The organism is Pelagibaculum spongiae, assembly GCF_003097315.1.
Taxonomy (GTDB): Bacteria; Pseudomonadota; Gammaproteobacteria; order Enterobacterales; family Pelagibaculaceae; genus Pelagibaculum; species Pelagibaculum spongiae.
In genome coordinates this window covers 1,153,431-1,268,773 of record NZ_QDDL01000001.1, presented here as the reverse complement: position 1 = coordinate 1,268,773, position 115,343 = coordinate 1,153,431, and the positions used below count along the sequence as shown (strand labels likewise).

Sequence of the window (115,343 nt, the reverse complement as noted above, 5' to 3'; positions counted from 1 at the left end):
TTGAACCTTGCCAGGGTAGCAGCCGATACCAGACAATTGCTGAGTTGATAGTGAATGGAGGTCGTCTTGGTTGGCTGGCTGTTCAAATGGATATAAATATTGGTTATTAAAATATACTGGGCCGTTGGTATGGAAATGATGAGGAATTTCCTGCTGCTGATAAGCTTGGTATTCTTGCTTACGGGCAGAAGTTAATGCTTTCCAGTCGCTAGAAACAGATTTTCCTTCCATACAGCTATCTAACTCATCGACGGTTAAATAAAATACATCTCTTTGGTCATCTAACACCTTATACAGCGCCAATTGTTGGCCAATTTCTGCATAAATATCACGCATCAAGCCAAAGGCTCTTGTTCTGGCTAAGCGCATGTTTTCACGGTTTTTAACCGCAGCACGTAGCTTCACTAGGTCAGAATAAAACTTTCCCCATTGTGCCGTGCCGAGCTTGGCATTCATATTGAGTTTTATTTCTTTTTCAGTTTGAGTTCTAAACTGTTGTTCACGCTGGCTGAGATTGTCTAACGTCAGATCATCACGAGATAAGAAGTTCTTCATGACTGAAAAAATAAATGACGCATCTTGGCGCAAGGTAATTGATTCAAGCTTCAGTTCACCCATGCAGCGATCACCATAGCGCTCGATATATTCCTGACATTGTAGATAAACCTCAGGGTCAGCAATTTGTAAGCAATCAAGCAGGCGGTGTTTGTCTGTGGTTTCAATTAACTTTCGGGTTGCTGGATTTTGCCGCACTTGGTCGCATAATCGCAACAGGAACTTGGTAGGTTCGGTACTTTCAATGCCCTCTTCACCTGACATTAAATTATTCTGTATCAATTCAGGATTTTCCAAATCCAACTTGCCAAGCCAGCGATGCACCTTTCCATTCATCATCATTACGTTAAAGTCGTTAATGATCGGTGTTTGCCAGCGGTCCATCAATTCACTCTGCAAGTGATCAATTAATGCCATCAGCTCGCTAATACTCATGGTGTGCAAGGCATTGCGATCAACCGTGGCGTAGACCGATTCAAAATGATCGCGGAATTTAGCAACGCGGCTGTCGATGGTTTTAAAACCATAAAGTAAGCGACCAAGGCACCAGATTTTCCTGGGTAAATTAGCTAGTTTTTTAGCCAGAGATTGCTGGTTTTCTTCAACCAGATCGACCGGATCTTGCAAGCCCATCATGCGTTCCATATCGGCTTTATTCACTTCAAAGCCAGGTAATATGAGTAGCGCACGATACCAATTATTAATGTTGTAATAAATTCGGCCGTGAATTAACCCCAGCAAGCTAGTTAATGCGGGTCGCATTTTCGAGATATTTTTTTCTGACAGTCCAAGCAAACGATAAGTCTGCTGATAAACCGTGGAGTAGCCTCGCAGGGCAAAGCTGTAGGTTAGTGGCGTTGTTACCCCACAGTATGACTCTTGAATATTAGAGTTATCCCAAACAATCGGATTGGCTTGTTCTTCGCTATGGGCAGGCAAAGAAGTGACGGGCCGTGTTTGCAAAATATATAATTGCTGGTTAGCAAAACACCATTCGATATCTTGTGGTGATTGCTTTAATTGAGCAATTTTTAATGCTTGATCGCGTAGCTGAATAATTTGTTGGTCATCGAGGCAGCTTTTATCGGTTAATAATGGATCAAGCGCTCGAGTTTCAGTACCGCCCTGATCTTTACCATGACTGCTTTCGCCAGTGCTGACTTTACCAATACTGAATTGTTTGTTTTCGATGCGATGTGAAATAACTTCTTCAAGATTATTTTTATCATTAGTCTGGGCACTATGACCAATCGTAAATTCATCACAATCACCTTCACCCGAAACCACACCTTCACCCTGACCAAAAGTAGCGGAAATCAGCATTTGTTTGCGATTTCCATTGGCGGGATTCGCAGTAAAAATTACTCCGGCCGATTCAGAGTCAATCATGGTTTGTAGAATGATTGCCGCTCTGGCTTCATTCAGCGGTAGCTTATGTTGCAGTCGATACAAAAGTGCTCTAGGTGCAAAAGCGCTCAAATATACTTGGCGAATTGCATCAAAAACTTGTGGCGCAGTTTTCTGAAATAGCAACGATTCCAACTGACCAGCAAACGAAGCACTGGCGCTGTCTTCACCGACAGCAGATGATCGCACCGACAAGCCATGTTCACTGGCTTGTAATAATTCATCTATTTGCTCTGCGAGTTGTTGTTCAATTTCCGGATCAAAAGCACTTTGCATAATCAGCTGATTCACCTGCTTTGAAACGGTTTCAACCTGCTGAGCTTGTTGTCGCTTATCCATTAACGAAAGATTTTTTAATTGATTCAACTGATGTTTTATTTCACCAGACAGTACAAATAATTCAGCCAATGCATCGCAAGTGATGATTCTAAAATCAGGCACCATAAAACCATTTCGATCTAACCATGCTAGGTTATCGGCCTTGCCGCCTAATTGCAGTGGGTTTAGTGATGCAGCTTGCTGACTGGTGACAATGTTTGGCTGATCAATCGCTGAAGCATCGGTGTTTTTATAGGTCATGATAATTCCTCCAGCAATGACTGCTGTTGCAGTAAAACAATCACTTTAGATAAGTTGTCTGCCAGCCGCTCCATAAACGGATAATCGCGTAAATTATGAGCTAAGGCAGAAAAGGCGAAACGGTTAATTGCAAAGTCGAAAATGGCGTAATAAAAACCGGCATTCCAACTTTGTTTATCCAACTGTTGGTTGCTGGCTACTGATAGTGTTTGCCGTTGGTATTCGCTCCAATACTCGAGGCTTTGTTGGGTGATTTTTTTGCTTTCCATGCAATAAAGCAACAGTTCTACCAAGTCTCTTTGTGGCAGGTGCCAGCAGCTTAACTCCCAGTCCCAGCAACATAATCCTATAGAATTATCGGTTTTTAAGTTATTTCGAAAAGCAATATTTCTCGGGTTGAAATCACCGTGAATTAAAGTGTGCGGCAACTGTTCAAGCTTCGGCCACCAATCTGACAACCGTTCAATGCATTGAGTCAGCCAAGCGGTTTGCTGGTGATCAAACCAGTGTGGAAATTCATCAGAAATTAATTGTTGTAATGCAATAAATAACTCTTTTTGTGCGTGCATCGAATTTCTGTCGGAATTTTGCAAACACAACTTGGCCAGCTCAGAATGTTTTTTGTCATTATTATTTGAAAGGTAGCGGCCGTGAAATGGAGTAATGCCATCAATCGCCGTTTGGATATGTAGATCATGCCAATCTTGTGGTCGATCCACTGCATTAAACAGATCTAGCCCTTGCAGCCTTTCCATTAATACTGCACAGCCTTGGCGACTGTTGTCTTGCCACAAGCCATAAAGCTTTGGGCTGATCGAGGTGAATTCTTTATGTTGCAGTTGGTACAGTGCAATTTCTCGATCGTCACAGCGTTGAAAGAAACTATATTCTTCGTATTTATCAATCAGCTTTGCCAATTGTGGGTCTGAACACAAAGCAACGGTATGCAAGGTATCTAGCGCATCGCGAGTTGATGGTTTTAATTTGAGCATTGCTGCAACAGTCTGCTTAGAAACATTATCCTGCTGCGAAGCATTGTTACTGACGTTATTAATGTTATTAAAAATAGTTAAATCAACCGGAATCAAACCCAGTAATTTGTTTTGTTTATGCGCAGTGAACTCACAAACAATTGAATCGGAAGCTTGGCTTTGTTCAATAATATTGAAACTTTTCAGTTGGGTTATTTTTTCTAATGATGTTTTTGAAGCGATTGCTGCATGATTAAACATCGCCTGAAAAAATGACTGATTTAATTCGCAAGATTTTAAATGATTGACCGGTTTATTTCGGCCAAGCCGTTCATGGGCATCAGCAAAATGGCCAACCGTCATTGCCGAGAGTGTTGATAAGTCCAGCGCCAAACAATAACCAGCAATAATTTCAGCCAAGCGGGCGGTTTTTCCTGGCCCGGAACAGTCGAGTATTTGCAAACACTCTTGCTGCTGTGGCAGAGATGTTCCGCCGCCAACGGTACCTATCACCAACGAAGGTAATTGCATGCTGACGTAAACACCGTCAACCAGCTTGCCATCATTATTAGTAATTTGTTGTGGCTCGATATGTAAATGAGCTAGCGATGATTCATGGGTGCAGGCAATGTCTTGTCCTAGTGAGCTGAACATGGCACCGATAACATTGGCGACATTAATATTCATGCCGACCATACCGGTTCTTAATGCGCCAGATACAGCAATACCGTAGCCGCGAACCAGTTCTGCAGCAGATATTTTTAAAATCGATTTTAAAACGGATTCAGGAATAAAAGCTTCTGCTTGAACCCGACAACCCCGGCCTTTGATATAAGACTGCCAAGAGACTTTCTTATCACTCGACATATTACCATCAATATGAAAATCATTGAGAATCATATCGCTAGATTGCTGACACTGTCGAGATATCCACAAGCATGCCTGCCAACTGCAACTGGTGGTCATATTTTGCCCCGATGCATCACCAGTGGCGAATACAAAGTGAGCATGAACCGTGCGGCCACTTAATTGAGGGTCAATTTCAATTAATTTGGCATAAGCAGATTTTTTGCCAATCACCTGTTGCAGTTGCTCTCGCTGTAATGGCAACCAATGACAAAAACGACGGGCATCAGCCATATTATGAAAATGGAAAACCGGCACTCGAGTCATCCGTTGTTCCATTACATGGGTGGTAACACCGCCAGCTCGAGTCAGCGCCAGAGCACCGCGGGTAACCGATGCAATCAAAGCACCTTCAGAAGTAGCAAGTGGTGCGTAATAGGTCCCGCTAGCTTTTTCACCGGTAAATTTAAGCGGCCCAGCTAAGCCTAAGGGCACTTCGACCGAACCGATTAATGCTTCGATATTATTGCTTAAAGACTCGGCTTTATATTGGGTAATGCCGATGCCGGGTAACGGGCGGTGAGTTTGCTTGCGAATAAAAGCTAGGCGTTTTTGTCTGGCTGCTTCTGAATATTGACCACGGCTGGGAATTGCTCGAGCGAATTTTTTGGCTTTTGCAGTGCTGGTTGTCGTTGTATTTGTCGCTATAGCTGCAATTGAATCGATTTCATTTGAATTAACATCGGCACAGCTGGCGCTAGCAGGTAGGCTATCTTTCAGGCAGCTATCTGCTGGTGTTTGTGGTTTATCAGTTTGCTCATTTTGAGTTTTCTGTTGAACTCGCAATGGCTTTTGTTTGTACATCTGATCCATGACGGCCCTGCAACTGATTGTTTTTATTTTTATGGTTCAATCGCGTAACGAATAGCCGCTGCGATTGGCTTATCTCGCAACGGCTATTTTTAAGCTAGCCTGCAATTAACAGGCCGCCGGTTAAACTCCAATAGCCAATCAGCATTGCTAAACCGACCGCTTTTTCATTACTTTCACGGCCCGCCAGTGAAGGCGCTTTAATGAATTTAATCAGCTGCTTTAACCCCAGTAAAAAACAACAAACCATGGCGGGCGCTATATATACAAATGCATTGGGCGTTACTTGATACAAGGTGGCCAGCTGTAAGCTGCTCATGCAAGTTAAAAGTGCGATAACGATTAAGGCAGAACCTTTGGCGCCGAAGATTAACGAATAAGATTCAACTTCTGGCCTATCTTCTTCTGGGCCACGGGTTTTTCGAGTAATTTCAAAACACAAACCGCTAAAGAAAAACAAACAGGCCAATAGCAATACCGGTGTTGTGAACTGCAAAGTGCCAGTGGCCATTGTTGCCATCCACACTGCAATTAACGGCATGATCAACATATGTGACAAGGCATAAATGACCAGATGACGGTTAAGCCATTGCGGGCAGAAAAATTCGACCGTCATTAGCACTAACCACAGCATCATTGCTAGCCAGCTCAAACTAACCGCTATAGGAAAAATACCGATTGAGGATGAGGTAGAAGTGGCGATTTGCATAGTCTGCCAGTCAACAAAAAGGTTGCCTGCCAGCATTACTAGAATGCAGATTGCACCAAGTATTTTTAGATGCCTGAGAGTGATTAACCCTCGCTGCAATACTCGCTGCGGATGATTCACTATATCTAGCGCGTAATCTTTATGTTCATCAAGAATTCTTAATAATAGAAATAATGCAATCGCGCTAAATAATCCCAAAATATCAAACCACTGTAGCGATGGATCGCCATGCGATGCCTGGCGTGCTAAAGGTGCAGCAAGCAAATATAGACTGGCAGTCAATAGCATGTTTACAAAAGGAAAGCGCTCTTTTGACCATGCCATAAGGCGTGAAAAGATTGAAGCGTTCATTGATAGGTTATTTATGGTGTTGCTTGGAGGGACGATTGGTTTTGAACCGTTGTTAGTGCTCGGTTTATCGCCAGCTAGCGTGCTAGAGCCCGGCTCGGTTTTCTGCTGTTGATCATCGCAAGCAATTGATACAGAAGGTATCGACATAGAAGGCTTAGGGGTCGTTTTCATGGTCATAGTGCAGCAACCAGTTTGTTATTTTTATTATATCTAGCGATCTTACCAGAAAATATCAGATATAACTGAGCGGAAAGATAAGTGGTGAGATGTTGTTAGGCTTGTTTGCTATTAATCGTTGCGTAAAAATTCGCAGAAGATGGTGCAGCAAGGAATCCATCTCAAACTGTTGGGTTTCGCTCCGCCCACTCCATTTACAAATTGCTTCAGTTTTTATTGAATATCGATGCTTGTTTAAAAAACAATTGGGTTTCTGTTGCTTGGACAAGCTTAAAGCGCTTCCGGCAAACAGGTGTCTTGACTATCAAATCAAATCAAATCAAATCAAATCAAATCAGACCACTTCAAGGCACAACCTTTCTGCACCTTGAAGTCGCCTAGAGATAAAATTACTCCATTCCTAGCCCTGAGCTAACACGGCAATTGTCATTGCCTAAACAATGCTCTTGCAATTTTAGTGTTTGGAATAGCTGCTCTGCTAGCATTTTATGCGCTGCAGTAGTGGGATGAATCGTATCCCAAAACAGAAACTCTTCAACAGGTCCATTAGTTGCACCGGTTGGTTGAAGGTTGTTATCCACTACCAACCAGCTGTCGTCCACATTGGTAAAATCACCGCTATCTCTTGCATTATTTGTTGCGCGATAGGTATTAAATGTAATGATATTATAAGGAGATGACGCTGCAACTCGCTGTGTATTCAAATCTGAAACCAGCTTATTATTAAGTGTTTGTATTAACGATGTTATTTCTGTTTGATAATCTGAAAATCCGCTGACATCCAATCGAGGCACGTCAGATAACTCAGGCAGAGTAAAAACAACAATATTCTTTGCACCATTAGCAACGAGTCGGCCAACCGATTCTGTAACGGTGTCAGCTATGGCATTACTAACATCGACACTGCTAGGAATCGCTTCAGATCCTGCAACCAAACCATTTAAATAAGCAAGAATATCATTGCCGCCAATTAGAATGGTGTGTAATACATTTTGTTGGTCTACCGCTGTGTTGTTATTTATATAATTATCTACCTGACCTCTTAAGCCCAAGCCGGTGGTATAGCCTAAAGCTGAAAAAGCACCCGACTGCGCGGCTGTCTGAAGTGGCGCGGAATCATGCCCAACGGATCTTGCACCTGCAACTGCCAAATTAACTTGTGGCACTCCTAGCTTATCGCTTAAATAATTGGGCCAAACTGGGCCGTTTGAAAAAAACTCAGGCGCAGGTTGTGGTTGAGTCGAAGTTAATTGGCGTAACGTACCGTTATCTGACAAGCTATCACCAAATATAACCAATTTATTGATGCTAGCGATACTTTCTAGTTCTTTTACAGGTGTTTTAGCATTATTTGAGTTTTGGTTGCATGCGACGAGTAGCAAAGTGCTAACAGCAAGAGTTAGTGATATAACGTTTCGTTTTATTTTATTGGAATCTTTTTTCTTTAAAGAAAAAAAATAGGAGTGATTCATCGTGTTATTCCTGATTTTGGAAAATATATAAAAATGATGCTTACTGAGTCGTACCACTCTATAACGAATCATAAGACGTCGAATAAGCAATAATTTGCTTCTATGATAAAAGGGCGAGTTTTAGATATAGAGCTTAATGCTGACACAAAGCCATAATTTCCATAGCAAATTAAATAAGTGAATACTCAGTGTACGTTGGAGTATGAAATCTGTCGAAAATAACAAACTATCTTGATGTTGATGTTTCATTTTTAGTGTTATTGATGAATATAAAAATAATCAATCTGCGAGCATGCCTTGTCAGAAATGCCAACCACTTCGCAAAACTTCATAAAAAAGCTTTTAATAAGTTTGTTAAAAATAATAGGCACTATAATTTTTTACTATCTTATAAAAACACTGAATATTTGGTGAGGCTGATATGAAGCTATTTTTTACACCAACAAGTCCCTATGCGAGAAAACTCAGGGTACTGATTCGTCAAAAGCAGTTGCAAGTTACCGAAGTGCTCGTCAATCCATGGCAGGGTGATAAATTAGATAATCCACTAGGAAAAATCCCTTACCTGCTGCAAGAAAATCCTCAATTACCTGAAGCTGCGCAATTGCTAGTAGATTCTCGAGTAATTACTCAATATCTTGACCAGCAGCCTTCAGACCACTCGCTATTAATTCCCGAAGAAAACGCAATGCGCTTTCAGGTGTTATCTATAGAAGCCATGGCGGATGGTATTGCAGATGCAACAGCGGCCATGGTGATGGCAATGAGAGTTGATAGTGAATTTGCATCTGAAAAATGGTTCGACTGGCAGCAACAAAAAATAATTAAAACCATTGAGTGGCTAGATCATCAGTTACAAGATAGTTTTTGGCTAGTGGGTGATCAAATGACCGTGGCTGATGTCGCCTTGGTTTGTGCGCTGGATTTTATCAATTTCCGCCGACCAGATATTAGCTGGCAGCAACATGGACCATCTTTACATGAATGGTTTGATTGCTGCCTGAAAGCAAAACACTTTGTTGATACTGATCCCCGGTTGGCAGATTGGTTATCTGATAAAGCAATCTGCTTAAGTCAAATACCCAGCCCAACCAATAATCAGGCAAGCGGCAACGGCGACAGTGAGTCGACTTCTTAACTGTAAATACCAGTCGGGCAACCAGCTAAAATATTGTTCTCGCTCGGTTTGCCAGACCATTACAAAAGCAATCGCCAGTGCGGGAAGCGCCAGTCGAATACTGACCATCAAAACCAGCCAACCACTCAGTGCCGGTAAAATAGAAAATAACAAACGGCGCTCTTCCTGGGGCCGAACCAAAGCAATCCCCCAATGCACTGCGCCAACAAATGACAATACCACTGCGGCATAGCCTGCCAGCCAACGTCCTGCGTATAGTGAGAACTGGTCGTTCCAACAACCTAGCGCCAAAATTACGAATGGAACCATGCCCGCGTACGCCAATTGCTTGGCATTTTTTTCTGTCATATCCATAACTGGTCAAACTCATTGTTTATCAATCCACCTTTATGGTTTACCACATAACATGGAAGTTGGCTCGGCAATGAGCTGGTTTTAGGCTATTCGGTATCGTTTTTTTACCACTAAGCAGCATCTAAATTCTCTAATAGGTTTCAAAGCTGAATCGAGCGTGCTGTAATCGGCGGCGATTGAGCCAGTTCACTGGTTCTTAAAATAAGAATAAAGGCGCAGATCTTTGTAGATTTAGCGCTAATTTGTTGAAGTGGTGGTGTTTTGTTGCGTTTCCGATCTGTCTTTAAGTTACTACTGGTGAGCGTTAGCTTGTTGTTGTTTGCTTTTATAACAAGCTGTTCTGCTGGTTGGCGTAGTTTTACTGGAGAGACTAAGGCTTATAACAGTTGTATCGCCAGCTACCCTTTAAGCATTAACTTGCCGCTATGGCAGTTAACTGAAAAAAACTGCTCACCTGCCAGCATTGATCCGCTGCAATTGCCGCAAACGGCTGCATTGTTTTCTGATACTCAGTGTCAGCAGCCAATTACTTTAAATCCTCTAGATATAAGCCAATGGTGCAAAACATTAGTAACACGAAATGCCAGTTTTGATAGCTTGCCGTTTAATGATTGGCGGCTTTCGCCGGCAACCTTGGCTGACAGCTCGGTTTTGCCATTAGCCAAGCGGCATCCATTAATGGTGCGTAAAGTTTACCGAGAGATTAAAAGCAGCAAAGGCTCATGCCAGCTAACGCTCGATATCTATCATCCGAATCCATTTCCTGGCCAGCAGCAAACAGAGTTAAAAAAAGATTCTATTTTAACGCCAATGCTGGCAATTCACGGTGGTAGCTGGCGTTACCGAAAAAAAGGGCTGGTGATGCTACAGAGCCAAATTGCTCAAATGACAGCCAATGGCTTTGTAGTATTTACGCCGAGATACCGGTTAGTGGGTAAAGCGCCGGCAATTGGATTGAAAAGATTTGACGGTCTTAAAAGGTTTGAAGATATAGCAGCCTGTGATGGCGTGACAGCGCAACAACAGTTATCCGATATTGAGGCGGCATATCAATGGGTGAAAACCAACGCATCTAATTATTCTACCGAAGGATCACTAGTTGTTTGGGGAGCATCAGCCGGAGGGCATCTTGCTGCTAGGTTGTCTTTGGCGCATCCAAAGGAGATCAAAAAAGCCGTACTATTATATGCCCCAATAGATTTTCAGCGCTTTGCGGTTCAAGAGAAAGCAGCAAGATTAGACGGCAGTTCAAAAGCGAGTGCAAAGGTAGCTTCAAAAGCATTAGAGCGATATTTACAACAGAGCAAGCCGTTGAGCCAGCTGTCTGTACAGTCAGATCTAATACAGCAAAATTCATTAGCACATTTGATTAACCTGCGGGTTATAGCCCAGCAAACTACGCCGGCTTTTTTTGCCATTCTAGGTACCAATGACCGGTTAGTACCGGTTGACCAAGCGCTGTCATTGTGTGCTGCACAATTAGGACAATTAACTCCGATCGGCATCAATTCTAATGGTGTACCTGGCATGCTGGCGGCAGAACAACAATTAAATCATTTGCAAGCTTGTGGCCGGGGGGCAGTTTATCTAATTCAAGGCGCTGGTCATGTAATGGATATTTGCTTGCCTGCCTTAAATTGCAACAGGAGTGCTCGTCAGCAGCAGCACGTCGCCCTAGCATTACAACAAGCGATGCGCTGGTTGAAGGCAAGTAATTAAAATCGAGTATTCGCCGCAATTCCCTGAACGTTGTAGGTTACGCATAGCGCTCTGTGCCTACGCGGGCAAGCAACTCGATCATATTTCAATTCATTGCAACGGTTAAGTGATCCTCAATTCACGGATGGGAGTAATAACCATCGTTGATCGCATTAGATCTTAGTGCAGCAATGTTACGGGGTTGGTTGGCCGGTTTTTTACGGTGGTAAATTTGATAATGGCGAAAACCTGGTGTCGTAACGCCATATCTATACGGCCCTGAGCCTGGAAGTGCTTTAACTACCTGGTCAAAGCTAGCCAGTTGATGGCCAGGTCTGATAGGTGAAAAGAGCATTTTTACGCCAAACACCAGCGCAATGCAGATAAAAAAGATGATCCATAAATATTTCGTTTTCATGGCTGCTTCTCTAGTTATTCATTCTTGAGGAATGATCTGGCAACCTTCTGTGGTTCTTGAGATCTGTTTTTTTAGTTATGTATTTGGTTGAATCGCTTGCTCTGGATTGGTAAATCCATTGAATCGGTTCAACTTTATTCTACTCCTGTTAGTGATTTTCTGCGATAAGACCTTTGTGATTGGACTGGCCTTATCAACCAAGCAATACCAATGCACCAAGTGGTATTGCCGCGCTACAACAAAGGTCTTCCACTGGTATCGAAAAAACACCCAGAAAGGTACTTTATTGAGCTAGGTCGTGTTTTTTATTTAATACCAATTGTATTATCTATCCCCGTTGAGAGCAGAGCGCTTTTTGATTCTTGATAAGCGAATCAAACAAAGGTCTGCAACCTATCTTCAGAATTTTAGACTGAAGTGGTTATGCTCACACCAGGCTAGTGAATGTTAGGGCTAGGTTATTTTAATAGCTGGTTTGGATGAATGTTAATGATGCAGGAAATGGGCCACCCAAATATTAGAGGGTTGTACCAGTCTGCAGTGTTCGATCAATATTAGATGTAATTTTAGAAAGCAATATTAGATTGGCATTAATGCCATATTTTAGATTTAATTTTAGTTAGAACTGCGAGCAGTATTTTTAGCGCAGTGAATATGGCCTCTTTCAGGTTAGCATTAGTTTAAGAGGCCAACGTATTTATTCAGATTGACGTTATTGTAAATTGTCAATTTGAAGAAAATAAAATGTCATTATTAGAGACATTTTATTTGCTAGATACCCTTCGGGGTTGCTTTTGGAATGTGTGTTTGAATGTGCTTGATGGTTGGTTAGGTTTAAACTGTGTGTCAGTTCCCTTTGGCTGATTCTGCAACGCCAGTTAATCAAAGGATGGGCAGGAATGCTGATGTTATTAATGTTAGGTAACAATCTTAGAGCCCTTTGCTAAATTTATCCTGTGCCCATGCCCGGCTTTTTAAGCTGGGCTTTTTTTTGCCTAGAATTTATTGCACAGCGACATATTGTTGGCCGGGTGATTATGAATATCCCCGAAAGTTGCAGGTCGCGCATAGCGCTCCGTGCAACCTACGCGGGTAAATAATAAAGCATCCGTTTAATTCCGTAGGTTGTACGGAACAGCCGTAGGCGTGTGACCGCCATGGATGGTGGAAATGCAGAGAAATGTCGGGAACATTTCCTGTCAACTTGACCATGGCACAATTCATTCCAACGGTTGATGTATCAACCAATGACCATGGTGCATTTAATTCCAACGGTTGATGTATCCACCAAAAACCATAAAACGATTTCGACATAATTTGTGCAGGGCATTCACCGCAATCCCCGAAAGTTGCAGGTCGCGCATAGCGCTCCGTGCAACCTACGCGGGTAAACAATAAAGCATCCGTTTAATTCTGTAGGTTGTACGGAACAGCCGTAGGCGTGTGACCGCCATGGATGGTGGAAATGCAGAGAAATGTCGGGAACATTTCCTGTCAACTTGACCATGGCACAATTCATTCCAACGGTTGATGTATCAACCAATGACCATGGTGCATTTAATTCCAACGGTTGATGTATCTACCAAAAACCATAAAACGATTCCGACATAATTTGTGCAGGGCATTCACCGCAATCCCCGAAAGTTGCAGGTCGCGCATAGCGCTCCGTGCAACCGCGGGCTATACATTAAACGCCAACGATTAATACAACCAAAATGGTCTGATCAATTTGCTGGTTTTTAATTGTATTATTTTGTTTCTTTTTTTGTGGTTCCTTTGATGTTGGTCTTACAGGTAAACGGGCGATAAAAGCGGCCAGTGCAGGCTAATACCATTTGTAGTCAAGCGTCGGCAGTATTATGATCAAGCTACAGATTTAGTGTTCTGGCGAGCAGACCAGTTTTATACTGACACTAAATAGCAGTTAATTAGAATCGAAACATTTAGCGGTATAACTGAGCGCATAATACAACGCCAGCTAAATACCATTTTTTTAGATATGTTAATTTTTTTGCAGGCCAATGATGAACCAGCCTGATTCACTTATACAACGAATCTTTGATGAGCCAGACCAGTTAAGAGATAGCGCTAGCCCACTGTACTTGCAGTTAAGTAGCAAGATTCAGCAAGCCATCGAATTAGGCGTTTTAAAAGCCGGCGATGCATTGCCATCTGAGCGTGAAATTGTTGAAACCGTCGGTGTCTCTCGTGTCACAGTCAAACGCGCTATTGACGAACTAGTTAACGAGGGTTTGTTATCTAAACGCCAGGGTGCTGGTACTTTTGTTGCCAGTCGATTGGTGCACCATCTAGATAAACCCAGCAGCTTTTCAGAAATTTTGCATGCGGTTGATCGCAACCCCGACTCGCGTTGGATCGAGCGCGGCATAGGTTTGGCAACCCGTGAAGAACAACAAAAGTTAAATCTACAAAGCGATGAAGAAGTCGTTCGGATGTACCGAATTCGCATTGCCGATGACACGCCAGTTGCTTTAGAACTCGCAGTGGTTCCCCGAAAATATCTCGATAACCCTTTCGAATTAAGCGGTTCTTTGTACGAAGCACTGGCTGAACGCAATGTTCGCCCAGAAAAAACCGTGCAAAAACTGCGAGCAGTTTCGTTGGATGAAAAACATGCAGAGCATTTGGATATAGAACCGGGAACGCCGGTTTTGTTTGTCGAACGTCGAGGTTATCTGGCGGATGGCACGCCAATTGAATACACTCGCGCCCATTACTTGGGTGACAGTTTTGAGTTTACTGCTGAAGGTAAGTGATCCTGTATTTACGGAACACCCGCAAGCAACGTGTTGTTAACCGGGTATTTGTTGATATCCCCGAAAGTTGTACGGAACAGCCGTAGGCGTGGTGCAATTAATCCCAGCGGTTAATTTGGTCACCGTTGGCCATGGTAAAGTCAATGCCAACAACTGCCACCCTCCCAGTTTTCTCGATTTCGATGGAATTCCTCAATGTACCCAGTCGTAGTTTCCGATCTTGATGGCACGCTATTAAATCGCCAGCACCAGCTCTCGCCACGCACCTTGCAAGTAATAGAAAAGCTGAGTGACCGAGGCGTTAAATTTGTACTGGCTACCGGACGGCATCATGTTGATGTTGCAAGCTTGCGGCAAAGGTTAGGTATGCAAATGTACCTAATAACATCTAATGGTGCCGTGGTGCATGACCCAGATGGCAAAGCGATTATTCAGCACAATTTGCCTGAGCAATTGATGCCGAAATTAATTGAACTGGGCCGTAAGTATCGAGATCAAGAAGTCGTCTCTAGCATTTACCAAGGCGATCACTGGTATGCTGATTATCCGCACCAAGTGATAATGGAATTCAGTGAGCCCCAAGATTTTAAAGTTCAAATTGCTGACTTATCTAGTTTGCCAACTAATAATATTTCAAAGATTTTTTATCTGTCGAAAACCGGCGACCGAGACGCACTGATTCCACTTGAGCGTGAACTTCAAGAACATTTTGGTGACCAATTAAATATTACTTTTTCATTGGCCAATTGCCTAGAAATTATGGCATCGGGCATTAGCAAAGCCTCAGCGCTGGAAGAAGTGTTGCGCTTAAAAGGTTTCAGCATGGCCGATGCGGTTGCCTTTGGTGATGGCATGAACGATTTTGAAATGTTGCAATCTGCAGGTAAAGGTTTGGTGATGGGCAATGCTGATCCGATGTTGAAACAGAAGTTGGCAGATTTTCAAGTAATTGAAAGCAATCAAGATCATGGTGTAGCTAATTACCTTGATTTGATTTATGCGGTTTGATTTTTAAAGATATTTACCGTGTGATGCCCGACATAATATTTGCCGGGCGTTTACCGCCATCTCCGTAGGTTGCACGGAGCAGCCGTAAGCGTGTGACCGCCATGGATGGTGGAAATGCAGAGAAATGTCGGGAACATTTCCTGTGACCGCCATGGATGGTGGAAATGCAGAGAAATGTCGGGAACATTTCCTGTCAACTTGACCATGGCACAATTCATTCCAACGGTTGATATATCCACCAAAAACCATAAAACGATTCCGACATAATTTGTGCAGGGCATTCACCGCAATCTCCGAAAGTTGCAGGTCGCGCATAGCGCTCCGTGCAACCTACGCGGGCAAACAATTAAACACCAATGTACAGATTGAGGCTATTTCGCTAGATATTTATGAACACTCGAATATTCCCAATCAGATGGTTTCTCAACAAGTCCATGCTTTACCGGATTGTTGTGGATATATTCAATATGGGATAAATAATCGGATTCATCACGGATACAATGTTCCAAGAATCGATTTTACCAGACACCTCTTCGATTTCTTTTTTTTCTAGAAGGTAGTATCCATTCAGACAAGCCAATGTTTTGTGAGAAATTACTTTTAATTAGTCGCCAACGAATTGAATATTTAGAGTCATGTTCAGGTAACTTCCAAATCATATGTAAATGATCGGAAAGAATAACCGCTGCTTCAATTTTAAAAGGGTAGGTTACCATTACGTGTCGAAAACTTTCGCGTAACAATTCAATGTTTTCAATCAAAATGGGTCTGCGATTTTGAGTCACTACGGTAAAGAAATAATATCCGCCGCCGATATAAAATCTACGATATTTCATTGTTTTCTCGATAAATCTATTTCACAGAATTATAGATATATTATTTGTTAGGTGTTTGTCGAAATCTCCGAATCGATATATTGTTTTCCGAGTGTTCACCGCAATCTCCGAAAGTTGCAGGTCGCGCATAGCGCTCCGTGCAACAAACGCGGGCCAACAATTTGCAATTAATCCCTCAATTCCCCCCACTCAATTCCCTAAAACGTGCGCTAGCTCAAGCACATTTTATAACTTCGCTCACAGATTCAAATCAACCCTAAACAATCCTGGTATACCGGCTGGTAAACCATCCTAGGCTTGCGCCATCTGCTTTTGCATTTGAAAAGCACTAACTTGTTTAGTGCCCGCCAACCGGGCAAGGATTGCCAGGAATGAACAAAACCCAGCGCGACAATTTTTTTGAAACGATTGTTTTTAAAAATGCCAATAGAAAAATTAACTTTTTATTAACGCAACGGTTGCTACCGGCATTATTGCTGAGTTGCGCCCTGTTATTTATTTCATTATTTTCATTGCTGTTTTCATCTGAAGTAAAAGCAGAAATACACTGGTTGCAACCACCGGTAGTTAAGTCAAGCGCATTGAATAATCAGCAGGATAAAAATAAATCGAAAGAAAGCGCTTATAAAAAATTATCTGCTAAAGAACAAATATCTCCCAAGCAGTTATTAACTCGACCAGAAATAGCTCAATATGCCCAAGGTTTTATTGACCAATTGTTTTGGGCTAAAAGCCAGCAGAGCTTGCAAGACCAACATATATTGTTCCAAAGAAAAATAAATGGCGTGCCAGTGTTTGGCCAGCAGTTAACTATTAGTTATCAAAAAGATAACCAGCAATTAGTTAAGGTATTCGAAAATCTGCAGAACCAGCCTGAAGACAATTCAATAGTCGCTAAGATTACTGCTGAGCAAGCACTGCAATTAGCTTGGCAGCGCCGTAAGGTAACCGGTGATTTATACGGAAAACCGCAGCAAACACTGGTTTGGTTATCGCGGGCTAAAAAACTTAAACTTGCTTGGTTAGTTCAGTTAGATGTGTACCAGCCGTTTGGCCATTGGAGCTGGTTTATCGATGCGAATAACGGCCAAACACTTAAAGTCATGCGCCGTGAAATTTCACACATTGGTTTAGCTAAAAGTGATAGAAATAAGCCACAGGTAAGCTTGTCTAATGCATTAGAAAAATTCTCAAAAAAACAAAAAATAGAGCAAGTTAAGCACTCGCAGAATGTAGCGCTTTCGGTAGACCAAGTTCAGGTTGCTGGTTCTGCCCAAGTATTTGACCCAGACCCAAGAACAACTCTAAATAGCAATGCGTTAACCGACACTTCTTCGGCCGGCGCTTTTACCGGTGCCTATCAAAATGTCAGTTTGCCTGATGTTAGCTATAGCGGCAGTGTTTACCACTTAAGCGGCCCGTGGGTTAATGTTACTGATTTTGACCCCCCACATACCACACCGACTACTAGCAATAGTGGTAGCTGGAATTTCCAACGTGGTCAGCTCGGTTTTAATGATGCGATGACTTATTTTCATTTAGATAAAAACCAGCGTTATATTCAAAGCTTGGGTTTTTCTGGTAGCAATGGTATTCAACAAGGCGCGATTGCAGCCGATAGTAATGGTGCAGACGGCGCAGATAATTCATATTTTTCTGGCAGCTATAATCGATTATCTTTTGGCCATGGCTGCGTGGATGATAATGAAGATGCCGATGTTATTTTGCATGAATATGGCCATGCAATAAATCACAACATAAACAGTCAATGGCAGGGTGGCGATACCGGTGCCATGGGTGAAGGCTTCGGCGACTATTGGGCTGCCAGCTATAGCTACAGCACACCTAATGGTGCAAGTTACCAACCCTTTAAAGTTTTTACTTGGGATGCAGCAGATGGCTGTTGGGCAGGTCGGCGGTTAGATAAAACCAGCGCTCGTTATAATCCGGCAGTAAGCTACACCGCCCATAGTCGCCAGAATGGGTTTGTTTCTGATGAGTTATGGTCCACGCCATTATTCCAAGCATTAGTGGAATTAATTGACCAAGGCCAAACACGCCAAGAAGTGGATAAAATAATTCTTGAAGCGCAATTTGGTTTAGGTGCCAATTTAACCATGCGTCAAATGGCCGAATCGATTGTATTAACTGCTCGGCGTTTATATCCAGCTGGGCCACATGCAGCAGTTTTTCAGCAGCAATTTATTCACCATGAAATTTTATCCGATGAACAAGGGCTAGCGTTGGAATTATTAGCCACCCGAGATAGTGGCAACGATGGCTATGCCGACCCGGGCGATTTGCTGACCATGACAGTACGGTTACGCAACCAATATTTAGACTCATTGCCCGCCAGTTCGTTGGCCGTTTCTGCATCTGTATTACAAGTACAAAATCAATTACAAATACCAGAATTGGCCAGCTATACCAGCGCTGATATGGAGCTACAAGTACAGGTTTCTGAAACCATGGCCTGTGGTATGCAAGACCAAATACGCCTCCAGGGTAATTATCAAATTGGTGGTGAAAATTTGCCGGTAGATTTAATTATTCCAATTTTATTGGGCGAGCCTGCTTATGAAACCACTTCTCGTAGTTTAAATTTCACCATTCCGGATAATCGATCCCAGGTTGAAGCATTAACTATTAACATTGCTGCAGATGCTGCGTCGGTGGTGGACGAATATTTCCAGCTAGCGGTCAACATTCGCCACAGTTACATTGGTGATATACAAATGGAATTGGTTAGCCCTGCCGGTACACGAGTCAGGTTAAAAAATCGGAGCGCAGATAATCAGGACGATTTACGCGGTAGTTATCCAGCAGATTTTACCCCAGTTGACAGCTTTTCAGCATTTTATGGTGAACCAATGAATGGCACTTGGACATTAGAAATTGCTGACCGAGCAGCTGCAGATAAAGGCGTACTTGAAAACTTTTCATTACGCTGGAGCGAAGGTTATATTTGTGGCGAACATACCCCGCTAGTGGTGCCAGGTAAGGTAACTACCGGTGGTGGAAGTCTTCATTGGGGCTGGTTAGCTTTGTTAGGGGCGGTATTTATTCGACGATTATTGCCTGCGTAGGTTGCACGGAGCGCTATGCGCGACCTGCAACTTTCGGGGCTTGTAATAAATACCCGACAAACAATATGTCGATTTGAGAATAGCGGCGTATACCCAACCAACAATATGCCGATAATATTCCTAACAAGTGAATTCACTCACCGGAGCAACATAACAATCAGCAACCAACGTATTGCTTTGAATGGCAGGTGAATTCCACACACCAATCGTTTTTGTTGGGTTGTTTGCTGATTGTTGTGCAGCATTTTGGTGTCCAGTATCTAATCTAAATTGGCTTTTAGTTGAAATTACTTTGGCAGAATGAAGCTTGGCACCTTGAACCGTTTTTCCTTTTAAAAAACTGGCCTGAACCGGATGAGATTTATAATCAAAGTTATATTGAGTGCGTGATTGATTATAAATATCGCGCTTAGCAACCTGCTCTGAAGAATTTGCTGCAACAGATACAGAGGCAATGCTGGCTGCGACTAAGGCTACGACAAAAACAAATAACTTTTTCATGGTGATGACTCCGTGTTAATTTTGGATCGCTGTGGTGTATGCAATCCATTCTAGGGAGTCGCCATAAAATCGGCCAATACTCTTTTCCGATGCTTATCATAGGCTAAAGCAATTAAACCCCCGACCCATTGCCTGCCGGGCATTCACCGCAATCCCCGAACGTTGCAGGTCGCGCATAGCGCTCCGTGCAACCTACCGCGGGCAATCAATAAAGCATCGGTTGAATTCTGTAGGTTGTGCGGAAATGCCGAAAAAATGTCGGGAACATTTTCGGTGACCATGGTGCAATTAATTCCAACGGTTGATGTATTCACTTACATCAATAAACCCCCGACCCATTGCCTGCCGGGCATGACCGCCATGGATGGTGGAAATGCCAAGAAATGAAGGGATCATTTCTGGTCACCGCCATCCCCGAACGTTGCAGGTCGCGCATAGCGCTCCGTGCAACCTTGCGCGGGCAATCAATTAAACACCAACGGTTGATCTATCCACCAATAACTCCCCCTTGGCACAATCACCTCCAGCGGTTAATAATATTCACATCGCTACCGGATGAATGTTCCCATGACCAACGCAATTAACCCACCACGCTGGTGGTGTGCCGAGATAGAAAAATACCTGTCGCGCCAACTCGACCGCCTTGACCGGCAGCCAATTGAAGAGCGAACCAACCGCCTTGCTGAAAAAATCCGTGAGCGTAACTTCCCAACCTTATTTGGCAATGGTGATTCAGATGAAATGGACAGCCTATGGGAATCAATAGAAGACATGGCGCTGGCAGGGGTTGTTGAGCTACAAAAAATGCGCCGCCATGTCGGTGTGGAGGTAGGTGTAGGGAGCGATCCATGGAACAATGCATCGCTGGAATTTCTGCCCGAAGCCGAAGATCGAGTCAGAATCTGGTTAAACCGGCCACAACAAACCGCCGAAGAAATGGCTTGGCAACTGGCGGTTAATTTGCAAAAAGATGCATTCGGTAAACAAATTGAATGGTGGCGGCGTAACGTAGATTCAGTCGCCGGCCAGCAAGAAGCCGAAGTAGTCGCCCGCTGGCGACAGCTAGCCATTCATTTACCGTCTAATTTAACCCTGCGCCAGTTAAGCGCCAAATATTTTTTTGGCGACAGTAAATGGCTAGAAACCCGTGAACAAGCGCTGCATAAATTACCCGGTTTAATTAGCTATGCACCCCGAAAACTCATTTTACAAGTACATTTACCAAAAACATTTAACGGCATTTTAATCGTAGAAAATCAAGACACCTTTTTATATCTACAACAATTAGACCATCCCATCATTAACCAGCTAGCACTGGTAAACAGCGGCGGCTTTCGTAGCAACAGTGACCGTGCATTAAACCGGCAAGCACTGCATTTTTATTATTCCGAAAATTCTCGCTCCAATCATCAATCATTTGAGCAAGCTTGGTTCGCCAGCGGCAATCACCAACAAACACAAATACAGCAGCCATCAAATAAATTACCCGTGTGGTACTGGGGCGACCTCGACTGGGCTGGCATGTCGATATTATCTGGCCTACAAAAAAGCTTTCACCATATCGACGCTTGGCAACCGGGTTATCAGCCAATGGCACAAATGCTGGAACAGGGTGATGGCCATGTGCCTGAGCAAGCAGCCAAACAAAACCAGCCGGTAATTACTCATACTAACTGTAAATATGCCGATGATTATTTAATTCTATTAATGTTAAAACATAAACGGTTTGTCGATCAGGAATGTGTGCTGGGGTTTGGGTAAATGTCCGACATAATATTCACCGGGCGTTTATGGCCATCCCAAGGTTGCACGGAACAGCCGTAGGCGTGTGATCGCCATGGATGGTGGAAATGCAGAGAAATGAAGGGATTATTTCCTGTGACCGCCATGGATGGTGGAAATGCAGAGAAATGTCGGGAACATTTCCTGTGACCGCCATCCCCGTAGGTTGCACGGAACAGCCGTAGGCGTGACCTGCAACGTGACCATGGCGCAACAAACGCCAACGGTTGATGTATCCATCAATGACCATGGCGCAACAAACGCCAACGGTTGATGCATCCCCCAATGACCATGGCGCAATTAATTCCAACGGTTGATGCATCCACCAATGACCATGGCGCAATTAATTCCAACGGTTAATCTATTCACCAATGACCGCAAAACGATTTCGACATAATGTTTGTCGGGCGTTTATGGCCAACCCCGAAAGTTGCAGGTCGCGCATAGCGCTCCGTGCAACCTACGCGGGCAAACAATTAACCCCGCACCTGATCATCTATAACGTTTCCTATCGACCAAAAGCGTCACCTTCCCACCATCCAATGAATTAAAAATCTGCCACTCGTTACCGCTCATACGCTTTTTTTATACGACCTAATCTGACATAAAATTTTCTTTGCCTAATAAAACTAATGGCAACATGATCTTGATTTATCAGTTAATAGTCAGCTTTAACAATTGGCACAACTCATGCCCTATCAATTTCAGCACACAAGCCCGCATTAAAATTACAGGGAGTTATTTTTAATAAAGGTGGGTCAGGAAGTTTAAATTTTGAATCGTGTTTATTTAAGGGCGTCTAAACAAGCCCCTCTTAAATTAAAAACCTTCAATTAAATAACCACTCTAGCCACTGGCCAAATATGTAAAAAACATATCGTTAGTTTTGTTTGCCAATAATTTGAAACGCAATAAAAAATTACCTTTATACGTCTCTATATAAATTTTGCACCTGGAGCATCAACACATGAAAATGAATCAACTGAAAAACGCTAAGGGTTTTACCCTAATCGAATTAATGATCGTGATTGCGATCATCGGTATTTTGGCATCGATTGCAGTGCCTGCATATAGTAACTACCAAAAGTCTGCGCGCGCCGCCTCATTAGTGACTGCCGCTGATGCTTTCAGAAGTGCGGTTGATGTTGCAGTTCAAACTGGTGAAGTACTCACTGCATCAGCGTTGGCTTTAGGCAGTAATGGCCTCCCTAGCGCTTCCAACTTAACCGTTGATGCAAATGTCTCGACAGCTACAATTTCTGCTGGTGTTTTAACTTTAACTGGCGCTGCAGCAGTAGACGGCGCAACTTTAATTGTTACTCCTATGGTGTCTAATGAAAATGTAACATTTTCCTTTGCTGGCACTTGTACTTCTACAGGTAGTGGTGCACTGAGTTTCTGTAAAGGAATCTAACTTGTATATGGCAGCCATTCGATTGGGTGGCTGTCAATATTCTAATTGGGCAAAGGTTGTTCGTGAGAAAGTATTTCATTAGCCAGTGGTTCTGTTTCTCAAGTATTTTGGCCGCTGCATTCCTATTAGCAAATGGGCAGTTATATCAAATATCTTCCATTGTTTTCTTCTACGGATATTTCACAGAGCTAAAGTATCAATCACTGTTTTTTTTATTGATTTTTTTACTTTTTTCTAGCACTGCTTCACTTAGCAGAAAATTACGAACAGATCACAGCAAAGTAGCCATAAAAAAGTCTTGGTTAGTAGTGTTTTTGTTTTGGATATTGTTGTTTTTAACATTAGCCAGCTGGGGAAGCTACAGAGTTTTAGATGCACACCTTGATCCTAGTTCCTTGAGCATACTTCTTGAAAATGGTGTGCAGCTATTTTTGCATGTCATAGACTTTTTGGGATGGACTCTGCTGCTAGGCATGACTCTGCTATTGCTAATTGCAATACCAATGAGTATTGCTTTTTCAAAATCAAGGTTGATGAGCTGGCCAGGATTGCAGTATTTCTCGATATTTATCATTGCAATGGTTTTTGTTATTCAATGGGTATTGCCCCAAATGTGGGCTTTGCAGCCTAACCAGCGAATTGTATTAAAAAATGGGCAGGCATATACAAAGGAAAGCTTTCTGGAGCATGTCAAAAACCAGAGAAGCGGCTTGTTTAGTCACATTCATTCCTATTTAATTCAATTAATTAGCCCGAGACCTGCGATAGTACCTGAAGATATTCAAGTGTCTTACCAAGAAATAATAAGTTTGGGAGATTTTAAAAATCTTCAAGACGAAAAAATAACAGATGGTCACATTGAAAAGCCCAACGTAATTATTATTTTGATAGAATCTTTGCGAAAAGATGTATTTTCATTATATGGTGGTGCTCAAATAGTTATGCCGGCGACGGAACAACTATTTGGCAATAAAAGTATCGTTTTTTCAGATGCTTACTCTCAAGCTACGCATTCGAACTATGCTGACATCCCCCCCCTATCATCTATGTATCCTCTTCGTGATTGGGTAAGTCATTACTATCCTGAATCACCAGCCTATCCTAGACTTGTTGCTCATGATATTTTCTCAGCTATGGATTATCAAACTGCAATTATTTCATCGCAGAATGAACGGTGGGGAGGGATGTTTAACTATCTTAATACAAATGGACTTGATCGCTTCATTCATGCAGAAAATTACAGGGGTATTCTGAATGATGAAACATTTCAAGCTACGGATGTTTCTGGTAACGAGCAGGGTATCCTCTTAAAATCAACTTCGAATATGCTCAGTAAAAATGATCGCGCAGGTAAGATAGATGATGCAAATACAGTTGATTTAATTGTCGATTGGATTGCTAATACAGATAGTAGCAAACCATTTTATATATATAGCAACCTGCAATCGAGCCATATGCCTTTTAAAGTACCAGATAGTGAGCCCAGACCTTTTTCAGAAGATGAAAAATGGGCTGCTTTAATACAGAATGGCTACATTTATGGCGTTCCGGAGAAGGCGCTCACCCAAGCTTATTTCGATACGCTGTACTATATGGATAAGCAATTGAGTCGATTGTTTGAATATCTGAAGAAGACAAGCAAGTTAAAAAATACGTTAGTGGTTGTCACAGCAGATACGGGAGTCCGCTTATCTGGCGGGTTCGGTAATGCAGGGCCAGTGGTTCAGGATGTTGTACAAGTGCCACTAATGATGAAATTGCCAGAGAGCATAAGATCTAAAGCTGAAATTATTGATAAGCAGATAGAGCATGTTGACTTGTTGCCTACGATTTTAGACTTGCTTGGCTGGGCCCAGCACCCAGGCTTTCAAGGGGATTCTATATTTTCTCGTGATGAAAATAAGCCGCTATTTCAATTGGCACAAGCACCTGCGGCGCATCAATACTCTGTTATTTATAAAAACTGGAAACTGGTCTACGACAAAAACATTGATGATTATTTTTTTGAAATTTTAAAAGGTTCTATAGAGCCAACTCCGGCTCAGCGAAAGGTAATGGTTGATTACCTTCTAGGGTGGATCGTTGCGCAACTGGATTATTATGAAAATCCAGAGTTGCAAGCAAAATTCTATCCACCAAGAATTAGCCTTAAAAAGCATTAGGTTATTTTCTAACAACACCTGCCAACCATAAATTATTTAATGCTAACAACATCTGCCAGCCATAAATTATTTGATTCTTTCAATAGTTAATTGATTTGGTTGGTAGTGTTTCAACAAAGCTCAGCTCAAAGCTGAGCTTTGTTTGTCTACTCAAAAAATTCTGTATTTCACCACTCAGTCCCAACCCGCTCGGGCCACTGGGTATAAGCAGTCACTTGCGTTTCTACCGCAGCACTGGCAGACGGCTGAATCAACATCTACCAGCCACTAATTACTCAATTCTTTCAATAGTCAATTAATCTGGCTGATGATGTTCAACAAAACCCGGCCAACTCGCCGGGTTTTGTTTGTCTGCTAAAAGCCCTTCAGCATTTCACCACTCAATCCCAACCCGCTCTGGCCATCGAGTATAAGCAATCACTTGTTTCTCAATAGTTTCATTAGCAAACGGCTGAAACCTAACCTGCTGTAATAAAGTATCACCCGACTGATACAACACCCGAAAATTCATTTCTACTGTAAAAAAATCAATTAAGTTGTCAGCTTCAAAATCAAGCAAAGTAATATAGTTTTTTTCATAAATCACCGCCTTGCCAAAGTTATCATCAAAACCTAATTGATAATCGCCTTTGCTCACTTCAGTTAAAAAATCGCCTTGTCCAGAATTGATTATTTGGTATTGCCCAGCCGCTAAATCACCCTTAATTAATTTGACACCCTGTTGGCTAAAATAAAATTCAGCCAAGTGAAAGCTACCAGCAAACAATCCGCTTAATAATAATATTGTTTTTAACCAGCGTTTATTAGATAAACTGTAGTGTTTAAAAAAAGTGCGTTGTTTAGATAAATGAAGGCGATCAGATTTAATCAATAATGAGCCAGCCGATAAGACACCGGCCAAACGAGTGTTAAGCAACTTCATAATGCTTCTCTTTTTTTATTTTTATTTTATGTAGGTTGGCTAAGCCTGTCGGCACACCCAACATTGCGATCGCCATTAAATACTAAGGCTTTCACAACACCGCTATATAGGAGGGGACTACCCAACAAACGCAATCACATCTGCCGCGCACCTATTTACCCGGAAACTCCCCACTACCTCGCTACTCACCTACCAAGCGACCTTATCAATTCACCGCCAACCACTCAACCTTAAAAGAAAGCCACTGGCTTTTTGAAGTGCGACAAATCACACTTTTACTCACTATTAGCTGACCAATTACGCCACCCAAGGCGTTATCTAATATTAAAAACCTGACTTAAATCAAACATTTCAAGTGGGCGATACAACCAAAAATCACAAACACCACCACTCGTCGCATTCTGCTATTGATAACTATATAAAAAGATTGATCATCAGCTTTCGTTGGCACACCGGTTGCCATGCAATCAATTAATGAATTGCACAACAGTTGGCTTGTCATTTTTCTGATGGGCTTTCTATTAAATAACCGGAGAGAAAGATGAAAGCACAAATGCAAAAGGGTTTTACTCTGATCGAATTAATGATCGTAATCGCGATCATCGGTATTTTGGCGTCTGTGGCACTGCCTGCTTATCAGAATTACACTAACCGTTCAGCAGCAACTGAGGCGCTGTCAGCCTTTAGGCCTTTGCAGTTGTCTATTGCTGAATATGTTGCTGTAGAAGGTACTACACCAGATGCACTGGCTGATTTATCTCAATATGGCGGATATGCTGCAGCGGCGGACTATGCGCTAGGTATTGTTGAAAAAATCGAATTCGCTGAAGGTGGTGACCCTACTACTGGTGCAAACGCAGATCCATTGGCTAAATCTATATTGGCAACAATTACATTTGCGAATACTTCTGCAAATGACTCTGTGCCAGCAGCGTTGTCAGCTAAAACTATAATTTTGAAAGTTTCATCTTCTAACGGAAAAGTTGCATTTGGTTCGCCAAACTCTCTTTCTGGAACTCTTCCTGCAGAGATTACGCCTAAGTTTGGTAAAGGCTAAACCTGGATCTAAACCTGCGGGACTAAAACCTGCCGGGACTAAAACCTGCCACGGGATCAAAACCTGCCAGGCATAATCTGATTGATTCTGTCTTGGTTTGATCAGCAAGATTGATGGTTCTCAAAGCCCAATAGGTTCTGCCTGTTGGGCTTTGTTGTATCTGCTGTTTAAGAGTTTCTCCGTAGGTTGCATAGTCAAAACCTGCCAGCCATAAATTGATTGATTCTGTTTTGGTTTGATCAGCTAGATTGATGGTTCTCAAAGCCCAATAGGTTCTGCCTGTTGGGCTTTGTTGTATTTGGTGATCAAAGCTCTGCACTTGTTGCCAAACAATTAACTTCACAGTTGCAATGGTACGAACCAATCTGCGAGTCCGTTTTTTTACCTTCAAACACCGCACTTGCTTTAACCATTACCGTCCATGGCAACTGGGTGACTCACAAGGATGTGAGAAATGCAGAAAATGCAGGGACGCAATTTTCTGCCCCGGCATCACGGCTTTGGCATGACCTCTATGGATGGGGGAAATGCAGAGCAAATGTCTGGAACATTTGCTGCCTGCGTCGCCCTAATCCGTACATCCATGCACTTCCTGCTCGGGATGACCGCACCCAGCAATTAACTTCATAAGTGCTGCAATCCCAACAATTAACTCCGTAGTTGCGATGTACGAACCAACTTGCAAGCACGTACATTTAGCAACACCTCCAAGCTAACTTGTTATGCACCAAGCAGAGTGCTCGGTGCTTGCTACTGGGTGCGGTCATTCCCGCCAGGGATTGGCGGGGACCCAGTGCCATGGATGGTAAAAGCCGCGAGTACCAAACCTGTAGAAACCAAACAATAAACCCCTCGAACTTTTACCCCAACCCCACCAAAAACTGTCATGTGACAAACTTTGTCACCCATAAATGACATTTATGGTCACAAAGCGGCATTTAGTCACCTCCAGCCCGCTAACCCGGCCACTTTAACAACCTGAGTTAACTTCATGTTTGACAAGTGGTTAAAATCTGCTTGTATTCGGTTTCTGTTTATTGTTGAATAGCTGGCACACAAGTTGAATGGTATTAAATCAAGTTTGTTCGGTGGTGGGTTGTATGATTTTGCTGACCAGTGGTTTGGAAGGGTGTTTTTGCCGACCTTATAACAAAGGTCGTAACAAAAATCACCGCAAAAGCCACCAACAATCACTCAAACAGCATGCAACTTTACAAGCGAGAACAGGTACTAATTTGATCGTTTGCTTTGCGGTTATTGGAATGTGCAATCGGCAAAGCAAAATATCATTTAATTCAGCCTTGTGCTGAATTAAGCAGTTAAACCACGCCAATGTTATTGGCTAACAACAATAATAAAAGCGTAAAAAAACCAAAAATAAAAACTGGAGAATAACAATATGAAAGCATCTATCTCTAAGGGTTTTACCCTGATTGAATTAATGATCGTTATTGCGATTATCGGTATTTTGGCGGCAGTGGCTGTGCCGCAATATAAGACCTATACACAGAGAGCGACAGTTAATACTCAAGCTTTGAACGCTATTAGACCTGCACAGTTGGCGGTCGCTGAATACGCCTCAACTTTTGCTAAGTTACCGTTGCCTGCGGACCTAGTAAAATATGGTATTAGTGCAACAGCTACAGACAATAAACTGGGAAAAATAGCATCTGTTGCTTATGGTTATACTGCTGGAGACGCTAATGCAGTCATTACAACCACTTTCGATACAGCAGCCAACGGTGTACCATCAGATTTAGCTGGCTTGAAATTAGATGTTTTAGCTACTATCGGTACAGCTGGTGGCATATCTTTTTCAGTTGATGCTACAAAGCTTGGAACAAGTGGTTATGTTAGTTTAAAACTAGCGCCGAAAACTTTGTAAGCAAAAACAATATCTGCCAGCCATAAATAAACAATATCTGCCAGCCATAAATTATTTGATTCTTAGAATGGTTAATTGATCTGGTTGATGATGTTTTAACAACACAAAACCTGCCAGGCATAAATTAATTGATGAAACCCCGCTGCGAATTAATTCTTTTAATTTCACAGCGGGGTTTTTCTTTTATATGCATGATTAAAACCTGCCAGGCATAAATTGATTTATAAAGCCCTGCTGCGAATTAATTATTTTAATTTCACAGCAGGGTTTTTGTTTTATATGCTACCTAAACTTCAATAGCGTAGGTTTGCAGTGCTATGACAGGTCACCATTTTAATTCTGCTAAACCTCATTCTGATCAGACCTTTGATTTTGGTCGTCGTTATACCGAGAAAACAAAACCTGCCAGGCATAAATTGATTTATAAAGCTCCGCTGCGAATAAACAAAACCTGCCAGGCATAAATTGATTTATAAAGCCCCGCTGCGAATTAATTCTTTTAATTTCACAGCGGGTTTTTTGTTTTATATGCTACCTAAACTTCAATAGCGTAGGTATGCAGTGCTATGACAGGTCACCATTTTAATTCTGTTCAACCTCTTTCTGATAGCCCGTTTGATTTTGGCCGTCGTTATACCGACACGGTTGAAATTGCCAAGGTTGGGCCACGTCGTGTTGGAATGAATCCTCAGTTTTGCCATTGGTTCCACTGCGTGAGTAGGGTATGTCGCAAGGCGTGGCTGTGCGGTGTTGACCCAGATACCGGTGAAAGCTTTGAGCACCGCCGAGACTGGATTGTTAAGCGTTTGGCATTGCTGGCAGATGCTTTTTCTATTGAAATTGCCAGTTATGCCGTAATGAGTAACCATTACCATTTAGTGCTGTGCGTTAATTTAGAAAAAGCTAACAGCTGGAGTAGTGATGAGGTTTTGCGCCGTTGGTGCAAGGTGTACCAAGGCCCTGAAATGGTTCGCCGCTATTTAGAGGGTGACAATTTAATGCCGTTAGAATTGCAATATGTTGAAAGTTTTGTTGATGAATATCGCCAGCGGTTGGTCGATTTAAGTTGGTTTATGCGCAGCCTGAATGAACCACTAGCAAGAATGGCGAATAAAGAAGATAAATGCACTGGGCATTTTTGGGAAGGGCGCTTTAAAGCCCAGGCTTTGTTAGACGAACAAGCCATTTTAACTTGTATGGCTTATGTTGATTTAAACCCGCTGCGCGCAGGTATGGCGAAAACGCCAGAGCAGTCAGATTATACTTCAATCCAACAACGAATTCTTCGCAATACTAAGGTTGGGAAAAAACCAGCTGATGCCGATATTGAAGTAATATCAAATGAAACTTCCAAAGCTAACTTAGCTATTAAACCTAAATTAAAGCCATTTAAAAGCAAAGACCCGCTGCAAGAAAATATTCCTTTCTCTTATCAAGATTATTTAATACTAGTTGATCAAACTGCACGAATTATTCGTTCAGGAAAGGCTGCAATGGATAATACTTTACCGCCGATTATTGAACGGTTGAATATTGACCAAACCGTTTGGATCCAAACCATGGGCCAAGGCGGTAATAAGTTCCACCGGGCAGTAGGATGTTTGGCATCGCTAAGAAAGCATGCGGTTCAGTTGAAACAATTTTGGGTGGGCGGTTCGGGTTCAGATCGATTGTTTAAGAATCCATAGGCAAACATTCCGGTCATATTTCAACAAAACCTGCCAGGCATAAATTGATTTATAAAGCCCTGCTGCGAATTAATTATTTTAATTTCACAGCGGGGTTTTTGTTTTATATGCTACCTAAACTTCAATAGCGTAGGTTTGCAGTGCTATGACAGGTCACCATTTTAATTCTGCTAAACCTCATTCTGATCAGACCTTTGATTTTGGCCGTCGCTATACCGATACGGTTGAAATTGCCAAGGTTGGGCCACGTCGGGTGGGAATGAATCCTCAGTTTTGCCATTGGTTCCACTGCATGAGTAGGGTATGTCGCAAGGCGTGGCTGTGTGGTGTTGACCCAGATACCGGTGAAAGCTTTGAGCACCGCCGAGATTGGATTGTTAAGCGTTTGGCACTACTCAAAACAAAACCTGCCAGGCATAAATTGATTGATGAAACCCCACTGCGAATTAATTCTTTTAATTTCACAGCGGGGTTTTTGTTTTATATGCTACCTAAACTTCAATAGCGTAGGTATGCGGTGCTATGACAGGTCACCATTTTAATTCTGTTCAACCTCTTTCTGATAGCCCGTTTGATTTTGGCCGTCGTTATACCGACACGGTTGAGATTGCCAAGGTTGGGCCGCGTCGGGTGGGAATGAATCCTCAGTTTTGCCATTGGTTCCACTGCGTGAGTAGGGTATGTCGCAAGGCGTGGCTGTGCGGTGTTGACCCAGATACCGGTGAAAGCTTTGAGCACCGCCGAGACTGGATTGTTAAGCGTTTGGCACTACTGGCAGATGCCTTTTCTATTGAAATTGCTAGTTATGCCGTAATGAGTAACCATTACCATTTAGTGCTGTGCGTTAATTTAGAAAAAGCTAACAGCTGGAGTAGTGATGAGGTTTTGCGCCGTTGGTGCAAGGTGTACCAAGGCCCTGAAATGGTTCGCCGCTATTTAGATGGTGACAATTTAATGCCGTTAGAATTGCAATATGTTGAAAGTTTTGTTGATGAATATCGCCAGCGGTTGGTCGATTTAAGTTGGTTTATGCGCAGCCTGAATGAACCATTAGCCAGAATGGCGAATAAAGAAGATAAATGCACAGGGCATTTTTGGGAAGGGCGCTTTAAAGCCCAGGCTTTGTTAGACGAACAAGCCATTTTAACTTGTATGGCTTATGTTGATTTAAACCCGCTGCGCGCAGGTATAGCGAAAACGCCAGAGCAGTCAGATTATACTTCAATCCAACAACGAATTCTTCGCAATACTAAGGTTGGGAAAAAACCGACTGATGCCGATATTGAAGTAATATCAAGTGAAACTTCCAAAGCTAATTTAGCTATTAAACCTAAATTAAAGCCATTTAAAAGCAAAGACCCGCTGCAAGAAAATATTCCTTTCTCTTATCAAGATTATTTAATACTAGTTGATCAAACTGCACGAATTATTCGTTCAGGAAAAGCTGCAATGGATGCTTCTTTGCCGTCGATTATTGAACGGTTGAATATTGACCAAGCCGTTTGGATTCAAACCATGGGCCAAGGCGGTAATAAGTTCCACCGGGCAGTAGGTTGTTTGGCATCGCTAAGAAAGCATGCGGTTCAGTTGAAACAATTTTGGGTGGGCGGTTCGGGTTCAGATCGATTGTTTAAGAATCCATAGGCAAACATTCCGGTCATATTTGAGCGCAGTGAACTCTTTGCTATAAGCAGTTACAATTGAGCCCATTGGTTAGGTTTGTTGTCACTTGTGAGTCGCTCTGGCTATTGATACCCATTTTTTGAATCGTTGCATTGATACGCTAGATAAAGCGTATGGTATGTTGCAAGGTGCTACTACTGAAAGCATTGAATATGAAATGTACCGCTCGGCCTGTGTGAAAGAGTTTGAGATTATTCTTGAGCAGTCGGGTAAATTGCTGCCTAAGTGTTTGAAAGATTATATGCACAGTCCAAAGGCAGTCGATCGATTGGTATCCAAGGAAGTTTTTCGTTATGCAGCACATCATGATTTTCTGACATTAGAGCAAGCGGAGCGATGGTTGCTTTATCAAGATAATCGCAATAATACGGCGCATGGTTTTGAAAGTGATAGCGGTAAAAAGTTCGCAGAAACCACTTTAGAGCTACTAGCCGACTTTATTATTGATGCACGTGCTTTAGCTGTCGCAGTTGATCAACAGCGAGTATCTGAATAATGGCGTTGGATTTACGAGATATGGACCGCCAGGCAATTTGCAGGTTAGCTAATGAAGCGCTGCCCACAGGCAGTCAAATATGGGTTTATGGCAGTCGAGTGAAGGGTACTTCTCATAATACCAGTGACTTAGATTTAGTGGTGCATTTACCTGATGCTAATAGCCCAAAGAGTGACGTATTGAATAACAGTGCCTTAACGGATTTTACTGAAGCGTTAAGTGATTCCAATATTCCGATTATTGTTCAAGTTCTAGCGTGGCAAAGAATACCAGAGCAGTTTAGAGAAAATATCTTAAAAAAATATATTGTGCTTTGGAGTAATTAAATTTTTGCTAGATGGCTTTCTCACATAAATAAAATTATGCCTGGCAGATTTTGAAAGAGCTTCAAAGCACCAGTTTTGAAAGATCCCTATTGAAAGGTATCATTGGCAGGTAATTTTAAAAGGACATTAGCTGAATGAATTCACAAGCTGCAGTGCAAGACTTGCTTACTTACCTCGAAAGCTCCCCAACGCCATTTCATGCAACGCTCGAGTTGACCAAGCGCCTAGACGCGGCAGGCTTTCGCCCGTTGAATGAGCGTGATGAATGGGCACTAAAGCCTGGCGATGCTTGTTATATCACTCGCAATGACTCTTCAATTATTGCCTTTAAAACCGGTAATAACAGCTGGCCTACGCCTTGGAAGTTAGTCGGTGCCCATACCGATAGCCCTTGCCTGAAGGTGAAGCCAGAACCGGAACTGCTGAAAAATGGCTACTTCCAGTTAGGGGTTGAAGTTTACGGCGGTGCTTTGTTAAATCCATGGTTTGACCGGGATTTATCATTGGCAGGTCGGGTGAGCTGGCAAGATAACCAAGGGCAGCTGCAGCACTCTTTGGTTGATTTTAAAAAGCCGGTTGCAATGATTCCATCATTGGCGATTCACCTCGACCGGGAAGCCAATAAAAACCGTACGATTAATCCGCAAACCGATATACCACCAATTCTAATGACAGCTAGCGACAAGCCTGACTTTAGAAGTATGTTGAAAGATTTACTTTTGGCACAAGGTGACCAGGCTGAAAAGGTGCTCGATTTTGAAATCTGTGCCTATGATGTTCAGCCGCCGGCATTGGTGGGTTTCAACCAAGAATTTTTAGCATCTGCCAGATTGGATAACTTATTAAGTTGTCATGCAGGCTTAACGGCATTGCTGGAATCTGATGGGTCTCAGCCGGTGATGTTAGTGTGTAATGACCATGAAGAAATTGGCAGCCAAAGTGCTTGCGGTGCTCAGGGGCCATTTTTGCGTAGTGTGCTGGAGCGCATTGTTGGTGGGCGTGAAATGTTAGAACGCTGCTTGCCAGATTCACTGTTAATCTCAGCTGATAATGCCCATGCGGTACACCCTAATTTCGCCAGCAAGCATGATGGCAATCACTTGCCTACCATGGGCGGTGGCCCGGTAATTAAGATTAATGCCAACCACCGCTATGCAACCACCAGCATTACCAGTGCTCAGTTCCGACAGCTGTGTGAAAAAGCACAAGTGCCGGTGCAAACTTTTGTTGCAAGAACCGACATGGGTTGTGGCAGTACGATTGGCCCGTTAACTGAAGGCGAGCTAGGTTTGCCGGTGCTAGATGTTGGCATGCCTCAGTTTGCTATGCACTCGGTGCGTGAAACCTGTGCCGTTGAAGATGTTGTGAGCATGGTGAAAGCGCTTAAAGTTTTCTTCGCATAAAATATTTTGCAGTTTAAGAACTGTAATGAATCTAAAAAGCGCAGCAATGGCTGCGCTTTTTTTATGGCTGGTGGTTTTTATAAATCAATTTATGCCTGGCAATAATTGAAAGTTTAATGTGATCCAACGCACATTAAATTTTTACTTTTTTATTGTGCAGTTACCGCTAGTCAATAAACTGCCGCTGATATTTTTTATCATGCGCACCACTGATTGATTGGCCTTTGGATCTTCCAAATCATTTTATCGAGTTACAAATTCTGCCAATACCGCTCTGTCAGGCTTTAATAATAATCCTCTTGCAATATCCCACTGTGTTAGTTGGTCTTTATGTCCGGGGAGCCGAGACTCAGCTCATCTTTGTTCGTATTTAGATAGCTATTTAATAACTAAAATTTAATTAGACGCTGGTATTGCCAGGTTGCGGTGGCGTAAGCATTTATTGATAGGGAAATGCTGATCGTTAGGGAAAACAGGGAACAACAAAAATCCAGAGGATGGAGTTATGACAGACATAAATGTAATTGACGGCACGGATGGCAATGATGTCATTAATGGCAGCGATGGTGATGACCAAATAACCGGTTATGCCGGTAGTGATTTTATTAAATCAGGTGATGGTGATGACCAAATTCTGGGTGATGGGAGCCAAGGTGGCGGTTATAGCACCGATAACCTGCTAATTAACGGTGATTTTGAAGATAATGGCTTAGAAGAAGATGGTAGTGGTATTTTTACCAACCTAGCGGGTTGGAATGCCGATCCAGTAATGGAAATTCACCAAGGTGAAGTGACGGGAATTGATAATGCCACTGGCAATAGCGTACTCGAATTAGATTCACTGCATGAGCCAATTTTCCCTACCAACTCAACAGTGGCGCAAGTATTCAATGTTACTAATGCCGGAATGGTAAGAGTTACTTTTGAAGCATCGGCCAGAACCGGTGATTCAGCTGATTACACAACAGCCGGTTATGAAGTGTTGGTTGACGGTGAAGTGGTATTTACCGGAACACCCGATTCTTCTGATTGGCAAAGTTACCAGTTAGAGGTTGAGCTGGGGGTAGGTAGCCACGAGATTAGCTTTAGAGCGATCGGTGAAGAAGATGGCTATGGTGCGATTATTGATAATGTTGCGGTGAATCAGGCAGCTGGCGGTAGCGGTTTTAATGATAATATTTTTGCTGGTAATGGAGATGATGTGGTCGATGGCCAGCAGGGCAATGACTTGATTTTTGGTGATGATTTTGGCTTTGCATTTGAATCAGTTGATTTATCTTCTGCATTAACTGGTTTTTCTCCAGATGCCAATGGTGATTTACAGCCATCCAATATTACCAGCATCACTCAGCCAGATGGTTCGCAAGCATATGGTGTTGAAGGTGCGCCATCGCTAGTCGATGCCCAAATTGGCATAGATATGAATTCGGGCGTCAGTGAAAAAATGCAGATAGATCTACAGGGTGATGCATTAGCAGCCAAAGTGGGCATTTCAAATTTATTTAATGATGAAGCTGGCGCCAATGAAATGGGTGCTTGGGAAGCTTGGAATGACGGCGTATTAATTGCTAATGGTAGTTTTACCTCCAATGATTTACAGCAGAATGCTGATGGCTCAAGTTATTTAGCGATTAATGCTGGAAACACTGGTTTTCAGGCATTTGATACCTTGGTAATGAGTGCCGTTGATAATCAAGCGGTCGGTGATAATAGCGATTATTTTGTAACTTCAGTTGAAGTGGCAGGCTTTGCCGGTGAGGGTAATGATCAATTATCTGGCGGTGAAGGTAATGATAAATTGTTTGGTGGTGCATCGAGTGATTTTAATATTACCGATAGCAATAACGATGGTTTATATGACATTGGCGGTGTAAAAGGTTTACAGCTATCAGTGTCGATGGATTACACCTCTGCTTGGTATAACAATAGTATTGGTTATTTCGTTAAAGATTCTGACGGCAATATGCAGGGTGAAGTTGTTTGGGGTAATGTAAAAAACCATTGGGGTGAAACACTCGACATTTCAATTGATGAAGTCCCTGAAGGCGGTCAATTAGGATTTTTCTTAGTACCTAACGGCGGCCGAAGCGGTGTTTGTGATGGTGAATCTGTTTCGATATCACAAAATGAACAGGGTAATTATGTCGTCAATGACGCTAACGGCAATGCAATATGCGGCCAATATGGCACTAGTATTTTCTATTCAGATGCTTCTATGAATGCTGATGGCATTAACCATATGCGAGATGGCGCTTGGGAAGATTTATTTGGCGGTGGTGATAACGACTTCAATGACGTGATTATCGACATTGAAGTATCTGGTTACAGTGAAATGCTAGACGGCGGTGCCGGTGATGATTTGTTAGACGGCGGTGACGGCGCAGACATGCTGATGGGTGGCGAAGGTAATGACCGGCTGTTTGGTGGCAATGGCCAAGACCAATTACAAGGCGGCAGCGGTAATGATCTACTGGCCGGTGGTAATGGTGCCGATACGCTAAGCGGTGGTTCTGGTAACGATACGCTGGTTTATGACTCGGTTGATTTTGAAAACCAACAAAGTAGTGATGATTCAGGCTGGGAAGACTGGAGTGAATGGGAGGGCTGGGCTGATTATGGTTGGATGTTTGAGGCTCTGCAAGCAGATAATGTCTATGCTGGCGGTGCTGATTTTGATGTATTAGTTGCTAATAGTGATGCCTCAATTGATATGACCGGTAATGCAATGACTGGAGTTGAAGCAGTAAAAGGCGCAGTTGGTTCTGATCAGCAGATAACGGTTAAATTAAATGAAATCTATGATGAATCAGACGCATCGGCCCAAGGTGATCAAACTGACTTTGACGCCTTCGTTGCGCTACTAGGTAATGATGACCACGATGCTTTGAACCTTACCGGTGGCCGTTGGGGCGTTGCTTCAAACCAGCAAGCTAATAAAACTGAACTAGGAACTGAAGAGCTTTCAGCAATGGGGCTGGATAGTGCAGATGGTCTGAATAGCTTTGTTTTCTGTAAAGGCGAGAAGTTTGTCACTATTTGGACAGACTTAGCATCAGAAGATATCACCTTAAATGGTTATAACCTGGATTATTGGATTTAAATAACAGCTCCCCATTATTTGTTAAGTAAAAACTAACCATCTGAACTTATAAATTCAGATGGTTTTTTTTGTGCTTTATAAAGAAAATTATGCCTGGTAAAGAGAATTATGCCTGGCAGATTTTAGACCGCAGATTTTAGACCGGAACTTATAAATTCAGATGGTTTTTTTTGTGCTTTATAAAGAAAATTATGCCTGGCAGATTTTAGACTGCAGATTTTAGACCTGGTTGATGTATCTATTGATAACCCGATATATTGCTTGCTGGGGGTTCACCGAAAGCCTCGAAAGTTGCAGGTCGCGCATAGCGCTCCGTGCAACCTACGCGGGCAAGCAATTAATAGCAGCGGTTAATGCGTTTTTTCCATTCTCGAAAAAAAATTATGCCTAGCAGGTTTTGAGAATCTACCAACAAAAAAATCCCCAGTACGCACTGGGGATTTCATATAAAACTGCCTATTCGGTTTTAGGCACAGTTTGCCGATAAGCATGCCAAGTTGCATGGCCCAGCCATGGCAGAATAACTGCAAGGCCGATGTAAAAGGTCATAATGCCGATGGCCAATAAAAACACAATTAATCCTGCCCATAACATCATAGCGGCGAAGTTATTACCGACCACTTTAAAGCTGGTGATGATGGCAGAAAATGCATCGGTTTCTCTATCTAATAACATCGGAATTGAAATGGCAGTGAGTGCAAAAACTAATAAGGCTAGTACTGCACCTAAACCGCTACCAATTAATAAGAAAGGAATACTGTTCTTTGAGGTAAGCAACACATCAAAAAAGGTTTCGAAAGTGACATGCTCAAAGGTGAATGACAAAGCAAACATCACCATGGCAATTCGCATCCAGGCCATCATAAACAGCATCATGATTAAGCCTATTGCTGCAACATGGATTGGATTTCTTTTCCAAGAGCCGATGGCACTAGGTAGTGATACTTTGTCGCGAGTTTCTAGCTGACGACTAATGTCATAAGCCACACCACCGAGTAATGGGGCCATCAAGAAAAAACCTGCGGCCATTGGCAAGATCAAATGTACCTGTTCTAAACGAATAGCAACTAGTGTGACTAACCAGCTAATGCAAACCATCATCACGCCGTAAGCAAAACTGGCGTAGCCGGCTTTACGGAAATCTTGCCAACCCATTGCTAACCAATGCCAAGGGGCATCGAGTGTAATGTCTGCCGGATCGGGAAGTCGGCTAGAAGTAGACTGCGGCGAAGCTTCAATTGAAGATTGCTTGCTTTGTGGCATATCGGCTGTTTTACCCATGGTTAATTTCCTTACCGATTTAGCCCCCAACTTTTTGAGGTGCTAATTAAAAAATGAATCAACAAATCCATTTGTTTGGCGAGTCAGGCGGGTGAAACTGATAAAAGCCAGCCTGTGGTGGTTCGATAAAATGACTGTTATGTCAGTAAAGAAGCCCTCAGTTTGATTGAATACGGAGGGCAATCTTTATTTAACTCTAGATTTTTTTGTGGGCTTTGCCAGTATGTTGAGCCAGTATTTTCCCTAGCTTATCGGCAAACTGATCTACTGGTTGTCTTCCTTCCAAATAAGCGACCACTTCTGCATTTGGATTGACTACCACGACTTTGCCCGAATGATCCAATCCACCGTGCTGTGGGTTGGCTTGTTTAGATAAAGGCAAAAATAAAGCGTGGGAAAACTGACGAATTTGCTCAATAGGACCAGTTAACCCAGTTGACTGAATTTGATAGTTTGAAAGATAAGCTTTGAGCTGCGCAGGCGTATCGGTTTCAGGATCAACACTAATCAAAACTACTTTGGGTAGTTCCCCTGCCATTTTATGATTAGCAGCTTGTAGGGTTGCTAGGGTTTCTGGGCAAACAGCTGGGCAACTGGTAAATCCAAAAAATAGTATTTGCCATTGGCCTTTTAACATCGATTGATTTTGTAGCTGGCCGCTTTGGTCGGTCAAGCTGAAATCTGGCGTTGGCCGGGCATAGCTGAGCATGGCATCTGGTGCGGTATTGTTGCCGGTCATATTATGCTTGCTATGATCCATCGGTTTGCTCGATGTAGTCGTGCTGTGCTCGCCGTGGTCAGTTTGCGCATGTTGTCCCGGTTCACAGCCCATCAGCATGGCGATGGATAAACTTGCAACGGATAACAGTGATATTTTTATTTTTTTCATAACATGCGATCTCCAATCAGCAAAATGAATATGGCAAATAGCCAAATAATCGAATAGCGAAATGATTTAATTGCCTGTTTTCTTTCTTCTAGTGGGTCGGCTTCTTTAAATAATTTCCAACTGGAATATAAATAATGCATAACTAATGGAACCGCACCTGAAAGATATAGTAAGCCAGACATTCCGCTAAGCCATGGCAACAAACTAATAGGCACTAAGAGCAAGGTATAAAGTAACAGCATAAGTTTGGTGTAAGGCACGCCATGCGTTACAGGTAACATGGGTATGCCGGCTTTGGCATATTCATCTTTTCGATAAATCGCCAGTGCCCAAAAATGGGGCGGTGTCCAAGTAAAAATAATCAGTACTAATAAAAGCGCACCGCCATCAATACTATTGGTCACCGAGCTCCAGCCTAGTAGCGGTGGTGCTGCACCAGCCAAGCCACCAATGACAATGTTTTGCGGCGTTGCTCTTTTTAAATACAATGTGTAAACCAGTGCGTAACCAATCAAGCTGAAAAAAGTTAATATGGAAGTTAAAGGATTAACTGTCAGCCATAGTAAAGTTAAGCCAGTGAAACCTAGTAGACTGGCAAAAATTAAAACCTGATGTGCCGCCAGAGATTTTTTTACCAAAGGTCTTTTTTTAGTGCGATTCATTTTGGCGTCAATTCGATAATCAGCTAAATGATTAAATGCCGCAGCTGCACCGGCAGATAAACCAACCCCCAATAGTGAGCAGCTAATCAGCATAAAGCTGGCCGAAACGGGAGCCAATAAAATGCCTACCCATTGAGTAATCAGCATCAGCAACACGACCTTGGGTTTACATAGTTCCAGGTAGTCTTTCCAACTGGCTGTTTGCACGGATTGTTCGGAAATAGTTTTGATCGGTATATCGGTTGCAGCGCTCTGATCACCGGCGGTTGATTGAGCTGAAAGCAGTTCTTGACTCATGAGTTCACCTTTAATTCAATGAAAGCTGACGGCTGATCGGTAAGGTTTTCAGTTGAGAGACAGATTGGAATTGGCGACTAAACCAATATAAATCGGCGACGCTAATTAATAGCAAGGCGGCAATGCCATTGTGAGCAACCGCTATCGGTAGCGGTAGCAGAAATAAAATATTGCTAACGCCTAGGCTGATTTGAAGTAATAAAAAACTAAAAATAGCGATCGCATATTGATGCTGTTTTAATTTTAATAGTTGCCAGCAAAGAGTTAACAAACAAACACCGACGATACAGGCACCTAAACGATGGCTTAAATGAATCGCTGTACGAGAAGGTTCGTCCAGCAAACCGCCAAGCCAATTTTTACTCGGGTCACCAAACAAATCAAAGCCGTTAATAAAGTCAGTGTTCGGCAACCATTGGCCGCGACACATCGGCAGGTCAGGACAAATTAATGCTGCATAATTAGTGCTGGTCCAGCCGCCAAGGAAAATCTGCCCAATCACCAGCAATAAACTGATTTTTGCCAAGCGAGATAAAGCGGGGGGGAAATCTGAAATGCCTAGCGTGACGTATTGATCTCGGTAATACAGCCATAACAAAGTTAAGGTAGCAAAGCCGCCAAAAAGGTGTGCCGTAACAATGATGGGCAGCAAGCCAAGGGTTACTGTCCACATACCTAATAATCCTTGGAAAATTACTAACCCCAGCAAGCCAAATGGGAATTTTTTATTTGCGGTAGGTTTTTTAATCGTCAATATCGCTAGCAATAAAATTAAAAACCCTACCAAAGAAGCTAAATAACGATGGACCATTTCAATCCATGCCTTTGCAGGTTCGATGGGTTGCTCTGGATAAAGGCTTTGTGAATGAAGGTCATTAATGTGGGGTACCACAAGCTTTCCATAGCAGCCAGGCCAATCGGGGCAGCCTAATCCCGAATCAGAAAGTCTGGTGTAAGCACCGAGCATGACTAAACAAAAAGTTAAGAATATGGTCAGTAGTAATATTTTTAACTGTATCGGTCGCGTTTTAGTTGGTTGAGATTTAATACTGCGTTTTTTTAGCGCAAGCTTTACGGGTAAAAGCTTCGTTTGGTTTGCTAACATCAGCCGATCCTCGACAATTTAAGCAGGTGCTTTATATCTGAAAGAATGCCTTTAGCTTTTTTCTGAGTCGGCGTATTGATTTGGTCGCCAGCCTTGGGTAGTTCTTGGTTAGAAATTGGCCATTTGATTAACAAGTTACCCAGTGGATCAATCAATACCATATAAGCGGTTTGTTGATTGGTCATTTGAGAAGGTAAGTTGATTGAGCTTTCGACAGGGTTAATATCGACGATCAGTTGTGCCATTTGAACAGCTGTTAATTTAAGTTGTTGTAACTTTGGGTGCAGCGCTAGTACTTGTTTATCAGTGACTAAATCAGTAGAAGACAGCAGTAGATAATCTAACCGGTCTTGATGCTTGCCGAGGGAAGTTTGTATTTGTCTTAGCAAAAATAACTGTTGCTGACAGGCTTGCTGGCACAGGTCTGTTTGCAGTAATGCCAGTTTCCATTGGCGGTCATGCTTTTCAATTAAAGTAGCGGTTGCCAGTGGTGGAGATAATAAAACCCCATGGTTTCTGGTATCGCTAACCGGTGTAATGTTGCTATAAAATAAAATGCTCGCAACAATAAAAGGTAGAAAAAATAACAAGGCTAATGATAAAAGCTGTATTTTTTTATTCATCTTAAACTAAACCTCAATGGCTGCCATTTTGATTGCTGTTAGGTGTATTTTGGTTGTCATCATTTTCTGGTTTCAAGGCGGTACCAAGCCAAAGTAGCACTAGCGTCAGCGCTAATAGAAACCATTGAACGGCATAGCCAAAATGCCGTTCTGGTGGCAGCTGATCTCTTTGCCAATCACGGCGCCATCCAAAATCTGCGTCGGGCGATAGCATTAAAATCATCGGAGAAAATTGGTTGCCACTGAGTTGCTCGATTAACTCGCGTTTTGGATTTTGAATGATTCTAGGCCAAGTTTCGTCTGGTGTTTCAGGGCCAAGTTGAAAGAAACTTTTAGGCCACTCTCTGGTGTAAGCTTCTAGTAGCTGGTTGTTTTTTGGTAATTCAATGCTGGGCTTAATTGCTTGATGAATTGCAGTAGCCGAAGTTGAATTCTTATTGCCGGTGTACGGCGGTTTTTCGATCCAGCCCATATTGACCAGCCATTTTTTACCAATGAAGCTGGTTGCTTGTGGGCCGTCTTCTGCCTGCCAAATAGCTAGAACTTCATAGCCAACTCTGCCATCGCGGGTTCGGTTGTCTAACAGAAAAAAACTTTTTAGAAACTGACCTTTGGATAAAATTCTTGCAGGTGGTGGGCTATGTAGCGCCTGCTCCAAAGAGGCGGGCACTGCTTGTTTTGCAAAATCTATATTGCTTTGGCTTTCTTTTTTAAGCATGCCTTTTTCAAACTGCCAGCTGCCAAGAAATACCAGTAAAGGCAGAAAAATAATCACGGCAAGTGTTGCTCCAACAGATGGACGTAACTGCCAGCCAGATAGCGGCAAGCAAAAAAGTGGCTTGCGTAAATGATCTATCAGAGCTATCTGTTTTGACATGAATATCCTTTTTAAAATACTGACTGTTGCGCTGCTGCTAATTATTTTGTTTAGCCTTTTTCGAGCGCTTTTTATTATGGTTGCCGGTAAAAGTGCTTCTGGAGCGACCGTTAAAGCACTGAGCTGGAGAATTGGCTTGTCTGTTTGCCTGTTCTTAATGCTGGTATTGATGAAGCTTTATTTTGTAAGTTAGAAAGCCTTATTTGATAAAACAGACGCCATCAGAGAAAAACTTTTGCTGAGTGCAAAATGTCGAATGGCGCGAGTGGTTCTAACCAATAGAATCTAAAGCATTCAGATCGATTTAAATCCAATAGACAAATACAAATAATAGTAGCCAGACCACGTCAACGAAGTGCCAATACCAAGCAACTGCTTCAAAGCCAAAGTGCTGTTCTTTACTAAAATGCCCCTTCATGCAACGAATTAAAATAATTAGTAACATAATGGTGCCGATAGAGACATGCAGGCCATGAAAGCCAGTCAACAGATAAAAAGTTGAACCATAAATACCGGAGCTTATTGTTAATCCCAAATCATTCCATGCATGCCCATATTCAAGAATTTGAAAAAAAACAAACGCAATGCCGAGTAGTACCGTAGCTAATAATCCTGAAATAAGTTGCGTTCGATTATTTTTAATCAATCCCCAGTGAGCAACAGTAAGCGTCACCCCAGATATAAGAAGAATACCAGTGTTTAATGCAGGTAAACCCCACGCGCCCATTGCCTGCTGTGGGCCATTAAAAGCACTGTTGTCAGGGTTGGTAAGTAATGGCCACATATTTTGAAAGTCTGGCCAGAGTAGTTCTGCTGTCATTACATTATTACTTGCACCATCTAGCCATGGCAGTGCAAAAATTCTGACATAAAATAGCACACCAAAAAATGCAGCAAAAAACATCACTTCAGAAAAAATAAACCATGCCATGCCCCAGCGAAACGAGCGATCCATCTGGTCAGAATAAAGGCCTGACATGGACTCTCGAATCACGTCACGGAACCAACCAAACAACATAAAGATTGTAATGCCGATGCCTGCTAGTAGCATGAGTGAGCTACCACCGCGCAGTGACAGTACGACGCCAAGAGCCAATGTGGTTAGGCCTATACAGCCCACCAGCGGCCAATAGCTATGGGGGGGAACGTAATAGCTGGGAGGTGTATCGCTCATCAGTTATATTCCTTGTTAAATCTCTTTGTTTAATGTTTGCTCTGGAATAGATGGTTTAGTTTCATCATCTAGCAGCGGCAAATTAAACAATGTGTATGAAAGTGTTAGGGTATGATAATCAGTTGGAATTTGTGGATCGACAAAGAAAAATAGCGGCATAGAGACTGTTTCTCCTGCCGCTATTGTTTGTTGTTCGAAGCAGAAGCATTCAATTTTATGTAAATAGCTAGCGCTTAATCCGGGAGATATACTGGGGACGGCCTGTAATCGAATATCTTTATCGCTGTTATTAATGGCAGTAAAATTGACTCGATATTCTTGACCTGGCCAGACTGATATTTGCCGGGTGTCAGGTGCAAAATCAATGATCATCCCTTCATTAAGGCTGGTAATGAATTGCACCGAAACTTGGCGGCTTTTATTTATTTCTCTTATATCGCTACTGGCGAGCGAGTAATTTTTACCGTTAATACCAGTGATATCGCAAAACACATCGTACAAAGGCACTAGTGCAAAGCCAAAACCAAACATACCTAAGGTAAATGCTAATAGCTGCAGAATCAGCTTGCGGTTTTTATTCCGCAAGCTGCCCTGTGGTGGTGAATCTATTGGGTTAGAAATATCAGTTGGCCGTGGCATTTTGTAAATGTTTCCGCATCTGGTCTACTTGATTTCTGGTGGTGTGGTAAAGCTGTGATAGGGCGCAGGAGATGCAATCGTCCACTCCAAGCCTTCAGGTTGTTCCCAAACCTTGTCGGTTGCTTTTTTGCCGTTGCGCATGCTGATTAATACATTGACCAATAATATTAACTGGGCACCGCCGAAGAAAAATGCACCGATACTGGCGATCTGATTAAAGTCAGCGAACTGCAATGCATAATCTGGAATTCTTCTGGGCATGCCAGCTAAACCAAGAAAGTGCATTGGAAAGAAAGTGACGTTAACCGCGATAGCTGAAACCCAAAAATGAAGTTTTCCAAGGAATTCGTTATACATTCGCCCAGTCCATTTCGGATACCAGTAATAGACTGCGGCCATAATCGAGAAAACCGCACCGGGCACTAATACATAATGGAAATGCGCAACTACGAAATAGGTATCGTGATATTGAAAATCAGCCGGGACGATAGCTAACATTAATCCTGAAAAACCACCAATGGTAAATAAGAATACAAAGGCAATCGCAAACAACATAGGCGTTTCAAAGGTCAGTGAACCGCGGAACATGGTGGTGATCCAATTGAAAACCTTCACCCCGGTCGGCACTGCAATCAGCATGGTGCAGTACATAAAAAATAGTTCGCCAAATACCGGCATGCCGGTGGTGAACATATGGTGCGCCCAGACAACAAATGATAATAATGCGATTGAACTGGTGGCATAAACCATCGAGCTATACCCAAACAGTTTTTTACGGCTAAAAGTCGGAATTATCTCAGATACAATACCAAATGCTGGCAAGATCATAATGTAAACTTCCGGGTGGCCGAAGAACCAGAAAATATGTTGGAACATTACCGGGTCGCCGCCGCCTGCTGCATCAAAAAATGCTGTCCCAAAATGTCGGTCGGTTAATATCATGGTGACGGCACCAGCTAAAACTGGCATTACGGCAATTAACAAGAAAGCGGTAATTAACCAGGTCCAGACAAAAATTGGCATTTTCATCATAGTCATGCCAGGTGCACGTAAATTCAAAATAGTCGCAATCACGTTGATGGCGCCCATGATCGAACTAATCCCCATTAAGTGAACTGATACAACAAAGAAATCCGTACTGGCTGGGCCATATTTAGTTGAAAGCGGCGCGTAAAAAGTCCAACCAAAGTTAGGCGCAGGGCCTGGAAGCACCAGGGTGCTGAGCAATATGGTGAAAGCGCAAACCAATAACCAAAAACTCCAGTTATTCATTCTTGGTAAGGCCATGTCAGGCGCACCAACCATCATTGGAATTAACCAGTTAGCTAATCCGACAAATGCAGGCATAACTGCACCGAAGACCATAATCAGCCCGTGCATGGTGGTTAACTGGTTGAAAAACTCTGGTTGAACTATTTGCAAACCGGGCTGGAACAATTCTGCACGAATAAACAAAGCGAGCACGCCGCCGATTATTAACATGGCAAAACTGAACCATAAATACATGCTGCCAATATCTTTATGGTTAGTGGTGAGCAACCAGCGTTTAAAGCCAGTCATTTTATGGTGATGACTATCGTCGGTGGCGGTAGTGTCCATCGTCGACCTCACTTAGTGTTAGCGGCTTTAAATTGAGCAACATCGGAAGGTTGTACTATCTCTCCGGTATCGTTACCCCATGCATTTCTTTCATAGGTAATCACTGCGGCAATATCGACATCGGATAATTGAGCGCCAAAGGCTTGCATTGCGGTACCTGCTTTGCCGTTGTAAACAATATCAAGATGTTTCTCGATGGGGCCTTTAATCAGTGGTGTATCGACAAGTCCTGGAAATGCCCCGGGAATGCCCTGGCCCGTTGGTTGGTGGCAAGCTTGGCAATTGGTGGCATAAACTTGTTGGCCTTGTTTCATCAAATCGGCCATGGTCCAAGTCTTTTTACCGGAATCGGCACTGGCAGATTTTGCTGATAATTGTTGGCCGATCCATTCTTGGTAATCAGATTCACTTCTTGCATCAATTACAACGGGCATAAAACCGTGGTTAACACCGCAAAGCTCAGTACATTGGCCGCGATAAATGCCAGGCTGCTCAATGGTTGCCCATGCTTCGTTGATAAAACCGGGAATGGCATCTTTTTTAACGCCTAATGCAGGAACCCACCAAGAGTGAATGACATCTGCTGCAGTAAATAGAAAGCGGATCTTTTTGCCAACAGGAATGACTAGCGGGTTATCAACTTCTAATAGATAGTTCTCTTGTTTTTCGGCTTTATTATTAATTTGATCTTGGGGCGTTGAGAGGTTAGAAAAGAAGCTGATGTCGGAATCAAGGTAATGATATTTCCATTTCCATTGGTAGCCGGTGATTTGAATATCGATGTCAGAAGCGCTGGCATCTTCCATATACAGCAGTGTTTTAGTCGCAGGAATCGCCATTCCAATTAATATTGCTAAAGGAACCAGTGTCCATATGACTTCAACTGTCGTATTTTCATGGAAATGGGCCGCTTTAGCACCAGCAGATTTTCGATAACGGAATATTGAATAAAACATCACACCAAAAACCACTATGCCAATAAGACAACAAATAATGAAAATGGTGGAGTGTAAAGAATAAATCTGCTGACTGACTGGCGTTACTCCCGGCTTAAGATCTAGCTGATATTCAGCTAGCAGTAAGGAGGGAAAGATACACAGTAGTCCGATAAAAACGTGAACAATGCGTTGCATAAAATACCCGTTCATAACCTGCATTCTCTTTATGGTTATTTAAAGAGCCCTTTTCAGGTGCAGGCATGTGATTGGTTGATAGGTTTTGGTGAGATATCTTGAAAACCAGAAACCAGCTGTAATCAGCATTTTTTTATTTCGTTGTTTGCTGATGGGGATAACTAATAGTCAACAATATCCAATTTCACAAAATAGAATTTATCTTAAAGTGAGAATGCGCCTAGCCTAGTGAATACGGTTTACTGGTTTAGTTATTTTCCAAAATTATTTTTATGGGTCTATTTAATAAATTTGAGTAGATTGCACTCAGCGTTTCCGAATTGGGTAGCGCAAATATGTCTTGAAATTACATCTCGAAGTTGTGCAAGCTCCAGAAGCCTTATGCAAAGTAAGTTATTGCAATTAGTTGTTTTTGTTCTCTTAAAGAACTAGTCGGCAATTTTGATATTTGATGTTTGAACAGGTAATGCTGATATGATTTTCAGCTAGAGTTACAACACAAGTGCAATTAGTACTCAATTCAATGTTATGCCATTAGGAGTTTTTATGCAGGTAATGGCTTATTTAATATTTTGTGGTGAATGCGAGCAGGCATTGACCTTTTATCAGCAAGCATTAGATGCAAGACTAGAATTTATGGTTCGCTTTGAAGATAGCCCAGATCAAAGCTGTTATCCGAAAGGAGCAGAGCGACAAATTATGCATGCAAGTCTGATGATTGGAGATAGTAGAATCATGCTGTCGGATGATCCTGAAGTGCATCATAAGGGGCACCATGGTTTTGCGTTGACGATTTCTTTAAAAGATATGTCTCAAGGTAGGAAGGTCTTCAATGCGCTGGCAGCAGGTGGTGAAGTTAAAATTCCTTTTGAACAAAGTGATTGGTCGGAAGGTTTTGCACTGGTTCATGACCAATTCGAAATCCCTTGGATGATCAATGTTGCTGTTACACAGTAGAACGCACACTTAAACCACTTCAATACCCCGCTTATTTTCTAATTGCCAGCATACAAAATTGCTTCGCGTATAATTAGCGATGCTTTAGCGTTGATTGCTCCATGCGAATTCTGTGTTCAAGTGCTTTCTACTCTGATTATTCTAATAAACACTTGCCAAGTTTGATGCTATTTGACAGTTGCCGGTTTAAAATGGCGACGATTTTTTTGATGCCAGTCGTTCTGGCAAAAGGCGTAGTAGTCAGTGAAGGGTTTGGTAGGAAATATCTTGGGAAGTACCATGGAAAGTGCTGATGGACATTCACCGAGCAATTGGCGGCAAGTCATTGCTGACACCTTGCGTAGGCAACATCGATTGATGATTGTGCTAGAGGGTGATGATGATTGGGGTAGAGCGCTGGCAACTGAATTAAGCCAAGCCAGCGACAACTCAGTCTGGTTGTCTGACTCAGCGCCTGAGTTGGCAAATGTTCCTGCCAAGGGAAGGACCGATCAATGGCTAGGGCGTGAAACGCATTGGTTAGTGGTGGATTGTTTTAGTGGCTTTGATCCCGATGCGATTGGCGCTTTATCTGGAACATTGGTTGCTGGCGGCGTTTTGTTATTTATTGTGCCCAAGCTTGCAGAGTGGTCGAATTTTAATGACCCCTATTGTAAAAAATTACTCTCATGGCCCGACGAACAATTAACCACTTCTGATTTATACCTTTCACGAGTGAGTGCGCTTTTTCAAAAAAAATACCAGCAGCAATCAGTGATTAATATTCGACAAGCTGATATGAAAATTGATACAGATAAAACATTCATTTCTGAATTATCTGCAGAACTTTATCGATTGAAAAAATATAGCGCGAATCGAAAAACACTGACCACTGCAGATCAGCAGTCGGCTATTTCAATTATTAAAGCGCTACAAAAAAAAACTAGCAGCTTAATGTTAACTGCTGACAGGGGGCGAGGGAAATCCAGTGCCATGGGAATTTCTGCTGCTAGTTATTTGGCTGAAGGCAAGTCAGTATTGGTTACTGGCCCAAGAACCGTAGCCGCAGATGAGGTTTTTTTTCATGCTGAACAAGAACTAGCGAAAATTGCTCCAGACCTTGAAAGTAATCTGAAATTTATTGCGCCTGATTTATTGCTACAAGAAAAACCCAAGGCAGATTTATTGCTAGTTGATGAAGCTGCTGCAATTCCTTTGCCCATGTTATTGCAAATGCTGGCGCACTGGCCAAGTATTGTTTTTGCCAGTACCACTCACGGTTATGAAGGCAGCGGTCGAGGATTTTCACTCAAATTTTCTGCACTAGCAGCTAGCAGCAGTGCTGGTTGGCAAACATTAGAAATGTTTGCGCCGATTCGCTGGGGGGAAGGTGATCCAACCGAGCAATTTATTAGCCAACTGTTATTAATGGATGCTGAACCATCGAGCTTAAATTTTCCCGCTAAAAAACAGCTTGCCGACAAGTGCGCAGTTGAAATTAATGCAATTTCAGCTGAAGCGCTGGTGAATGATGAAAAACTGTTGCAGCAAACTTATGGGCTATTGGTTCAGGCACATTACCAAACCCAGCCAAGTGATTTGCGATTGATGCTAGGCAATCCAAAAATAACCATTCTACTAGCAAGAGCGACTGAATATGATCATTTGGTCGTCGGCGTATTATTGGCAATTGAAGAAGGGGGCTTTCCTGTATTACTAGCTCAAGATATCTGGCTCGGGAAACGACGGCCAAGGGGGCATTTATTAGCTCAATCTCTTGCAGCTCACGCCGGTTATAAAGACGCGCCATTGCAAAAAGGTTTAAGAGTTAGTCGTATTGCAGTATTGCCACAATTTCAGCAGCACAATGTTGGTAGCCAATTATTGCAAAAACTAAAAGTGCAAGCGGATGGCTACGACTGGCTAGGCACTAGCTTTGCAGCCAGTGCAGCGTTAGTCGATTTCTGGCATAAAAATTTATACCAAGCGATTCGAATGGGCATTAGTAAAGATGCCGCTAGCGGTCATCATTCGCTACAAATGCTATTGCCATTATCTGCTGCTGCGTGTGAAATGACCCAATGCTTATCTTGCTATTTCAATCGTCAGCTACCGGAGTTGATAGCAAAAGGTGATGTTGAATTAGATACTGATTTACAAAATAAACTTATTAAATTATCTAATGCATCGATTAATGATTCGGATAAAAACTTGCTTGCTCTGGATTGGTTGAATTTAATTAGTTTTAGTCGAGGGTATAGAAGCTTCGAGCTTTCTAGATTATCAATTGCTTTGTTATTGGATCATAAGTTCCGAAAAGGAAGCCTTTCTCAACAACAGCTAAATAGCATATCAAATAATCTGCAGGTGCCGAAAGTTGGAAAGAAAAGCTGGTTGAAGCAATTAAGAAAAACCATCAGCGCTGAAGTAGAGCATGAACTAGAAAGCGAGCTCGTAGTTCTTTGGAAATCAGTAAGTTGATATTTATAACAGTGGATTGAAGGAGATTAATTGTAGTGACTACTGTTTTTGAACTTTTTGAAAGCAAATAATATACTTCCTATTAATAAAAGAAATAAACCTAGCCAAATCGTAATTCCTCCACCGCCTGCTTGTATTTTTAACGCTTGCTTGTTTTCCAGCATTGCTGAAGGCCAGTTGCGATTGAGAATAATGCTATTGCCAATTAAATCTGGCAAACCATCTCGGTTCAAGTCAGCAATCAATAGTGGCGTTTGAATCTTCGCTGCAATTGGAATTAATTGCAGGCCATTTTCACTAGTTCGATACACGGTAATGCCACCGTGCTGTGCCACTAACAATTCTTGGTAGCCGTCGCCGCCAATATCTAATGCCAAAAGCTGATCAACATACCCGGTTAACAATTGCTGCTGGCTGACATTAAATAATCCTTGGCCATTATTTAAGTAAATTTTTAAGTTCCCCCATTGTGTGCGATGAGTGCTTTGTTCACTTGCGTCAGCATTGGGTTGATTAGAAAAGATTAAATCATCATATCCATCTCGGTTGACATCTAGTGCGGTAATTGCAGTACTTAACAGGTCTTCACCAATGTCTTGTCGATCAGTAAATCGATTGGCGATAGGACTATTTTTTGCTAGCCAGATATTGTTTTGGCCCTTTTTTGCCAGAATAATATCTAGTCGTTTGTCGCCATTAATATCATGGAAGATACCATCTCGAGTATCACCGAGCGTTAGAAAAGACGCAGATGTTGAATGTGCAGCATTTTGAGGGTAAGAAAAATAATACAACCAAGATGACCGACCTTCACTAGCAATAAATAAATGTTCTAGCCCCAGGTTTTGCCCTTCTGCAAGGTCTTGGTCAACATCAGCACTAATCCATTTTTTAGTTTCAGCACCGTCACTGTTGGCATCAACAATAAATGATTCGTAAAAAGGGGTGTTGGCAGGTAAAAATGCTGCAGGAGTAAATTCTGACAATCTTCCGTCAACATCCAGCTGCTTTTGTGTGCTTATTTGATAAGAACCCGTGCTAGAAAATCCAAGTAGTAACTCTGGCGTACTTTTAGCAAAATCGTTATTGATTTCAGCTAAAGCAGTAACCGGTTGATTCGTTGCAAATATATAACGATTGTCATCAGGTAGGGTTAAATTACCTTGTCCATCATTCAAATAAACAACGCCGGTGCTGTCAGTGCGAGTCACTACTAAATCGGGGCCTTTTTGGTTATCTACATCCAAAGCTAGCTTTGTTAATGCGTTTTCAAACCGAGGTTTCTGCCGATAAGTGTTAGCTGATAATGCAATCCATTGGTTAGCTCGAGTAATTGAGCCGATATTGGGGTTTTTTAATAGCGTCTTGCTAGTAATAATCCCCGCACCATCAGTTGTTAATTCAAAAACTAAGCTGTGTTTCTTTGATGCTTTGTGTTTTTTTAGAGAAATAATACAAGAAAAATTTGTTGTCTGCAGCTCTAATAGTTGATCCCCGTTGGCTGTTTTTTTCGATGCTTTTCTTTGGCTAGATTTCTGGCAACTATCTGGGGCGTTATTAACTTGTACCGCACCTGAAAATTCAACATCGACTGCTAAATTAACTGATTGATTAAAATTAGATGTAGTTAGTTGAATTGTTTGAGTAAAAGACTCGCTCGGATCAAAATAGAATCGATCTTGCATTTGAGAAATACTAACTTGCGATGCCGAAGCATGCGTAGCTATTAAAAGTATTACAACAAATAGCGAAGAACAATTTATTTTATTCATTGGTATCTATTTCTTCTTTTGAATGATTAGATTTTTTCACTCTAACGAGCACAATGGTGATAAGAATAAGCAGACTAGCGATACCAAGATAACCTTGAAATGATCCGCTACCAATTGATTGCGAATATGGAGTTGTAATTATTGGGTCAGGTTCCAAGATCGGCGGTGACGAAATTACAATAGGTAATGGTTCTGTTATTTCAGTATTTAAGTAGATTCGATCTCCGGCAATATCCATAAGACCATCTTGATCAAAATCTGCTAACACTAAAGGTGCTTTTATCTCAATAGATAGCGGAGAATACACCAGCCCTTGTGCACTACTTTTATAAAGAGAGAGCTGGTCTAGTTGAGAGACAATTAGTACGTCATTTCCATCACCGTAGAGATCGGCAACTAATAATTGATCAACTTCTGAAGTTAATATTATTTGTGAGCTTTTGCTGAAATTTGCTGCACCATCGTTAAGATAAATAGATAACTGCTCACTTGGAAGATTATTCAGTTGAACTTGATCGGCAAAAATTAGATCAGAGTCGCCATCCCTATCAACGTCTATTGCAGCAATTGCACGACTCAGCAAGGCTGATCCTAAACCAACTTGATTAGGAAAGCGGCTTGCTATAGCAGCATTTTCTGCCAGCCAAAACATGTTAGTGCCATTTTTAGCTAGAACAATATCCAGTCGATTGTCATTGTTTAGATCTGCAAAAATACCATCGTAAGTTGTTCCAGTAGTAAGCTGAATTGACGGGCGATTGACTGTAGTAAAATCTGGGTAGGAATAGTAAAGCAAATGAGCACCATTATTATCTCGAGAGATATAAATGTGTTCATATCCAGTGTTGGCATTCTCACCTTGGTCAGAGTCAATATCTTCAAATATTATTTTTCTTGGTTTGCCTAAACCAGATGAGCTATTTTTTTGAAGGTAAGGATCTATGCTGGAATAAAAAAGTGTGTTTGCCGGTATTCTTGCATTTTCAACGCCGGTTCTGGTTGACGCTTCTAATAAAGCACCGGCTTTCATTAAATATAATGAACTCGCAATATTGTGTGAAAATAATTCAGAAGCACTCGTTGGATCATCATTATTCATGACCGTTAATGCATAGCCATCTAACACTGCACTAATAAAGTACCGGTTATCATTGGGGAGAGATAAAACGCCATTGCCATTATTTAAGTAAGTTCGTCCATATCCATGGCCACTTGACGGTAAATAAGCAATAGTTAAATCTGACCCATTTTGTTGATCAGGATTATGTGCAACGATTGCTTGAGTATTTCCAAACTGTGCAGGTTTGTTTAATTTTTCTGTGGAGTAACCTATCCAGATATTCTTATTGTCGGATAAATCGTCATCTTGATTATTACTATTTGAAAGGATAGCGGTAGTAGTTAATTGACCGTGCTGATTGGTTGTCAGGTCAATAGTTAGTGTGCTGGTTTCAGCTGCGATATGGGGGAATAATGAAATGGAACAATCAACTTGTTGGTTATTAATTTGCTGGCAGTTGTCTGGCAGTTGGTTAACATCCAATGGGCCTGAAAAATCCAGCTGCAGCTCTAGTTGTCGGTTCTGGGTTACATTACTGCTAGTGACATCAACCAATAGCTGAAATGATTGTTGATAGCTCAACAGCTGTGTTGTTGCTCTTTGGTTAACGTCTGCCTGATACGCATGACTAGAAAAACTAGTGGCTAGTATTAGGGGAAGTGAAAATAGATATTTCGAATGAATAGACATAGCAATCTGTAAGTAGTTATTTACTAGTTAACTACAGCTATTAGACGGCCTGATCGCAAATAAAAAAAATTAATGAATAGTTAAATGAAACGGTATAACGATGGGTAGAGGCGAGCGCAGAAGGATAAGCGAAAATACAGAGTTACAACCTGTAGAAGTAATTGTTTAAAGTGTGAAGTCGATAGCGTTAGCTACCGACTTCAAGGTGCTTATACCCAAACAACTTCCAAGCGCACATTTCAGGACTGTCAGCTGGTTTGGATATAACAAACCACCAAATGAGGTTGGCAGTTTGTTACAAGCAACTATTTTTCAGCAGCAATCACCGACAGTTCCACCAGAATTGAATCGCGAGCCATTCGTGATTCAACACAAGCGCGGGCTGGCTTTGGCTTGTCTGCAACCCAGGCATCCCATACTTGGTTCATGCCTGCAAAATCTTTCATATCACGAACATAAATCGTTACAGATAAAATATGGTCGGTTGATGAACCGGCTTCTTCCAGCAAATCTTCTACTTTTTTCAAGCACTGGCGAGTTTGCTCGCAGATATCCCACTCGGCTTCACCGGCGGTTTGTCCACATAGATAAACCGTACCATTATGCTTAACAATTTTGCTCATTCGGTCAGTAGAACCGGAACGTTCGATAGTCATTTTGTGTCTCCTTTGAGCACTTAAATTTGGTTAGTTAGACGACAGATTTTGGCTACTGCAGTCATTAGAGTACTTTGCGCTCATAGCGATTAACTCGGAACGCATCTAGTGAGAACTCTGTTTTACCAGTCAAAACTAGATCTGCCATTATCTTGCCGACAATCGGCCCCATTTGAAAACCATGAGCCGAAAATCCGAAAGCATGCCAAGCATTTTCAGCTTTTGGACTAGGTCCAATCACCGGTAAGTTATCAGGCATATAGCCTTCCAAACCAGACCACATCCGGTTAATGCAGGCCGTTTTCATTATTGGGAAGAAATCGATCGCATTCTTCGCGCCTTTGGCCAGTAATTGGTAATCTAAGCGAGTTTTATTGTTGGCGCGGTCGGCAAAACCTTTCGCACCACCGCCAATTAATACTGTGCCATTTTCAAACTGTTTAAATGATAATGGCCGACTGACTGAGCCAACTACTGGCCCGGCAAAGTGCGGCATTCTAGCGGTTACCATCAACATTGGCGCGCTGTATGAAAGCGGTACATTATCGCCAATCATTACTGAGATCAGATCTGCCCAAGCACCAGCACAATTGACTAAATGCTCTGACTCGAATTCTTGAGTATCTGATTTAACTAACCAGTGATTGCCTAGCTTTCGAATTTGCTTCACTTCAACGCCAGAAACAAATTTAGCGCCGAATTTTTCTGCGGCTAATTTGTAAGCCAAGGTTGCTTGATAAGGAATTGCATAACCATCGGTTTCAGAGACTGCGCCGCCGACACAAAAGTCAGATACATGGGGTAGCCGTTCTCGTAATTCTTGCTGATCAATCATTTTCTCATGAAAATAACCATGATCATTCATTAACTGTTGGCGTTTTTTTAATGTTTCAATATCGGCCTCATCGGCCGCAATATTCACCAAACTACGGCTACGAAATCCGGTTTCATGGCCTAATTCATTATCGAGGTTTTGCCACATTTCCATCGCTGCTTTACTTAATGCAACTTCAGAAATATGACGGCCAATTAATCGAATACCACCAGCATTAACGCCAGATGCATGCCGTGCTAAACAATCTTTTTCAACAACGGTGACTGCCATGCCTTGCTTGGCGAGATGATACGCAACAGAACAACCCTGAATTCCACCACCGATTACTAATACATCAGTTTTCATTTGCGGTCTCCAGGGCGAATTTCAGTGAATAGGCTGAGCTCTTGCAAGGTCAGTAATTGCATTGGTGAGCGCAGGCGATAATAACCCGCTTCAGCGACTGTTTGCTGGTTCCATTGAGCAACCAGTTCGCTTACCGTATGGCCGCACATTCGCCCCTGACATGGGCCCATGCCACAACGAGTCAAATTTTTCAGCTGATTGGGGTCAGTTGCACCTTGACGGAAGCCTTCCTTTAATTCACCGAGTAAAACTTCTTCACAGCGGCAAACAACGACTGAGTCATCGCTTGGTAAACGATGGCTATCGATAGGACGATAAAGTTTTTCTGCGAAAGGTCTAAAAGCAGATTGTCTATTAAATTCTTGGCGGAAAGGTTTTGCTTTTTGATCACGCTCTTCTTTTGAAATGTATTTCAATTGGTGCAGTAAATTAAGACCAACTAAATAGCCCATCATTTCTGAACCATCAGCACCAACAATGCCAGAGCTATCACCAGCAACAGAAATATGTTCGATTTTGCTTTGGCCCCAGCTATTTAAAATGGGCTTCCAACATAATTGGACTTCATCCCACTGCATGGGTAAATCCATCGAGCGCGCCATATTTAAATTAGGCACCACGCCCTGATGTAAAAAAATATCTTGGCTTTCTAACTTTACAGTTTTTCCATTGGCTTTGAACTGCACGCCGCTGGCTTTACCATCTTGTTCAGTGACTTGTAAATCTTTTGCGAAACGATAAAAAGGTGTGCCAGATTTAGCAATTTCAGCTAATAAACCAATACCTTTAGTAATCATTTTTGGCATACGAATTGCGCCAATTGCCGAAGTGCTCGCCTGAATATAATTAACCATCGGCGTGGTATCGATAATTGCAGCAACTTTAACGCCAAGGCGTAGGTATTGGGCAACGATTAAATAAAGCAGTGGGCCAGTACCGGCGAAAATTGCATTTTCACGAACCAAGCCTTCTGACTTGAGCATTACCTGGGCGCTACCTGCAGTCATTACGCCATCTAATTGCCAGCCTGAAATAGGAAACGGTCGTTCCATTGCCCCGGTGGCGATGACTAAATGCCGAGCTGAAATCTTTTTAGTGTGGCCATCTTCTGAGATAAGAACTTCACCATTATCTCCAGCATGCCAAACTGAAGCGCCATGAATTTTTTCAGCGCTACAGCTTTCAAATTGTTCTAGTAACGGCAGGCCTTTTGTATAATCTGGCCCGAGTGTTTGAGGTTTTTCTAGTGGTGATTGCGCCAGTTTATTGTATATCTGGCCGCCTGCTTGAGGGCGATTATTAATAACAATCACTGATGCTTCTTTTGAAGCAGTGATTGCAGCTGCCATACCGGCAGGACCAGCACCGATAATTGCGATATCATAATTTTTATTCATTAGCCGCTCCATCAGAAATTTCTGTGGCTAAATGATTTGCAGTTAATTGAGCTTGAGAGTCGACGGTAATCTGTTGCAAATTAATTCGCATTCCAGACTCAACTTCCGTCATACAAGCTTGCTGATTGGGCATACCGTTAATTTCTACCATGCACTCAAAACAAACACCCATCGCGCAATAAGCAGAGCGAGACTGGCTGGTGACTGGAGCTAATCGAGTGGCGGTCTGGTTGGCTAATGCCATTGCGGTCCAGACAGAGCTGCCTTTGGCAACCATTACTGAAGCATTGTTAATTAATACTTCCACCATTTGATCCTGAACCGATTTTTTGGCTATAGATCGAAACATAACAAGGCCTGTCAGATTAATAATCTGATGAAAAATCCAAGAAAAAAGACCCGCTTTCCTTTTTTAAAGTCAAAGCTCCCCTAAATCTGATAAAAAAATCAGAAAAATAAGTGGGGAGCGGCGGCAGGGTTACTGCCGCCAGCAGGATTTACTTCGTGTTAATTGACTTGTGGCTTTTTATGGAGCTACCTGACTGAGGATTTTCTTGCCCCACTCTTCACCAACGTCCTTGAGGATGACTGGCCATACTTCAGCGCGAACTTTTTTCGCAGTTGCTGCCAATTGCTCATCGGTCAATTTGATGATGGTTGCACCATTATCTGCCAAGCGTTTTTCGTTAGCGGCCTGGTCAGCTTCAGCCGTTGTCCAGCGCTTGGTTTCGAAATTAGTGGCAGCTTTAACTAATACCGCACGATCTTTTTTATCCAAGTCATTTAAAGTTTCGGTGTTAACAATCATGTACCAAACTTCAAAGTGAGTGTTCAAAGGAATATAGGTTTTAGTTACATCACGGAATGATGCGTAATAACCTTCAGCACCCGAACCAATCACACCATCAACAACGCCAGTCTGTACTGCAGTGAAGGCTTCTGAGAAAGGGATTGGTGCACTGATATAACCAAGAGAGCTACCTTCTAACTGGAAACTTTTAATGCCAGGTACTCGAACTTTAATCCCTTTTTCTACTGTTGGGTCACCAGGAGCAATCGCTTCACGGTTTAATGCAACACCGCCAAAATAAACCGGGTAAGCAGCCAGCATGGTGATGTCCTGCTTGGCATAAAGGCCTTTCATTGCATCATAAATTGCGCCGCCAGGACCATAAATTGATTTAGCTTGCTTCCAGTTTTCGGCTACATATGGGAATGCGGTAATTTGCATTCTACGTGATGCTGCAGTCGCTGCTGGCTGAACTGCCATATCAACTGCGCCTACAGAAACGCGCTCTTGTACTGTGGTGTAGTCACCTAATGCACTGGCAGCAAAGATGCGCATTTTTAAATCGCCATCGGAAGCTTTTTTAACTTCACCGGCAAAATCTTTTAGTTCTAAATCAATCGTGGTGCCCTGTGGGCGAATGTGACTGATTTTTAAACGCTTGGCTTCCGCGACGCTACTGATCGCAAGTACGCCAGCGATCACCGTAGACAATAGTAATGATTTTTTCATAAGCAAAACCTCTTATTTATTTGTTTGTTTCTATTTGGCTGATATATCGACATATGTTTTTAGTAGCCAAAGTAGCGTGGCAGGAAGAGTGATAAGTTGTCCCAGTAGGAGGTCAAAATTACCACTGGCAAATAACCCGTTACGATCAGGATCATTGCCGGACGAATTACTTTCGTAACTTTTACTTTACCGATTCGAGCACCAAGATAGAGGATCGATGCATAAGGAGGCGTTACACCACCCATTGCAGTGTTAACACCCATAATGGCCGCAAACTGGATTGGGCTAACACCGATCGCTTCCATTAATGGCAGCAATAAAGGTGCAATCAAAATAATCGCTGTTACGTCATTCACTACCATGCCAACAAAAAACAGCAGGAAGTTAATCAGTATTAGCAATATTGCTTTGTCTTCAGTGATCGAGAAAATTGCCTCAACCAACTCTTGTGGAATACCTTCCAGAACGAACATCTGCGACAAGATCATGCTAAATAGAATCATCAGCATAATTGCACCAACAGCAGTGGATGCTTCTTTACTTGCGCCAAGGAAAGTTCTTAGGTTTAAACCTTTGTAGATTAAGAAACCTACTGGAATGGCATAAATAACCGCAACGGCAGCAGCTTCAGTTGGCGTCATTACGCCGCCATAAATACCGCCCAAGATAATTACAGGCATTAACAGTGCAGGTGTTGCTTTAAATCCGCGTTTGCTGACTTCTGCAATAAAGTCGGGTCCACGAGGACGGTCTTCCAATTTCAATGCAAATTTCTTAGCCATGTGAATATTCACCATGGAGAAATTAAACATAATTAACAGGCCTGGGCCGAGCGTTGCCAGGAAACAAGCCAGAATTGAAGTGTCCGTTACCCAGCCATAAACAATCATGGTGACGCTAGGCGGGATTAACAGACCTAATAACGAAGAGTTGGCAATTAACGCGGTTGCGTATTCACGGGGGTAGCCTTGTTTTTCCATTTCAGGAATTAACAAAGGTCCAATTGCAGCAACGCCGGTTAAACCTGAGCCAGAAATGGCACCGATCAAAGCGCAGCTAATCGTTGCTACAACACCTAAACCACCGCGTAAGTGGCCAACAAAAATATTTACAAAGCGCAATAAACTAGCGGCTATACCACTGACGCTCATTATCGTACCGGCAAGCACGAATAGAGGAATCGCTAATAAAACCGGATTTCCTAATTGCTGAAAACCCCACAGTATATTGCCCTTCATTACTACGTCGCCGATGAAATACATCACCATCAAGCCTGCGCCGAAGCAATAAGGTAGCGGTACGCCCAGAGTCAATAAGATGACAAGAACGGCAACAGCAAGTAATGCTATTTCAATCATCGATTGGTTTCTCCGGATCAGAAAGTTGGCGGATGTGTTTGATTAAATGAGTGAAGGTATAAATCATCATTAAAACCAAACCGACAAATAAAGCCATGTCCATGTAAAAGGTAGGAAGGTATAGGGTTGGGCTTTCTTTCCATACTCGTAATGAATATTTTGTAAAGTCCCAGGCCCACCAGGTAAGCCATAAACCAACCGTAATACTTATTACTTCGCCAACGATCGCCAAAATAGTGGCTTGTTTTGTGGTTTTCAAAAATATCTCTAACACGTTTGCTCTTATGTGAGTATTTTCCCTCGAAGCATTTACTGCTCCTAATACATAAAGCCAAAGCGTTGGGTAAAGCAGCGTTTCTTCTAACCCCATTACGGGAATTTCTAGAACATAACGCGTAATTACCTGGATAAATTGTCCGCCAGCAACAAGACAGATCAGCCCCGTTAGCAGGTAGCTGGCAACTCGATTCATATGAATTTCCTCAACTGACACTGCTGATTTTGTTAATTTATTCCTAAAATATGCAACTTCAAGCTGTCCAAGATCAAGACAATAATAATGATTGAGGTATAGCTTTACCTTATACTATTGGTCTTTCCAATTGGCTTACAAAGAGTTGCATGAACTTAACTATTCGTCAGTTGCAATGTTTTCGCGATGTGATGCGCGCAGGCTCAATTTCTGAGGCAGCACGGACACTTAACCGTACTCAACCGGCTGTCAGCGCGATGATCGCAAGCTTAGAAGATGGACTTGGCTTATCACTCTTTGAGCGCCAAAGAGGTAGGCTCGTCCCAAAAGCAGAAGCTTATTACTTTCTCGAAGAAACTGAAGTCATTCTCGAGCGGTTATCTCAATCGACTAGAACTATGAAAGAGATCGGAGACCTGCAACAAGGGCGACTGCGAATTGCTTGTATGCCCGCTACGGCGCAATGGTACATGCCAAAATTGCTGGCAGAATTTGTAAAAGACAAACCTAAATTATCTGCTTCTTTAATGATGCGCTCTTCGGCAATTGTCGAAGAATGGGTTGCTTCTCAACAATACGACATTGGTTTGTGCGAAACGCCGTTGACTAAGAACCGGGCAATTACTGCCGAAGGTTTTGATTTAGATTGTGTTTGTGCCCTGCCCATTGATGATCCATTAACCGCGAAACCTTCAATCACCCCTGCTGATTTGGATGGTTTTCCGATGGCCACATTAAATACCGATCATCCTACTTATTTGGACACTAGTAAGATTTTTGCTCAGGCGCAGGCTAATTTAGTGCAACGCTTCGAATTGAGAAATTTTCAGCCAGCAATGGAGTTGGTTGAGCAAGGCTTATGTTATTGCATTTGTGATCCTATCACGGCTGCCAGCTACCGAGATAACCATGAAAACCGTGCTGCAATAGTATTCAAGCCCTTTACGCCATCAATTCAATTATCCATTTCATTGATCAATCCAGCGCATCGGCCGTTATCTCTTTTAGCTGAAGACTTCAGAGCATTAATTTCTCGACGATTACATTTATTGAATGCTGAATTTCAATAGTAGGTAATATTTAATACCTCTTAATAGGTACTGATTTTTAGATAAAAAAATAGCCAGCTTTTCATTAAAAAAGTTGGCTATTTTGAATAAGCTTTTTTCTGATTAAGCCGCAGGCATATAGAAAAATTCTATAACAAAAGAATACATTGTCAGCTTTTAAGGTCAGAAAAAACTTTGGCCTGACGTGCTACAAAAATCTATTTCAAAAATAAACGATTCAAAAATTTGATCAAGCACTTTGTTGATAATGTGGTTATTAAGTTGATTTGTATGCGCTGGTCGCCTTTTTTCCTCGCTTTAATCTGGCAAGCTTTTTTGCAATCTCTGCTTTGTTCTTCAATCCGAGGCTAGTTAAGCGCTCGGTAATCGCAAGCAAGTGAGATATCTGTTCAGAATCCAACTGACCATCTTGTTCGGTCAATTGCTGTTGAAATAGATCCAACTTAGGCTGAATCTCATCCCATTGGTTAGCTTGTGCCATGGCGATTAACTCATTCGCCATTTGCTGCAAATTATTCATTTATCCAGTGACCTGAAAGCCGCCTTGGCTGTTAACGGTTGCTTGGCCGCTAACTTGCTTCACTTGTGGACCAATTTCAACCCAAGCGCCGCGAATATCATTAATCAGATCGACTACTTCATCGAGCATTTCTAAGCTGCTATCCATATTGGCTTGCAGCAGTCGACGTTCCATATAGTCATATAAATTAGATAGATTGTCGGAAATCTCACCGCCTTTTTCATGATCTAGGCAACCACGCAAACCTTCGACAATGGTAATGGCTTTGCCGATCATTTGGCCTTTCAACGGAATATCTTTACGTTGGATAGCACCTTTAGCAGCAGCAATGCGAGCGATTGCGCCATCATAAAGCATGACAATCAGCTGGTGCGGATCGGCACAAGCTGCACTGTTTCTACGTGTGTTGGAATAGGCATTCGCGGCTTGGCGATTGGCAGAGTACATTTGAAACATCCAGTTAACTCGCTGATGTTTTTATATCGACCCAAGCTATAAATTCTTTAGCCTGAGTCGAATAATTTACCGAAGATAACCAGGTTCTAAATTAGAGGGCTGTAGATTTGCTCTTGATATACTTTGCTATAGCCATCCCCAAAAGTTTGTGATTTTTCTGAGATAGATGAATACCATCGGCACCATCAGTCGTTGTGATTTTTCCTGCATCCATTAACCAAATATCTTGGTTTTCATCAGCTAAAGATTCTGCCGTGAATGCAGCAGACAATTGTTTTGATGGTGCTTCACCTGACTGAAAAAGACTTTTCAGTGGTGTTTTAGAAGTGTCTCCCAGTGGTGCTGGCGTAATAAGCAACACCTGCGGGGCAGGGTAGTGGCTATAAAGTGCGTTATTCATTCCTTTAACTGTTCTTGCCAAAGAAAAAGCTGATCGGGCGATTTCCCGCGGTGTTTTGTTATAGCCACTTTGTAGATCATTTGTGCCAAGCATAATAACGACCAGTGCTAGCGGGTTGTGTCTTGCAATTGCCATGGGTAACGCGCCTGCGCCATTAAATGATTCCGCAGAGATAGCGCCCACATTGCGACCGTCTAAATCGGTAGTGCGGCCAACCAAACCACTGACAACAACTTTGTAATTTCCACCGAGTGCTTGTTCCATTACGCCAGTCCAACGCTCATGATCTGCAAATTTCCCATTTGAGCCTTCGCTTTCGGCAACAGATTTCCAACCCCAAGTATTAGAATCACCAAAAGCGAGTATTGTAGGCTTTTGAGGTTCTATTGCCTGAAGTTGGAGAGAGCACAACAATAACAATAAGGTAACAATGTATTTCATTTTTCAGCTTGTTTTATATTTTGATAAATTAGATTATTTAGGATCAGTTCCATGGCATCAAATGAAAAAAAATACTGCAGGATGAGTTTTTTCTGGAGAAAGTATGAGTAAGCGCTTGCCATCACTTCATGCGTTACAAGCTTTTGAAGTGGCCGCATCTTCTGGAAGTTTTAAAATTGCTGCTGAAAAACTGGCAGTAACCCCCACTGCTGTTTCACATCAGATTCGTAGCTTGGAAAAACAGCTAGGAATTTCCCTTTTTATTCGTAGCAACAAAGGCGTTGTTTTGTCTGCTGAAGGTGTGCAGATTGCTCCAGTACTGCGGCAAGCTTTCTCAGAAATTTACCGCGTTATAGAGCATGTCACCGATAGCAAAAAGCGGCTAGTACTATCTACTACACCGGCTTTTGCATCGCAGGTTCTTGGGCCATTACTGGTGGATTTTTATCAGCAGTACCCCGATTACGAGATTGCAATACAAACTGAGACGCGCCAATGTGATTTGAAATCTGACGCATCGTTGGATTTTGCGATACGTTACTCAGGAAAAGATATTCTAGGGCTAGATCGTTACCATCTTTTGGATGAATCTTTTTCAGCTTATCTTGCGCCGTTTACTAGTTGCACCGATGAATTACCGTTTATTCATACTTTATGGCAGCAGAGTGTGCTTGAGAATGTTAATTGGCAAAATTGGAACCGGCAGGCAAATGACAGAGTCGCTAATCGGCGAGTTATTGGTTTTTCTGAAGAAGAACAAGTGCTGCAGGCAGGCTTGAGTGGTAAAGGGATTGTGTTAGTTAGTAGTATTCTGGTTGCGTATTATCTGGAAAAGAAATTACTGGTTCCATTTTATAAAGATACTATGCTGCCCGGTGGCTGTTACCAGTTATATTGCCGTGAAAATGACTTGAAAAAAAAGGATATCCTGATTTTTCTATCGTGGTTAAAAACAGCACTATCTGATTTGAGGTGAGTTTTTCTATTTGACGAGCAATAAAAGTCAGCTGCTTTTTATCTAGGATCACGCTTTAATCAGCGTATGCTTCTTAATGAATAGTTGGCTATGGACGATAAACAACAGATCATCAAAGTAATTACTCAACAATTTGAAGGCTTTCGCTGGGATCAAAATACTCGGCCTAATTGGGATTCGGTGCGTTCAACTTTTCATCCTGATGCCATTTGTTTTCCTTCTCGCCGACCTGCAATGGCCGTGACACCGCGTGAGTTTATTCAACGAATGGATCAATTACGCATCGACGGTGTTTTGACTTCTTTTTCAGAAAAAATCTGCTTTTATGAAGTGCAATGTTATCCCAATATGGCGTCTGTCACAGTTGGCTGTGAGATGACAGAAAACCAAACAGAGGTCAGTTACGATATTAATAGTATCAATATGATTTTTGATGATGGCCGGTGGCAAATTTGTTCTCAAGCATGGGTCGCAGTAAATAAAGAACAATGTCAGTTGTATTTTTCTAAAAAAGAGCAGCCAGAGGAATAAGCTATGCGCCGTATGATTTTACTCTTTTTAATGCTTCTACCAAGCTTCGCAGCAGTCGCTGTTACTAGCCCTAATGATGCAGTAACGTTTCATTTTTACGGTGCCTATGATTGCCCGCCATGTATGAAATTTAAAAACCATCACCTTGCAGATGTTGTAAAAAATGGTAAGCAACACGGTTTTGAAGTTAAAGCCAATGTGATTGATTACACAAGTGATGTGCCTGTTCTTGGCAGCTATGGTGCCACCGATGGATTACTACGTCAGGCAGGAAAACAGTTGCGATTCACTTACCCGCCGGTTTTCTTTGTTACTCAAAATGATCAAGTAGTTGCCGCCTATCTTGGAAACTGGAAAACAGCCCAGCAAGTGGCCATTCGACTTTCAGCTGAAACACCCCAGTAAAAGTTGATAGCTGATAGGCTTGGCCTGCTCTTTTGGCCTTAAATCAGGTAGTATTCGCCGCCTTGAATTTTGGCCCTGTAAGCAGGAGTTGGCTGTGGAAGATTTTTCTATCCTCAAACTGAAGAAAAACGAGCAGCGTAGGCTGCAATCTGGTCATTGCTGGATCTATGCCAATGAAATAGATAGCAAAGCCACGCCAGTCTCTAGCTTTAAGCCGGGCGAACAAGTTCTGGTTGAAGGCTCTGACGGTAAGAAAATCGGTTACGCTTTGATGAGCCCAACGCATTTGATTTGCGCTCGTTTAGTGAGCCGTGATTTAAAGCGTCATCTTGACAAGTCATTGCTAGTGCATCGCTTGAAAGTAGCACTTTCACTGCGTGAGAGTATTTTCGATCAGCCTTGCTACCGTTTGGTATATGGCGATTCCGACGGCCTGCCAGGGTTAGTGATTGATCGCTATTTCGATCATTACGTGGTGCAAATTAACCACCCTGGTATGGAAATTCGTCTGGAAGAACTTAAGCAGGCGATGGAAAAAGTACTCAAGCCAGAATCAGTTTTACTGCGTAACGACGGCAAGTCACGTAAAGCTGAAGGCATGGAGTCTTACATCAAGCCATTAATTGGCGAGCCGCCAGAGTTGGTTGACCTAGTTGAAAATGGGGTGAAGTTCCAAGCACCTATTTCAACTGGCCAGAAAACTGGTTGGTTCTATGATCACCGAATTAACCGTGCTGCAGTGATGCAACATGCCAAAGGCAAACGTGTGCTGGACGTGTTCAGTTACATCGGTGGCTGGGCAGTGCAAGCAGCGGTGGGTGGTGCTTCAGAAGTATGGGCAATCGATAGCTCAGAAAAAGCACTCGACCAGTTATTGGCCAACGGTGAATTAAACGGTGTCGGTGATAAATTAACCGCACTGCAAGGCGATGCATTTGAAGCCTTGAAAGAGCTGAAAAATCAGAACGAACGATTTGATTTGATTGTTCTAGATCCGCCAGCATTAATTCCACGTCGTCGTGATTTTAAAGCAGGCTTATCTGCTTACCGCCGTTTAAACGAACTGGCGATTCGCCTGTTAAGCAAAGACGGCATGTTAGTCAGCTGTTCTTGCTCCATGCATTTACCGAAAGATCAGTTGACCGATCAATTGCGCGGCGCAGCAGTGCATTTAGATCGTAATCTGCAAATCATCGGTTTTGGTGGCCAAGGTCCGGATCATCCGATTCTGCCCGCCGTGCCAGAAACCGATTACTTGAAAGCCACTTTCTGTCGAGTAACCCAGAGATAGCGGTGAGTAAAGAATGATCGAATAAAAACCCGGATGAACTTAGTTTGTCTGGGTTTTTTTGTGGGCAAATTTTTTTTGGTTTTGAGGATTCACTCAGCCAAAGACGAACTACAACTTTCAAGAAGATTAATAGCTGTCCAGTACACTGATTAAAGATGATAAATACTTGGAAACTGCAGGCATCAATGGCGTTACCTTAAGCAGAAAAGGGTTGAGCATAAACATTTCTTCTCACTACTGTCCGGTCACGATCAGCGGCACTAACAAAAAAGCCTGTTCCACTTGAGTTACGGTAAGATAGCGGTTGTCTAAACAGCAATCTTACACACCAAGGAAACAGGCTTTGAAGCATACTAACACAACCTTTCATCAACTCCTCTCTCCGTTACCTCGCCATTAATTCCAGAAGGCTGTTGACCGTCATCAAGGGGATCGAAAATCGAGTAAATTGAACTGTTGGACTCAGCTTTCAGCCATGCTATTTGCTCAATTTACCGGGCGTGATTCCTTGCGCGATGTTGTGGAAAACTTCAATAGTAAAAAGCATCACCATTATCATTTGGGCGTGCAACCGATTAAACGCTCGACATTATCGGATGCTAATCGTGATCGTCCAGTCGCCATATTTACTGAAACATTCTTCTATTTATTGGAGAAGATCCGAGGACAGCTCGGTAAAAAAGATCACAGTGAAATGGTTCGGTTAATTGATTCCTCTACGATTGATTTAAATTTAAAACAATTTGCCTGGGCGGATTTTAGAAGCACTAAAGCTGGCGTTAAAATCCACACGGTATATGACCCGCATGCAAAAGTGCCAGTATTCTTTGAAATCAGCCATGCAAAAGTGAATGACCGCAAGGTTTTAGAGCATTTACCGGTATTACCTGAAATGACGTATGTGTTTGATCGAGCGTACAATGATTACGGTTGGTACTATATGCTTTGCCAGCAAAACACTCGATTTGTAGGGCGAATGAAAGGCAATGCTCAATACGAAATCATTGAAGAAAAAGCAGTCAATCAGCCCAACCTTCTTCACGACCAAGTAATTAAGTTAAGTGGTCTTGCAGGTAAAAAATGCCCACAAAACCTTCGTCGAATAACGATTATCCGAGAAGAAGATGGCAAGGAACTGACATTTATTAGCAATGATTTAAAGTGTGAAGCACAAGAGATTGCTGGGCTATATAAATCACGATGGCAAATTGAATTGTTTTTTAAATGGATCAAACAAAATCTAAAAATAAAACAGTTTGCAGATCGCTCGGAAAATGCCGTAAAGATTCAGATTTTGGTAGCAATGGTTATTTATTACTGCGACTGGCTCAAATTGGAAGTGCGAGCAAGAGATCTTTACAAGGGATTGCCAAGCTTATCCGTTTGAACCTGACCAGCTCGATGTTTCATAGATTTGATCACGAAGCCGCCGGAAACAGAACCTCCGGTGCAAGCCTCGCTACAGCACGAGCTGAGGCTTGCTATTCAATGACCGGACAGTAGTGGCTCATTATAATATAAGTAAATGGTCGTATAAGGACTCTGTTGTGTATGGTCAGGGTTCCTGTTTGTTCAGCTTCATATACAGCAAAGTATGCTTAACCAGAGCTAGATGATGCATAGGCAACTAATGTTCCGTCCAAATATATGCTCTTACCTTCAGAAGTGTTTTGAAGGAAGTCTTTAAGCTGAGCATTACCAACGATGTCAGTGATATTACCACCTACATTATCGAGGTCGCAATACAACTCAAGCTATTGTAAAGGTGCAATATTTCTCACCTATCAACACCATAGTTGGTTGCAATTCCTCGTGTAACAAGGTCAAGCACTTTATCCTGTAAGGTTGAATATTCTCCAGTAGAGTACGCTGTCTTACAAGGTAATCCTAACCAGTCAACTTCTAGTACTCCACTAAATGCAAGGGCGAAATCTTCGGATCCATCGTGAGGCGCTCCTTGGACGTGTAAGGTTCGGTCATCATCACCACAGAATGTAGTAAATCTTACGATAGCGCCGGTCTCAGTGTGCTTAACATACCAGAAGTCATGGAAGCCTAAGTCAATAGCAGCTATAAGGTCTGCATAAGTCTCAACAGCCAACTCAGGTGTAGAACCTGCTTGGCTATCTATCTGAGCTTGTGTGCAGATTATACGGTCACCACCATACTCAGCATCTTCATCATTGATTAGATCTTCTTCTGTTGGGTACAGAATCCCGGGAGAGGCAGCCCAAGCTGGTTGAGCATCAGTAGGATTCGCACTAGATGGAATTGTTATCTGTCCGGTCTCCTCGTAAATGGTGAAGTCTTCAATATCTGGTTGAGCTTGTCCGTCCAAAGTCCAGATGATTCGACCATGCTCTATTCTGTATTCACCTACCTTCGACTCTGTAGAAATCTCGTTGATACATCCAGGGAACTCTTGACTAGGGTTCTGAGCATCATGGCCACGAGATACATAGCTATTAACAACGCCGTTCTTAAATTTAAGGTATGTCCATCCGTGGAAGTAGAATGCATAGAACTCATCTCCTAAAAGCTCCTCTAAAGAATCTACTCCTAAAGCGTCATATAACTCACCATTTCGGGTAAGCTCCTCTGCGATGGGATCTTCAGAACAGATTCTACGGCGAGCGTGATACGAAGTATTTGGGCTAGCAATAAAGTCTGCTTCATTTAAGAATAGAACTCCATTCTCATGAGCGTATTGGAATGCTGGGTGACGGTAAGTAGTATTCGTGTCAGCTGGTACTCTGTATTTCCCTGGGTAATACCCATTCGGAATATCAATCTCAAACACACTGATGTCTGGTTGATCCTCTTCATCTAGAGTCCATACGATAGTGCCATACTCGATTCGGTATACACCTAGGCGGGTAGTATATGCGGTATTCTCGATACATCCATAAACATAGTTGTCATGAACATCATAAGCATAGTTCACATAGCTTCTAACGAATCCATTAGAGAACTTGATGTAAGTTGATGTATCGTAATAATAGATATAGAACTCATCTCCTACAGCATCTGCCAAGTTATCTACTCCTAAGTCGGCATAGATGTCAGCATTACGCACAAGTTCGTCTCGTCTACCCTGTAACAAAACCTCTCCAGAGATACGGATTCCTTCATCACCTATTCCTGTGAAATACACACCGTGAATTACGTCAGAGCCTCTAACATTGCGCACGTTTCGTGAGTCATGCCCTTCTCCAAACCATATGGTTCCGTCTAGTAGAACAACAAGGATGGTCATATCCGTTAGGTCTTGTGACCAGTTAAGTCTGAAGTTTCCTCTAGCATTCTGGTCTCCCAGTGTAACTAATCCATGCACAGGCACTGGAGTTGCATACCTTGCTGAGTTAGGTTCCTTGCTGCCTACCTCCACTAAAGAGTCTTGCCAGGCACTTCCATCAATAGACTCTTTTACTAGGTCTATTGACTCAAATTGATCGTTCTGACATCCTACAAAACTGAATGTTAAGATTAATAATAAAATTATTTTTTTCATGTTTTTCTCTTAATGTAATTTAGTGGGATCTTTGTGAGGCGACCTCTATCCTCTTTTAAAATTTGTATATCAACCCTGTAGTCACTGCTGTAGCGTTAAACAATAACTTGCCTGATAAGAGCTTGGAGTATTCAGCAGATATGCCCCAATTCTTATTTATATTGTTTGTTGCTTCAGCACCTAATGTTGTCTTCTCAAAGTCAGCAAATAAACTTCCAGTTGATCGTATCGGCTTCAATCTTTTTGTTTACAGATGTTAATCTAGCAAGAACAAATATCTTTCTAAATATAGAATAAGAAACAAATCAACGAATAAAATAATAGATTGACGGGGCAAAACTATGGATATAGTGCGAAGGATTGTTGTGGTTTTGGTTTTTCTTGCAGCGATCGGTTCTAATTAAAATATTTTTATAATTAATTGTAGATATTTAATTTTTATCGTTGGTGTAGGCTAGCTAATATCAACTAATCACTGAGCTCATCTGGGGTAGATGCCGGTTAAAAGCCTTCTTTATTCTTTATTCTTTATTCTTGGCACTTGGAGTAATTTTGTTTGATCTCAAAGAGTACTCATGCATGCACTTAGTTTTAAGATGTGTCAGGCGAGGGTAATGATTTGAAAAAAAGGAGGTAGTGGAGTTCTTCCAAATAGGTTGAGGTAGAAAGTTACGTGAGCCCCATGCAAAGCTTGTACACAGGGTTCTGTGAGAAAGGGTGGGTGTGAGTCTCACCCTTCTCGATTGTGGATTTTTTGTTAGTTTTTTCTATGTTCGTGAAGTGTTTCTTCATAGATTACAAAATTAATTCGTTTAAGAGATTGCTAATTAAAATTGCTCGATAAATTTTAAAAACTGATCTCTGGTCAAATAATAACGACTGGTTTCAGCAGATATGTATTGTGAAGATGGAGTAATGCTAGTGGTGGTATTGGTAGTAGAGCCATCGCCTTTAAAAATAACAATCCAAGAGCCGCCATGTGCAGTGGTTGAACCTGGTTCAGTAGTAGCGCCTTGCGCAGAATCTTCAGCATACGCTTGATAAAAATCGCAGCTATTTAAGAAAAACTTTATTTCTATGCGGTAACTATTGTCTGTACTTGAGTTTCCTATGAGCTGCTGTCCCTCAATGACAACAGGCTTGCAGTCACTTGCGAGTGCAGAAAAAGGTGTTAAATAAAGTAGTAGTATGGATATAATTACAGTTTTCATAACAACAACTCATAGTTAGGAGGTTTGATTTACAGAAGGATAGGGCAAGAAACAAATTGACGAATAAAACAATAGATCGGCAGGTTTTTTTTGTCTTTCAAAACTATGAATATGATATGAAAAATCATTTATGTTATGGTTTTAGATTTTCTTATAATTACCTGTTCTAATTAAATGTTTTTTTATAAAGGATTGTAAGTTTTCAATTTTTATAGTTGGTATAAGCTAGCTAATATCAGCTAATCACTGAGTTCATCTGGGGTAGGTGCCGGTTAAAATCTTTCTTTGTTCTTTATATCTGGCACCTAGAGCAATTTTGTTTGATTCCAAAGAATACTCATATATGAACCTAGTTTTAAGATATGTCAGGTGAAGATCGTGATGCGATGGCGCCATAAAAATATTCAATAATAACAATAAATAGTAGGTAGCTTTGATGGGATGATTATTAATCATCGCACTTTTGCTTGTTACCGGAGGTACAGAGGAAGTAAACAACCTTAGGCAAACCGACACCCTACTCATTACTGTGTTCGGTATGATTTAATAGAGAAAGACCATCCTAAGATGGTCTATTTTTAATTAACGTTCTTCGTTTATATACTGCATTACTAATCGTAATTTGCTGGTGTTTTCACCGGTGCGCCGAATACGTTCAATTGCCCAGTATCTATTTATTTCACCTGATTGATATTTATAAGCTGAGTAACGTTGCGAGCTTGGTAGAGATTCAATTGCTTCACTTAAAGGTAAGTCAAATATTGCTAATTCTGGATGTAATGCTTCAACACGGCTCAATCTTTTCTCCAACTGTGCTATTATTGCTGGTCCTTCATGATCAATACAATTGATAGTTGGTGTTACATCTCTTGATACACCTTCTAAAAACTCCCAGTTTGCTAGGGGGAGTTCGTTTAAAATACCTTGTACAAGATTATCACCCGTATATGTAAACCTATAGGTTTCACCGCCTGCAGGCGTTATGTCATATGTTGCATTAATCTCGTAACTGACGAGAGGTGATTCGAGTTGAGATATATTTATCTCATTTAACGCCACAGTCCGGGCACTACCATCTTCAAAATTAAGTGTCACATTCGACTCAACGGGGGCAATCAGTAAACCTTGTGAATATGAAAAATAAGTAACATATCGTATACCCATGATCTGGCCATCTTCAATTGCGAATGGCGTTGGAACATTTGACAGAACATTTCTTTGAACAGAATAAACTTGTTGCACAAGTGGTATAATCAAAGCGCTTGTATCAATACCTGCATAGTTTTCAATGTCGCATGAATATCTTGCTTGGTCAGCTTCTTGGGCCTGTGCCGCACCAGCTAGTAATGACAATGCTAATAAAGTTTTTTTCATTTTGCATTTCCTTTGATTTTATTTGGTATGCATAAGTATTGATTGGTTTTATGATTTCAAATAAGTCATTAGATGTGAGGGTTTGACATTTCTAATGAATAAAACCAATTGTTTTGTTTTTTTAATTGTCCAGTCGTTAATGGCAGCTTTGGTTGATAAATCACTGGCCTTATTTCGTGGCAATATATCTCGAAAATATCAGGGTGTAAGGGTAAACCAAAAATATTATTGTTTAAAAGAGTGTTGATGATCAAGTGAAATAATTTTGTGGTTGGCTGGCGGTTAAGTCGCCTAGTTTATTGTTTGTGTAAAAAAACACTATGTCAGATAGAAACTTTTTTTTGAAATTGAAAACTTAGGCAGAAATAACATAAGCAGCTTTGCTTGGTTTTTTTTATAATACCGCTGCATCTCATTCTAGATAAAATTCCACTAGCATTATTTTAACTGCAATTACTATCTTTCATCCGCTGATTCAGCTGCACTGCTTTTTTGCGCTCACTCGCAGTCAATTCGACCTCATTTCCACTGGCATCAGATCGAGTAATGATTTGGTGATTCAATAAGGCATCTAAGTTGGTTTTGGCAACCTGGCAATTGTGCGCTCGGGCAACTTGGTCTACCGGTTGGTCTGATAGAGCGCTGCTGCTGGTAGCGCAGCTGCTTAATAGCAGTGCTGTGACAGATAGAACTAATATGGACAGAAGTGTTCTTGGCAAAAGGCGGGTTTTCGATGACATGATTTATGCTCCGCAGTATTTAGGCAGTCCTTGGCGTAAAAACATTTATTTTTGAAAATAAAGCTGAAGAGAAATTATAGAGCAATAATATTTAGCTGTTATTTAAAACCTTTCTTCTGACAGCGAGGGCAAAACTCAAAATAATGAATAGTTCAGACTGACCGGTTGCCAGCCTGAACTATGGAACACTCAGCGCAAACTAATAATTGGCCAACCTGCTTGTTTGGCTCGGGCGGTTAACGTTTCATCAGCATCAACCGCAATTGGCCGGGCGACTTGTTCTAGCAATGGCAAGTCATTTCTGGAGTCGCTGTAGAACCAGGCGTCTTGCATGGAATGCTGAGGGTGATCTTCCAACCAGCTTTCAAGTCGAGTGATTTTACCGGCCTGAAAACTGGGAATACCAATGGGCTTGCCGGTATAACGACCATCAATAATTTCTACCTGACAGGCTATGGCATGGTCAACTTTGAAACGCTTTGCAATTGGGCCAACCACAAATTCATTGGTGGCAGAAATAATTAGCAGGTAATCGCCTTGGTCCCGGTGTTTTTGTAACAGTGCTTCGGCGTCGGGCAAAATAATTGGTTCGATTACCTCACGCATAAACTCTTCTTGCAGCTCAGCTAACTGCTGCATTGAAAATTGAGTGAGTGGTTGTAAGGTGAATCTTAAGTACTCATTTATATCGAGTTGACCATCGTTATATTGCTGGTAGAAAAGGTCGTTAGCTTGTTTGAATGCTTGAGTGTCGACGATGCCTTTCTGAACCAAAAACTCGCCCCAGCTGTGATCGCTATCACCTTTTATTAATGTGTTATCCAAATCAAAAATTGCCAAGCTCACTTGCTACTACTCCATACTCGGATGATCGAAAAAGGAACATTGTAGGCGGCGAATCTGCCGCTGCCAATCAAATCAATGCGAACTGAGTACACACGGGCATTGCCAGTAGCCTTTCGCTCTGGAACAATGGTTGAAAAAGCTTATTGGATCATTGAATGATCGACAAAGATGGGTTTCGCCCCAATGTCGGCATTATTCTGTGCGATCAGAGAGGAAGATTGTTCTGGGCCCGCCGAGTAGGACAGCAGGCGTGGCAGTTCCCCCAAGGGGGAATCGACAGGCAGGAAACGCCGATTGAAGCTATGTACAGGGAGCTGTACGAAGAAGTCGGACTGCTTAAAGAGCATGTCCGTATTCTCGGTCAATCTCGGGGCTGGTTACGTTATCGTTTGCCGCGGCATTTGATTCGTGACAACAAGCCACGTTGTATTGGCCAGAAACAGAAGTGGTTTATGCTTCAGTTGGTCGGGTCTGAGGACAATGTTTGTTTCGATAGACACAGCAAGCCGGAATTTGATGAATGGCGCTGGGTGACCTATTGGTATCCGCTGCGCCATGTGGTTTCTTTCAAGCGTGAAGTTTATCGACGCGCTCTGTTGGAGTTGGCACCTAAGGTGTTTGCGAACGTGCGGGCCAATCCAAATCCGCCGCCTCCGACAGCGTCGAGCAACAAGCGCAATAAAAAATGGCCAAAAGATCGGGATGGCAAAGACGAAGGTTAGCCTTGGTTAGCAATTGCTGTCAGCCGGTCAATATTTTTTAATTCTTTCCGGAGGGTCAGTAATAGATGCTGCAGCACATCCGCCAGATTGTTCAGGAAGTGAACCGTCAACGCGACACTACTCAAGTGTTGAATTTGATTGTTGAACGCCTGCAACAAATCATGGAGACAGATGTTTGCTCCATTTATATTACTGATCCGCAATCCGGTCGCCACATTCTTAAAGCCAGCCGCGGTTTGAAACAACAAGCGGTTGGTCGTATCTCTCTTGATTCCTGTGAAGGCTTAGTGGGTTTGGTGGCGCAAAAAGCCGAACCGGTTAACCTTGATGATGCTTCACAGCATGCCTGCTTTCGTTATTTCCCCGAAACCGGTGAAGAAGCCTACAGTGCCTTTCTTGGGGTGCCGATTAGTTTCCAACGCCGTAACTTGGGTGTATTGGTGGTTCAGCAGGGTGAAGAGCGACGTTTCGATGAAGAAGATGAAGCGCTGTTAGTCACAGTGTCGGCGCAGCTTTCTGCGGTGCTCGGTAATGCGGAAGCCAGCGGTTTATTAAGTGGTGGTGCTAAGCAAGGCGCTTTATCGCGCGGCTATAAAGGTCGAGTGGTTTCACCTGGTTTAGCAATTGGCCGCGCACTGGTGGTCTATCCACCGGCAGATTTGGATTCGGTACCAGAAAAAGGCTGTGAAAACCCAGCGGAAGAAATTCTGGCTTTCCGCGATGCAGTGAATGCGGTTCAAGATGATATTCGCCAGATGTCTCGTCAATTGGAAGGTTCGGTTCCTAAAGCCGAGTTAGTTCTATTTGATGCCTATATCACTTTATTAAGTGACCCGGGCTTGAATGGTGAAATTGAACAAACCATTCGCAAGGGAAATTGGGCGCAAGGCGCATTAAAAATTGTGGTGCTGCGCCATGCCTCTGTTTTTGAAACTATGGAAGATGATTATTTACGTGAGCGGGCAGTTGATCTGCTCGATTTAGGTCGTCGCGTGTTATCAAAACTTCAGGTTTCACAGGAAGCAGCCAGTCGCGTTCAGCGAGAATATCCGAAAAACACGATTTTGGTTGGTGACGAAGTCACTGCAGCTATGTTGGCACGAGTGCCCGTAGAAAAACTCTGTGGCGTGGTGTCGGTAAAAGGTTCTTCTAATTCTCATACCGCTATTTTAGCGAGAAGTCTGGGTATTCCAGTTTTGATGGGAATGGAGGAATTACCATTTCATCATCTGGATGGGCAAAAACTGGCATTAGACGCTTATCGCGGAAAAGTGTATCCCAATCCGCCCAGTAGAATGCTTGATGAATATCGGCGGATGCTCGATCAAGATAAAGCGCTAAGTGAATCGTTAAATCAGCGGCTGCAAAAACCTGCATTATCGCCCGATGGTCGCTTAACCAAAATTTTGATTAACACCGGTTTGGCTAGTGAGCAAAATTCAACGCCTTCGCAAGCTGCCGATGGTGTGGGTTTATATCGTACTGAATTGCCGTTTATGATGCGTAATCGTTTTCCGAGTGAAAATGAACAACAGCTGATTTACCGCCAATTACTCGAAGGCTTTTCAGGTCGCCCGGTCATTATGCGAACGCTCGATATAGGCGGTGATAAAAACCTGCCGTATTTCCCGATCGTAGAAGACAATCCATTTCTTGGTTGGCGCGGTGTCAGAGTTACTTTAGATCACCCGGAAATTTTTCTGGGCCAATTGCGGGCAATGATTAAAGCCAATCAAAATAGTAAAAATTTAATGATTATGTTTCCGATGATTACCCATCTTCAGGAATTAAAAGACTGCCTGAAATTATTTGAGCAAGCATGGTCAGAAGTCTCAGCAGAAAACACTACATCAGAAAAACCGGAATTAGAAAAACCTAAAGTCGGAATGATGATTGAAGTGCCTGCGGCGGTTTATCAAATCCATCAAATGGCAGCTTTGGTTGATTTTGTTTCAGTTGGTAGTAACGACTTGAGCCAATATTTAATGGCGGTGGATCGTAATAATTCTCGCGTTTCTAACTTGTGCGACCACTTAACACCTAGCTTGCTAATGGCGATGAAACAAATTGTCGATGGTGCACATGCTGCGGGTGCTACGGCATCGGTTTGCGGTGAAATGGCGGGCGATCCGTATTCTGCCTTGTTGTTATCTGGCATGGGTTATGACAGTTTAAGCATGAACGCAGTGCAAATGGCTCGTGTGAAATGGGCCTTGCAAACCATTCCTTATCAGCAATTGCAGTCAGCAGTTGATCCCGCGACTTTGGCGACCGATGCCAATCAGGTTCGTCAGCAAATTCGTCAATTACTAATCGATAATGATTTAAAAGAATTAGTGATTGATAAGGATTGACTCAAAAAAGGGTTGGCAATTTTTTCGGTGTGACTATGAGGCCATAACTATAAATAGTGCGGCCAAAATATAGGTTGAAAAAGCGAATGTTTTATTAATCTATCGAGCAACAATCTAAGTTATTTTGCAGTGCATCGCTGCATAAAAACGAATCATCTTCAGCGTTAATCAGAAACTCAACACTTCTATTGTCGCTAAGTTGCTGCTGTACATCCCAGCTATGCTCGCGCATTCTCAAAAAACCTTTATGGTTAATCGCTAAGTAAGTAGAGCAGCGAGTGCCATATATGCCATTAGCGATAAAAATTGGCGAGAGTAGTTGCTCCATTTCTTCACCAACACCGGTGTTAGGTAATTGAGATTTTTCTGCCTGCTGACGGTTTTCTAGTAATGCCATTAGTGCTTTTTCATTCAGCTCTTGGCTGAGCGATTCAACCATTCCTTGTTTAAGCTTTTCAGTTTTTGGCCAATTGTCACCGAGCACTTCATTGCTAATGGCGTAGTTACCGGGTGCTAATTCACGCGGTGTGGTCTCGCTAGAGAGATACCACAGTTGGCAATCGGTGGAGAAATCACCGAGCACGATATTAAATCCCGAATAGAGCGCTCTATCATTGGATAATTGTTCAACAAATGCTTCAGTAGAAAGATTGCTGGTGAGATAGTCTTTAATGATCAACCCACGAGAACGCGGACCTTTTGTTTGGCCGGGACGGCGCAGGTTGGTTAATACCGCAAATCGGCCATTACGATTTATCGCCAGCCAACTGCCACCCGCTTCAAGATCTTTGCCACCGAGAATTTCGGGTGCGTCTGGCCAAAAAGCTAATCGAGAAGTTTCTCGCTGATGAAGCTCATCTCGATTGGCCAACAAAACCAAAGGAAACCCCTTTTGTTGCTGGTAACTCAAAGCAATCAGGCACATGGCTTATTTATCCCCTCCGCATCTACCTGGAGATGGTAAACATCCAGGCTGTCTCACTTATTGATTTATTTGTTTTTTGTGGCCAACAATAAAATTCACTGCCGGATACCGTATAATGCCGATTTTTGTTGGTCAGCCCAAGTGCTGGGGCAATATTCCTCGAAGACAGATGGGGTTAGCTGTATGAGCGGTTTCGAGATTTGGATCAGCTACTTTGTTCTAGGGGCCTTCGCTGGGGTGATTGCCGGATTATTTGGTGTTGGTGGCGGATTAGTGATCGTTCCAGCATTGCTGTTTCTTTTCTCATTTCAGGGCATGTCTCCAGAGATAATGACCCATATGGCGATTGGCACATCGCTGGCGACCATCGTATTTACTTCTTTGTCATCAATTCGGGCGCACCATAAAAAAGGTGCAATTGATTGGTCGATATTTACTCGGTTAGCACCGGGTATTTTACTGGGAAGCTTTTTAGGTGCCATGTTAGCTGATTTGCTTGATGGCGATAGTTTGAAAACCTTTTTTGGTATTTTTGCTCTGACCATTGCAGTGCAGATGGGGGTTGGTTTTAAGCCTAAACCGGCTCGGCAGTTACCTAAGTCAGCCGGCATGTTGGGTGCTGGCGGTGTGGTTGGTACTATCTCTGCTTTGGTGGGCATAGGTGGTGGTTCGATGACTGTGCCATTTCTTAGCTGGTGTAATGTACCGATTCGAAATGCGGTGGCCATTTCAGCAGCCGGTGGCTTTCCTTTAGCGCTTGCTGGTGCTTTGGGTTTTGTAACTGCTGGCTGGAATGATAGCCTGCTGCCGGAAATGACTGCGGGTTATGTTTATCTGCCTGCATTATTAGGCGTTGCTTGTATGAGTGCGTTGACTGCGCCAGTGGGTGCACAGCTTGCTCACAGCTTGCCGCAGCCCGTTTTAAAAAGAATTTTTGCCTGCTTTTTGTTGCTTGTTGGTAGCAAATTGCTGTTTTTGTAGGCGCTAAGCCAAGGACTATCCATGCTTCAACATCCTCAATTTGATCCTTATATTTTTAATCTGGGACCGATTAACATCGGTAGCTTTCAGATGGAGAACCTCGGCCCTACTTGGTATGGCTTTAGTTATCTAATCGGTATTTCTTTAGTTTGGTGGCTTTGTCGTAAGCGTGCAGCTGAGCGAAATTTATGGAAGCCGCAGCAAATCGATGACCTGATTTTTTATGCCTTCCTTGGTGTGATTATTGGCGGGCGACTCGGTTATAAATTGTTTTACGATTTTGCAGGGTTGGCTCAAGATCCAATGGGAATGATCCGGATTTGGGAAGGCGGGATGTCTTTCCATGGTGGTTTAATTGGTGTGTTGCTGGCGGTTTGGTATTTTGGCCGATCTACCGGTAAAAGTTTTTTTGAAGTGGGTGACTTTGTTGCACCGATGGCTCCACTGGCATTGGCATGTGGCCGAGTAGGTAACTTTATTAACGGTGAGCTATGGGGCCGGGTAGCGGATCCATCTTTACCATGGGGAATGGTGTTTGCTGGCGCAGGTTCAGAGCCGCGTCATCCATCTCAGCTATATCAAATGGCAGGCGAAGGTCTTGCATTGTTCTTTATTCTTTGGTTCTACTCGAAAAAGCCACGGCCAAAAATGGCAGTTTCCGGTGCATTTTTAATTGGCTATGGTTTCTTCCGCTTTATGGTGGAATTCTTCCGTCAGCCAGATTCGCATTTAGGTTTTGTTGCTTTAGGTTGGATGAGCCGTGGCCAACAGTTGTCCTTGCCGATGATTGCGGTAGGTGCGATGTTAATGGTGATGGGTTATCGGCTGGCCAAATTGCAGACACCGGCTCAAAAGGCATCTTCAAAAAAATCGGCTAAAGGAAAAGTATAATGAAACAGTATCTGGATTTGATGCGTCATGTTCGCGATAGCGGAAATCGCAAGGATGACCGCACAGGTACCGGTACTATCAGCGTGTTTGGTTATCAAATGCGCTTTGACCTTAGTAAAGGCTTCCCACTTATTACCACTAAGAAATGCCACCTGCGCAGCATTATTCATGAGCTGTTATGGTTTTTAAAAGGCGATACTAATATTGCTTATTTGAAAGATAATGGCGTTTCTATTTGGGATGACTGGGCTGATGAAAATGGCAATCTGGGCCCGGTGTATGGCGCCCAGTGGCGAAGCTGGCCAGCGGCGAATGGACAATCAATTGATCAGATTAGTCAGTTGGTGGAGCAGATTAAAAATAATCCGGACTCCCGCCGTTTGTTAGTGAGTGCCTGGAATCCTGCTGAAGTTGACAACATGGCTTTACCGCCTTGTCATTGTTTGTTCCAGTTCTATGTGGCGGATGGAAAATTATCCTGTCAGCTTTACCAACGCAGTGCCGATATCTTTCTCGGCGTGCCATTTAACATTGCATCCTATGCATTGTTGACCATGATGTTGGCGCAAGTAACTGGGCTGGAGCTTGGAGAATTTGTCCACACTCTGGGTGATGCACATTTGTATTCCAATCATTTAGAGCAGGTCGATTTACAATTGTCGCGAGAACCGATGGCTTTACCCACCATGAAGCTAAACCGGCAAATAACCGATCTGTTTGATTTTAAGTTTGAAGATTTTGAGTTGGTGAATTACCAGGCTCATTCACATATTAAAGCTGAGGTTGCCGTATGAAACTCTCCCTAATTGCCGCAATGGCAAAAAATCGTGTATTGGGCAAAGACAATAAAATGCCATGGCATTTACCCGGAGAGCTGGCTTATTTCAAAAAAGTCACTTTAGGTAAGCCGGTACTAATGGGCCGTAATACCTTTGATTCCATTGGTAAGCCGTTGCCTGGTCGCCGTAACATGGTGATTAGTAGTCAGCCGGGCTATGCCCCAGAAGGTGTTGAAGTTTTTTCCAAATTGCAGGTTGCGATGGCCGCAGTTAGCGATGTCGAGGAATTAATGGTAGTGGGTGGTGGCAAGATTTATGAGGCGTTTGTGCCTCATGCTGATCGCTTGTACTTGACTCAGATTGATGCTGAATTTGAAGGCGATACTTTCTTTCCAGCATTAAACCCAATGGAATGGAAAGAAGTTTCAGCAGAAAAGCACAGTAAAGATGAAAAAAATGCTTACGACTTCACTTGTCGAGTGCTAGAGCGAATTTAATTTTCGCTTGTCTTTCAAATCGTGCTGAAAAGACTGATGGTTAATAGCTATCAGTCTTTTTTTTAATCTGATTTTGTACTTTCCCTAATCGTTTTCTTGATGTCATTTTTAAAAGAGATAAGCCTAACAGCAACATGACAAATCCATAAATCAAATCTTGTTGGCTCGTTGATTGTGTTGTTGAAGGTTCACTAAGCATTGTCGGCTGGCTGATCCAGAAAAGCGTGAAGAAGCAAAAGCTAAGTAGTAGCAGTAACGTCAGGCGATAACGAAATATAAAAAGCCTTTTTTGCCGAATGATATCTTGCGCAACCGGTTGTTTGATGCAGCGACTTGGCTGGTTTTTATCAGCATCCATCTTCAGGAAATCACAGTGGAGAGTGGTATTTTCAGCATAGACGAAATCAAAAATATTGAAATTTGTTAAGTCTTTGGCTGTTGTAGTATCGGCATACATTCCGTCTCTGGAAATCGTCACAGCAGCATCCATGTTTCCTTATGACATACATTCCGCCCTTGGAAATCGTCACAGCAGCATCCATGCTTCCTTATGACATACATTCCGTCCCTGGAAATAAAAAAAGAAGGACCGAAGTCCTTCTAAAATGGGGGTACACAAAGTTGTTCTATTAAATCATGCTTGAGCAAATCTTAATGGCGGCTGACCGCTCTGCTGCAGCGAATCCATCCTGCAGGTAATAGCAGTGCGATAATCCATCCCCAGCTTAGGCTACCGCTTCCGCCTGTTGATGCGCTGATTTGATTATTCTGGCTGTTGTCATCTGTAATGATGGGTGCCAGTGGATCACCTAGTGGGTTGATATAGCTTTGAATACCTGCATCAGTAATTGAAGCAGTGATCAAATCGCCATAACCATCATTGTTTAAATCGGCAATTACAAACTGGTTACCCGGTTGAGATTGAATGGCAAAGCCATTTAAATTCAGGCTTCCTTGCTGGTTGCTGAGTAAGATGCCTGCGCCTTGCTCGGTTGCCAGTAATAAGTCTTGGTCACCGTCGTTATCAAAATCAAAACTGCTCAGGCTATCAATTTCTGGAATATCAAGGCGGCTTGTAACGCTGTTACTTAAACCTGCTTGGCCATTATTAAAAATGCGCAGCTGGTGAATAGTCTGCAGGTCAGGCAGTTCTTGATATAAATTATCGTTGTTTCTATCACCTGCAGTGTGTAACACCAAGTCGTCGTGATTATCGTTGTTTAAATCAACCGCCAATGCTTCTCTATATAAGCTTGAAGAAGCACCAAACCATGGCTGAAAGTTAAGATTGCTATTTAAATCGCTGTTTCCATTGTTAGTCCAGCGCCGGGTTGCAGAATTCGTATCTGGATAAATAAGATCTACTTGTTGATCATTATTGAAATCAGCAATTGCTACTGCATGGTTATTAATGCCGCCATTTCTAAACTGTATTGCCGAACCAAGTACACCATTATTGTTTGGGAATATTGGAGTGCTATTATTTCCGGCGATTACCAGCTCAGGGTATTGATCACCATTTAAATCGGCAACTTGAGCATCGCGGGCAAAAACACTACTGATCTGGTCATCCCACTCTGAAATGGCATTGGTTAATTGATAGCTGCCATTGATTCTTGAGTACTGTTGAACTGCACCATCCCGATTTAATAATATGATTTCATTGATACCATCATTATCTAAATCAGCCGTTAGAACTTTAATGGCGTCGATGGCGCCAAATAAAGTACCAGCTTGAGCTACACGTCCTGTTCCATCATTTAGAAACCAGATAGGTTGACCGTAATCAGCGGGTGCGACTAGTAGGTCGATATCACCATCACCTTCAGCATCTACCGCAGTTATTGAAGCTGCGGCATCAGCAGTAACTTGTTGGCTAGCAACGCTTACGGCGTTAGCTAATACAGCCAGTCTTTGTTTGCTGCTGTTGTTATTCGAGCGAGCTTCGCCAGTCGTTGCAGATAGCGTGGCTGTACTATCGATAAAGCCAGCTGCAGATGGAGTAATTTGCACTGAAAGTTGTAATGACTCAGTTGCATCGAGGGTTAGGCTACCGCAACTGATAGCAACGCCGGCTAAACCATCTGGCAAGCTACTTTGAGTACAGCTTTCTGGTATTTGATCAACTGCGAAAGCACCAATTATTTTAGCGGAAAAATTTAATTCAGTATTTTGAGTAAAATAAAGGTTTTCGTTGCTGATGACATAATTCAATGTTTGCTGCTGGTTATTGACAGCCAATGCAGGCAGTTGTTGAGTAACTGCAGGATCTGCAATATCTCCGTGACTGACAACCCGAATTGAATGCGAGCTACCATTACTAGAGATAGCTGAAAAAGCATTTAAACCGACATATTGCTGCCGGAAAATAAAACGGTTATTAAGGCCATGCCGTCCAATGAATCCAGCTTGGTTATTAGAACCAAAGCCGAACGAAACTGAGCTATCTATATCGGTACCAGTTGTTTGATATGTATATTCTTGGTTTTGCTGGACATGTATTAGCTCGGCACTGGTCAATATTGGTCGGTCGTTTACCGATGCAATACTAATCGCAACTGATGCAGTTTGTGCAGTATTATTACTATCAATTACTTGGTAGCTTAAGCTATCGCTACCATTGAAGTTTTGATTGCTTTGATAAACAATTTTTCCATTACGAATAATAGCTCGGCCATTTTCAGGTGCGCTGGTAATCGTCAATGATTGTGCATTGAACGTTTCATCGGCTTCAATTTGGTCATTACTTAAAACATCAAAAACGGCTGGTGTATCTTCATCTATTGAAAAAGTGTCATTTACTAGCGTTAAAGCAAAAGTATCTGAAGCTGAAATTAATCCAGCAACTAAAAAAACTCCGCCAGATATTGGTAATAAGTTATTTTTTTTTGATTGTTTGATCATTAGCGTACTCCCCGAACAACAACGTCAACCGAACTTGATGTAGGTCAATCTAGCGGAAAGTGTAGTTAAATAATAAGAGGCTGTACCTGACATTCAGTGATGATGTCTAAAGGTTTTTTATTATCTTTGTTGTAGGTCAATAGTTTGCAGGGAAAGCTGTTAAACTGTATTGTTTGACAAAAATGATAAAAGGAAAAATAACACTAGTAAGTGGAAGGTTAAAAGCGGTTTGTCTAGCTAATCAATGTTTTTTTAATTGGTTTTAATCAAAATTATGGTGCGCAAATCACGAGTTGTTGATTATAAATTTGTGTTGGTAATTTTTTATGATTTATTTTAATTAGTTTTCTATGGCTTGTTTAATTGTTGGATTATCTTCAACTATTCGTAATGGAAGTATCGATTTTTTATTAACTGGCTTTGTCTTTTACCTGACTGAATATCATCTTTCGATAACTGCCAAGAGGCTTGAGTTATGATCAATTAGATTTTTGAGATGATGTGAACATCAGAATCAACTATCTATTCTATTTTAAGTAGAGACGAATCTGCACTGCGCCGAAGACTTATCAAACCTTGCAAGAAAAGGTTAGATGCCCCTAGGAAACAGAGCATTCATAATATTTGTTTTATCAATAGGTCGTGGTTGCCATTGCTGCAGTTAGACGATTTACATCGACATCTAGCGCTTTTGCAAAAAAAGTTCACAGAGTGTTTCTATTAAATAGTACTTTGATAAGTTAACTACGGCTTGCCACTTTGTTGCGACGAGCCGATCCAGCAGACAATAACAATGCGATAATCCATCCCCAGTTCAGGCTACCGCTTCCGCTGATAGATAAGCCGATTCGATCATTCTGGTTGTTTTCATCAGTGGTAATAGGCGCTAGTGGATCACCCAGTGGATTGATGTAGCTTTGAATGCCCGCATCGGTAATTGAAGCAGTGATCAAATCGTTATAACCATCATTGTTTAAATCAGCGATCACGAACTGATTCCCCGGCTGAGATTGAATGGCAAAACCACCTAAATTTAGGTTTCCTTGCTGGTTGTTGAGTAAGATGCCTGCGCCTTGCTCGGTTGCCAGTAATAAATCCTGGTCGCTATCGTTATCAAAATCAAAGCTGTTGAAGCTATCAATTTCTGGAATATCCAAGTGTCTTGAAACGCTGTTGCTTAAACCTGACTGGCCATTATTAAAAATGCGTAGCTGGTGAATGGTTTGCAGCTCAGGTAATTCTCTATATAAATTGCTGCTGTTTCTTTCACCTGTAGTGTGTAACACCAAGTCGTCGTGATTATCGCTGTTTAAATCAACGGCCAAAGCTTTTTTGTAGAGGCTTAACGGATAAGATCCAGACCAAAATTGACGAGTTAAATTATTATTTAAATCGCTATCGCCATTATTAAGCCAGCGTTTGGTTGAATATAGAGCACTTGGATAAATAATATCCGCCTGTTGGTCGTTATTAAAATCAGCAATTGCTACTGCATGGTTATTGATTCCGGTATTTCTAAACGATATTGCAGATCCAAGTATGCCGTTGTTGTTTGGGAATATTGGAGTGGCATAATTTCCAGCGATTACTAGTTCAGGGTATTGATCACCATTTAAATCGGCAACTTGAGCATCGCGGGCAAAAACACTACCGATCTGGTCATCCCACTCTGAAATGGCATTGGTTAATTGATAGCTGCCATTGATTCTTGAGTACTGTTGAACTGCACCATCCCGATTTAATAATATGATTTCATTGATACCATCATTATCTAAATCAGCCGTTAGAACTTTAATGGCGTCGATGGCACCAAATAAAGTACCAGCTTGAGCTACACGTCCTGTTCCATCATTTAGAAACCAGATAGGTTGACCGTAATCAGCGGGTGCGACTAGTAGGTCGATATCACCATCACCTTCAGCATCTACCGCAGTTATTGAAGCTGCGGCATCAGCAGTAACTTGTTGGCTAGCAACGCTTACGGTGTCAGCTAATACCGCCAGTCTTTGGCTGCTGATATTGTTATTCGAGCGAGCTTCGCCAGTCGTTGCAGATAGCGTGGCTGTACTATCAATAAAGCCAGCCGTAGAGGGAGTGATTCGTACTGAAAGTTGTAATGGTTCTGCTGCATCGAGCGTTAAGTTATCGCAGCTGATAGCAATGCCAGCTAAATCATCTGATAAGCTATTTTGAGTACAGCTTTCTGGTATTTGATTAACTGCGAAAGCACCGATTATCTTAGCTGAAAAATTTAATTCAGTATTCTGAGAAAAATAAGGGTTTTCGTTGCTGATCAGATAATTCAATGTTTGTTGTTGGTTATTGGCAGCCAATGCAGGTAGTTGTTGAGTAACTGATGGATCTGCAGTATTTCCGTGGCTAACAACACGAATTATGCTTGAAGCATGATCGCTACGAAGTGCAATAATAGAATGCAGTCCAATGCGCTGCTGACTGAAAATAATACTGCTTGAATCAGAGCCTAAAGAAGTAAAACTTGCGCCACTGTTCCAGCCGAATTGGAAATTAACAGTGTTATCTACATCAGTAGCAGTAGCTTGATAGGTGTAGCTTTGATTTTGCTGTACATGTATCAACTCAGCGCTGGTCTGTACTGGCCGATCATTTACCGATGCAATATTAATCGCGACCGATGCAGATTTTACTGCATTATTACTATCGGTTATTTGGTAGCTTAAGCTATCACTACCATTGAAATCTTGAGTGCTTTGATAAACAATTTTTCCATTTTCAATAATTGCTCGACCATTTTGAGGCGCGCTAATAATTGTTAATGATTGTGCATTAATCGTTTCACCGGCGCTAACCTGGTCATTACTTAGAACATCAAAAATGGCTGGTGTATCTTCATCTATTGCAAAGGTGTCATTTACTAGCGTTAAAGCAAAAGTATCTGAAGCTGAAATTAATCCAGCAACTAAAAAAATTCCGCCAGATATTGGTAATAAATTATTTTTTTTGGATTGTTTGATCATTCATGCACTTCCCAAATAACAACGTCAACTGAACTGGATATAAGTCAACCTAACGGGAAGTGTAGTTAAACAATAAGAAGTTATAGTTAGCATTCAATTATGGTGATTTTATTTTTCTTTAAGTATCAATGGCCTACGTTGTTGTGGGTAAACTGTATTACCTAGTAAAAGTGATAAAAGGAAAGATAGCGCTAGTAAGTGGAAAGTTAAGAGGCTTTTGTCTGATCGGTTGGTGTATTTTTTAGCTGATTTTTGAGCAAAGTTATAGCGCACGAATCAGAGCTTGCTGATTACGATTTTGTGTTGGTAATTTTTATGATGTGTTTTAACCAATTTTTTGCAGTTTGTTTGGTCGCTAGATTCTCTTCAATTATTTTCAATAGATGTATCGAATTTTTTATTAACTGGTTTTTCTTGTTCTCTGAGAGAACGCTAACTTGTGATAGCTGCCAATAAGATTGAGCTGCAAGTAGTTGTATTTTTGAGATGATTTGAGCATCAGAATCAGTTGTTGATTCTGTTTTAGATAGAGATGAATCTGAGCTGCTATTCAATAAAGTGCTATTTAGTGAAGCGCTCTTCAAATAATTGCTGGAAAAATCGATTAGCTGCGAATATTGCTGTTGCGCAAACATCAGCTGACTAATTGTGAGTGCTAACTTTGCTTTTGGTGTTATCTGAAATTGCAGCTTCAATGCTAACAAGGCTTTATCATTATCTTTTGCCACCAACCAATAGTTAGCTAGGGATTGATAGTTTTTATCGGTTTCTGTAACCAACCCTTGTTGGATTGATTGTTCAAGTAGTTGGCCAGCTTGGTAGGTATTGTTGTTATAAGCCAATAATTGTGCCAATTGCAGGTAATCAGACTCTCTATCGAAGACGCCTTGCAGCCATGCAGACTTTAAAACAGCTAAGGCATCAGCTTGTAGCCCGCTAAACTCTGACTGTTGCAATTCAACTTGGTATAGTTGCATCCAATACTGGCGTTCATTTGGCCAAAGTTTGAGCATTTGCTGCAATAGAGGCTTCATTTCTGATGGCTGTTTTAACTGATAAAACGCTGCTAATTTAATTTGATACCAGTTTTTTTGCGCAGGCAGTTGCTGCTCTGTTGCTGCTGCTATTGCTTTGCTGATGGGGGATAATACCTTGTGCCAGTGTTGTTGCTGATACTCGGCTTGAGCTAGTAATAGGTAAATTCGCGCGGCTGGATGACTTGTTTTGGCGACTTTGTTCTCAGTTTCAGTATTACTTATTTGCGGTTTGGATAACTTTATTTCTTCGATAGAAAGATAGTCTTCAAATAATTGAGCGCTCTTTGCATAGTGTTGTTGCTGTAATAATAGTTGTCCTAAATTCAAGCGAAGCTGTTGTTGCTCAATGCTCGCTTGCTGTTTTAAACCAAGCGCTAGTTCTAATGCTTTTTCTAGCGCTGGAATGGCTTTATTGTAAAGTTGGTCGGTGTTTTCTTGAGTGTTTTCTTGAGTGTTTTCTTGAGTGTTTTCTTCAGAAGCAGTGCCAGTACTTGCGGCTTGATCAAGATAGACTGCAGCAAGATTTCTCCAGCCAATTAGCTGGTCATACTTTAATGATTGAGTGTTTTTAATAAGTGTTAATAACAACTGCTCTGCTTTAGCGTATTGCTTCGCTTCTAGTGCTTTTTGGCTGGATAATAATTGTTTGTAACTGGCCGCTTTGAGCTGTAATGCCGGTTGGGCTATTGCTGAAGTACTGTAGATAGCAGGTGTAAATATCAATATTGTAACTAATGCAATAGATAGCAATTTACTGTAAAAATTTAAGCATCGGATGTTCACAGCGATTAATTACCTAATTTGAATTCGAGTTTTTGAGTGAATTGACTTTCAACGGCTTGCCCGGCTAATTTTTTTGGTTGGAATTTCCATTTGCGAATTGCCTTGATCGCTTCGCGGTCAAATATCCGTTTCGGATCCGATTCAATAATTTTTATATTACTAATACGGCCGCTTTTAGTTACAGTAAAACTGAGCGTGACAAAACCTTCAATTTTTCTACGTAGCGCTTTACTAGGAAATACCGGAGGAAATGTAGATAGCGGAATGGCTTCACTGTTGTTGCCAGCTTCAATGACTGTTACTTCAACATTAGATATCGGCACATTATTATTGAAGCTCTGTGGCTGCACAAAACTGCTATCTATTGACAGATCGAGCCGTAAATCTAGCTCAGGCATTGTTAGTGGTGTATTAGCTAGTTGAGGCTTGGAAGGTTTACTCTGGCTAATTTTGGTTTGTGGTTGTGGCTGATTGTTGACCGGCTTGGGAGGCTCGGGCCGTAAGCGCTTTTTTTGTTGAATAGTTTCTGATTTGTCGGTTTGAATAAAATCAATCAAACGAAAGTTATCGGCTGGTTGTGCTAACGTATTTTTTGGATGAACTAATTTGTTCATAGAAATAAATAAACCAATAGCAATCAGCGATGCGCAAAGAAATGCACTGATGACTAACAGCAGTGTTTTTGCCAAGTGAGAGGAGGGCAGTGCTAAATGATTCATCGAGGTTTATCTGCAGCCAGGCTGATTTTCTGTATACCGGCTAGACGCACCTGGTCCATAACTTCAACGACCAGTCCCGATCGAGAATCGACATCGGCTTGAATCACTACTGCACCCTCTGGGTTTTCTACTTTCAGCTGTTCAATATTAGCGCGTACTGATGCGATATCGATTTGTCGTTTATCAATCCAGACCGCACCATTGGCTTCAATTGCGATAATAATATTGGCTTTATCGACCGTGGTTGCGGTTGCTGCAGTTGGCCGATGCACATCGATACCCGACTCTTTTACAAAAGAGGTGGTGACAATGAAAAAAATCAGCATGATGAAGACAATATCCAGCATCGGAGTCATATCGATTCCGGTATCGTCGTTATCTTGATTGTCGTAATATTTTTTCACAATATTCTCACGCTATTAATTTAATCCTGATTTTAATGCTGCAGTCGGGCTGCAAACCGGCCAGTTAAAAATGCAGCGCGCTTTTGTAATCTTGCGCTAAACCAAATGCCAGATAACGCAGCGACCATACCGGCCATTGTTGGAATGGTCGCCCGTGAAATACCGGCAGCCATTGCTCTGGGGCTGCCAGTACCGGTAATAGCGAGTGCATCAAACACTTCAACCATGCCGACAACTGTGCCCAATAAACCAAGCAACGGACAAAGTGCTACCAGCGTTTTAATTAAAGGCAAATGTCGTTTGGCGGTTAAATCTGCTTTGGAAATTAATTCCAATCGAATATGCCGGGCATTCCATGAATATTTGTCAGAACGGTCAAGCCAGCTGTTTTCCCAAAACTGCATTTTTTTTGGCAGTAGAAAAAAGAAATAGCAGTAGCGCTCTAAAATTAGCGTCCATAGCGCAAGGGTTAAAAAGAAAACTGCAATCAATACATCGCCACCGGAAGTGAAAAATCGCTCCAGTGCCGAAAACTCATCTAATAATGCTAACCATATTTCTTGTAGCAACATAGCCAGTTATCCAAGTTGCTCGATGGGTGGAGATTGCTGCTGTCGTTCTCTTTGTCGGGCAATAAAACCGGCGGTTTGTTGTTGCAGCTGTTGGATAATCCTTCGGCTACGACTACTCACTAATGAGTGGGCAAACAAAGTAGGAATCGCAACAATCAAACCAAGCATGGTGGTGACCAGTGCTTCGGAAATACCGTTTGCCATTAGCTTGGGATCGCCAGTACCAAAAATAGTAATTGCTTGGAAGGTAGCGATCATGCCGACAACGGTGCCTAATAAACCTAGTAGTGGTGCTACCGATGCGATGAGCTTAATTAAACCTATGCCCCATTCAATCTTGGGTATATTGCGAATAATTGCTTCGTCCAGTTTTAGCTCTAGTGTCTCACTGTCTACACCCTGATTATCATTAAAAACCTGTATCACTTCACTCAGCGGATTAACTAAGGTATTGGTTTTTACCACCTGCTCGCTAGCCGATTGGCGTTTAATGCCACGCTGAATAATAAATAGCCGTAGCCATAAAGTAATCGCTAGCAAAATGCCGATAGCACCCAGTGTGATAATGATGTAAGCGACCGGCCCGCCCTGGCTGATGCGTTCTTCAAAGTCTGGGTTTTGCACCATTCGAGATAAAATTTGTCCTCTAGAAGGATCGATATAAAGTTCAGCGTATTGATTTTCTTCGGCATTGAAAAAATCAATTGCAGAAGATTTAATCGATGACTCGGGCTGGCGAGCTAAATATTCAAACTGCCCGGTTTGCAGTGAATAATCCAGATAACCTTGTTGACTGACGGCGTTGAAACTGCCAATTCTGACAATTGACTGTTCTTTCTGGCTGCCTTGGCCAAAAACAACATCGGTTGAGTAGCGAGTAATCTGCCCAGATTCGACCATTTCCCGATAAATTTCTAACCAGAATTGTTCCAGCTGTTGAATATTGGGCAAGCTTTTACTTTCGGCCATTTGATTGAGAAATTGCTGTCGCTTGGGGTATTGGTTGCTAATCATCGAAGCTTGCAGTAATCCGCGGTTATCTCCAGAAAATTGGCGTACCGCACCAAATAGTTCTTTCAATTCACCGGATCGAATGTCTAGAGACGTTTCCAGCGTAGCGAGTTTTTTCTCGTTATCATCTGAAATTTTATTGAGATTTTTGGAGCGTAATTCTTCTAAAGCGATAGATTTTTTTAAATCATTTAATAACTGCTGCTGTAGATTTCTCTGGGAAGAAAATTGTTGTTCTCGCTGTTGATTAAGGGTTGTTTCAGCAGTTTGATTTTGTTGTATTTTTCGCAGTAGATCTTTTAATTCATTAGCCGAGCTATTAGTTGAAACCAATAGGCAAGCTAGCATCAGTAGCCGAGCTGAAAAATAGGCAAATCTGCTAAACGATTGAAAAGTAGTAATCATTGGATTGCCTCCGCCGTTGCGATAGGTAAGCGAATCAGTCCAACGCTGGCCTGCTTCTTGGCCATTTTAATTCCTTGGGAAACTGAGTAACGATAGCTATTATCGAGAATCTGCCAGCTTTTATTTTGGCTGTTCCAATGACCGGTTTCTTTTCCATCTAAGGTTTGGTAAACCAGAGCAATGCGACCAATACGTAAAAACTGTAAGGTTCTTTTTTGTTGGTTTTGGTCAAGTAGGCTGGCCTTGTAGGTTTCGATATTACGGCCGTAATCACTTTCAATTTGGTAGGCTTCAAGGATTTTCCGAAACTTTTCTGAAGTGGTTACATCTGGGCTAGTCATCAACTGATTTAATTGATCGACTCTTTGTTGTCGTAGGGGACCTAAAAAAGGTAAATCAATATCGATAAACTGCTGCAAGCTATCGATCATCCTCAGCATTAATGGTGTGATTTCAATTGACGTTTGCTGAATGCTGTCAATTTGTTGCTGTAGTGAATCGACCGAATCTTGCTGATTGTTGATGGTTTGTTGAAGGTTGTCATTAAACACTTTGAGCGACTGCAGATAACGCGTGCTGTTTTGATATTCTTGCAACAGTTGTTTCGTTTGATCTGACAGTTTATCAATAACCTGTTGCGACTGTGATGCAGCCTGACTGGTTTGTTGTTGAATTTTCAGCGCATCTTTTAGGGGGGTATCTAGTAATGGTGTGTCTAGTAATTGCGTGTTCTGGGTTTCAGCTTGGCCATATAGCGGCAATATCAGTAATAAAAATAGTAGCTTATCAAAGTAGTGGTGCATTGCCAGAAATCCTGAAGAAAAGTCGATAGCCACGTTCATATCCACAGCAAGTGGAGCTGGTGTCGCTGGGGTGCAAAAACAGATGATTTAATATATCGCTTTTGATAATCAAATGAAAACGGTTCTCAATAAGCAACATAAAATTGTTGTTAACTGCCACTGCCTCTTATTGTAGCCATCCGAAGAGCTGACAATCTGTTGATAAATTATCAAGATTTTAGTCGGAAGCGGTTTTTTAGCTAGATATCTGTGGCAAACTGCCTTGCAGAGGCTGAAGTCAATTTAACCAGCCAGCGACAGAAATATTGGGGATAGTCTAATGAACAGAAAATTGCAGGCCGGTGGCGTGACGCTATGGCTATCGCTGGCAACAGTATTGCTCGTTGTCTTTTTGCTTGTCATTGCCAGTTGGTGGAGCAGTGAGCCAGACGTGATTGCTTTAAGCAAAAATACGCCAGCAGAAGTTTCTGGTCAGGCAAGCGTGCGTGCTTTGATTGATGTTTCTACCACCCTGTTGGACAAGCCAGGTGGATATCTGACTAATGATGTTTTGCCGCCTAGTGTCATGATGGACAATATGGCCAGCTGGGAGTTTGGAGTGTTAGCTCAGGTGCGTAACCTCACTCGCGGTATGCGCATTTATATGGCACGTTCTCAATCTCAGTCGACTGAAGATTCAGACCTAGCAAAAGCCAATCCTAAATTTAATTACGACAACAATAGTTGGCTTTTACCATCGACTGAAAGTGAATATCGTGAAGGCATCGCTTATCTGAAAAGTTATCAGATGCGTCTTGTGGCAGGCGAAGCAGGTTTTTATCCGCGAGCTGATAATCTTCATTCATGGTTAGATGGTGTGGAAAAAGATTTAGGTAGTTTGTCCCAGCGGCTATCTGCCAGTGTTGGCCAAAAACGAATCGATATGGATAACATCAGCGGTGAAGTTGAAAGCAAAACACCTTGGATGCAAATTGATAACGTATTGTATGAGGCGCGTGGCACTTGCTGGGCATTGATTCATTTTTTAAATGCTGCCGATAAAGATTTTGCCGATGTGTTGCAAAAAAAGCAGGCCAGACAAAGCTTGTTGCAGATTATTCGCGAATTAGAAGAGACCCAAGAGCCAGTATGGAGCCCAATAGTATTAAATGGTACCGGTTTTGGTCTTATGCCTAATTACTCACTGGTAATGGCGAATTATATTTCACGGGCAAATGCGGCAATTATCGACTTACGAGCATTGTTGAATCAGGGGTAACCTGGAACGGCTTGCCATAAATAAACAGTTAGACGTTCATCAAAAAACCGGCTGATTAGCCGGTTTTTTTGTGTAGCAAGAAAAGCTAATCTAATCGATATTTCATACGTTTTTTTTGCATTTATGCCTGTTGCTGAGCTTCTTCGTCTGCAGCTTTAGACTGTTCTAGTAAGTTAAATAGCTGTAAAAATTCCTGGCTCAGTTTGTGTTTTGGTAGCATAAAAATCATTGGCTTAGCTTGTTGGTGAGATTCCCGCATCTTAATTGAAGTGGATAAATAAACCCCCAGCACAGGCAATTGTTCTTCTTTTAATTCTGCGACTAACCGCTGAGGTAATTTGGCTCGGTGTTGAAACTGGTTAACTACAATCCCTTCTACTTGCAAATGCTCATTATGGTCTTGTCTGATTTCTTCAATATTATCCAGCAAGCTATACAATGCTTGGCGCGAGAAATCATCACAGTCAAAGGGAATTAAGCAGTTATCTGCTGCGATAAGCGCCGACCGACTGAAGAAATTCAGTGCTGGCGGCGTATCAATATAAATACGATCAAATTCGTGTTCTAGCTCATCAAGTGCCTGACGTAACTTGTAGATTTTATGGCGAGATTCCAGCTTGCTTTCTAATTCAGCCAGTGCTGAAAACGAAGGCATAATCCATAGGTTTTCAAAAGGCGTTGGGTGAACAAACTGGTCTGCGGTGCTTTGGCCAAAAGTGAACGACAGCGTTTGTTGAAAGAAGTCGCCTAGATGCGGTGACATGGCCAAAGCATCTTCACCGGCTAAATAACGGCTACTATTTCCTTGGGGATCAAGGTCAATCACCAAAGTTCTGAGTCCTTGGCTGGCAGAAGTGGCGGCCAAATTACAAGTGATGCTGGATTTCCCCACGCCACCTTTTTGGTTAAAGACTACGCGTCGCATATTGTCATCCCTGAACAGTTGTTATCGTTTGATATAACAGCATAAAAAATTCAAAGGGACAAGCTTTAGTAAAGGATTGATTATGATATCAAAAAATGAAGTTAAAGAAATAGCAACTTGGGGTGTCTTTCATGTAAGGGATGAGCTGGAGATGCTCGCTGAAAATATTAAAGAAGATGCGAAAATCGCAAAGAAGATGATTAAAAATAAATATGGGCAAAGCTACCCTTATAATATGTTACCACCGAAGCCATCTCACTTTGATTCGTTTAAAAAATATGATGGAAAGGGTTATTGTTTAACAAAGATACAGACTTTGGCTGTTTCTGATATGGCATCAAACATGTTGCTTTCATTGCCTCCTTTTTATGGAGTATGTACCGATATGGCTAGCGTAGCAGCTTGGGAAATTGCACAAGAATATTTTCATCAAAGAAAAAAAACTTTTTCTTTGGTTTTGCTATGTTTTGTCTTTAGATCTAAATGTGAAGGGCAGCCAATTCTAACTGATCATGCAGCATTGTTGGTGTGTAATCGGCTCATTTATGATTGTTTTTCAGTCACGATTGAACCTCCTTTTAGTTTTATTCCTGCTGAAATATGGAGAATAAGTGATTCGTATATTTGTGATCCATGGATGCGAGATACATGGAATGTTGTCGAAGAATCATGGCAAGAAAAGTCAGTATCAATATTAAAAAAACTTAGTATCTATGAATCTAATGTGATCGTAGATTTGCATTTTTATCCGTTAGTTTTTCAGAAATAAAAAAACCAGCTAGTGCAATGCAATAGCTGGCAAAGGGGAGTTAAATTGTGAATATGGTTTGAAATCGGTTATTTAAATTTGCTTGCAATCAGTTGATCGATTGATGCCTTGCCCGGCCCCCATAGAACAACTAAAGCTAACAACAAGCCCCAGATGACATGCAGGTTAAATGCTGCAGGAGCAATCTCTTCCAAGCTGACAACAGCAACGACATTAACTGCAGATAATCCTAGTGCGCCTAGTCGTCCAAATAGCCCTATTGCAAGTAGAACAGGGAAAAGTAATTCTCCAGCAGTTCCTAAATAAGCAGCAGCTGCTGGTGAAAGCAATGGAACCGCATATTCCAATTCAAATAGAAATAATGTTGTTTCCCAGTCTTTCAATTTGGTTAGACCGGATGCAAAAAATGCCCAGCCAACATAAAATCGCGCGGCCAGTAATGCAACGGGTTGAAACAAGTCTAACAGTCGAGAAAATGTGGCGTTTAAATTGACTAGCTTTGCTGCTAGTGAGCCGTCTAAGGCAGTGGTTTGTGTCATGCTTAAGTCCTCGTCTAATTAGCAATTAAAGCCAATAATGATTTGTTTTTCGATGGCGTCAGGTAGCCACTGCTGAAAAGAAAAATATTTAGGGTTTGGGTATTTCTTATCAAATTCAGTTAGCAGCTCACCTAAAGATAATTGCTGTTGTAATAATTCCAGCCAGTAGTGGTATTCAATATCAATTTCTGCGACTTGTACTTGCCACTGTTTGCGCCAAATCAGAATGTTTTGCTTGGCTCCTGATGCTAATTTTTTTTTAGCGCTTTGGATCAAAACTTCATCTGGTGCTATATCATTAGCGGTTATTTCTTTGGCGAGATGTGCCTGGTATATATCGACAATCGGAAAATCAGAATGAAGCGTGGTTAAAGACGGATTGCAAATAAAGTGTCCGGAAATTGCATCTTCGGTGGCGAGTAATTCAAATGAATTGGCGATTAGTAAATAATCAGCTTGTGCTTCTATTTGATGCTTCAACCAATCTAACTGAGCACAATCTGCTAGATATGCATCAGACTGACTAATTTTATGTTGATCAATCCATTGTGGAAAATCAGCACCCCATTGAGCCCAATCACCAGTTAATGGTGGTTGTTCCGCTAGAAATTGATTGGCCAGAAGTTTTAAAGCTTGCTCACCAATTAACTGAATAATGGTTGGGTAGCTAACAGACAGTGCGCGAAAAGCATTCGCCTGTAAATTTCTCTGGTAGGCAGCTAATCCTTTGGCATTAAACTTCTGGTCAGGTTGGCCGCTAAAAATTGCCCGCATTAACTGACTCTGATAATTAGCAGTTTCTTCTATTGCCGCTGGTTGATTATTCATGGTGATTGATTCCTTCAAAGCGCTGGTGTTGTTGATGCGCAAGTTAAACGATCGGTGCCTTGAAGGATTGCATTGGCAATAGTTCGCGCTTTATTGGCTTCACCAATTAATACATGCCATTGCGGTAGATCGGTGTCCCATTCAATCGTGGTTGGTACCGCACCGAAGCGAGCAATGGCGGTGCCATAAGCTTGCCAAACTAATTCAGAAACTTGCTGGCTATGGTCGTCGATCATAATTTCGCCTTTGGCTACTGGCGTGCACCCGGCAAGATGAATCTCATGAACATGATCGGAAGGGATTTGTTCTAACCAATGATTAATGCTGGCTAATACATCAGGCTCTCCAGCATTGGTCGCATTGACGGCAAGATTGTTAATATCTAATAACATGCGACAACCGGTTTTCTTTACCAATGCTTTGAAAAATTCTAGCTCAGATAATGTGCTATTTTGTGGTTCAATATACGAAGACAGGTTTTCAACCAGAATTTGTCGATTTAGATGATCTTGAACTTTAATGATATTTTCAGACATTATGTCCAAAGTTTGCTGGTTAAAGGCGATCGGTAATAAATCTCCGGCATGGTGCAACTGATTCTCGATTTGTCCCCAACTAAAAGATGCATGATCAGAAACCATAACAGGAGAAATATGGTTTACTAATCGAGACAAAGCGTTGATATGAGATTCGGCTACACCAGCCGCAGAACCTAGTCCTAAGGAAACACCATGCAAACTAACCGGGTACAAATTAGAAATTTCTTTTAGTAATGCCGGCGCAGCACCACCATCAGCAAAAAAATTCTCTGAATGAACCTCAATAAAATCCAGATTAGCGGGTTGATTTAAGGCATCTTGGAAATGACTGTGTCGTAAACCAATCCCAACAGGCATAATGTTTTTTGACCAGTAAGTATTCATTGTTAGTTACCTTGAATCTTTGAATGATGTTGCCTTAACAATTAAAGATTAACTTTTTTGTGCTTTTACAAGCTTTTTCGCTTCTGCTTTGCTATGTCCGCCAAGTTCTTTGCAGGTACCTTTAGCAACTGCTTTCCATTCTCCGATATCATTATCAAGCTTGGACTGTCCTGCACATGAATGAGTGCCTGCTAGGTTGGCACAGTCATTTTGTGCTGCTTTTGCAATGCCATAGCATTTTTCTTTAGATGCAGCATGGGCGGTAGTGATTGATCCAGCAGAAACCGCTGCAACCAAGCCTGCTAGAATAATTGCTTTTTTGTTCATAATAAATTTCCTCAAATAAAAAACAGAGACTCTAATTAATCGAGCTGATTATGCCAGGTGGCCAGACAGCCACTTGGAAACCTGTCCTTCTGGTTGTGCGCCAACCAAGCGGTCAACCGGTTTGCCTTTATGAAATAGCATCAGTGTTGGAACACCTCGTACTCCATGACTTACTGCAAACGACTGAAGCTGGTCAACATCTACCTTAACTGCAGATAATTGTGAATTGAATGAATCGGCTATTTTATCAAAAACTGGTAGCATGCTTTGGCAAGGGCCACACCATGTTGCCCAAAAATCAACCAACACCCAGTCAGATTCAAAATTTACACTGTTAAAATCAGCAAGATTTTTTAGTTCTTTAGCGCTCACCAGAAAGACTCCTGTATTTTGAGAAAGTTCTACCAGAGATTGATTTTTTATCTAGTTAATATTTACCTAAATTAGATTTTCTCTGGCAGAACTTTTTTATATTAAATTTTTTGCTATAAATCTTCAGCTTTTACATGGCTAATGACCGGCCATGTTTCATCAGCGATTTGAATTTTTTCATCAGTTTCAATTAACCAACGCTTTTGCACATCCTTATTCAGATTTAGATACAACTTATTGTCAACAATTTTCCAGACACTTGGATCGCCATCGAATTTTTTCTCAACGGATGTTCCAAAGGCGCAGTAACCACCATATTGAGGGGTATAGCGAACTGGATTCGCCTTAAATTCATCTCGATTAGCTTTTGATGAAAACTTAAAGATTGCATTTTTATAGCTTGCTAGAAATTTGTCGCTACCTTTGGTTGGTTTGCCGATTGAAAAATAACTTACTGCGTCATAACCGCGCATTGCGATATCATTTTCATCCGCGTTAATATCTAGATCAGCAGCAAAACCCATACTGGCAAAAGCGAGTGTCGCAGCAGCGGTTAAGGTTTTCAGAGATGTCTTTATGGCAGTCATTATCAATACCTTTTCTATTAAAGAGACAATTTTAAAAATCCAACAACAGCGATCCGGTGCATTTCTGGTAGCTGTGTGGTGAATTGTTTAGCTGCGGCGTAAGCAGCGAGTGAGGTAAAGATACGGCGTTTTTTTGGATGATTGGGGGCAATTAGTCCAGATATTGAACCTAATCGTCCGTGGTGTTGTCACAGAAGCACTTATTTACCAAAGTTTGCTGCCATGGATGTTAATTCAGATCAGTTATCACAAGTCCTTAGCCGTTTTTCTGTTACTGCGGGCGTATTTTATTCAGGAAATTTGTGTGGTTTTTCTAGTTTTGAGAGTCCAAATGAACAGGTTGGCCATATTCATTTGCTAAAAAAAGGTCGGTTGGAAATTCAATATCCTGGTGGTAAGAAAGAGATTCTAGATAAACCTAGTTTGGTGTTTTATCCAAAGCCGATCAAACATCGGATTATTGCCAGTGAAGCTGATCAAACTGAAGTAGTTTGCGCAACGGTTAGTTATGGAGCTGGTCCGTCTAATCCGTTGGCTCAAGCTTTGCCTGAAATGATTTGCCAACCTTTAACGGCTAACCCACGCTTGTCTAATACAGTTATTTGGCTATTTGAAGAAGCTTTTTCTGATCAAAGTGGTAAGCAAGTAGTGATGAATAAGCTTTGTGAAATCCTGATTGTTCAGTTGCTCAGGCAAGTTATTGAAAAAGGAGAGTCTAATGGTGGAATGTTGGCAGGCTTGGCAGACCCCCAACTTAATAAAGCATTACAACTGATACATCAGCAGCCGCAGAAGAACTGGTTGTTGCAAGATTTGGCCACAGCTGCGGCAATGTCGCGATCAAAGTTTGCTGAGCAATTTAAATTGGTAATAGGGCAAACAGTTGGCGAGTATCAAACTAGTTGGCGGTTAAGTATTGCTAAAGGATTATTGAAGCAAGGTTATTCAGTTGGTTGGGTGGCAAACGAAGTAGGTTATGAGAATGCATCTGCACTCGCTAGAGTATTTCGTAAGCAATTAGGTGTTTCACCTAAGCAGTGGTTGCTTAATTTTGGTTAATTAGGGTCGGATAATCTGCGCTTTATTACTGCATGTATTGGCGATATCTGGGTAGGTTTAAAATTTTCAACATCAAAGCGATCATCGAAAGTATCTAATTTTCCAGTTTTCTTTTTATATTCTAATTGAATGGCTGTTAAATGGCTGTCAAAAGAGATCGGCCAGCGTTTATTTTTTAAGAAAATATATCCGTAATATTGAATTTCACGAGCAATTTGCTGAATATCGAAAATGTTTTCTGCTGCGAGAATCAAACCTCCAGGGCAAATAACGGTAATAGGATAATCAAGTTCTGTGACGGGATTTGCAGTTTCACAGCCATGATGTACCAAGTCTCCACCTTGATAACCCAGGCTGCTGGCTGAAAAATTAAGGTCTCTGATGATTTCTTTTTGGAAAACAGATACCTCACCTTTGTCTTGATCAATTGTAATATTATCTTGTTCAAGAGCTGCACTAATTCTTCGATTTGCCCTATGCCAGAGTTGTCCACTAGTCGTCAAAGAGCCGTGCCTTATGTCTAAAAACTCTTGGATAGGTGTTTTAAAATCTCGAATTAAATTTATCTTTGGGCAAATTGTAAATAAATCATAATCAGCAGTGAGTGGAATGAATTTCTTGTTCGCTAATACATAAAAAGGTTGCAAGGCTGGATGTCGATTCGTGGTGTTCTTTGGTTGTGATTTTTGATTGGAATCATTTATCTGTTTTTCAATAAGAACTAGGTAGCCTTGGTCAAACCCTTTAATTACACTTCTCATTTTTGAGAAAGCTTCAATATTATCTTCCATTACTTTTTTCGTTGCAGGTATGTTATCGAATTTTCCGTTCTTCATCGATTGTAAAGGAATTAACCAAAATACAGGTTCATCATCGCCAGCCCTGAGCTCAATCGATCCATCCATTCTTTTGTAGTGTATGGAAATTGTTTTTTTTTCCTTCAATTCTAAAAATCGATTTTTTGTAATAATTAAGGGTATTTTTTTTGCGGCGCCGCTGCTTAACGAATTAGTAACTTCGCTTGTAAATTTATTATAATTAATCAGTCGCTTATTTAAAGATTCGTACTGTCTTTTTCTAAGCTTACTATATTGTTGATCTTCGGCAATAAGGCCAGCATGGGGCCCCCATGATGAGCTTTTACCTTTTACATGCAAGCCTTTAGTTGCATAGTTTTCTTTAATTAATCCTGGTGAGAATGCATTGACAGGCCGAATCAATATGAAACACTCATTAGCTTTGGCCACGTTACAAAAGGCCCATGCATGGCTTTCTACAATGCCAGATCCTTCGACAGCTTGTTTTCCAGATTTCATAGTAGCAACAGAATAGTAGTATTTTTAAGAGTAATGGCTTTAGGATAGTGGTTTCTGGATGCTGTTTTTGTGTCAGAACACAAAAATTATGATTTTTGAGGAAGTTGTCATTGTTAGAGAGCGTTTTGTTGCACATGGGGCGATTTTTACGAGAAATTTGGTCAGTTGTTTGGCCTTTATACAAAGTCATGGTTCCAATGTTACTGCTTGTGAAAGTACTAGAGCTGCTCGGGGTAATTGATTGGCTGGGTTGGCTATTAGCGCCTGTAACAGAACTCTTAGGATTACCCGCTTCAGCTGGCCTGATCTGGGCCACGGCACTGTTGACCAATATATATGGCGGTATGGCGGTCTTCGTAAATTTATCGGCTTTTGAAAGTTGGTCTGTTGCACAAGTAACCGTTTTGGGGTTGATGCTGCTGATAGGGCATAACTTGCCGGTTGAAGGTCGAATAGCTCAATTGGCAGGCGTTAGATTGAGTTACACCTTACTTTTGAGAATTGGCGGCGGCTTATTGTTAGCTGGCTTGTTAAACCAGATTTATCAATTTGGAGGTTGGTTACAACAACCCGCAAAATTATTTTGGAAACCAGAAATAGCAGATAGCAGTTTAACCTCATGGGCAGTTGCTCAGTTGCAAGGGCTTGGCTGGATTTTGCTTATAGTGGCTGCCTTATTACTATTGCTGAAAGTGCTCAAAAAACTACATATTGAAAGATTGATTAGCTGGATGTTACGGCCGTTGCTGAGAATGATGGGGATCGGGCGTCAGGCAACTTCGATGGCTTTGATCGGAGTTACTTTAGGTTTGGCTTATGGTGGCGGGTTATTGATTCGTGAAGCTAAAGCAGGGCATTTATCTGATTCTGATGTTTTCTCTTCTATTACGTTATTGGGCCTTTGTCATAGCTTAATCGAAGATACTTTGCTGATCTTGCTGTTGGGTGCTGATCTGTCTGGTGTGTTGTGGTTTAGATTGCTGTTGGCATTGTGCGTAGTGGCCGTGATCAATCGGCTGTTCATCTGGATGATGAAATCAAAGCGAGCACATTGGGTTTTCTTAAATCAAAAACCTTAGTTTGCTAATTCTGCCATTGTTTGATGACTTGATAGCTGGCTTGGAAAAGGTTGGTTTCTGCGTTTGCCATTGCTTGATCGATTGTTTGATGGTTCGGGGTAATGCTTTTTATTAACCGAAAACCTTTAGAATCTCCATTGGATAATAACTGCTGCCAGCCCCGGCCTTTGCGACCACATAGGCCAATCACTGGAATGTGTTTTTGATGGGCCGCTAGCATTAATTGCCACGGCGCTTTACCAAATTGAGTTTGCCAGTCGATTTGTCCTTCTCCGGTAATGACTAGATCGATTGAATTTAAGTTTTTACTAATATTTAAAGTTTGCAAAACCAATTCAGCTCCTGATTGTAATTCGGCAGCTAAAAAACCTTTTAGAGTAAAACCCAGCCCTCCAGCGGCACCTGTTCCAGCTTGTTTTGCAATGGGTTTTTCTAATGTATTACAAGGGTTGTGCTGCTCAAGAATTGGCTGGCTTACTTTTTCTAACTGCATTAATGCTTGGTCTAATTGTTTGACCAGATTTTTATCAGCGCCTCTGGGGCCGCAAAGAGGATTGTCGACATCGCATGCCGCAATAATGTTGCATTGTGCCAACCTTGAATCCAGCCGCTTTAAATCAATTTTATGCAGTTGTTTAATGGCAATGCCACCAAGTGGCAAATCATTTCCGGACTGATCGAGAAAAACGGCACCTAGTGCCTGAAGCATGCCAACACCACCATCATTAGTTGAGCTGCCACCTAGTGTAATCAGAATGGTTTTCGCACCTAATTTTAGTGCGTGTTTGATTAATTGACCGACACCAAAAGTACTTGTCAGTGCAGGGTTTCTCCGGGTTTTGTTTAATGAATACAGCCCAACAATGCTAGCTATTTCGATAATCGCCAGCTGTTGCTCTGCTACCCAGCCAAGCGGGGCTTTTATAGAAGAGCTCAAAGCATCATTAACATTGAAGTAAATCGCATGACCATGCAATTGTTGTAATAGTATCTCCAGAGTACCTTCGCCACCATCAGCAATTGGTTGTATTACACAGTGGGCGTTTGGATTAGCAATCAGGCAGCCTTTTTTTATGATTTCTGCAGCATTTAAAGCGTCCATAGAGCCTTTAAATGAATCAGGGGCAATTAGTATTTTCATGACTGAATATTCATAATAAAGAAAACGCACCAGTTTTTTTATTTTTACAATGAATTATTATGCAGGTCTAGTAAATATTTTCTTATTTCAATAGTAAGTGGTTTTTTATTTTTCTAGAAAGTTTGGTAGCAGCAATCATGGTTGATTGTGAGTCTTTAACGCTGGTATGACAAGTTGTAAGGCGATAATATAGAAAATTTATTATGCGGTGGTTGCGATAATATAAGTAAGGTTATAATTATAATTCATAGTGGTTGTGACAGATTTTCTATGAGCAAATAGCGCATTATCTTGCTCAAGGTCATGCGCACTGACGAGTGTTGGGCTAATTTTATCAACACTAGTTGACCAAAAGAGGTAGTCGCTGTATCAATTCACTTCCCAGAGATAAGTGTAAATGGCAATGGATCTTTCTCGCATTAATTTAAATCTTCTCCCTTCTCTTCAGCAGTTATTAAGAACACGAAGCGTAACTGTTGCAGCAGAAAAGCTAAGGGTGACCCAATCTGCCATGAGCAAGAACCTCGCTCAATTACGTAAATTGCTGCATGACCCACTTTTAGTTCGGGTGGGGAATCAGATGCAATTGACTGAGCAAGCCGGTCAATTATCTCGCCAGTTAGAAGGTGTACTTGGTGAAGTAGAAAAGCTGTTTTCTAGCTCAGGTTTTGACCCAGCCACCAGCGACCGCCGTTTTGTTTTGGCAGCCACCGATTATGTCTGCCATTTTCAGCTGCCAGTATTTTTGGAGCAGTTGCGTCAAAAAGCACCTTCTATTCGATTAGATGTTCAGTTCTGGGCGTCACATCGAATGGAGGCCCTATTTGATGGCAGTGTGCATCTAGCGACTTCAATTTTAGAAGATCCACCAGAAGATATTTTTGGCCAACAGATAGGTGAAGATGATTTTGTTTGCTTGATGTCGAAAAACCATCCGTTAGCAGCAGGTGAAATGTCGCTGGATCAGTGGTGTGATGCTGACCATATTGCAGTAGCTGGTGGTGGTGACAAAATTGGTGTGATTGATGAGGTGCTAGCTGGTTTAGGTAAAAAACGCCGGATTGAAGTAACCTTGCCGTTTATTACTGCAGCAGCTCATACCTTGGAGGAGGCTGGTTACATTCTGACAATGCCGCGTCATATGGCTGCATTTTCAGCTCAAGGATCTGAGCTGGTGACTCGTGACCTTCCGTTCGAATCTCCAAGAGTTAGTTATTATTTGATTTGGCATCGACGTTTCCATGAAGATCCCGGTCATATTTTTTTACGCCGGAGTCTGTTTGCAGTTTTACAGTCATCGCTTTATTCTCATCAGCTTAGCTAGATCATTTGTTTTAAATTGGCTGCCTATCTCTAATAACCCTGCCTATCTCCAATGAGATAGGCAGGGTTTGATTAACCCAGATAAAATAAGGGTTGTAGAGTGTTTGTTTTCTGCCACCATTTTGCTTATCGAAATTAGCTGTATCTCTCTTGAGTTAGGTCGATGACAAGCGGTTATCAGGCTGGTATCTGTGGTGGAAAGGTTTTTCTTGGAGATAAATATGTTTAAACGCGTTGCTGCCGTTCTGTTGCTTGGCTTGATCTCTTTCACATCGATGGCTGCCGATTCAGTTAGCCGTGAAGAAATGGCGACCATCTCAGCCCAGAAATGGCTGGAAATGATGGATGTTCATGCTTGGGATAAAGTTTGGGGTGGTTCTAGTGAGTTTTTCCGTAAGGAAATGCCAGTAGATCATTGGGGGCGCATGGTGGTTGATCATAGAAAACCGTTGGGTAAATTCATCAGCCGCAAGTTACAAGGTACCGAGTATAAAAATCTCAAAGAAGGCACATTGCCCGGCGAATATATCGTAGTGAAGTTTGCCAGCAGCTATGAAAAGAAAGCTGTTATTGAAGTGGTCGTGACTTATAAAGAAAAGGACGGTGTGTGGCGCTCTAGCGGCTATTTGGTTGCAGATAGCAAAAGCTAGCGCTAAATACTTAAGATTGAAGGTGCGGGTGGGCGAGAGAAGTCAGCGTTCCTGCACCTTCAAGCACTACAGATATTTATTTGATCAGCTCCCTTTCTTGGTCGATAAGCTATTGTTTTAATTTGATTGTTGCGCTTCTTGTTCAACCTCTGTACTGACCTATTTGTCTATCTTCTCTTGGGCGCTTTCGCTTGAATCATTAATGCTATTAGCTCAAATCGATTTTAACTCTGCGTGTGCTATTTCTAACTTATTTCTCTAATAAAAGACTGCTGAATTGTTTCCGTTCTTACTGGTGTAGATAATTGTCAGGTGAACCATTTGTCGAGTAGATTCCTGCAGGCAAAAAAAACCGGAGCACAAGGCTCCGGTTCAATATATCTAATCAGTTGTAGGCGAGTGCCTAGCCACCAATCATTGCAGGAATACCTGGAAGCATCCCTACAGCAGCCATCGCAATGGTGCTGACAACAAAAGCGCCGCCTGGAATAACCCAACGATCAATCTTGCCTAAAGACTTGGCGCGTTCTTTATCACCGATCAGACCGTTGTTATCCAAAAACATGGTCAGAGCCCAACCAAATACAGGGTTAACAACAGTAGAAGCAAAAATACAGATACCAGCAGACTGAGTGTCTTTAGTATCACGTACCATTTCCATGCCTGCTTCTAGCAATGGCAGGAATACGCCAACCAACAAAGCAATGCTCATCACCGGGCGCCATACAGCGATGTCCATTGGATAACCGCCAACCGCAACGATGACACACAGTATGCCGAGTAAAATTGCACCGCCAGGAATAGGACGTTTGGCGATTGCTGCCGGGATCATGTAAGTGCCCCAAGAAGAGGTCACGTTACCGCCGCCACATAAAGTACCGATTATTTGGCGGAATGAGCAACCCGTCATGGTGTCATCAACATCCATTAGGACGTTTTTGGCTTTTGCTGGGTAATTCATTTCTTGGAAAATACGGTGGCCAAGGAAGTCAGGTGACCACATAGCAACCGCTAAAATAGCGAAAGGTAATGAAGCAATGAATTGCTCTAAACCAGGTAGACCCAGTTTCCAACCAGTATCTTCGGCCCACCAGTAAGCAGGGTTCAGGTTCGGCAGCCCAGGCGCAGTCTGGAATTCAAAAGGTGCACCCATGGCTAATGCCACAACTACAGCCAGAATGGAGCATAAAGGAATCGCTAACCAGCGCTTACCGATTCGAGCTAACCAAGCGTAAGCAATGATGTTGACAAACAATACTGCTAAAGCGATGTGGCCAATATCTAGGCTATCTGCCCAGCTTTTTAAAGATTCAATCTGAGAAATACTACCCATGGCACCTAGGTACACCAGCAAACCACCTGCGACACCTCGCCCGGTCAGTTTGACTAGCCTAGAGCCACCTTTGGTTGCTGAGAGTATTAAGCCAAAAACACCGAGCAATATTGCGAGTGCCAATGGGTGGGCGCCAGAGATTGCGATGATGGGAATCAACGGAATCATTGGGCCGTGGTTACCCGCCAGGTTGGCGCGTGGATTAAAAAAGCCAGACAGAAGGATGACGAAAAGTACTGCGGAAACCAACATTTCCACTCGTACGTTTTCGACAATGAAATCTTGGCCAAGGCCAAAACCGCCAGCCCAAGAGGTCATCACCGCAGAATACATCACAGTTATACCGATAGTACCGGCGATTGCAGGCACTAGATCTTCCCATTCAAAGCGGAAATCACGACCCGGTAGGTTCAATGCCCAACGCTTGGGCTTCATGATGGTCAGCTCGTGGTCCAAATAGTCCGAGCGAGTTTCAAACTCACTGCTCGGACGGTGGAGCTCACTATAGCTCTTGCCTTCCGTATCCATAAGATAGTTCTGCCTTTGTAATCAAAAATAAAAATCTGTAAAGCGCAGTCAGATTCATAAGAATGTCAAAAGGGGGAAGACATTGAATCTGCTGCGATCCTCGAAAAAACATCACAGGATCGTTTACTTAATGAAGTGGAACATACTGGAAAACGTCGGTTTTGAACCTTTGCTTGGATCATGTTTTCGATTCGGAAAACGGGAAAGTCCAACGTTTTTTGATGGTTGCCAGTAAGTGAAGATATTTAATTTAAGTCAGGTAAGAAATGTTGATTTACCAAGTTGCCTTTACATGACTGTAAAGTCTTAATTGGAATGTCTTCATGATGATTGATCATTTCAAGTCATGACTTAATTCACCTAAGATGCGTGCAGAATCTTAAGAGTCTTTGTGAAATGAGTGCCTGGTTAGTTGTTCTATCTGTTAGTTTGGTTGCCGCTGCGGTGCCCGGTGCCAGCTTGGCATTGGTAATGCGGCACACTTTAGGTGGTGGTCGTAAAGCAGGCTTGCTAACGATGTGTGGCCAAAGTGTTAGTGTGGCCTTTTACGTAGCACTGACCTTGCTTGGTTTAGGCGTTGTGATCACTAAAACCCCATGGTTGTTTAATCTAATCAAGTGGGGTGGGGCAGCTTGTTTGTTCTGGATGGGTGTTTCAGCTATTCGCGATAGTCTTCGCAAAAAAAATCTTGAACAGTCTGAAGAAGACTATCGATATACGCCATTTAGAGACGGCTTGTTGGTGACAATATTAAACCCACAAGTGGCGGTGTTTTTCCTAGCGATGTTTTCACAAGTGGTGACGCCAGATATTACTGCGGGTGTTAAATTGCTCTATGGAGCAACTGCAGTGGGTGTTGGAATGGTGTGGTTTTCTTGTATCGTCTTTTTGGTTTCCAACCAACGAGTGCGCAAACAGTTAAAAGCATTTGAACATATCATCGAACGAGTGATGGGCGGTGCGTTGTTGTTGCTTGGTATTCGAGTTGCAGTGGGTTAATGCCGTTAGTTAGAAAATAGATAATCTTACAAGGCTGCTTACTGCAGCCTTTTTTATAAATTACCAATTAATCGCCCAGCTATTTGCACCATGCTCCATAAGAACGGTGCGTAAAACAGGTTGGGTTTGTAAATCCATCGCGATCGGGAAATTCAGTACTTCGATAACCGAACCAAATTCATAATTAACCCGATAATAAACGTCGATGGGGCCGAGGTCAGCGCGCTCAGCATCTTCAGAAAAAGGCCAATTTACTTGGTAATACATCAGCTTATGGTTTTGATATCGACCAAGGTTGTTGTGTAATATTTTTTTAAGCCCTTCAATACCTTCACCACGCTGCAGAGCAGAGTTTTCATTTTGAAACAGCATCATATTCTTGCTGGAGATTAATCCGAGATAGTGTTGACTGCCCGCTTCGGCAAGTGCAATTCTTTGAAACCAATAAAATAGTGCGACATAAGCGCAAAAACATAACAAGAGAACTAGTGACAGCGTACGACCGGGGATTAGAGGCTTTTTGATGGCCATTGCTATTCCATAGTGGAAGATAGTTTTTCCAGTATGGTTTAACTGTTTACTTCAGGTAGTGCTCTTGAAAGATGACAGGATGGCCGGTTTTTAAAGTAGTGCAATAGGTTGATATATATAAAATTAATCCTTGAGCAAAAAAAATTTATAATTAATCGAAAGCTGTTCTCAAAAGCAACTCCTTGAAGCGTTATATAGACAAGGATTTAGATCTAGTTGTTTGTGGTTTTGTTTTTAATGACCTAATTGATAAATAAGTTAGTAAGGTGTTTGGCTTTGAAGGTTAAAACTAAATACCGCTAATTAATAATATCTAACGGCTTATGCTCAAGCCACTTCAAACTCAAGCCGAACCCTGCAGTTTGAAGTGGCTTGGTTATCTAATTTGCTTTTACATTTCGATTTTTAACTTTGAAAAACACAGCAATCAAGCAAATAAAACTACAAAATAGTATCGGCAAGTAAGGGCCGATTTGCATGAATAGTGTTGTGCCAGTCACTAGCGGTACTGCTACAGCAATCGAACCTTTTGCAAAACGATCCATTCGCTGAATCACTTGGCCTTTATGATCAATCGCGGCGGTAATTCCATCGTTAGTCACTCGAATAAACGGCTTGCCAGTTTCCAACGCTCTGGTGCGAACAATTTGAAAATGTTGGTCAGGGCCAAGCGATGTTCCAAACCATGCGTCATTGCTTACTGTCAGTAGCCAATCAGATTGCTTGGCCTGCAACCAGCCTAAATTTTGATAGGCCACTTCGTAACAAATCATCGGCCCAAGTGTTTGCTCACCCGCTGTTAACGGAGGCTGATTTTGATTGCCGGCAGTAAAGCCTGACATTGGAAGATTGAAAAATTCAATAATGCCCCTTAAAAATGATTCCAAAGGAACGTATTCGCCAAAAGGAACCAGGTGCACTTTATTGTATCGACCACTGCCTTCACCAACAGCAAATACTACGTTCTGATATCCATCGCCATTTTCAGTATTAGCTGGAATACCAAAAATAACCGTGGCTTGGTTGTCTTTAGCCAGTTGGTCTAAGCCGGCAATCCATTTTTCTACTTGCCATGCAAGGGCCGGGATGGCTGTTTCAGGCCAAATTACTAAGTCGGTCTTTTGAAAAAGATCTTTAGTTTGTTGGAGGTGGAAGTCGAGCTGTGGTCGTAAGTTTTGTCGAAGCCATTTATCTTGCTGGGGAATTGCTGGTTGTACTAAGCCAACAGTTTTTTGCCCGGAGACTTCGCTCCATTCAACTTGACTGCTTAAGCCACCACTAATTAGTAATAATGAAGCTGCCATGCCAGTGAGTAAATTTTTACAACTTAAGGCGTAAAACAATAAAAGACTGGCCAATACCATCCAGATGCCTGCGCCATGAACACCAGCGAGTGGCAACAGTCCACTGAAAGGGCTATCAGTGAGTCCATATCCGATATAAAGCCATGGGAAGCCGGTTAAAAACCAGCCGCGAAAAACCTCTAAAAGTGTCCATGCAAAGGAAAAAAGTAATAGGTTTGCCAAATATTTATTCGGGGCAATTCTCCCCCAAAGGTAACCAAATAAAACATGAAATAATGCCAGCGCAGACGTGAATAGAAGTGTCAGTCCACCGGCCAATATTATCGGGGCATTGCCATGCTCATGAATGCTGACATAAACCCATGACGCTCCGGCCGTGAATAAGCCAAAGCCATAGAAAAAGCTGCGAAGTGCTGATTGTTTTGGCGTTAGTCCTGCTAACAGTAGCCAGAAAGCAACCGGTGAAAGCAGTAAAAAGAGCCATACATTGAATGGGGCTAATCCAGCAGTAATCGATGCACCAGCCAGAACAGCGATCAAATGACCGGTTTTTTTATGCTGCTGGAGCTTCTTATGCCAACAGGGGAGATTCAAATCCATTTTGCAAATATACCGTGCCAAATTGAGGTGGCTATTGTAACAGCCATCCAGCAATAGTTTGAATAGGATGTTGAATCAACGTACATAGCGGGCAGTGTTTTGATTAAGGCGGGTGGGTTTTATTTTTGGAAGGGTAGCTGCTAGCTCGATGCTTTTATTGACGCCAAGCTAGCAGCTTAAATTTGTAATGATAATTACTTCACTTTTCCTAACAATATTAAACGAGTGCCAGAAGCACGATCTGGCATACTGAGTTTTTCTTTATCAAATAGCAGCCAAATATATCCAACCCCGAAAAATGCCAGTGAAGGGATGGCGACTGCAAAGCGGATAAGTGCTTGGCTAAAACTGACAGTGTTGCCAGTTGCTTGGTCGATTAATTTGATCCGCCAGGTTCGCATTCCCAGTGTTTGGCCGGCTTTGCGCCAAAACCCAAAAAAGAAACCAAACACAATGATCACCATGTAGGGAAAAGTCCACCAGCGATCACCTACTGCTTCACCATCATTTAAGACCACCATCGGGATCATGGTTACCATCAACAGGGCAATTATTAGTAGTGAATCGTAAAGCATTGCCGCAAAACGGCGCATCAAACTGGGAGATTCCATAGTAAAAAACAGCAACAAACAACAAGAAGCAGGTGGTTGGATTGTCAGGGCTGGCGGCAGAAGGGTCAAGCGATGACTGATTTAAGTAGTGGGTTAATTTAGCGGTTAAGCCCAACTATCAAAGAAAACTAATAATTGGCGGCAGATCAAAAGTGATATTAAAGGCATGACTTCTGAAAGAAAAACTGACGGTCTGAACCACCAAGATGCAGTCAGTGATGCAACTGCGGCACCAACGAGTAAACAGGACTTAAGCTTTCGATGGTTGACATCGACATCGAAGCATCCTTGTTTGGTAATTAATCCAGTCACTATGCAACTGCCTACCACCCATAGCATTAAAGCGGTCACTCTCTGCTCTTGATACCAGTGGGTTATTTCTGGAAAGCCAATTAAGAAAGCTACTGTAGAAGAAGAAAAAAACAAATTGATGCCAAGAGAGATGCGATCTTGCGGAATGCCAGCCAGTGTAGTGAAAGGTAAAGTGAGCAAGGCAACTAGTCCAGAAAGCAAAAAAATCATGTCCCACTGAAAGCGATCGCTGGGCTGATTCAAGCAAATCAGCAACACAAAGAGCGAAAGAGGTATCCAGTTGAGGGTGGTTTTCAGCATTACTGATCCAAAAGAGTAGGCAATGGCTATGCTGCCAGTCTTTGTGCTGGTGAGTCTTGACCGGATACAGGTTTTGCTAAAAACGAATTTTTACTAGCAAACAGTCAGTTATCTTGGCAAGTGACGGGTTAATCAAATTAGCGGATCAAATTTTTACTGTGAAGTAGCTTCAATAAAAGATTTTTTTTGTCTGCTTTGAATTGCAACTAACCGATTGAACGAATCAGTTTTACTCAAATTACAGGCATAAAAAAAGCCGACCTAAAATCGACTTCTCTACAACACCACACTTCTTAAAAGAAGAATGGTAGCGGCGGGCGGACTCGAACCGCCACGCTGTCACCAGCAACGGATTTTGAATCCGTCGTGTATACCAATTTCACCACGCCGCCAAAGTTGTGGGTTCATTAAGCGCTGTGCTCAAGGAACAGGCGGCGATTATACGGCTTGCGGCCCGCGGGTCAACTGCTAGTTTGATTATTTTGATCAAAGGTGCAGCCGGTCTGGCTTAGCCGCATGGTTTATAAGGCAGTTTTGCAGTATTCTTGCCGCCGTTGCAGCCGAGCCATTTCAAGATTTAGTCATTTTAAAGTGGTTTGGTTATGTATTTGATCCCTTCTTTTGAATCCAGATAGATATAGATGAAGCTGAGTGATTTCCAATTTGATTTGCCAGATGAGCAAATCGCCCGATTCCCGTTAGCCGATCGAACTGCCAGTCGGTTAATGGAAGTGCAAGGGGCCACGGGTGAATTAACCCAACGCCATTTTGCAGATATAGAAACATTGTTGCAGCCCGGTGACTTGTTGGTATTGAACAATACCCGAGTGATTCCGGCGCGTATGTATGGTCAAAAGGCCAGCGGCGGCAAATTGGAAGTGCTAGTGGAGCGTTTGTTAGATGACAAACGTGCGCTATGCCATATCCGTTCTAGCAAATCCCCCAAGCCCGGCAGCATGATTCGGCTGGAAGGTTTGGTAGATGCTGAAATTGAAGGTCGTGAAGATGCATTGTTCCTAGTAAAGGTGCAGAGCGAGCAAACCTTCCTTGAAGTATTGGACGCCCACGGCCACATGCCGCTGCCACCTTATATTGATCGGCCAGATGAAAACTCTGACCGCGAGCGTTATCAAACGGTATTCGGTGAGCATGCTGGTGCCGTTGCTGCGCCGACAGCAGGGCTGCATTTTGATCAATCGCTACTTGATCGGCTGGTTAGTAAAGGGGTTGAAATTGCCAGAGTTACCCTCCATGTAGGAGCGGGTACATTTCAGCCGGTGCGGGTCGACAACATTCTTGAGCATCATATGCACAGTGAATGGATCAAAGTCGAACAACCAGTTTGTGACCAAGTTGCGGCATGTAAAGCACGTGGTGGCCGAGTGATTGCAGTGGGTACCACAGCAGTTCGTAGCTTAGAAACCGCGGCAATGTCTGGCGAGCTCAAACCCTTTGAAGGGGATACCGATATCTTCATATATCCTGGGTATCGTTTTCAGGTAGTGGATTGCATGGTGACAAATTTCCATCTTTCAGAATCTACCCTGTTGATGCTAGTCAGCGCCTTTGCCGGTTACCGCAATATGATGCAAGCATACCAGCAGGCAGTGACCGACAAGTTCAGATTTTTTAGTTATGGCGATGCGATGTTTCTTCATCGTTGTGACAACCCGGATTTGCCACCCAGTGCGATGGATCGCTCA

The 115,343-nt window shown here is 42.2% G+C and carries 101 protein-coding genes, 1 tRNA gene and 1 pseudogene (2 of these 103 cut by a window edge); 42 read left to right on the top strand and 61 right to left on the bottom strand.

All coding sequences use genetic code 11. The features are described 5' to 3' along the window. The 4 genes from DC094_RS05480 to DC094_RS05465 form a co-directional block, all read right to left on the bottom strand. Window positions 1–2,541: the 5' portion of a phosphoenolpyruvate synthase gene (locus DC094_RS05480; RefSeq protein WP_116686044.1), read on the bottom strand. It extends 300 nt beyond the left edge of the window; 2,541 of the gene's 2,841 nt are visible here — the first part of the coding sequence; it begins with the start codon at window positions 2,539–2,541; the stop codon falls past the left edge of the window. Next, window positions 2,538–5,231 carry a hydroxymethylglutaryl-coenzyme A reductase family protein gene (locus DC094_RS22030; RefSeq protein WP_158527223.1) on the bottom strand — a complete coding sequence of 898 codons (2,694 nt, stop codon included), beginning with the start codon at window positions 5,229–5,231 and terminating at the stop codon, window positions 2,538–2,540. Before DC094_RS22030 ends, DC094_RS05480 begins: the two co-directional genes overlap by 4 nt. A gap of 94 nt (window positions 5,232–5,325) precedes the next feature. Beyond that, the gene (locus DC094_RS05470; protein WP_116686043.1) at window positions 5,326–6,465 is read right to left on the bottom strand and encodes a UbiA prenyltransferase family protein; all 1,140 of its coding nucleotides are present in this window, start codon (window positions 6,463–6,465) and stop codon (window positions 5,326–5,328) included. 389 nt (window positions 6,466–6,854) lie between these two features. Beyond that, window positions 6,855–7,937 carry an SGNH/GDSL hydrolase family protein gene (locus tag DC094_RS05465; protein WP_158527222.1) on the bottom strand — a complete coding sequence of 361 codons (1,083 nt, stop codon included), beginning with the start codon at window positions 7,935–7,937 and terminating at the stop codon, window positions 6,855–6,857. A 421-nt stretch (window positions 7,938–8,358) separates the two neighbouring features. Here DC094_RS05465 and DC094_RS05460 point away from each other — a divergent pair, with 421 nt between their 5' ends. Continuing rightward, window positions 8,359–9,075 carry a glutathione S-transferase family protein gene (locus DC094_RS05460; protein ID WP_116686041.1) on the top strand — a complete coding sequence of 239 codons (717 nt, stop codon included), beginning with the start codon at window positions 8,359–8,361 and terminating at the stop codon, window positions 9,073–9,075. Here the strand turns inward: DC094_RS05460 and DC094_RS05455 are convergent. Then, window positions 9,007–9,429, bottom strand: a complete 423-nt coding sequence (locus DC094_RS05455) for a DUF3429 domain-containing protein (protein WP_116686040.1) — start codon at window positions 9,427–9,429, stop codon at window positions 9,007–9,009. The genes DC094_RS05460 and DC094_RS05455 overlap by 69 nt on opposite strands. 261 nt (window positions 9,430–9,690) lie before the next feature. Between DC094_RS05455 and DC094_RS05450 the strand changes: the two genes are divergently transcribed. Continuing rightward, window positions 9,691–11,148, top strand: coding sequence for an alpha/beta hydrolase (locus DC094_RS05450; RefSeq protein ID WP_116686039.1), 1,458 nt, complete (start codon window positions 9,691–9,693; stop codon window positions 11,146–11,148). 118 nt (window positions 11,149–11,266) lie between these two features. On the opposite strand, the gene DC094_RS05445 is transcribed toward DC094_RS05450, so the two are convergent. Beyond that, on the bottom strand, window positions 11,267–11,545 hold the full coding sequence (locus DC094_RS05445; protein WP_116686038.1) for a hypothetical protein: 279 nt from the start codon (window positions 11,543–11,545) through the stop codon (window positions 11,267–11,269). Window positions 11,546–13,569: 2,024 nt separating this feature from the next. Between DC094_RS05445 and DC094_RS05440 the strand changes: the two genes are divergently transcribed. Further along, a complete protein-coding gene (locus DC094_RS05440; protein ID WP_116686037.1) occupies window positions 13,570–14,322 on the top strand; it encodes a GntR family transcriptional regulator in 753 nt (250 codons plus the stop codon). Between the two features lie 195 nt (window positions 14,323–14,517). Further along, the gene (locus tag DC094_RS05435; RefSeq protein ID WP_116686036.1) at window positions 14,518–15,330 is read left to right on the top strand and encodes a Cof-type HAD-IIB family hydrolase; all 813 of its coding nucleotides are present in this window, start codon (window positions 14,518–14,520) and stop codon (window positions 15,328–15,330) included. Window positions 15,331–15,848: 518 nt separating this feature from the next. Here the strand turns inward: DC094_RS05435 and DC094_RS05430 are convergent. Beyond that, entirely contained in the window at window positions 15,849–16,166 is a 318-nt protein-coding gene (locus tag DC094_RS05430) for an REP-associated tyrosine transposase (RefSeq protein ID WP_206605571.1), read from the bottom strand. Between the two features lie 371 nt (window positions 16,167–16,537). Here DC094_RS05430 and DC094_RS05425 point away from each other — a divergent pair, with 371 nt between their 5' ends. Next, entirely contained in the window at window positions 16,538–19,252 is a 2,715-nt protein-coding gene (locus DC094_RS05425) for a proprotein convertase P-domain-containing protein (RefSeq protein ID WP_116686035.1), read from the top strand. A 120-nt stretch (window positions 19,253–19,372) separates the two neighbouring features. On the opposite strand, the gene DC094_RS05420 is transcribed toward DC094_RS05425, so the two are convergent. Then, window positions 19,373–19,753 (bottom strand): hypothetical protein, encoded by a 381-nt coding sequence (locus tag DC094_RS05420; RefSeq protein ID WP_116686034.1) that lies wholly within the window; start codon window positions 19,751–19,753, stop codon window positions 19,373–19,375. Window positions 19,754–20,008: 255 nt separating this feature from the next. Here DC094_RS05420 and DC094_RS22685 point away from each other — a divergent pair, with 255 nt between their 5' ends. The 4 genes from DC094_RS22685 (at window position 20,009) to DC094_RS05405 (ending at window position 25,111) form a co-directional block, all read left to right on the top strand. Then, window positions 20,009–20,140 carry a hypothetical protein gene (locus DC094_RS22685; RefSeq protein ID WP_255420873.1) on the top strand — a complete coding sequence of 44 codons (132 nt, stop codon included), beginning with the start codon at window positions 20,009–20,011 and terminating at the stop codon, window positions 20,138–20,140. 180 nt (window positions 20,141–20,320) lie between these two features. Then, the gene (locus tag DC094_RS05415; RefSeq protein ID WP_158527221.1) at window positions 20,321–21,514 is read left to right on the top strand and encodes a Wadjet anti-phage system protein JetD domain-containing protein; all 1,194 of its coding nucleotides are present in this window, start codon (window positions 20,321–20,323) and stop codon (window positions 21,512–21,514) included. 988 nt (window positions 21,515–22,502) lie between these two features. Beyond that, a complete protein-coding gene (locus DC094_RS22520; protein WP_116686032.1) occupies window positions 22,503–22,949 on the top strand; it encodes a pilin in 447 nt (148 codons plus the stop codon). A 62-nt stretch (window positions 22,950–23,011) separates the two neighbouring features. Then, window positions 23,012–25,111, top strand: coding sequence for a sulfatase-like hydrolase/transferase (locus DC094_RS05405; protein ID WP_133245468.1), 2,100 nt, complete (start codon window positions 23,012–23,014; stop codon window positions 25,109–25,111). A 373-nt stretch (window positions 25,112–25,484) separates the two neighbouring features. Here the strand turns inward: DC094_RS05405 and DC094_RS05400 are convergent, their stop codons facing one another. Next, entirely contained in the window at window positions 25,485–26,033 is a 549-nt protein-coding gene (locus DC094_RS05400) for a hypothetical protein (protein ID WP_116686030.1), read from the bottom strand. A 541-nt stretch (window positions 26,034–26,574) separates the two neighbouring features. Here DC094_RS05400 and DC094_RS22515 point away from each other — a divergent pair. The 10 genes from DC094_RS22515 to DC094_RS05345 all read left to right on the top strand — a co-directional run bounded on the left by DC094_RS22515 (window position 26,575) and on the right by DC094_RS05345 (window position 37,671). Continuing rightward, window positions 26,575–27,090, top strand: a complete 516-nt coding sequence (locus tag DC094_RS22515) for a pilin (RefSeq protein ID WP_116686029.1) — start codon at window positions 26,575–26,577, stop codon at window positions 27,088–27,090. A gap of 282 nt (window positions 27,091–27,372) precedes the next feature. After that, on the top strand, window positions 27,373–27,720 hold the full coding sequence (locus DC094_RS21855) for a hypothetical protein (protein ID WP_133245467.1): 348 nt from the start codon (window positions 27,373–27,375) through the stop codon (window positions 27,718–27,720). A gap of 769 nt (window positions 27,721–28,489) precedes the next feature. Then, window positions 28,490–28,975 (top strand): pilin, encoded by a 486-nt coding sequence (locus tag DC094_RS22745; protein ID WP_116686026.1) that lies wholly within the window; start codon window positions 28,490–28,492, stop codon window positions 28,973–28,975. 566 nt (window positions 28,976–29,541) lie between these two features. Continuing rightward, window positions 29,542–30,663: a transposase gene (locus tag DC094_RS05375; protein WP_116686025.1), complete on the top strand. Its 1,122-nt coding sequence runs from the start codon at window positions 29,542–29,544 to the stop codon at window positions 30,661–30,663. Between the two features lie 145 nt (window positions 30,664–30,808). Continuing rightward, a complete protein-coding gene (locus DC094_RS05370; RefSeq protein ID WP_116686024.1) occupies window positions 30,809–31,168 on the top strand; it encodes a hypothetical protein in 360 nt (119 codons plus the stop codon). 17 nt (window positions 31,169–31,185) lie between these two features. Continuing rightward, on the top strand, window positions 31,186–32,307 hold the full coding sequence (locus DC094_RS05365) for a transposase (RefSeq protein WP_116686023.1): 1,122 nt from the start codon (window positions 31,186–31,188) through the stop codon (window positions 32,305–32,307). Window positions 32,308–32,425: 118 nt separating this feature from the next. Then, on the top strand, window positions 32,426–32,842 hold the full coding sequence (locus DC094_RS05360) for a nucleotidyltransferase substrate binding protein (protein WP_206605570.1): 417 nt from the start codon (window positions 32,426–32,428) through the stop codon (window positions 32,840–32,842). Continuing rightward, window positions 32,842–33,168 (top strand): nucleotidyltransferase family protein, encoded by a 327-nt coding sequence (locus tag DC094_RS05355; RefSeq protein ID WP_116686021.1) that lies wholly within the window; start codon window positions 32,842–32,844, stop codon window positions 33,166–33,168. Before DC094_RS05360 ends, DC094_RS05355 begins: the two co-directional genes overlap by 1 nt. A gap of 134 nt (window positions 33,169–33,302) precedes the next feature. Further along, a complete protein-coding gene (locus tag DC094_RS05350) occupies window positions 33,303–34,571 on the top strand; it encodes a M18 family aminopeptidase (RefSeq protein ID WP_116686020.1) in 1,269 nt (422 codons plus the stop codon). Window positions 34,572–35,076: 505 nt separating this feature from the next. Next, window positions 35,077–37,671, top strand: a complete 2,595-nt coding sequence (locus DC094_RS05345) for a calcium-binding protein (protein WP_116686019.1) — start codon at window positions 35,077–35,079, stop codon at window positions 37,669–37,671. A gap of 456 nt (window positions 37,672–38,127) precedes the next feature. Here DC094_RS05345 and DC094_RS05340 read toward each other — a convergent pair whose 3' ends face one another. The 6 genes from DC094_RS05340 to DC094_RS05315 all read right to left on the bottom strand — a co-directional run bounded on the left by DC094_RS05340 (window position 38,128) and on the right by DC094_RS05315 (window position 43,405). After that, window positions 38,128–38,952, bottom strand: coding sequence for a DUF2189 domain-containing protein (locus tag DC094_RS05340; protein WP_116686018.1), 825 nt, complete (start codon window positions 38,950–38,952; stop codon window positions 38,128–38,130). 196 nt (window positions 38,953–39,148) lie between these two features. After that, window positions 39,149–39,841 (bottom strand): SCO family protein, encoded by a 693-nt coding sequence (locus DC094_RS05335; RefSeq protein ID WP_116686017.1) that lies wholly within the window; start codon window positions 39,839–39,841, stop codon window positions 39,149–39,151. Further along, on the bottom strand, window positions 39,838–40,800 hold the full coding sequence (cyoE, locus tag DC094_RS05330) for a heme o synthase (RefSeq protein WP_116686016.1): 963 nt from the start codon (window positions 40,798–40,800) through the stop codon (window positions 39,838–39,840). Before cyoE ends, DC094_RS05335 begins: the two co-directional genes overlap by 4 nt. Before the next feature lie 10 nt (window positions 40,801–40,810). Further along, window positions 40,811–41,797, bottom strand: a complete 987-nt coding sequence (locus DC094_RS05325) for a COX15/CtaA family protein (protein WP_422615580.1) — start codon at window positions 41,795–41,797, stop codon at window positions 40,811–40,813. A 107-nt stretch (window positions 41,798–41,904) separates the two neighbouring features. Continuing rightward, entirely contained in the window at window positions 41,905–42,528 is a 624-nt protein-coding gene (locus DC094_RS05320) for a redox-active disulfide-containing membrane protein (protein WP_116686014.1), read from the bottom strand. A 13-nt stretch (window positions 42,529–42,541) separates the two neighbouring features. Next, window positions 42,542–43,405 (bottom strand): SURF1 family protein, encoded by an 864-nt coding sequence (locus DC094_RS05315; protein WP_116686013.1) that lies wholly within the window; start codon window positions 43,403–43,405, stop codon window positions 42,542–42,544. On the opposite strand from DC094_RS05315, the gene DC094_RS22825 reads away from it, so the two are divergent. Beyond that, complete coding sequence (locus DC094_RS22825) at window positions 43,404–43,598, top strand: DUF2909 family protein (protein ID WP_206605569.1); 195 nt, start codon at window positions 43,404–43,406, stop codon at window positions 43,596–43,598. The two genes, DC094_RS05315 and DC094_RS22825, sit on opposite strands and share 2 nt — an antisense overlap. Window positions 43,599–43,709: 111 nt before the next feature. On the opposite strand, the gene DC094_RS05305 is transcribed toward DC094_RS22825, so the two are convergent. The 4 genes from DC094_RS05305 to coxB are packed head-to-tail and all read right to left on the bottom strand — an operon-like array spanning window position 43,710 to window position 47,965. Next, complete coding sequence (locus DC094_RS05305; protein ID WP_116686012.1) at window positions 43,710–44,579, bottom strand: cytochrome c oxidase subunit 3; 870 nt, start codon at window positions 44,577–44,579, stop codon at window positions 43,710–43,712. A gap of 15 nt (window positions 44,580–44,594) precedes the next feature. Beyond that, window positions 44,595–45,218 carry a cytochrome c oxidase assembly protein gene (locus DC094_RS05300; protein WP_116686011.1) on the bottom strand — a complete coding sequence of 208 codons (624 nt, stop codon included), beginning with the start codon at window positions 45,216–45,218 and terminating at the stop codon, window positions 44,595–44,597. 24 nt (window positions 45,219–45,242) lie between these two features. Continuing rightward, on the bottom strand, window positions 45,243–46,817 hold the full coding sequence (gene ctaD, locus DC094_RS05295; RefSeq protein ID WP_116686010.1) for a cytochrome c oxidase subunit I: 1,575 nt from the start codon (window positions 46,815–46,817) through the stop codon (window positions 45,243–45,245). Window positions 46,818–46,825: 8 nt separating this feature from the next. Beyond that, on the bottom strand, window positions 46,826–47,965 hold the full coding sequence (gene coxB, locus DC094_RS05290) for a cytochrome c oxidase subunit II (RefSeq protein WP_241503967.1): 1,140 nt from the start codon (window positions 47,963–47,965) through the stop codon (window positions 46,826–46,828). Between the two features lie 531 nt (window positions 47,966–48,496). Between coxB and DC094_RS05285 the strand changes: the two genes are divergently transcribed. Both DC094_RS05285 and DC094_RS05280 read left to right on the top strand, forming a co-directional pair. After that, window positions 48,497–48,907: a VOC family protein gene (locus tag DC094_RS05285; protein ID WP_158527220.1), complete on the top strand. Its 411-nt coding sequence runs from the start codon at window positions 48,497–48,499 to the stop codon at window positions 48,905–48,907. Between the two features lie 279 nt (window positions 48,908–49,186). Next, window positions 49,187–51,367, top strand: coding sequence for a tRNA(Met) cytidine acetyltransferase TmcA (locus DC094_RS05280; protein WP_116686007.1), 2,181 nt, complete (start codon window positions 49,187–49,189; stop codon window positions 51,365–51,367). A gap of 26 nt (window positions 51,368–51,393) precedes the next feature. Here the strand turns inward: DC094_RS05280 and DC094_RS05275 are convergent, their stop codons facing one another. The 9 genes from DC094_RS05275 to DC094_RS05235 form a co-directional block, all read right to left on the bottom strand. Further along, a complete protein-coding gene (locus DC094_RS05275) occupies window positions 51,394–53,139 on the bottom strand; it encodes an FG-GAP repeat domain-containing protein (RefSeq protein WP_116686006.1) in 1,746 nt (581 codons plus the stop codon). Then, window positions 53,132–54,682: an FG-GAP repeat domain-containing protein gene (locus DC094_RS05270; protein ID WP_158527219.1), complete on the bottom strand. Its 1,551-nt coding sequence runs from the start codon at window positions 54,680–54,682 to the stop codon at window positions 53,132–53,134. Before DC094_RS05270 ends, DC094_RS05275 begins: the two co-directional genes overlap by 8 nt. Before the next feature lie 512 nt (window positions 54,683–55,194). Continuing rightward, window positions 55,195–55,545, bottom strand: a complete 351-nt coding sequence (locus DC094_RS05265; RefSeq protein ID WP_116686004.1) for a RidA family protein — start codon at window positions 55,543–55,545, stop codon at window positions 55,195–55,197. A 64-nt stretch (window positions 55,546–55,609) separates the two neighbouring features. Beyond that, window positions 55,610–56,725: an NAD(P)/FAD-dependent oxidoreductase gene (locus DC094_RS05260; protein WP_116686003.1), complete on the bottom strand. Its 1,116-nt coding sequence runs from the start codon at window positions 56,723–56,725 to the stop codon at window positions 55,610–55,612. Next, complete coding sequence (locus tag DC094_RS05255) at window positions 56,722–58,122, bottom strand: FAD/NAD(P)-dependent oxidoreductase (protein WP_116686002.1); 1,401 nt, start codon at window positions 58,120–58,122, stop codon at window positions 56,722–56,724. The genes DC094_RS05260 and DC094_RS05255 overlap by 4 nt, the downstream gene beginning before the upstream one ends. Next, window positions 58,115–58,471: a (2Fe-2S)-binding protein gene (locus tag DC094_RS05250; protein WP_116686001.1), complete on the bottom strand. Its 357-nt coding sequence runs from the start codon at window positions 58,469–58,471 to the stop codon at window positions 58,115–58,117. Before DC094_RS05250 ends, DC094_RS05255 begins: the two co-directional genes overlap by 8 nt. Window positions 58,472–58,648: 177 nt before the next feature. Then, on the bottom strand, window positions 58,649–59,641 hold the full coding sequence (dctP, locus tag DC094_RS05245; RefSeq protein WP_116686000.1) for a TRAP transporter substrate-binding protein DctP: 993 nt from the start codon (window positions 59,639–59,641) through the stop codon (window positions 58,649–58,651). Between the two features lie 59 nt (window positions 59,642–59,700). After that, the gene (locus tag DC094_RS05240) at window positions 59,701–60,999 is read right to left on the bottom strand and encodes a TRAP transporter large permease (RefSeq protein ID WP_116685999.1); all 1,299 of its coding nucleotides are present in this window, start codon (window positions 60,997–60,999) and stop codon (window positions 59,701–59,703) included. Further along, on the bottom strand, window positions 60,992–61,471 hold the full coding sequence (locus DC094_RS05235) for a TRAP transporter small permease (RefSeq protein ID WP_116685998.1): 480 nt from the start codon (window positions 61,469–61,471) through the stop codon (window positions 60,992–60,994). The genes DC094_RS05240 and DC094_RS05235 overlap by 8 nt, the downstream gene beginning before the upstream one ends. A gap of 149 nt (window positions 61,472–61,620) precedes the next feature. Here DC094_RS05235 and DC094_RS05230 point away from each other — a divergent pair, with 149 nt between their 5' ends. Further along, complete coding sequence (locus DC094_RS05230) at window positions 61,621–62,541, top strand: LysR substrate-binding domain-containing protein (protein ID WP_116685997.1); 921 nt, start codon at window positions 61,621–61,623, stop codon at window positions 62,539–62,541. Window positions 62,542–62,797: 256 nt separating this feature from the next. Here DC094_RS05230 and DC094_RS05225 read toward each other — a convergent pair whose 3' ends face one another. From DC094_RS05225 to DC094_RS05215, 3 genes are all read right to left on the bottom strand, one after another. Next, on the bottom strand, window positions 62,798–63,061 hold the full coding sequence (locus tag DC094_RS05225) for a hypothetical protein (protein WP_116685996.1): 264 nt from the start codon (window positions 63,059–63,061) through the stop codon (window positions 62,798–62,800). After that, a complete protein-coding gene (gene fliS, locus DC094_RS05220) occupies window positions 63,062–63,508 on the bottom strand; it encodes a flagellar export chaperone FliS (RefSeq protein WP_116686219.1) in 447 nt (148 codons plus the stop codon). It abuts the gene before it with no gap. A 100-nt stretch (window positions 63,509–63,608) separates the two neighbouring features. Then, a complete protein-coding gene (locus DC094_RS05215; protein ID WP_116685995.1) occupies window positions 63,609–64,358 on the bottom strand; it encodes a GDSL-type esterase/lipase family protein in 750 nt (249 codons plus the stop codon). Between the two features lie 103 nt (window positions 64,359–64,461). On the opposite strand from DC094_RS05215, the gene DC094_RS05210 reads away from it, so the two are divergent. The 5 genes and pseudogenes from DC094_RS05210 to DC094_RS05190 all read left to right on the top strand — a co-directional run. Continuing rightward, complete coding sequence (locus DC094_RS05210) at window positions 64,462–65,334, top strand: LysR family transcriptional regulator (RefSeq protein ID WP_116685994.1); 873 nt, start codon at window positions 64,462–64,464, stop codon at window positions 65,332–65,334. Between the two features lie 90 nt (window positions 65,335–65,424). Further along, the gene (locus DC094_RS05205) at window positions 65,425–65,865 is read left to right on the top strand and encodes a P-loop NTPase family protein (RefSeq protein WP_116685993.1); all 441 of its coding nucleotides are present in this window, start codon (window positions 65,425–65,427) and stop codon (window positions 65,863–65,865) included. 3 nt (window positions 65,866–65,868) lie between these two features. Next, a complete protein-coding gene (locus DC094_RS05200; protein ID WP_116685992.1) occupies window positions 65,869–66,270 on the top strand; it encodes a hypothetical protein in 402 nt (133 codons plus the stop codon). A 94-nt stretch (window positions 66,271–66,364) separates the two neighbouring features. Continuing rightward, entirely contained in the window at window positions 66,365–67,561 is a 1,197-nt protein-coding gene (locus DC094_RS05195; protein ID WP_241503966.1) for a class I SAM-dependent rRNA methyltransferase, read from the top strand. 412 nt (window positions 67,562–67,973) lie between these two features. After that, window positions 67,974–68,948, top strand: a pseudogene (locus tag DC094_RS05190) (IS4 family transposase); the annotation flags it as partial. 390 nt (window positions 68,949–69,338) lie between these two features. Here DC094_RS05190 and DC094_RS05185 read toward each other — a convergent pair. From DC094_RS05185 to DC094_RS05165, 5 genes are all read right to left on the bottom strand, one after another. Continuing rightward, entirely contained in the window at window positions 69,339–71,072 is a 1,734-nt protein-coding gene (locus DC094_RS05185) for a hypothetical protein (protein ID WP_116685990.1), read from the bottom strand. 827 nt (window positions 71,073–71,899) lie between these two features. Continuing rightward, a complete protein-coding gene (locus DC094_RS05180) occupies window positions 71,900–72,283 on the bottom strand; it encodes a hypothetical protein (RefSeq protein ID WP_116685989.1) in 384 nt (127 codons plus the stop codon). Window positions 72,284–72,865: 582 nt separating this feature from the next. Continuing rightward, window positions 72,866–73,657: a hypothetical protein gene (locus tag DC094_RS05175; RefSeq protein WP_116685988.1), complete on the bottom strand. Its 792-nt coding sequence runs from the start codon at window positions 73,655–73,657 to the stop codon at window positions 72,866–72,868. Window positions 73,658–74,100: 443 nt separating this feature from the next. Beyond that, window positions 74,101–74,397, bottom strand: coding sequence for a YajG family lipoprotein (locus DC094_RS05170; protein WP_116685987.1), 297 nt, complete (start codon window positions 74,395–74,397; stop codon window positions 74,101–74,103). A 189-nt stretch (window positions 74,398–74,586) separates the two neighbouring features. Next, a complete protein-coding gene (locus tag DC094_RS05165; RefSeq protein ID WP_116685986.1) occupies window positions 74,587–75,243 on the bottom strand; it encodes a histidinol-phosphatase in 657 nt (218 codons plus the stop codon). A 155-nt stretch (window positions 75,244–75,398) separates the two neighbouring features. Between DC094_RS05165 and rppH the strand changes: the two genes are divergently transcribed. Together rppH and ptsP are read left to right on the top strand one after the other, a co-directional pair. Then, window positions 75,399–75,965 (top strand): RNA pyrophosphohydrolase, encoded by a 567-nt coding sequence (gene rppH, locus DC094_RS05160; RefSeq protein ID WP_116685985.1) that lies wholly within the window; start codon window positions 75,399–75,401, stop codon window positions 75,963–75,965. A gap of 65 nt (window positions 75,966–76,030) precedes the next feature. Next, window positions 76,031–78,319 (top strand): phosphoenolpyruvate--protein phosphotransferase, encoded by a 2,289-nt coding sequence (ptsP, locus tag DC094_RS05155; protein ID WP_116685984.1) that lies wholly within the window; start codon window positions 76,031–76,033, stop codon window positions 78,317–78,319. Between the two features lie 94 nt (window positions 78,320–78,413). Here ptsP and DC094_RS05150 read toward each other — a convergent pair whose 3' ends face one another. Continuing rightward, window positions 78,414–79,244: an NRDE family protein gene (locus DC094_RS05150; RefSeq protein ID WP_116685983.1), complete on the bottom strand. Its 831-nt coding sequence runs from the start codon at window positions 79,242–79,244 to the stop codon at window positions 78,414–78,416. Between the two features lie 183 nt (window positions 79,245–79,427). Here DC094_RS05150 and DC094_RS05145 point away from each other — a divergent pair, with 183 nt between their 5' ends. Genes DC094_RS05145 through folA form a run of 4 tightly spaced genes read left to right on the top strand, consistent with a single transcriptional unit; the run spans window position 79,428 to window position 82,392 of the window. Then, complete coding sequence (locus DC094_RS05145; protein ID WP_116685982.1) at window positions 79,428–80,225, top strand: sulfite exporter TauE/SafE family protein; 798 nt, start codon at window positions 79,428–79,430, stop codon at window positions 80,223–80,225. 21 nt (window positions 80,226–80,246) lie between these two features. Then, a complete protein-coding gene (lgt, locus tag DC094_RS05140) occupies window positions 80,247–81,116 on the top strand; it encodes a prolipoprotein diacylglyceryl transferase (protein WP_116685981.1) in 870 nt (289 codons plus the stop codon). After that, the gene (locus DC094_RS05135; protein WP_116685980.1) at window positions 81,116–81,910 is read left to right on the top strand and encodes a thymidylate synthase; all 795 of its coding nucleotides are present in this window, start codon (window positions 81,116–81,118) and stop codon (window positions 81,908–81,910) included. Before lgt ends, DC094_RS05135 begins: the two co-directional genes overlap by 1 nt. Further along, complete coding sequence (gene folA, locus DC094_RS05130) at window positions 81,907–82,392, top strand: type 3 dihydrofolate reductase (protein ID WP_116685979.1); 486 nt, start codon at window positions 81,907–81,909, stop codon at window positions 82,390–82,392. The genes DC094_RS05135 and folA overlap by 4 nt, the downstream gene beginning before the upstream one ends. Before the next feature lie 40 nt (window positions 82,393–82,432). On the opposite strand, the gene DC094_RS05125 is transcribed toward folA, so the two are convergent. The 9 genes from DC094_RS05125 to DC094_RS05085 all read right to left on the bottom strand — a co-directional run bounded on the left by DC094_RS05125 (window position 82,433) and on the right by DC094_RS05085 (window position 94,026). After that, window positions 82,433–82,882, bottom strand: coding sequence for a hypothetical protein (locus DC094_RS05125; RefSeq protein ID WP_116685978.1), 450 nt, complete (start codon window positions 82,880–82,882; stop codon window positions 82,433–82,435). A 161-nt stretch (window positions 82,883–83,043) separates the two neighbouring features. Beyond that, window positions 83,044–85,296 (bottom strand): FG-GAP-like repeat-containing protein, encoded by a 2,253-nt coding sequence (locus tag DC094_RS05120; RefSeq protein WP_116685977.1) that lies wholly within the window; start codon window positions 85,294–85,296, stop codon window positions 83,044–83,046. 740 nt (window positions 85,297–86,036) lie between these two features. After that, window positions 86,037–88,292, bottom strand: coding sequence for an FG-GAP-like repeat-containing protein (locus DC094_RS05115; protein ID WP_116685976.1), 2,256 nt, complete (start codon window positions 88,290–88,292; stop codon window positions 86,037–86,039). Between the two features lie 290 nt (window positions 88,293–88,582). Then, window positions 88,583–90,052, bottom strand: a complete 1,470-nt coding sequence (locus DC094_RS05110) for a tetratricopeptide repeat protein (protein ID WP_133245466.1) — start codon at window positions 90,050–90,052, stop codon at window positions 88,583–88,585. Window positions 90,053–90,117: 65 nt separating this feature from the next. After that, window positions 90,118–90,831: an energy transducer TonB gene (locus DC094_RS05105; RefSeq protein WP_116685974.1), complete on the bottom strand. Its 714-nt coding sequence runs from the start codon at window positions 90,829–90,831 to the stop codon at window positions 90,118–90,120. Further along, window positions 90,828–91,235 carry an ExbD/TolR family protein gene (locus DC094_RS05100; RefSeq protein WP_241503965.1) on the bottom strand — a complete coding sequence of 136 codons (408 nt, stop codon included), beginning with the start codon at window positions 91,233–91,235 and terminating at the stop codon, window positions 90,828–90,830. The genes DC094_RS05105 and DC094_RS05100 overlap by 4 nt, the downstream gene beginning before the upstream one ends. Before the next feature lie 32 nt (window positions 91,236–91,267). Further along, a complete protein-coding gene (locus DC094_RS05095; protein ID WP_170114588.1) occupies window positions 91,268–91,807 on the bottom strand; it encodes a MotA/TolQ/ExbB proton channel family protein in 540 nt (179 codons plus the stop codon). Window positions 91,808–91,813: 6 nt separating this feature from the next. Further along, window positions 91,814–93,223, bottom strand: a complete 1,410-nt coding sequence (locus DC094_RS05090; protein WP_116685973.1) for a MotA/TolQ/ExbB proton channel family protein — start codon at window positions 93,221–93,223, stop codon at window positions 91,814–91,816. Next, window positions 93,220–94,026: a DUF3450 domain-containing protein gene (locus DC094_RS05085; protein ID WP_158527218.1), complete on the bottom strand. Its 807-nt coding sequence runs from the start codon at window positions 94,024–94,026 to the stop codon at window positions 93,220–93,222. The genes DC094_RS05090 and DC094_RS05085 overlap by 4 nt, the downstream gene beginning before the upstream one ends. Before the next feature lie 319 nt (window positions 94,027–94,345). Here DC094_RS05085 and DC094_RS05080 point away from each other — a divergent pair, with 319 nt between their 5' ends. Then, window positions 94,346–95,284 carry a DUF2333 family protein gene (locus DC094_RS05080; RefSeq protein ID WP_116685971.1) on the top strand — a complete coding sequence of 313 codons (939 nt, stop codon included), beginning with the start codon at window positions 94,346–94,348 and terminating at the stop codon, window positions 95,282–95,284. 121 nt (window positions 95,285–95,405) lie between these two features. Here the strand turns inward: DC094_RS05080 and DC094_RS05075 are convergent, their stop codons facing one another. Further along, window positions 95,406–96,209: a ParA family protein gene (locus DC094_RS05075; RefSeq protein ID WP_116685970.1), complete on the bottom strand. Its 804-nt coding sequence runs from the start codon at window positions 96,207–96,209 to the stop codon at window positions 95,406–95,408. A gap of 82 nt (window positions 96,210–96,291) precedes the next feature. Between DC094_RS05075 and DC094_RS05070 the strand changes: the two genes are divergently transcribed. Then, a complete protein-coding gene (locus DC094_RS05070) occupies window positions 96,292–96,978 on the top strand; it encodes a hypothetical protein (protein WP_116685969.1) in 687 nt (228 codons plus the stop codon). Between the two features lie 68 nt (window positions 96,979–97,046). On the opposite strand, the gene DC094_RS05065 is transcribed toward DC094_RS05070, so the two are convergent. The 6 genes from DC094_RS05065 to DC094_RS05040 all read right to left on the bottom strand — a co-directional run bounded on the left by DC094_RS05065 (window position 97,047) and on the right by DC094_RS05040 (window position 100,554). Further along, window positions 97,047–97,517: a DoxX family protein gene (locus DC094_RS05065; RefSeq protein ID WP_116685968.1), complete on the bottom strand. Its 471-nt coding sequence runs from the start codon at window positions 97,515–97,517 to the stop codon at window positions 97,047–97,049. An 18-nt stretch (window positions 97,518–97,535) separates the two neighbouring features. After that, the gene (locus DC094_RS05060) at window positions 97,536–98,345 is read right to left on the bottom strand and encodes an HvfC/BufC N-terminal domain-containing protein (RefSeq protein ID WP_116685967.1); all 810 of its coding nucleotides are present in this window, start codon (window positions 98,343–98,345) and stop codon (window positions 97,536–97,538) included. Between the two features lie 14 nt (window positions 98,346–98,359). Next, complete coding sequence (locus DC094_RS05055; protein WP_116685966.1) at window positions 98,360–99,268, bottom strand: MbnB/TglH/ChrH family RiPP precursor modification enzyme; 909 nt, start codon at window positions 99,266–99,268, stop codon at window positions 98,360–98,362. 48 nt (window positions 99,269–99,316) lie between these two features. Beyond that, window positions 99,317–99,595, bottom strand: coding sequence for a BufA1 family periplasmic bufferin-type metallophore (locus DC094_RS05050; protein WP_116685965.1), 279 nt, complete (start codon window positions 99,593–99,595; stop codon window positions 99,317–99,319). Window positions 99,596–99,643: 48 nt separating this feature from the next. Further along, on the bottom strand, window positions 99,644–99,967 hold the full coding sequence (gene trxA, locus DC094_RS05045; RefSeq protein ID WP_158527217.1) for a thioredoxin: 324 nt from the start codon (window positions 99,965–99,967) through the stop codon (window positions 99,644–99,646). Window positions 99,968–100,080: 113 nt separating this feature from the next. Continuing rightward, window positions 100,081–100,554 carry a YHS domain-containing (seleno)protein gene (locus tag DC094_RS05040; RefSeq protein WP_116685963.1) on the bottom strand — a complete coding sequence of 158 codons (474 nt, stop codon included), beginning with the start codon at window positions 100,552–100,554 and terminating at the stop codon, window positions 100,081–100,083. Between the two features lie 222 nt (window positions 100,555–100,776). Between DC094_RS05040 and DC094_RS05035 the strand changes: the two genes are divergently transcribed. After that, window positions 100,777–101,613, top strand: coding sequence for an AraC family transcriptional regulator (locus DC094_RS05035; RefSeq protein ID WP_116685962.1), 837 nt, complete (start codon window positions 100,777–100,779; stop codon window positions 101,611–101,613). On the opposite strand, the gene DC094_RS05030 is transcribed toward DC094_RS05035, so the two are convergent. After that, a complete protein-coding gene (locus DC094_RS05030) occupies window positions 101,610–102,929 on the bottom strand; it encodes an anthrax toxin-like adenylyl cyclase domain-containing protein (RefSeq protein WP_116685961.1) in 1,320 nt (439 codons plus the stop codon). The genes DC094_RS05035 and DC094_RS05030 overlap by 4 nt on opposite strands. Window positions 102,930–103,039: 110 nt before the next feature. On the opposite strand from DC094_RS05030, the gene DC094_RS05025 reads away from it, so the two are divergent. Continuing rightward, entirely contained in the window at window positions 103,040–104,008 is a 969-nt protein-coding gene (locus tag DC094_RS05025; RefSeq protein ID WP_241503964.1) for a hypothetical protein, read from the top strand. Window positions 104,009–104,012: 4 nt separating this feature from the next. On the opposite strand, the gene DC094_RS05020 is transcribed toward DC094_RS05025, so the two are convergent. Then, on the bottom strand, window positions 104,013–105,149 hold the full coding sequence (locus DC094_RS05020) for a glycerate kinase (RefSeq protein ID WP_116685959.1): 1,137 nt from the start codon (window positions 105,147–105,149) through the stop codon (window positions 104,013–104,015). Between the two features lie 397 nt (window positions 105,150–105,546). Between DC094_RS05020 and DC094_RS05015 the strand changes: the two genes are divergently transcribed. Together DC094_RS05015 and DC094_RS05010 are read left to right on the top strand one after the other, a co-directional pair. Next, the gene (locus DC094_RS05015) at window positions 105,547–106,473 is read left to right on the top strand and encodes a LysR family transcriptional regulator (RefSeq protein WP_116685958.1); all 927 of its coding nucleotides are present in this window, start codon (window positions 105,547–105,549) and stop codon (window positions 106,471–106,473) included. 220 nt (window positions 106,474–106,693) lie between these two features. Next, window positions 106,694–107,122: a DUF4019 domain-containing protein gene (locus DC094_RS05010; protein WP_116685957.1), complete on the top strand. Its 429-nt coding sequence runs from the start codon at window positions 106,694–106,696 to the stop codon at window positions 107,120–107,122. Between the two features lie 403 nt (window positions 107,123–107,525). On the opposite strand, the gene DC094_RS05005 is transcribed toward DC094_RS05010, so the two are convergent. Continuing rightward, window positions 107,526–108,983: a DUF3360 family protein gene (locus DC094_RS05005; protein WP_116685956.1), complete on the bottom strand. Its 1,458-nt coding sequence runs from the start codon at window positions 108,981–108,983 to the stop codon at window positions 107,526–107,528. 396 nt (window positions 108,984–109,379) lie between these two features. On the opposite strand from DC094_RS05005, the gene DC094_RS05000 reads away from it, so the two are divergent. Next, complete coding sequence (locus DC094_RS05000) at window positions 109,380–109,982, top strand: LysE family translocator (protein ID WP_116685955.1); 603 nt, start codon at window positions 109,380–109,382, stop codon at window positions 109,980–109,982. A 60-nt stretch (window positions 109,983–110,042) separates the two neighbouring features. On the opposite strand, the gene DC094_RS04995 is transcribed toward DC094_RS05000, so the two are convergent. From DC094_RS04995 to DC094_RS04975, 5 genes are all read right to left on the bottom strand, one after another. Next, window positions 110,043–110,513, bottom strand: a complete 471-nt coding sequence (locus tag DC094_RS04995; RefSeq protein WP_116685954.1) for a hypothetical protein — start codon at window positions 110,511–110,513, stop codon at window positions 110,043–110,045. A gap of 380 nt (window positions 110,514–110,893) precedes the next feature. Next, on the bottom strand, window positions 110,894–112,417 hold the full coding sequence (gene lnt, locus DC094_RS04990; RefSeq protein ID WP_116685953.1) for an apolipoprotein N-acyltransferase: 1,524 nt from the start codon (window positions 112,415–112,417) through the stop codon (window positions 110,894–110,896). Window positions 112,418–112,611: 194 nt separating this feature from the next. Further along, complete coding sequence (locus DC094_RS04985; RefSeq protein ID WP_116685952.1) at window positions 112,612–113,028, bottom strand: RDD family protein; 417 nt, start codon at window positions 113,026–113,028, stop codon at window positions 112,612–112,614. A 105-nt stretch (window positions 113,029–113,133) separates the two neighbouring features. Beyond that, window positions 113,134–113,640, bottom strand: a complete 507-nt coding sequence (locus DC094_RS04980) for a hypothetical protein (protein ID WP_116685951.1) — start codon at window positions 113,638–113,640, stop codon at window positions 113,134–113,136. Between the two features lie 305 nt (window positions 113,641–113,945). Further along, window positions 113,946–114,032 (bottom strand) — tRNA-Leu (locus tag DC094_RS04975). Window positions 114,033–114,281: 249 nt separating this feature from the next. On the opposite strand from DC094_RS04975, the gene queA reads away from it, so the two are divergent. Further along, a protein-coding gene (queA, locus tag DC094_RS04970; protein ID WP_116685950.1) for a tRNA preQ1(34) S-adenosylmethionine ribosyltransferase-isomerase QueA crosses the window boundary here: on the top strand, window positions 114,282–115,343 show its 5' portion. The gene runs 9 nt beyond the window's last position; 1,062 of the gene's 1,071 nt are visible here — the first part of the coding sequence; its start codon is at window positions 114,282–114,284; its stop codon lies off the right edge, out of view.

Excerpts from the sequence above, each read along its gene's own strand:
- DC094_RS05115 (WP_116685976.1), bottom strand. The coding sequence starts at position 88,292 with ATGATCAAACAATCCAAAAAAAATAATTTATTACCAATATCTGGCGGA.
- coxB (WP_241503967.1), bottom strand. The coding sequence starts at position 47,965 with ATGAACGGGTATTTTATGCAACGCATTGTTCACGTTTTTATCGGACTA.
- DC094_RS05365 (WP_116686023.1), top strand. The coding sequence starts at position 31,186 with ATGACAGGTCACCATTTTAATTCTGTTCAACCTCTTTCTGATAGCCCG.
- DC094_RS05040 (WP_116685963.1), bottom strand. The coding sequence starts at position 100,554 with ATGACTGCCATAAAGACATCTCTGAAAACCTTAACCGCTGCTGCGACA.
- DC094_RS05035 (WP_116685962.1), top strand. The coding sequence starts at position 100,777 with ATGGATGTTAATTCAGATCAGTTATCACAAGTCCTTAGCCGTTTTTCT.
- DC094_RS05415 (WP_158527221.1), top strand. The coding sequence starts at position 20,321 with ATGACCAACGCAATTAACCCACCACGCTGGTGGTGTGCCGAGATAGAA.
- DC094_RS05065 (WP_116685968.1), bottom strand. The coding sequence starts at position 97,517 with ATGACACAAACCACTGCCTTAGACGGCTCACTAGCAGCAAAGCTAGTC.
- DC094_RS05000 (WP_116685955.1), top strand. The coding sequence starts at position 109,380 with ATGAGTGCCTGGTTAGTTGTTCTATCTGTTAGTTTGGTTGCCGCTGCG.
- DC094_RS05185 (WP_116685990.1), bottom strand. The coding sequence starts at position 71,072 with ATGAAAAAAATAATTTTATTATTAATCTTAACATTCAGTTTTGTAGGA.
- DC094_RS05015 (WP_116685958.1), top strand. The coding sequence starts at position 105,547 with ATGGCAATGGATCTTTCTCGCATTAATTTAAATCTTCTCCCTTCTCTT.
- DC094_RS05175 (WP_116685988.1), bottom strand. The coding sequence starts at position 73,657 with ATGAAAAAAACTTTATTAGCATTGTCATTACTAGCTGGTGCGGCACAG.
- DC094_RS04985 (WP_116685952.1), bottom strand. The coding sequence starts at position 113,028 with ATGGAATCTCCCAGTTTGATGCGCCGTTTTGCGGCAATGCTTTACGAT.
- DC094_RS05090 (WP_116685973.1), bottom strand. The coding sequence starts at position 93,223 with ATGATTACTACTTTTCAATCGTTTAGCAGATTTGCCTATTTTTCAGCT.
- DC094_RS22520 (WP_116686032.1), top strand. The coding sequence starts at position 22,503 with ATGAAAATGAATCAACTGAAAAACGCTAAGGGTTTTACCCTAATCGAA.
- DC094_RS05460 (WP_116686041.1), top strand. The coding sequence starts at position 8,359 with ATGAAGCTATTTTTTACACCAACAAGTCCCTATGCGAGAAAACTCAGG.
- DC094_RS05060 (WP_116685967.1), bottom strand. The coding sequence starts at position 98,345 with ATGAATAATCAACCAGCGGCAATAGAAGAAACTGCTAATTATCAGAGT.
- DC094_RS05170 (WP_116685987.1), bottom strand. The coding sequence starts at position 74,397 with ATGTCATCGAAAACCCGCCTTTTGCCAAGAACACTTCTGTCCATATTA.
- DC094_RS05050 (WP_116685965.1), bottom strand. The coding sequence starts at position 99,595 with ATGAACAAAAAAGCAATTATTCTAGCAGGCTTGGTTGCAGCGGTTTCT.
- rppH (WP_116685985.1), top strand. The coding sequence starts at position 75,399 with ATGATCGACAAAGATGGGTTTCGCCCCAATGTCGGCATTATTCTGTGC.
- DC094_RS05465 (WP_158527222.1), bottom strand. The coding sequence starts at position 7,937 with ATGAATCACTCCTATTTTTTTTCTTTAAAGAAAAAAGATTCCAATAAA.
- DC094_RS05255 (WP_116686002.1), bottom strand. The coding sequence starts at position 58,122 with ATGAATAAAAATTATGATATCGCAATTATCGGTGCTGGTCCTGCCGGT.
- DC094_RS05215 (WP_116685995.1), bottom strand. The coding sequence starts at position 64,358 with ATGAAATACATTGTTACCTTATTGTTATTGTTGTGCTCTCTCCAACTT.
- DC094_RS05145 (WP_116685982.1), top strand. The coding sequence starts at position 79,428 with ATGAGCGGTTTCGAGATTTGGATCAGCTACTTTGTTCTAGGGGCCTTC.
- DC094_RS05055 (WP_116685966.1), bottom strand. The coding sequence starts at position 99,268 with ATGAATACTTACTGGTCAAAAAACATTATGCCTGTTGGGATTGGTTTA.
- DC094_RS05420 (WP_116686034.1), bottom strand. The coding sequence starts at position 19,753 with ATGAAAAAGTTATTTGTTTTTGTCGTAGCCTTAGTCGCAGCCAGCATT.
- DC094_RS05345 (WP_116686019.1), top strand. The coding sequence starts at position 35,077 with ATGACAGACATAAATGTAATTGACGGCACGGATGGCAATGATGTCATT.
- DC094_RS04995 (WP_116685954.1), bottom strand. The coding sequence starts at position 110,513 with ATGGCCATCAAAAAGCCTCTAATCCCCGGTCGTACGCTGTCACTAGTT.
- DC094_RS05370 (WP_116686024.1), top strand. The coding sequence starts at position 30,809 with ATGACAGGTCACCATTTTAATTCTGCTAAACCTCATTCTGATCAGACC.
- DC094_RS05285 (WP_158527220.1), top strand. The coding sequence starts at position 48,497 with ATGCAGGTAATGGCTTATTTAATATTTTGTGGTGAATGCGAGCAGGCA.
- DC094_RS05250 (WP_116686001.1), bottom strand. The coding sequence starts at position 58,471 with ATGTTTCGATCTATAGCCAAAAAATCGGTTCAGGATCAAATGGTGGAA.
- DC094_RS05010 (WP_116685957.1), top strand. The coding sequence starts at position 106,694 with ATGTTTAAACGCGTTGCTGCCGTTCTGTTGCTTGGCTTGATCTCTTTC.
- ptsP (WP_116685984.1), top strand. The coding sequence starts at position 76,031 with ATGCTGCAGCACATCCGCCAGATTGTTCAGGAAGTGAACCGTCAACGC.
- DC094_RS05125 (WP_116685978.1), bottom strand. The coding sequence starts at position 82,882 with ATGGATGCTGCTGTGACGATTTCCAGAGACGGAATGTATGCCGATACT.
- DC094_RS22745 (WP_116686026.1), top strand. The coding sequence starts at position 28,490 with ATGAAAGCATCTATCTCTAAGGGTTTTACCCTGATTGAATTAATGATC.
- DC094_RS05445 (WP_116686038.1), bottom strand. The coding sequence starts at position 11,545 with ATGAAAACGAAATATTTATGGATCATCTTTTTTATCTGCATTGCGCTG.
- DC094_RS05470 (WP_116686043.1), bottom strand. The coding sequence starts at position 6,465 with ATGACCATGAAAACGACCCCTAAGCCTTCTATGTCGATACCTTCTGTA.
- DC094_RS05230 (WP_116685997.1), top strand. The coding sequence starts at position 61,621 with ATGAACTTAACTATTCGTCAGTTGCAATGTTTTCGCGATGTGATGCGC.
- lnt (WP_116685953.1), bottom strand. The coding sequence starts at position 112,417 with ATGGATTTGAATCTCCCCTGTTGGCATAAGAAGCTCCAGCAGCATAAA.
- lgt (WP_116685981.1), top strand. The coding sequence starts at position 80,247 with ATGCTTCAACATCCTCAATTTGATCCTTATATTTTTAATCTGGGACCG.
- DC094_RS05085 (WP_158527218.1), bottom strand. The coding sequence starts at position 94,026 with ATGCACCACTACTTTGATAAGCTACTATTTTTATTACTGATATTGCCG.
- DC094_RS04980 (WP_116685951.1), bottom strand. The coding sequence starts at position 113,640 with ATGCTGAAAACCACCCTCAACTGGATACCTCTTTCGCTCTTTGTGTTG.
- DC094_RS05225 (WP_116685996.1), bottom strand. The coding sequence starts at position 63,061 with ATGAATAATTTGCAGCAAATGGCGAATGAGTTAATCGCCATGGCACAA.
- DC094_RS05235 (WP_116685998.1), bottom strand. The coding sequence starts at position 61,471 with ATGAATCGAGTTGCCAGCTACCTGCTAACGGGGCTGATCTGTCTTGTT.
- DC094_RS05440 (WP_116686037.1), top strand. The coding sequence starts at position 13,570 with ATGAACCAGCCTGATTCACTTATACAACGAATCTTTGATGAGCCAGAC.
- DC094_RS05210 (WP_116685994.1), top strand. The coding sequence starts at position 64,462 with ATGAGTAAGCGCTTGCCATCACTTCATGCGTTACAAGCTTTTGAAGTG.
- DC094_RS05150 (WP_116685983.1), bottom strand. The coding sequence starts at position 79,244 with ATGTGCCTGATTGCTTTGAGTTACCAGCAACAAAAGGGGTTTCCTTTG.
- DC094_RS05455 (WP_116686040.1), bottom strand. The coding sequence starts at position 9,429 with ATGGATATGACAGAAAAAAATGCCAAGCAATTGGCGTACGCGGGCATG.
- DC094_RS22030 (WP_158527223.1), bottom strand. The coding sequence starts at position 5,231 with ATGGATCAGATGTACAAACAAAAGCCATTGCGAGTTCAACAGAAAACT.
- DC094_RS05240 (WP_116685999.1), bottom strand. The coding sequence starts at position 60,999 with ATGATTGAAATAGCATTACTTGCTGTTGCCGTTCTTGTCATCTTATTG.
- DC094_RS05205 (WP_116685993.1), top strand. The coding sequence starts at position 65,425 with ATGGACGATAAACAACAGATCATCAAAGTAATTACTCAACAATTTGAA.
- DC094_RS05030 (WP_116685961.1), bottom strand. The coding sequence starts at position 102,929 with ATGAAATCTGGAAAACAAGCTGTCGAAGGATCTGGCATTGTAGAAAGC.
- DC094_RS05075 (WP_116685970.1), bottom strand. The coding sequence starts at position 96,209 with ATGCGACGCGTAGTCTTTAACCAAAAAGGTGGCGTGGGGAAATCCAGC.
- DC094_RS05180 (WP_116685989.1), bottom strand. The coding sequence starts at position 72,283 with ATGAAAACTGTAATTATATCCATACTACTACTTTATTTAACACCTTTT.
- DC094_RS05315 (WP_116686013.1), bottom strand. The coding sequence starts at position 43,405 with ATGTCAAAACAGATAGCTCTGATAGATCATTTACGCAAGCCACTTTTT.
- fliS (WP_116686219.1), bottom strand. The coding sequence starts at position 63,508 with ATGTACTCTGCCAATCGCCAAGCCGCGAATGCCTATTCCAACACACGT.
- dctP (WP_116686000.1), bottom strand. The coding sequence starts at position 59,641 with ATGAAAAAATCATTACTATTGTCTACGGTGATCGCTGGCGTACTTGCG.
- DC094_RS05105 (WP_116685974.1), bottom strand. The coding sequence starts at position 90,831 with ATGAATCATTTAGCACTGCCCTCCTCTCACTTGGCAAAAACACTGCTG.
- DC094_RS05430 (WP_206605571.1), bottom strand. The coding sequence starts at position 16,166 with ATGAAATATCGTAGATTTTATATCGGCGGCGGATATTATTTCTTTACC.
- DC094_RS05005 (WP_116685956.1), bottom strand. The coding sequence starts at position 108,983 with ATGGATACGGAAGGCAAGAGCTATAGTGAGCTCCACCGTCCGAGCAGT.
- DC094_RS05070 (WP_116685969.1), top strand. The coding sequence starts at position 96,292 with ATGATATCAAAAAATGAAGTTAAAGAAATAGCAACTTGGGGTGTCTTT.
- DC094_RS05200 (WP_116685992.1), top strand. The coding sequence starts at position 65,869 with ATGCGCCGTATGATTTTACTCTTTTTAATGCTTCTACCAAGCTTCGCA.
- DC094_RS05095 (WP_170114588.1), bottom strand. The coding sequence starts at position 91,807 with ATGTTGCTACAAGAAATATGGTTAGCATTATTAGATGAGTTTTCGGCA.
- DC094_RS05305 (WP_116686012.1), bottom strand. The coding sequence starts at position 44,579 with ATGAGCGATACACCTCCCAGCTATTACGTTCCCCCCCATAGCTATTGG.
- DC094_RS05020 (WP_116685959.1), bottom strand. The coding sequence starts at position 105,149 with ATGAAAATACTAATTGCCCCTGATTCATTTAAAGGCTCTATGGACGCT.
- DC094_RS05120 (WP_116685977.1), bottom strand. The coding sequence starts at position 85,296 with ATGATCAAACAATCAAAAAAAAATAACTTATTACCAATATCTGGCGGA.
- DC094_RS05425 (WP_116686035.1), top strand. The coding sequence starts at position 16,538 with ATGAACAAAACCCAGCGCGACAATTTTTTTGAAACGATTGTTTTTAAA.
- cyoE (WP_116686016.1), bottom strand. The coding sequence starts at position 40,800 with ATGAGTCAAGAACTGCTTTCAGCTCAATCAACCGCCGGTGATCAGAGC.
- DC094_RS22685 (WP_255420873.1), top strand. The coding sequence starts at position 20,009 with ATGTCGGGAACATTTTCGGTGACCATGGTGCAATTAATTCCAACGGTT.
- DC094_RS05260 (WP_116686003.1), bottom strand. The coding sequence starts at position 56,725 with ATGAAAACTGATGTATTAGTAATCGGTGGTGGAATTCAGGGTTGTTCT.
- DC094_RS05375 (WP_116686025.1), top strand. The coding sequence starts at position 29,542 with ATGACAGGTCACCATTTTAATTCTGTTCAACCTCTTTCTGATAGCCCG.
- DC094_RS05320 (WP_116686014.1), bottom strand. The coding sequence starts at position 42,528 with ATGAATAAAAAAATACAGCTTTTATCATTAGCCTTGTTATTTTTTCTA.
- DC094_RS22825 (WP_206605569.1), top strand. The coding sequence starts at position 43,404 with ATGAATATCCTTTTTAAAATACTGACTGTTGCGCTGCTGCTAATTATT.
- DC094_RS05400 (WP_116686030.1), bottom strand. The coding sequence starts at position 26,033 with ATGAAGTTGCTTAACACTCGTTTGGCCGGTGTCTTATCGGCTGGCTCA.
- DC094_RS05350 (WP_116686020.1), top strand. The coding sequence starts at position 33,303 with ATGAATTCACAAGCTGCAGTGCAAGACTTGCTTACTTACCTCGAAAGC.
- DC094_RS05275 (WP_116686006.1), bottom strand. The coding sequence starts at position 53,139 with ATGAATAAAATAAATTGTTCTTCGCTATTTGTTGTAATACTTTTAATA.
- DC094_RS22515 (WP_116686029.1), top strand. The coding sequence starts at position 26,575 with ATGAAAGCACAAATGCAAAAGGGTTTTACTCTGATCGAATTAATGATC.
- DC094_RS05080 (WP_116685971.1), top strand. The coding sequence starts at position 94,346 with ATGAACAGAAAATTGCAGGCCGGTGGCGTGACGCTATGGCTATCGCTG.
- folA (WP_116685979.1), top strand. The coding sequence starts at position 81,907 with ATGAAACTCTCCCTAATTGCCGCAATGGCAAAAAATCGTGTATTGGGC.
- DC094_RS05355 (WP_116686021.1), top strand. The coding sequence starts at position 32,842 with ATGGCGTTGGATTTACGAGATATGGACCGCCAGGCAATTTGCAGGTTA.
- DC094_RS05340 (WP_116686018.1), bottom strand. The coding sequence starts at position 38,952 with ATGGGTAAAACAGCCGATATGCCACAAAGCAAGCAATCTTCAATTGAA.
- DC094_RS05280 (WP_116686007.1), top strand. The coding sequence starts at position 49,187 with ATGGAAAGTGCTGATGGACATTCACCGAGCAATTGGCGGCAAGTCATT.
- ctaD (WP_116686010.1), bottom strand. The coding sequence starts at position 46,817 with ATGGACACTACCGCCACCGACGATAGTCATCACCATAAAATGACTGGC.
- DC094_RS05435 (WP_116686036.1), top strand. The coding sequence starts at position 14,518 with ATGTACCCAGTCGTAGTTTCCGATCTTGATGGCACGCTATTAAATCGC.
- DC094_RS05335 (WP_116686017.1), bottom strand. The coding sequence starts at position 39,841 with ATGAAAAAAATAAAAATATCACTGTTATCCGTTGCAAGTTTATCCATC.
- DC094_RS05300 (WP_116686011.1), bottom strand. The coding sequence starts at position 45,218 with ATGCCACGGCCAACTGATATTTCTAACCCAATAGATTCACCACCACAG.
- DC094_RS05135 (WP_116685980.1), top strand. The coding sequence starts at position 81,116 with ATGAAACAGTATCTGGATTTGATGCGTCATGTTCGCGATAGCGGAAAT.
- DC094_RS05265 (WP_116686004.1), bottom strand. The coding sequence starts at position 55,545 with ATGACTATCGAACGTTCCGGTTCTACTGACCGAATGAGCAAAATTGTT.